The 110,865-nt window shown below is 63.2% G+C and carries 111 protein-coding genes and 2 pseudogenes (1 of these 113 cut by a window edge); 65 read left to right on the top strand and 48 right to left on the bottom strand.

Features of this window, described 5'->3' with window-relative positions; translation table 11 throughout:
• From glyA to NCS03_RS11490, 7 genes and pseudogenes are all read left to right on the top strand, one after another.
• Positions 1 to 186 (top strand): annotated as a pseudogene (glyA, locus tag NCS03_RS11520) (serine hydroxymethyltransferase); the annotation flags it as partial.
• Between the two features lie 18 nt (positions 187 to 204).
• On the top strand, positions 205 to 687 hold the full coding sequence (nrdR, locus tag NCS03_RS11515) for a transcriptional regulator NrdR (RefSeq protein ID WP_250496991.1): 483 nt from the start codon (positions 205 to 207) through the stop codon (positions 685 to 687).
• A gap of 159 nt (positions 688 to 846) precedes the next feature.
• Positions 847 to 1,395, top strand: coding sequence for a GspH/FimT family pseudopilin (locus NCS03_RS11510; RefSeq protein ID WP_239295117.1), 549 nt, complete (start codon positions 847 to 849; stop codon positions 1,393 to 1,395).
• Positions 1,392 to 1,775 (top strand): type IV pilus modification PilV family protein, encoded by a 384-nt coding sequence (locus tag NCS03_RS11505; protein WP_051996481.1) that lies wholly within the window; start codon positions 1,392 to 1,394, stop codon positions 1,773 to 1,775. Before NCS03_RS11510 ends, NCS03_RS11505 begins: the two co-directional genes overlap by 4 nt.
• Positions 1,772 to 2,560, top strand: coding sequence for a PilW family protein (locus NCS03_RS11500; protein WP_250529186.1), 789 nt, complete (start codon positions 1,772 to 1,774; stop codon positions 2,558 to 2,560). Before NCS03_RS11505 ends, NCS03_RS11500 begins: the two co-directional genes overlap by 4 nt.
• Positions 2,557 to 3,036, top strand: a complete 480-nt coding sequence (locus NCS03_RS11495; RefSeq protein WP_250529185.1) for a pilus assembly PilX family protein — start codon at positions 2,557 to 2,559, stop codon at positions 3,034 to 3,036. Before NCS03_RS11500 ends, NCS03_RS11495 begins: the two co-directional genes overlap by 4 nt.
• Before the next feature lie 8 nt (positions 3,037 to 3,044).
• On the top strand, positions 3,045 to 3,497 hold the full coding sequence (locus NCS03_RS11490; RefSeq protein WP_239295115.1) for a type IV pilin protein: 453 nt from the start codon (positions 3,045 to 3,047) through the stop codon (positions 3,495 to 3,497).
• Between the two features lie 8 nt (positions 3,498 to 3,505).
• On the opposite strand, the gene NCS03_RS11485 is transcribed toward NCS03_RS11490, so the two are convergent.
• From NCS03_RS11485 to NCS03_RS11470, 4 genes are all read right to left on the bottom strand, one after another.
• Complete coding sequence (locus NCS03_RS11485) at positions 3,506 to 4,012, bottom strand: DUF3318 domain-containing protein (protein ID WP_008342783.1); 507 nt, start codon at positions 4,010 to 4,012, stop codon at positions 3,506 to 3,508.
• A 21-nt stretch (positions 4,013 to 4,033) separates the two neighbouring features.
• A complete protein-coding gene (locus NCS03_RS11480) occupies positions 4,034 to 4,414 on the bottom strand; it encodes a phage holin family protein (RefSeq protein ID WP_034471543.1) in 381 nt (126 codons plus the stop codon).
• A 182-nt stretch (positions 4,415 to 4,596) separates the two neighbouring features.
• Positions 4,597 to 4,899 carry an ElaB/YgaM/YqjD family protein gene (locus tag NCS03_RS11475; protein ID WP_008342781.1) on the bottom strand — a complete coding sequence of 101 codons (303 nt, stop codon included), beginning with the start codon at positions 4,897 to 4,899 and terminating at the stop codon, positions 4,597 to 4,599.
• 296 nt (positions 4,900 to 5,195) lie between these two features.
• The gene (locus NCS03_RS11470) at positions 5,196 to 6,386 is read right to left on the bottom strand and encodes an acyl-CoA dehydrogenase (RefSeq protein ID WP_250529184.1); all 1,191 of its coding nucleotides are present in this window, start codon (positions 6,384 to 6,386) and stop codon (positions 5,196 to 5,198) included.
• A gap of 133 nt (positions 6,387 to 6,519) precedes the next feature.
• Between NCS03_RS11470 and NCS03_RS11465 the strand changes: the two genes are divergently transcribed.
• Positions 6,520 to 7,308, top strand: a complete 789-nt coding sequence (locus NCS03_RS11465; RefSeq protein WP_008342778.1) for an IclR family transcriptional regulator — start codon at positions 6,520 to 6,522, stop codon at positions 7,306 to 7,308.
• 4 nt (positions 7,309 to 7,312) lie between these two features.
• Here the strand turns inward: NCS03_RS11465 and kynA are convergent, their stop codons facing one another.
• Genes kynA through kynB form a run of 3 tightly spaced genes read right to left on the bottom strand, consistent with a single transcriptional unit; the run spans position 7,313 to position 10,105 of the window.
• Positions 7,313 to 8,188: a tryptophan 2,3-dioxygenase gene (gene kynA / locus NCS03_RS11460; protein WP_250529183.1), complete on the bottom strand. Its 876-nt coding sequence runs from the start codon at positions 8,186 to 8,188 to the stop codon at positions 7,313 to 7,315.
• Positions 8,189 to 8,201: 13 nt separating this feature from the next.
• Positions 8,202 to 9,452 (bottom strand): kynureninase, encoded by a 1,251-nt coding sequence (gene kynU, locus NCS03_RS11455; protein WP_250529182.1) that lies wholly within the window; start codon positions 9,450 to 9,452, stop codon positions 8,202 to 8,204.
• Positions 9,453 to 9,478: 26 nt separating this feature from the next.
• On the bottom strand, positions 9,479 to 10,105 hold the full coding sequence (gene kynB / locus NCS03_RS11450; protein ID WP_034471554.1) for an arylformamidase: 627 nt from the start codon (positions 10,103 to 10,105) through the stop codon (positions 9,479 to 9,481).
• A gap of 133 nt (positions 10,106 to 10,238) precedes the next feature.
• On the opposite strand from kynB, the gene NCS03_RS11445 reads away from it, so the two are divergent.
• Positions 10,239 to 10,742 (top strand): Lrp/AsnC family transcriptional regulator, encoded by a 504-nt coding sequence (locus NCS03_RS11445; RefSeq protein WP_008342772.1) that lies wholly within the window; start codon positions 10,239 to 10,241, stop codon positions 10,740 to 10,742.
• Position 10,743: 1 nt separating this feature from the next.
• Here the strand turns inward: NCS03_RS11445 and NCS03_RS11440 are convergent, their stop codons facing one another.
• On the bottom strand, positions 10,744 to 11,256 hold the full coding sequence (locus NCS03_RS11440; protein WP_239295111.1) for a flavin reductase family protein: 513 nt from the start codon (positions 11,254 to 11,256) through the stop codon (positions 10,744 to 10,746).
• A gap of 323 nt (positions 11,257 to 11,579) precedes the next feature.
• Between NCS03_RS11440 and msrA the strand changes: the two genes are divergently transcribed.
• Positions 11,580 to 12,128, top strand: coding sequence for a peptide-methionine (S)-S-oxide reductase MsrA (msrA, locus tag NCS03_RS11435; protein WP_008342768.1), 549 nt, complete (start codon positions 11,580 to 11,582; stop codon positions 12,126 to 12,128).
• 14 nt (positions 12,129 to 12,142) lie between these two features.
• Here the strand turns inward: msrA and NCS03_RS11430 are convergent, their stop codons facing one another.
• On the bottom strand, positions 12,143 to 13,252 hold the full coding sequence (locus NCS03_RS11430) for a DUF72 domain-containing protein (protein WP_250529181.1): 1,110 nt from the start codon (positions 13,250 to 13,252) through the stop codon (positions 12,143 to 12,145).
• 127 nt (positions 13,253 to 13,379) lie between these two features.
• Here NCS03_RS11430 and NCS03_RS11425 point away from each other — a divergent pair, with 127 nt between their 5' ends.
• On the top strand, positions 13,380 to 13,811 hold the full coding sequence (locus NCS03_RS11425; RefSeq protein WP_250529180.1) for a DUF29 domain-containing protein: 432 nt from the start codon (positions 13,380 to 13,382) through the stop codon (positions 13,809 to 13,811).
• A gap of 60 nt (positions 13,812 to 13,871) precedes the next feature.
• Here NCS03_RS11425 and NCS03_RS11420 read toward each other — a convergent pair whose 3' ends face one another.
• Positions 13,872 to 15,086 carry a class I SAM-dependent methyltransferase gene (locus NCS03_RS11420; protein WP_250529179.1) on the bottom strand — a complete coding sequence of 405 codons (1,215 nt, stop codon included), beginning with the start codon at positions 15,084 to 15,086 and terminating at the stop codon, positions 13,872 to 13,874.
• A 101-nt stretch (positions 15,087 to 15,187) separates the two neighbouring features.
• On the bottom strand, positions 15,188 to 15,829 hold the full coding sequence (gene pdxH, locus NCS03_RS11415) for a pyridoxamine 5'-phosphate oxidase (protein WP_250529178.1): 642 nt from the start codon (positions 15,827 to 15,829) through the stop codon (positions 15,188 to 15,190).
• A gap of 286 nt (positions 15,830 to 16,115) precedes the next feature.
• On the opposite strand from pdxH, the gene NCS03_RS11410 reads away from it, so the two are divergent.
• Positions 16,116 to 16,961, top strand: a complete 846-nt coding sequence (locus NCS03_RS11410; RefSeq protein ID WP_250529177.1) for a tRNA threonylcarbamoyladenosine dehydratase — start codon at positions 16,116 to 16,118, stop codon at positions 16,959 to 16,961.
• A gap of 64 nt (positions 16,962 to 17,025) precedes the next feature.
• Here the strand turns inward: NCS03_RS11410 and trxA are convergent, their stop codons facing one another.
• Both trxA and NCS03_RS11400 read right to left on the bottom strand, forming a co-directional pair.
• A complete protein-coding gene (gene trxA, locus NCS03_RS11405) occupies positions 17,026 to 17,874 on the bottom strand; it encodes a thioredoxin (protein ID WP_175980465.1) in 849 nt (282 codons plus the stop codon).
• Positions 17,875 to 17,942: 68 nt separating this feature from the next.
• Positions 17,943 to 18,842 carry a pirin family protein gene (locus NCS03_RS11400; protein WP_239295106.1) on the bottom strand — a complete coding sequence of 300 codons (900 nt, stop codon included), beginning with the start codon at positions 18,840 to 18,842 and terminating at the stop codon, positions 17,943 to 17,945.
• A 180-nt stretch (positions 18,843 to 19,022) separates the two neighbouring features.
• Here NCS03_RS11400 and NCS03_RS11395 point away from each other — a divergent pair, with 180 nt between their 5' ends.
• Both NCS03_RS11395 and NCS03_RS11390 read left to right on the top strand, forming a co-directional pair.
• Positions 19,023 to 19,289, top strand: a complete 267-nt coding sequence (locus NCS03_RS11395) for a hypothetical protein (protein WP_175980463.1) — start codon at positions 19,023 to 19,025, stop codon at positions 19,287 to 19,289.
• 164 nt (positions 19,290 to 19,453) lie between these two features.
• A complete protein-coding gene (locus tag NCS03_RS11390) occupies positions 19,454 to 20,332 on the top strand; it encodes an EamA family transporter (protein ID WP_239295105.1) in 879 nt (292 codons plus the stop codon).
• A gap of 19 nt (positions 20,333 to 20,351) precedes the next feature.
• Here NCS03_RS11390 and NCS03_RS11385 read toward each other — a convergent pair whose 3' ends face one another.
• Both NCS03_RS11385 and tsaE read right to left on the bottom strand, forming a co-directional pair.
• Positions 20,352 to 21,854, bottom strand: coding sequence for an N-acetylmuramoyl-L-alanine amidase (locus NCS03_RS11385; RefSeq protein ID WP_175980461.1), 1,503 nt, complete (start codon positions 21,852 to 21,854; stop codon positions 20,352 to 20,354).
• A complete protein-coding gene (gene tsaE, locus NCS03_RS11380; RefSeq protein WP_250435130.1) occupies positions 21,836 to 22,408 on the bottom strand; it encodes a tRNA (adenosine(37)-N6)-threonylcarbamoyltransferase complex ATPase subunit type 1 TsaE in 573 nt (190 codons plus the stop codon). Before tsaE ends, NCS03_RS11385 begins: the two co-directional genes overlap by 19 nt.
• A gap of 18 nt (positions 22,409 to 22,426) precedes the next feature.
• On the opposite strand from tsaE, the gene queG reads away from it, so the two are divergent.
• From queG to plsY, 5 genes are all read left to right on the top strand, one after another.
• Positions 22,427 to 23,668 carry a tRNA epoxyqueuosine(34) reductase QueG gene (gene queG, locus NCS03_RS11375; RefSeq protein ID WP_250529176.1) on the top strand — a complete coding sequence of 414 codons (1,242 nt, stop codon included), beginning with the start codon at positions 22,427 to 22,429 and terminating at the stop codon, positions 23,666 to 23,668.
• Positions 23,665 to 24,141 carry a methylated-DNA--[protein]-cysteine S-methyltransferase gene (locus NCS03_RS11370; protein WP_250440151.1) on the top strand — a complete coding sequence of 159 codons (477 nt, stop codon included), beginning with the start codon at positions 23,665 to 23,667 and terminating at the stop codon, positions 24,139 to 24,141. The genes queG and NCS03_RS11370 overlap by 4 nt, the downstream gene beginning before the upstream one ends.
• Positions 24,138 to 25,067, top strand: coding sequence for a site-specific tyrosine recombinase XerD (gene xerD / locus NCS03_RS11365; protein ID WP_008342745.1), 930 nt, complete (start codon positions 24,138 to 24,140; stop codon positions 25,065 to 25,067). Before NCS03_RS11370 ends, xerD begins: the two co-directional genes overlap by 4 nt.
• Before the next feature lie 97 nt (positions 25,068 to 25,164).
• Positions 25,165 to 25,656, top strand: a complete 492-nt coding sequence (gene ybaK / locus NCS03_RS11360; RefSeq protein WP_239295102.1) for a Cys-tRNA(Pro) deacylase — start codon at positions 25,165 to 25,167, stop codon at positions 25,654 to 25,656.
• Positions 25,657 to 25,692: 36 nt separating this feature from the next.
• Positions 25,693 to 26,319 carry a glycerol-3-phosphate 1-O-acyltransferase PlsY gene (gene plsY, locus NCS03_RS11355; protein WP_008342743.1) on the top strand — a complete coding sequence of 209 codons (627 nt, stop codon included), beginning with the start codon at positions 25,693 to 25,695 and terminating at the stop codon, positions 26,317 to 26,319.
• A gap of 60 nt (positions 26,320 to 26,379) precedes the next feature.
• Here the strand turns inward: plsY and NCS03_RS11350 are convergent, their stop codons facing one another.
• Positions 26,380 to 26,865: a YajQ family cyclic di-GMP-binding protein gene (locus NCS03_RS11350; RefSeq protein ID WP_008342740.1), complete on the bottom strand. Its 486-nt coding sequence runs from the start codon at positions 26,863 to 26,865 to the stop codon at positions 26,380 to 26,382.
• A 103-nt stretch (positions 26,866 to 26,968) separates the two neighbouring features.
• On the opposite strand from NCS03_RS11350, the gene murB reads away from it, so the two are divergent.
• Complete coding sequence (murB, locus tag NCS03_RS11345) at positions 26,969 to 27,985, top strand: UDP-N-acetylmuramate dehydrogenase (protein ID WP_250479440.1); 1,017 nt, start codon at positions 26,969 to 26,971, stop codon at positions 27,983 to 27,985.
• A 55-nt stretch (positions 27,986 to 28,040) separates the two neighbouring features.
• Here the strand turns inward: murB and NCS03_RS11340 are convergent, their stop codons facing one another.
• The gene (locus NCS03_RS11340; RefSeq protein ID WP_175980456.1) at positions 28,041 to 29,270 is read right to left on the bottom strand and encodes an argininosuccinate synthase; all 1,230 of its coding nucleotides are present in this window, start codon (positions 29,268 to 29,270) and stop codon (positions 28,041 to 28,043) included.
• Positions 29,271 to 29,433: 163 nt separating this feature from the next.
• Positions 29,434 to 30,363, bottom strand: a complete 930-nt coding sequence (argF, locus tag NCS03_RS11335) for an ornithine carbamoyltransferase (protein WP_008342737.1) — start codon at positions 30,361 to 30,363, stop codon at positions 29,434 to 29,436.
• Positions 30,364 to 30,880: 517 nt separating this feature from the next.
• Here argF and NCS03_RS11330 point away from each other — a divergent pair.
• Positions 30,881 to 31,219 (top strand): DUF3579 domain-containing protein, encoded by a 339-nt coding sequence (locus NCS03_RS11330; RefSeq protein WP_008342735.1) that lies wholly within the window; start codon positions 30,881 to 30,883, stop codon positions 31,217 to 31,219.
• A gap of 176 nt (positions 31,220 to 31,395) precedes the next feature.
• Here the strand turns inward: NCS03_RS11330 and rpsT are convergent, their stop codons facing one another.
• Entirely contained in the window at positions 31,396 to 31,674 is a 279-nt protein-coding gene (rpsT, locus tag NCS03_RS11325) for a 30S ribosomal protein S20 (RefSeq protein ID WP_008342733.1), read from the bottom strand.
• A gap of 368 nt (positions 31,675 to 32,042) precedes the next feature.
• Here rpsT and murJ point away from each other — a divergent pair, with 368 nt between their 5' ends.
• A complete protein-coding gene (gene murJ / locus NCS03_RS11320) occupies positions 32,043 to 33,593 on the top strand; it encodes a murein biosynthesis integral membrane protein MurJ (RefSeq protein ID WP_008342730.1) in 1,551 nt (516 codons plus the stop codon).
• Positions 33,593 to 34,435 (top strand): SirB1 family protein, encoded by an 843-nt coding sequence (locus NCS03_RS11315; protein ID WP_008342728.1) that lies wholly within the window; start codon positions 33,593 to 33,595, stop codon positions 34,433 to 34,435. The genes murJ and NCS03_RS11315 overlap by 1 nt, the downstream gene beginning before the upstream one ends.
• A gap of 27 nt (positions 34,436 to 34,462) precedes the next feature.
• On the opposite strand, the gene NCS03_RS11310 is transcribed toward NCS03_RS11315, so the two are convergent.
• From NCS03_RS11310 to lpxK, 5 genes are all read right to left on the bottom strand, one after another.
• Positions 34,463 to 35,221, bottom strand: a complete 759-nt coding sequence (locus NCS03_RS11310) for a 3-hydroxyacyl-CoA dehydrogenase (RefSeq protein ID WP_008342727.1) — start codon at positions 35,219 to 35,221, stop codon at positions 34,463 to 34,465.
• 198 nt (positions 35,222 to 35,419) lie between these two features.
• On the bottom strand, positions 35,420 to 36,085 hold the full coding sequence (gene adk / locus NCS03_RS11305) for an adenylate kinase (protein WP_008342724.1): 666 nt from the start codon (positions 36,083 to 36,085) through the stop codon (positions 35,420 to 35,422).
• Positions 36,086 to 36,381: 296 nt separating this feature from the next.
• Positions 36,382 to 37,173: a 3-deoxy-manno-octulosonate cytidylyltransferase gene (gene kdsB, locus NCS03_RS11300; protein ID WP_250529175.1), complete on the bottom strand. Its 792-nt coding sequence runs from the start codon at positions 37,171 to 37,173 to the stop codon at positions 36,382 to 36,384.
• A 10-nt stretch (positions 37,174 to 37,183) separates the two neighbouring features.
• On the bottom strand, positions 37,184 to 37,390 hold the full coding sequence (locus NCS03_RS11295; RefSeq protein ID WP_008342720.1) for a Trm112 family protein: 207 nt from the start codon (positions 37,388 to 37,390) through the stop codon (positions 37,184 to 37,186).
• Positions 37,371 to 38,387 (bottom strand): tetraacyldisaccharide 4'-kinase, encoded by a 1,017-nt coding sequence (gene lpxK / locus NCS03_RS11290; protein WP_250435112.1) that lies wholly within the window; start codon positions 38,385 to 38,387, stop codon positions 37,371 to 37,373. Before lpxK ends, NCS03_RS11295 begins: the two co-directional genes overlap by 20 nt.
• 493 nt (positions 38,388 to 38,880) lie before the next feature.
• On the opposite strand from lpxK, the gene xseA reads away from it, so the two are divergent.
• From xseA to NCS03_RS11270, 4 genes are all read left to right on the top strand, one after another.
• Positions 38,881 to 40,248 (top strand): exodeoxyribonuclease VII large subunit, encoded by a 1,368-nt coding sequence (gene xseA / locus NCS03_RS11285; protein ID WP_250440149.1) that lies wholly within the window; start codon positions 38,881 to 38,883, stop codon positions 40,246 to 40,248.
• Between the two features lie 209 nt (positions 40,249 to 40,457).
• Positions 40,458 to 41,039: a superoxide dismutase [Fe] gene (sodB, locus tag NCS03_RS11280; RefSeq protein WP_008342714.1), complete on the top strand. Its 582-nt coding sequence runs from the start codon at positions 40,458 to 40,460 to the stop codon at positions 41,037 to 41,039.
• Between the two features lie 217 nt (positions 41,040 to 41,256).
• Positions 41,257 to 42,387, top strand: coding sequence for an acyltransferase family protein (locus NCS03_RS11275; protein WP_250529174.1), 1,131 nt, complete (start codon positions 41,257 to 41,259; stop codon positions 42,385 to 42,387).
• Positions 42,388 to 42,466: 79 nt separating this feature from the next.
• Positions 42,467 to 42,619 carry a hypothetical protein gene (locus NCS03_RS11270; RefSeq protein ID WP_033537310.1) on the top strand — a complete coding sequence of 51 codons (153 nt, stop codon included), beginning with the start codon at positions 42,467 to 42,469 and terminating at the stop codon, positions 42,617 to 42,619.
• A gap of 1 nt (position 42,620) precedes the next feature.
• Here NCS03_RS11270 and NCS03_RS11265 read toward each other — a convergent pair whose 3' ends face one another.
• The 3 genes from NCS03_RS11265 to NCS03_RS11255 all read right to left on the bottom strand — a co-directional run bounded on the left by NCS03_RS11265 (position 42,621) and on the right by NCS03_RS11255 (position 46,308).
• Entirely contained in the window at positions 42,621 to 43,892 is a 1,272-nt protein-coding gene (locus tag NCS03_RS11265) for an EAL domain-containing protein (RefSeq protein ID WP_008342708.1), read from the bottom strand.
• Positions 43,893 to 44,119: 227 nt separating this feature from the next.
• Complete coding sequence (gene mdtD, locus NCS03_RS11260) at positions 44,120 to 45,553, bottom strand: multidrug transporter subunit MdtD (RefSeq protein ID WP_250529173.1); 1,434 nt, start codon at positions 45,551 to 45,553, stop codon at positions 44,120 to 44,122.
• A gap of 8 nt (positions 45,554 to 45,561) precedes the next feature.
• Positions 45,562 to 46,308 (bottom strand): GntR family transcriptional regulator, encoded by a 747-nt coding sequence (locus NCS03_RS11255; protein ID WP_008342704.1) that lies wholly within the window; start codon positions 46,306 to 46,308, stop codon positions 45,562 to 45,564.
• Positions 46,309 to 46,476: 168 nt separating this feature from the next.
• On the opposite strand from NCS03_RS11255, the gene NCS03_RS11250 reads away from it, so the two are divergent.
• On the top strand, positions 46,477 to 46,776 hold the full coding sequence (locus NCS03_RS11250; RefSeq protein ID WP_239295092.1) for a type II toxin-antitoxin system RelE/ParE family toxin: 300 nt from the start codon (positions 46,477 to 46,479) through the stop codon (positions 46,774 to 46,776).
• 3 nt (positions 46,777 to 46,779) lie between these two features.
• Positions 46,780 to 47,085, top strand: a complete 306-nt coding sequence (locus NCS03_RS11245) for an addiction module antidote protein (protein ID WP_239295091.1) — start codon at positions 46,780 to 46,782, stop codon at positions 47,083 to 47,085.
• Positions 47,086 to 47,430: 345 nt separating this feature from the next.
• Here the strand turns inward: NCS03_RS11245 and NCS03_RS11240 are convergent, their stop codons facing one another.
• Positions 47,431 to 48,645 (bottom strand): MFS transporter, encoded by a 1,215-nt coding sequence (locus NCS03_RS11240; protein WP_250440147.1) that lies wholly within the window; start codon positions 48,643 to 48,645, stop codon positions 47,431 to 47,433.
• A gap of 335 nt (positions 48,646 to 48,980) precedes the next feature.
• Between NCS03_RS11240 and xdhA the strand changes: the two genes are divergently transcribed.
• Genes xdhA through xdhC form a run of 3 tightly spaced genes read left to right on the top strand, consistent with a single transcriptional unit; the run spans position 48,981 to position 53,389 of the window.
• On the top strand, positions 48,981 to 50,504 hold the full coding sequence (gene xdhA, locus NCS03_RS11235) for a xanthine dehydrogenase small subunit (protein ID WP_250440146.1): 1,524 nt from the start codon (positions 48,981 to 48,983) through the stop codon (positions 50,502 to 50,504).
• A gap of 18 nt (positions 50,505 to 50,522) precedes the next feature.
• On the top strand, positions 50,523 to 52,886 hold the full coding sequence (xdhB, locus tag NCS03_RS11230; RefSeq protein ID WP_250440145.1) for a xanthine dehydrogenase molybdopterin binding subunit: 2,364 nt from the start codon (positions 50,523 to 50,525) through the stop codon (positions 52,884 to 52,886).
• Entirely contained in the window at positions 52,883 to 53,389 is a 507-nt protein-coding gene (gene xdhC, locus NCS03_RS11225; protein WP_239295087.1) for a xanthine dehydrogenase accessory protein XdhC, read from the top strand. The genes xdhB and xdhC overlap by 4 nt, the downstream gene beginning before the upstream one ends.
• Positions 53,390 to 53,403: 14 nt before the next feature.
• Here xdhC and NCS03_RS11220 read toward each other — a convergent pair whose 3' ends face one another.
• The 4 genes from NCS03_RS11220 to NCS03_RS11205 form a co-directional block, all read right to left on the bottom strand.
• Positions 53,404 to 54,324, bottom strand: a complete 921-nt coding sequence (locus tag NCS03_RS11220) for an AraC family transcriptional regulator (RefSeq protein ID WP_250440143.1) — start codon at positions 54,322 to 54,324, stop codon at positions 53,404 to 53,406.
• 58 nt (positions 54,325 to 54,382) lie between these two features.
• A complete protein-coding gene (locus NCS03_RS11215; RefSeq protein WP_250435098.1) occupies positions 54,383 to 55,369 on the bottom strand; it encodes a LysR family transcriptional regulator in 987 nt (328 codons plus the stop codon).
• 133 nt (positions 55,370 to 55,502) lie between these two features.
• Positions 55,503 to 56,162, bottom strand: a complete 660-nt coding sequence (locus NCS03_RS11210) for a 2-hydroxychromene-2-carboxylate isomerase (RefSeq protein ID WP_008342696.1) — start codon at positions 56,160 to 56,162, stop codon at positions 55,503 to 55,505.
• Positions 56,163 to 56,302: 140 nt separating this feature from the next.
• On the bottom strand, positions 56,303 to 57,778 hold the full coding sequence (locus NCS03_RS11205) for a TAXI family TRAP transporter solute-binding subunit (RefSeq protein ID WP_175980446.1): 1,476 nt from the start codon (positions 57,776 to 57,778) through the stop codon (positions 56,303 to 56,305).
• Between the two features lie 627 nt (positions 57,779 to 58,405).
• Here NCS03_RS11205 and NCS03_RS11200 point away from each other — a divergent pair.
• Entirely contained in the window at positions 58,406 to 58,777 is a 372-nt protein-coding gene (locus NCS03_RS11200) for a BON domain-containing protein (protein ID WP_250529172.1), read from the top strand.
• 226 nt (positions 58,778 to 59,003) lie between these two features.
• Positions 59,004 to 61,151, top strand: a complete 2,148-nt coding sequence (locus NCS03_RS11195) for a D-(-)-3-hydroxybutyrate oligomer hydrolase (protein ID WP_250529171.1) — start codon at positions 59,004 to 59,006, stop codon at positions 61,149 to 61,151.
• 4 nt (positions 61,152 to 61,155) lie between these two features.
• Here NCS03_RS11195 and NCS03_RS11190 read toward each other — a convergent pair whose 3' ends face one another.
• Together NCS03_RS11190 and NCS03_RS11185 are read right to left on the bottom strand one after the other, a co-directional pair.
• On the bottom strand, positions 61,156 to 61,920 hold the full coding sequence (locus NCS03_RS11190) for a DUF2242 domain-containing protein (RefSeq protein WP_250529170.1): 765 nt from the start codon (positions 61,918 to 61,920) through the stop codon (positions 61,156 to 61,158).
• Between the two features lie 172 nt (positions 61,921 to 62,092).
• Positions 62,093 to 62,443, bottom strand: a complete 351-nt coding sequence (locus NCS03_RS11185; RefSeq protein WP_034471613.1) for a DUF4148 domain-containing protein — start codon at positions 62,441 to 62,443, stop codon at positions 62,093 to 62,095.
• A gap of 385 nt (positions 62,444 to 62,828) precedes the next feature.
• On the opposite strand from NCS03_RS11185, the gene NCS03_RS11180 reads away from it, so the two are divergent.
• Together NCS03_RS11180 and groL are read left to right on the top strand one after the other, a co-directional pair.
• A complete protein-coding gene (locus NCS03_RS11180; protein WP_006999126.1) occupies positions 62,829 to 63,119 on the top strand; it encodes a co-chaperone GroES in 291 nt (96 codons plus the stop codon).
• A gap of 95 nt (positions 63,120 to 63,214) precedes the next feature.
• Positions 63,215 to 64,855, top strand: coding sequence for a chaperonin GroEL (gene groL / locus NCS03_RS11175; protein ID WP_008342681.1), 1,641 nt, complete (start codon positions 63,215 to 63,217; stop codon positions 64,853 to 64,855).
• A 98-nt stretch (positions 64,856 to 64,953) separates the two neighbouring features.
• On the opposite strand, the gene NCS03_RS11170 is transcribed toward groL, so the two are convergent.
• The 3 genes from NCS03_RS11170 to thiD are packed head-to-tail and all read right to left on the bottom strand — an operon-like array spanning position 64,954 to position 67,057.
• Entirely contained in the window at positions 64,954 to 65,346 is a 393-nt protein-coding gene (locus tag NCS03_RS11170; protein ID WP_175980444.1) for a hypothetical protein, read from the bottom strand.
• Positions 65,347 to 65,370: 24 nt separating this feature from the next.
• Positions 65,371 to 66,150: a DUF72 domain-containing protein gene (locus tag NCS03_RS11165; protein WP_250529169.1), complete on the bottom strand. Its 780-nt coding sequence runs from the start codon at positions 66,148 to 66,150 to the stop codon at positions 65,371 to 65,373.
• A gap of 31 nt (positions 66,151 to 66,181) precedes the next feature.
• Positions 66,182 to 67,057: a bifunctional hydroxymethylpyrimidine kinase/phosphomethylpyrimidine kinase gene (gene thiD, locus NCS03_RS11160; RefSeq protein WP_034471621.1), complete on the bottom strand. Its 876-nt coding sequence runs from the start codon at positions 67,055 to 67,057 to the stop codon at positions 66,182 to 66,184.
• Between the two features lie 309 nt (positions 67,058 to 67,366).
• Here thiD and NCS03_RS11155 point away from each other — a divergent pair, with 309 nt between their 5' ends.
• Positions 67,367 to 67,537, top strand: coding sequence for a rubredoxin (locus NCS03_RS11155; protein WP_008342674.1), 171 nt, complete (start codon positions 67,367 to 67,369; stop codon positions 67,535 to 67,537).
• 350 nt (positions 67,538 to 67,887) lie between these two features.
• A complete protein-coding gene (locus NCS03_RS11150; protein WP_250529168.1) occupies positions 67,888 to 69,282 on the top strand; it encodes a hypothetical protein in 1,395 nt (464 codons plus the stop codon).
• Here NCS03_RS11150 and NCS03_RS11145 read toward each other — a convergent pair.
• Positions 69,279 to 70,775: a cryptochrome/photolyase family protein gene (locus NCS03_RS11145; RefSeq protein WP_250529167.1), complete on the bottom strand. Its 1,497-nt coding sequence runs from the start codon at positions 70,773 to 70,775 to the stop codon at positions 69,279 to 69,281. The two genes, NCS03_RS11150 and NCS03_RS11145, sit on opposite strands and share 4 nt — an antisense overlap.
• A gap of 30 nt (positions 70,776 to 70,805) precedes the next feature.
• Here NCS03_RS11145 and NCS03_RS11140 point away from each other — a divergent pair, with 30 nt between their 5' ends.
• Genes NCS03_RS11140 through NCS03_RS11115 form a run of 6 tightly spaced genes read left to right on the top strand, consistent with a single transcriptional unit; the run spans position 70,806 to position 75,474 of the window.
• Positions 70,806 to 71,384, top strand: coding sequence for a YqgE/AlgH family protein (locus tag NCS03_RS11140; RefSeq protein WP_008342667.1), 579 nt, complete (start codon positions 70,806 to 70,808; stop codon positions 71,382 to 71,384).
• A complete protein-coding gene (ruvX, locus tag NCS03_RS11135) occupies positions 71,381 to 71,827 on the top strand; it encodes a Holliday junction resolvase RuvX (RefSeq protein ID WP_244807555.1) in 447 nt (148 codons plus the stop codon). Before NCS03_RS11140 ends, ruvX begins: the two co-directional genes overlap by 4 nt.
• Positions 71,814 to 72,329, top strand: a complete 516-nt coding sequence (gene pyrR / locus NCS03_RS11130) for a bifunctional pyr operon transcriptional regulator/uracil phosphoribosyltransferase PyrR (RefSeq protein ID WP_239295077.1) — start codon at positions 71,814 to 71,816, stop codon at positions 72,327 to 72,329. The genes ruvX and pyrR overlap by 14 nt, the downstream gene beginning before the upstream one ends.
• A 43-nt stretch (positions 72,330 to 72,372) precedes the next feature.
• Entirely contained in the window at positions 72,373 to 73,383 is a 1,011-nt protein-coding gene (locus NCS03_RS11125) for an aspartate carbamoyltransferase catalytic subunit (RefSeq protein ID WP_250529166.1), read from the top strand.
• A 10-nt stretch (positions 73,384 to 73,393) separates the two neighbouring features.
• On the top strand, positions 73,394 to 74,671 hold the full coding sequence (locus NCS03_RS11120) for a dihydroorotase (protein ID WP_250529165.1): 1,278 nt from the start codon (positions 73,394 to 73,396) through the stop codon (positions 74,669 to 74,671).
• A 2-nt stretch (positions 74,672 to 74,673) separates the two neighbouring features.
• Positions 74,674 to 75,474, top strand: a complete 801-nt coding sequence (locus NCS03_RS11115; RefSeq protein ID WP_250529164.1) for a lysophospholipid acyltransferase family protein — start codon at positions 74,674 to 74,676, stop codon at positions 75,472 to 75,474.
• Here NCS03_RS11115 and NCS03_RS11110 read toward each other — a convergent pair.
• A complete protein-coding gene (locus NCS03_RS11110) occupies positions 75,443 to 76,279 on the bottom strand; it encodes a symmetrical bis(5'-nucleosyl)-tetraphosphatase (protein ID WP_250529163.1) in 837 nt (278 codons plus the stop codon). The genes NCS03_RS11115 and NCS03_RS11110 overlap by 32 nt on opposite strands.
• Positions 76,280 to 76,621: 342 nt before the next feature.
• Between NCS03_RS11110 and rfbB the strand changes: the two genes are divergently transcribed.
• From rfbB to rfbD, 4 genes are read left to right on the top strand one after another with little or no spacing between them, the layout of a single operon-like run.
• Complete coding sequence (gene rfbB, locus NCS03_RS11105) at positions 76,622 to 77,683, top strand: dTDP-glucose 4,6-dehydratase (RefSeq protein ID WP_250440132.1); 1,062 nt, start codon at positions 76,622 to 76,624, stop codon at positions 77,681 to 77,683.
• An 11-nt stretch (positions 77,684 to 77,694) separates the two neighbouring features.
• Positions 77,695 to 78,588: a glucose-1-phosphate thymidylyltransferase RfbA gene (gene rfbA, locus NCS03_RS11100; protein ID WP_250435059.1), complete on the top strand. Its 894-nt coding sequence runs from the start codon at positions 77,695 to 77,697 to the stop codon at positions 78,586 to 78,588.
• A complete protein-coding gene (rfbC, locus tag NCS03_RS11095) occupies positions 78,573 to 79,124 on the top strand; it encodes a dTDP-4-dehydrorhamnose 3,5-epimerase (protein ID WP_250440130.1) in 552 nt (183 codons plus the stop codon). Before rfbA ends, rfbC begins: the two co-directional genes overlap by 16 nt.
• A gap of 7 nt (positions 79,125 to 79,131) precedes the next feature.
• The gene (gene rfbD / locus NCS03_RS11090) at positions 79,132 to 80,016 is read left to right on the top strand and encodes a dTDP-4-dehydrorhamnose reductase (protein WP_250529162.1); all 885 of its coding nucleotides are present in this window, start codon (positions 79,132 to 79,134) and stop codon (positions 80,014 to 80,016) included.
• Between the two features lie 51 nt (positions 80,017 to 80,067).
• Here rfbD and NCS03_RS11085 read toward each other — a convergent pair whose 3' ends face one another.
• The gene (locus NCS03_RS11085; protein WP_250440126.1) at positions 80,068 to 80,964 is read right to left on the bottom strand and encodes a glycosyltransferase family 2 protein; all 897 of its coding nucleotides are present in this window, start codon (positions 80,962 to 80,964) and stop codon (positions 80,068 to 80,070) included.
• A 60-nt stretch (positions 80,965 to 81,024) separates the two neighbouring features.
• Here NCS03_RS11085 and NCS03_RS31265 point away from each other — a divergent pair.
• The 6 genes and pseudogenes from NCS03_RS31265 to NCS03_RS11055 form a co-directional block, all read left to right on the top strand.
• Positions 81,025 to 81,957 (top strand): annotated as a pseudogene (locus tag NCS03_RS31265) (CgeB family protein); the annotation flags it as partial.
• Between the two features lie 15 nt (positions 81,958 to 81,972).
• Complete coding sequence (locus NCS03_RS11075) at positions 81,973 to 83,622, top strand: glycosyltransferase (RefSeq protein WP_250529189.1); 1,650 nt, start codon at positions 81,973 to 81,975, stop codon at positions 83,620 to 83,622.
• On the top strand, positions 83,610 to 84,584 hold the full coding sequence (locus NCS03_RS11070) for a CgeB family protein (protein WP_250440122.1): 975 nt from the start codon (positions 83,610 to 83,612) through the stop codon (positions 84,582 to 84,584). Before NCS03_RS11075 ends, NCS03_RS11070 begins: the two co-directional genes overlap by 13 nt.
• Positions 84,585 to 84,628: 44 nt before the next feature.
• The gene (locus tag NCS03_RS11065) at positions 84,629 to 85,486 is read left to right on the top strand and encodes a glycosyltransferase family 2 protein (protein ID WP_250529188.1); all 858 of its coding nucleotides are present in this window, start codon (positions 84,629 to 84,631) and stop codon (positions 85,484 to 85,486) included.
• Positions 85,487 to 85,590: 104 nt separating this feature from the next.
• Positions 85,591 to 86,394, top strand: a complete 804-nt coding sequence (locus NCS03_RS11060; RefSeq protein ID WP_250440120.1) for an ABC transporter permease — start codon at positions 85,591 to 85,593, stop codon at positions 86,392 to 86,394.
• A gap of 7 nt (positions 86,395 to 86,401) precedes the next feature.
• Positions 86,402 to 87,115 (top strand): ABC transporter ATP-binding protein, encoded by a 714-nt coding sequence (locus tag NCS03_RS11055; RefSeq protein WP_250440118.1) that lies wholly within the window; start codon positions 86,402 to 86,404, stop codon positions 87,113 to 87,115.
• An 18-nt stretch (positions 87,116 to 87,133) separates the two neighbouring features.
• Here NCS03_RS11055 and NCS03_RS11050 read toward each other — a convergent pair whose 3' ends face one another.
• Together NCS03_RS11050 and NCS03_RS11045 are read right to left on the bottom strand one after the other, a co-directional pair.
• Entirely contained in the window at positions 87,134 to 88,372 is a 1,239-nt protein-coding gene (locus tag NCS03_RS11050) for a glycosyltransferase (protein ID WP_250529161.1), read from the bottom strand.
• Positions 88,365 to 91,121: a class I SAM-dependent methyltransferase gene (locus tag NCS03_RS11045; RefSeq protein ID WP_250529160.1), complete on the bottom strand. Its 2,757-nt coding sequence runs from the start codon at positions 91,119 to 91,121 to the stop codon at positions 88,365 to 88,367. The genes NCS03_RS11050 and NCS03_RS11045 overlap by 8 nt, the downstream gene beginning before the upstream one ends.
• 160 nt (positions 91,122 to 91,281) lie before the next feature.
• Between NCS03_RS11045 and NCS03_RS11040 the strand changes: the two genes are divergently transcribed.
• The 5 genes from NCS03_RS11040 to NCS03_RS11020 all read left to right on the top strand — a co-directional run bounded on the left by NCS03_RS11040 (position 91,282) and on the right by NCS03_RS11020 (position 97,742).
• Positions 91,282 to 92,352 (top strand): class I SAM-dependent methyltransferase, encoded by a 1,071-nt coding sequence (locus tag NCS03_RS11040; RefSeq protein ID WP_250529159.1) that lies wholly within the window; start codon positions 91,282 to 91,284, stop codon positions 92,350 to 92,352.
• Between the two features lie 275 nt (positions 92,353 to 92,627).
• Positions 92,628 to 94,007: a glycosyltransferase family protein gene (locus tag NCS03_RS11035; RefSeq protein ID WP_250529158.1), complete on the top strand. Its 1,380-nt coding sequence runs from the start codon at positions 92,628 to 92,630 to the stop codon at positions 94,005 to 94,007.
• Positions 94,004 to 95,032 carry a P-loop NTPase family protein gene (locus NCS03_RS11030; RefSeq protein ID WP_250529157.1) on the top strand — a complete coding sequence of 343 codons (1,029 nt, stop codon included), beginning with the start codon at positions 94,004 to 94,006 and terminating at the stop codon, positions 95,030 to 95,032. Before NCS03_RS11035 ends, NCS03_RS11030 begins: the two co-directional genes overlap by 4 nt.
• 66 nt (positions 95,033 to 95,098) lie before the next feature.
• Entirely contained in the window at positions 95,099 to 96,469 is a 1,371-nt protein-coding gene (locus NCS03_RS11025) for an FkbM family methyltransferase (RefSeq protein WP_250529156.1), read from the top strand.
• A gap of 76 nt (positions 96,470 to 96,545) precedes the next feature.
• A complete protein-coding gene (locus tag NCS03_RS11020; protein WP_250529155.1) occupies positions 96,546 to 97,742 on the top strand; it encodes an acyltransferase family protein in 1,197 nt (398 codons plus the stop codon).
• A 30-nt stretch (positions 97,743 to 97,772) separates the two neighbouring features.
• Here NCS03_RS11020 and NCS03_RS11015 read toward each other — a convergent pair whose 3' ends face one another.
• From NCS03_RS11015 to NCS03_RS11000, 4 genes are all read right to left on the bottom strand, one after another.
• Positions 97,773 to 99,095 carry a glycosyltransferase family protein gene (locus NCS03_RS11015; protein WP_250529154.1) on the bottom strand — a complete coding sequence of 441 codons (1,323 nt, stop codon included), beginning with the start codon at positions 99,093 to 99,095 and terminating at the stop codon, positions 97,773 to 97,775.
• Between the two features lie 258 nt (positions 99,096 to 99,353).
• Complete coding sequence (locus tag NCS03_RS11010) at positions 99,354 to 100,094, bottom strand: SDR family oxidoreductase (RefSeq protein WP_250435033.1); 741 nt, start codon at positions 100,092 to 100,094, stop codon at positions 99,354 to 99,356.
• Positions 100,091 to 101,407 carry an FAD-binding oxidoreductase gene (locus NCS03_RS11005; RefSeq protein ID WP_250457480.1) on the bottom strand — a complete coding sequence of 439 codons (1,317 nt, stop codon included), beginning with the start codon at positions 101,405 to 101,407 and terminating at the stop codon, positions 100,091 to 100,093. The genes NCS03_RS11010 and NCS03_RS11005 overlap by 4 nt, the downstream gene beginning before the upstream one ends.
• A gap of 3 nt (positions 101,408 to 101,410) precedes the next feature.
• On the bottom strand, positions 101,411 to 102,832 hold the full coding sequence (locus NCS03_RS11000) for a UbiA family prenyltransferase (protein ID WP_250435030.1): 1,422 nt from the start codon (positions 102,830 to 102,832) through the stop codon (positions 101,411 to 101,413).
• Positions 102,833 to 103,025: 193 nt separating this feature from the next.
• Here NCS03_RS11000 and NCS03_RS10995 point away from each other — a divergent pair, with 193 nt between their 5' ends.
• From NCS03_RS10995 to NCS03_RS10970, 6 genes are all read left to right on the top strand, one after another.
• Positions 103,026 to 103,424: a GtrA family protein gene (locus NCS03_RS10995; protein ID WP_008342550.1), complete on the top strand. Its 399-nt coding sequence runs from the start codon at positions 103,026 to 103,028 to the stop codon at positions 103,422 to 103,424.
• Positions 103,425 to 103,541: 117 nt separating this feature from the next.
• The gene (locus NCS03_RS10990; RefSeq protein ID WP_034474349.1) at positions 103,542 to 104,366 is read left to right on the top strand and encodes a glycosyltransferase family 2 protein; all 825 of its coding nucleotides are present in this window, start codon (positions 103,542 to 103,544) and stop codon (positions 104,364 to 104,366) included.
• Positions 104,363 to 105,334: a UDP-glucose 4-epimerase family protein gene (locus tag NCS03_RS10985; RefSeq protein ID WP_250457481.1), complete on the top strand. Its 972-nt coding sequence runs from the start codon at positions 104,363 to 104,365 to the stop codon at positions 105,332 to 105,334. The genes NCS03_RS10990 and NCS03_RS10985 overlap by 4 nt, the downstream gene beginning before the upstream one ends.
• Before the next feature lie 191 nt (positions 105,335 to 105,525).
• A complete protein-coding gene (locus NCS03_RS10980; protein WP_051996840.1) occupies positions 105,526 to 106,551 on the top strand; it encodes an MraY family glycosyltransferase in 1,026 nt (341 codons plus the stop codon).
• A 12-nt stretch (positions 106,552 to 106,563) separates the two neighbouring features.
• Positions 106,564 to 108,459 carry a polysaccharide biosynthesis protein gene (locus NCS03_RS10975; protein WP_175980403.1) on the top strand — a complete coding sequence of 632 codons (1,896 nt, stop codon included), beginning with the start codon at positions 106,564 to 106,566 and terminating at the stop codon, positions 108,457 to 108,459.
• Positions 108,460 to 108,476: 17 nt separating this feature from the next.
• A complete protein-coding gene (locus NCS03_RS10970; RefSeq protein WP_034472796.1) occupies positions 108,477 to 109,583 on the top strand; it encodes a glycosyltransferase family protein in 1,107 nt (368 codons plus the stop codon).
• On the opposite strand, the gene NCS03_RS10965 is transcribed toward NCS03_RS10970, so the two are convergent.
• Together NCS03_RS10965 and NCS03_RS10960 are read right to left on the bottom strand one after the other, a co-directional pair.
• Positions 109,519 to 110,439, bottom strand: a complete 921-nt coding sequence (locus NCS03_RS10965) for a LysR family transcriptional regulator (RefSeq protein WP_033537194.1) — start codon at positions 110,437 to 110,439, stop codon at positions 109,519 to 109,521. The genes NCS03_RS10970 and NCS03_RS10965 overlap by 65 nt on opposite strands.
• A 111-nt stretch (positions 110,440 to 110,550) precedes the next feature.
• Positions 110,551 to 110,865 carry the 3' portion of a phosphatase PAP2 family protein gene (locus NCS03_RS10960; protein WP_250521356.1) on the bottom strand. 273 nt of this gene lie beyond the right edge of the window, so the window shows 315 of its 588 coding nt (coding positions 274-588); the start codon falls outside the window, past its right edge; its stop codon occupies positions 110,551 to 110,553.

Raw genomic sequence — 110,865 nt, 5'->3', positions numbered from 1 at the left:
TTCGTCACGAGCGGCGTGCGCCTCGGCTCGCCCGCGATGACCACGCGCGGCTTCGGCACGAAGGAAGCGGAGATCGTGGGCAACCTGATCGCCGACGTGCTCGACAATCCGGAAGACCAGGCGAACCTCGAGCGCGTGCGCGCGCAAGTGGCCGATCTGACCAAGCGTTTCCCGGTCTACCGTTAATTCGCGAGCACACCGCCGATGCGCTGCCCATTTTGCCGACACGAAGATACCCAGGTCGTGGATTCTCGCGTGTCGGAGGATGGCGCGGCCATTCGGCGGCGGCGGCGCTGTCCCGCGTGCGACAAGCGTTTCACCACGTATGAACGCGTCGAACTGGCGCTGCCGAGCGTCGTCAAGAAAGACGGCAGCCGCACCGAGTTCGATCGACGCAAGATCGTCGCGAGCATGCAGCTTGCGCTGCGAAAGCGCCCGGTCGCCGCCGATGCGATCGATGCCGCCGCGTCGCGCATCGAGTATCAGTTGCTCGGCAGCGGCGAGCGCGAAGTGCAGAGCGAGCGTCTCGGCGAGCTCGTCATGAGCGAGCTGCGACAGCTCGATACCATCGCTTACGTGCGTTTCGCCTCCGTCTACAAGCGTTTCGAAGACGTCTCCGAATTCGAAGACGTGCTCGATGAATTCCGGCGCACCGCTCCGAAGAAGTCGAGTTCGCGCAAGCGCTGATCTTTTCCGCATCGTTTCCTTCCCAAGCCTCGTTTCCTGACATTCGCTCGCGCAGTCTGCCCGGTATCGGAGAACGCGAACACTCGGCCATTCGGCTAATGGCGGCGCGCCTGACTTATCGCTAGATTGAGCTTTTCGGCTCGATTCGATCGATAAGGCATGCAGACGATTCCCGCATCAAATCAAGGTTTCACGCTCGTCGAACTATGCGTGGTGCTCGCCGTCATGGCGATCCTCGCGACGTTCGCCGCGCCTTCGTTCGTCGCGTGGCAGACGCGCGATCAAGTCGATGCACGGGCGCGCGCGCTCTTTTCCACGCTGTCGCTTGCGCGCGCCGAAGCCGTGCGGCGCGGTGCACGCGTCACGCTTTGCAGGATCGATGCGTCTCGTCATTGCCTCGCATCGGGCCGAAGCTGCGAAAGCGGTGTCACCGACTGGTCGTGCGGATGGGGCTTGTTCGTCGAGCGCGACGGTGTTTCGACGCTTTTGCGCATGCAGCCGGCGATGACATCGGTTTCCATCGCCGGGACATTGACCGAGCTTTCGTTCACGCCGCCTTCGGGGCAGGTGATCGGCGGATTCCGCAGCTTCGAATTCGGTCCGCGCGGCGCCGATTCCGCCGCGAATCCGTCGTCACGTCGATGCATACGGCTCGCGGCAGGCGGCCGGGCGCGCATGACTTCAGGCGGCTGCGGAGCGTCGGCATGAAAGACGTTCAACGTGGAGATTCGCTGATCGAAGTGATGATCGCGCTTACGCTGATGGCCGTGACCGCGCTCGGACTCATCGCGACGCAAAGCGCGCTCGCGCGCGGCGAACGCGCGGCGTTGCTGCACGAACGGGCCGCGATGATCGCAGATTCCGTCGCGGAAGGCATTCGCAGCGATGCGGACCGCGCGGCGATCGTGTCGCAATGGCAGGGGAGAGCGGCGTCGATGCTGCCTGCGGGCGACGTGGCAATATCCGATCGCGCCGATGGCGTGCGCATCGCGACCGTGAGCTGGCGCGCGCAAGACCGCTCCGAGCCGTGCCCCGAACCGCAGGCTAAGCCGCTCACGTCGTGCATCGCCGTGGCGTTTGCGCGATGACTCCGCGCTTGCTCTCATCGCGCGGCCATACGCTGCTGGAAATGACGATTGCGCTCGCGCTCGGCATGCTGATCGTGACCGCTTCGCTGTCGCTCTATCGCGGGCAGCGCGCCGCTTTCGACCGCGCCGCCGATGCCGCGCGCATTCACGACGCCGCGTCCAGCGCTTTGGAAATGCTCGCCCAGCTGATCCAGATGGCCGGATTCGCATCGAGCGTGGAATCGCCGGTCGATGCGTCGATGTTCGGTTGCGCGCAAGGCCGCGTGATTGGAGCGGATACAACCGCATCGTGCGAATCGCTCGCAAGCCATTCGGACGGCCTGCAGGTTCGCTATTCAGCCGACGCCGTCTCGACCTGGCCGTCGACCGCGGGGGCGCCGACCGATTGCCTCGGCCAGGCGGTCTCCGACGCCATCGCCACGAACCGGTTCTACGCAAAGCCGAGCAGTTCCACCGGAGAGCCCGAGTTGTACTGCGAAGGCGGCGGCAGACAGGCGCAGCCGATCGTCGAAGGCATCGAGCGAATGCGGGTGATGTATTGGCTCGCGGGGGCGCCGTCCGCATCGGATGCTTCGGCTATCGCGCGCGAACGCTGGCGCGATGTCCATGCTGCGGACGTATGCATCGTCGTGCGCGGTTTCATCGCACAGGCCAAGCGGAAAGCGAACTATGTGGATTGCAACGGCTTGCCCGTAACCGTCGAGGACGGCCGCGTTCGCCAGGTCTTCTGGCGGCGCGTCGCGATACGGAATTCGGTGGCGTCGCCGTCCGGAGGCGCGCAATGATGCGACGTTCGCTGACACGCGCAAGCACGTTGCCGATCGTGCTGATCCTCGCCGCGATGATGTTGATCACGGCTGCCGCATGGCTGCAAACGTCGCTCGTAGCGGCGCGCGCGACCGTCGCGACGCGCGAGCGCGTCCACGCGTTTCATGCCGCGGACAGCGCGTTGATCCGATGCAGCCGAATGCTTTCCCTCGCGTTGCCAACGCCGAGTTCGAAGGACGAGCCGTCGCGATGGCGCGCGAAATCCTCGTTCGACGGACCGTCCGCTGCCGCGATCGCGCCGTTCGCTTCGTGGCCGTACGCGCGCCGCGCCCCGCAATGCCTGATCGAATCGCGGGCCAACGCGTCGTATTTGATTACCGCGCGGGGCTTCGGCGCGAATGCCGATTCCGAGGCTTGGCTGCAACTTAGGATCGATATCGCCGATGGCGTGAGCACCCAATATTGGCGGCGCGTCGTCGCCAGGCCGTTTTGAGGATCGATATGAACGAAAAGGGCTTCAGTCTGCTTGAACTGATGATCGCGCTGGGCGTTGCCGCGATCATCGCGACTTTCTCGATCCCGGCGTATCGGGCGCACGTGGTGAAGGCGCATCGGCTCGACGCCGCGTCGGCCTTGCTGCGCGCGGTTCAGTTCGTGGAAACCGCGCGTCTTGCGCAAACATCGGAAAGCGGCGAGGTGATCGCGCTCGCTTCCGGGCTCGATCGCGCGCCGTCGAGCGGGGCGGCCGTGTACAGCGTGGCCGTGCTGCCGGAAACGCCGACGAACGGCGGTTATGCGATCGAAGCCGTGCCGGTCGCGGCGGGCGCGATGCAGGACGATGTCTGCGGCGTGTTCGTCATCGACGCCACCGGGCTGCGCTGGAATCGCCCGCCTGACGCGACCACGCCGCTCGATGCGGCACAGTCGGCGTCATGCTGGGCGGGGAAGAGTTGATGCGGGCGTCAGAAAACGGTCGGATCGACGGCGTCGTTGGAGGTTTCGGGCGCGGCGTTCTTCATCTGCGTGTAGATGCGCCAGCCTTCCCATCCGGCGAGCGCGAGACCGCCCCATTTGAGCACCGGCTTCGCGCTGTGCAACAGCTTCGTCCGCACCGGCTTGGTGAGTACGAGCGAGGCGAGCGATCCGATGACCGGATACTGCTTGAACAGCAAGCCGACATTGCCCGAGCCGAGCAGCGAAGCGAGCATGCCGCCAATGCCGCCCGCCGAGCCGCCGCGGCCGCGCTTGCCCCAGCGGCGCGAGCCGCCGCTGCCAGGCATCAGGAAGCGCAGCACGCTGAAATGCGTGACCGACGTGCGCAGATCATAGGTGGCTTGCCGCAGCTCCATGCGCTCGACATCCGCGCGGGCGATCAGCAGTTCCTTGCGCAGCGCGCGCATGTGCGGCGTGCGCAGCTTCTGCATCTTGCCGCGCTTGGGAGGCTTGAAGGTGTCGTCGTGTTGGCTCATGGCTTGATTTGGGCGCGGGAATCAACGGAAGGTATCGCGGTCCTTGCGGAATTCGGCGAGCGTGTCGTCGAACATGTTCGGCGCATCGCGCAGATTGCTGCGCGCACGCAGGCCGCATCCGACCGCGATCAGCGCGTACAGAAGGGTGATGCCGCCGAGCGCCTGCCAGCGATACGTGTCCCAGAAGAAGATGGCGATGAGCACCGTCAGGGAGATGAGCGCCATCATCGCGAGCATCATGGCGGCGAGCCCGAGGAAAAGCACGCCGATGAGCCGCTCCTTTTCTTCCTGAAGCTCGATGCCGATGAGTTCAAGGCGCGTCTCGAAGATGGCGAAGGCGGAGCTCAGAATTCGTCGCAACGGTCCGGGAGACGATTGCTGCGTTGGCCGTTCTGTCGTCATGGCTTGAATGCGAGAGGCGCGTTTGGTGCCGCTGTTTGTGGGTCCGGTCGGCGCTCGAGGCAGCCGGCCGGTGCGAGTGTCGAACCGCGCGCCCGGGCGAGGCGCTCGCGGTTCAGTCCAGCGGGGACCGCGACAGAAAGCTGATTAGCAATCTGCGGGCCATTGAATCGAAGACGGGTGCTTTACTTCCGGTTGATCAGAAGTCCGATCACCATGCCGATGCCAGCCGCGATCCCAATGGACGCCCACGGATGCTCGTGCACGTAATCGTCGGTGGCGCGGGCGGCCTTCTTGCCTCGCTCGATCACGACGACTTGCGCGTCGGCGGCTTTTTCCTTGGCTTGCTTGAGACGGGTGAGTGCGGTCTCGCGCAGTTCGGAGGCGCGTTCGCCAGTGGCGGTAGCTGCTTGCTTCAAGAGATCTTCGGCGTCAGCGAGTACTGATTTGATATCCGACATGAATCGCTCCTTGTTGATTTCTGACATTAAAGGCTCCAATCGGTGAGGTTACGCGAATCGTAACCAAAGATGGGATCGCTGACGAGGAGACGTGCGCCCTGCCGCGCTGAATGTCGCAGTTTCCGTTCCAGTCGCATCGGGCCGTGCGCGACCGCCGACGCCTCGTGATTTCATCGACATCGTTTCGAATTGATACGATCTGGCCCGTAAAAGTTTCAGGCGTAGATCGAAAGTTACACACGCCGATGCGCAAATGCACGCGTGAAAACAAAAAGGGCTGGCGCAACATGCGCCAGCCCTTTTCAATTGTGAATGAAGCTTGTTTAGAAAAACGCCTGAATTCCGGTTTGGGCGCGTCCGAGAATCAACGCGTGAATATCGTGCGTGCCTTCGTACGTGTTCACCACTTCGAGGTTCACGAGATGACGCGCGACACCGAATTCATCGGAGATGCCGTTGCCGCCGAGCATGTCGCGCGCGAGCCGGGCGATGTCGAGCGCCTTGCCGCACGAATTGCGCTTCATGATCGACGTGATCTCGACGGCCGCCGTGCCTTCGTCCTTCATGCGGCCGAGGCGCAGCACGCCCTGCAGTCCGAGCGTGATTTCAGTCTGCATGTCGGCGAGCTTTTTCTGAATCAGTTGATTCGCGGCAAGCGGCCGACCGAATTGCTTGCGATCGAGCGTGTACTGTCGCGCCGTGTGCCAGCACGCTTCGGCCGCGCCGAGCGCGCCCCAGGAAATGCCGTAGCGCGCCGAGTTGAGGCAAGTGAACGGACCTTTGAGGCCGCGCACGTTCGGCAGCATGTTCTCTTCGGGGACGAATACTTCGTCCATCACGATCTCGCCGGTGATCGACGCGCGCAAGCCGACCTTGCCGTGAATCGCCGGCGCCGACAGACCCTTCCAGCCTTTCTCGAGGATAAAGCCGCGGATCTCGTCGCGCCCGTCTTCCTCCAGCTTCGCCCAGACGACGAACACGTCCGCGATCGGCGAGTTCGAGATCCACATCTTCGTGCCCGACAGCGAGAAACCGTTCTGCACTTTCTTCGCGCGCGTCGTCATGCTGGCCGGATCGGAACCCGCGTTCGGCTCGGTGAGACCGAAGCAGCCGATCCACTCGCCGCGCGCGAGCTTCGGCAGATACTTTTCCTTTTGCGCGTCGCTGCCGAACGTGTTGATCGGCACCATCACGAGCGATGACTGCACCGACATCATCGAGCGATAACCCGAATCCACGCGCTCCACTTCACGCGCGATCAGCCCGTAGCAAACGTAGTTCAGGCCCGGGCCGCCGTACTGTTCGGGAATCGTCGGTCCGAGCAGACCCAGTTCGCCCATTTCGCGGAAGATCGCCGGATCGGTCTTCTCCTCGCGAAACGCCTGCATGACGCGCGGCTGCAGCTTGTCCTGCGCGTACGCGCGCGCGGCGTCGCGCACCATGCGTTCGTCTTCGGTCAGTTGCTCATCCAGCAAGAGCGGATCTTCCCAGTTGAAACGGGCGGCGTCGGCCATGTGCATCTCCTGATTTCATCGTGAAGCGCCGTGCGCCGACCGGCTCGCGTGATCGGCCGAAGCGCGTGGCGCTTGACGTGAGTTCCGCTAAGCGGAACAATGTTTTGCAGATCAGCTTCGAGTCTATCACCCGATGTCGACAGATTCCAATCGAAATTCCGGGCGCCTCATCTCGTCGGAGGATGTCGACGAGCGCAAGTTCGTCGTCGCGCTCGCTCGCGGGCTCGACCTGCTGCGCGCGTTTCGTCCCGGCGAGACGCTGCTCGGCAATCGCGATTTCGTCGACCGCACGGGATTGCCGAAGGCGACGGTCAATCGTCTCGCCTACACGCTGACGACGCTCGGCTATCTGCGTTTCGACGAACCCGCGGGCAAATACGCGCTCGATACCGGCGTGCTGTCGCTTGGCTTCACGCTGCTCGCGGGCGCGGACACGCTCGAACTCGCGCGTCCGCACATGCGCGCGCTGGCGCGGGAGATCGGCGCGGCGGTGTCGCTCGGCTGCCGCGACGGGCTCGACATGATCTACCTGGAAACCATCCGCAGCGAGACGGCGCTGACGCTCGGCCTCGCGCCCGGCTCGCGTCTGTCGATGCTCACGAGTTCGATGGGCCGCGCCTATCTCGCCGTGCAGGACGACGCGGCGCGCGAAGCTCTGTTTGAGGAACTCGGCAGGAACGAAGGCGAAGAGAAGGTCGAAGCGGCCCGCCGCTCGATCGAGGATTTCGCGCGCGACGGCTGCTGCTACTCGTTTCGCGAGTGGCACGACGATGTGAACGCCATCGCCGCGCCGGTCCGCGATCTGCGCAACGGACGCTGGCTCGTGCTGTCGAGCAGCGGGCCGGCGTCATCGATGGGCGAAGCGTATTTCCGCGAGACGATCGGCCCGAAGCTGAAGGCGCTTGCCGCGCGTCTCGCGTAACGACTCAGAGCACCGTTCGGACGTGCCAAAGCTCCGGGAACAGCACGACATCGAGCATCTTGCGCAGATACGACGCGCCCGCCGTGCCGCCCGTGCCGCCCTTGAAACCGATGATGCGCTCCACCGTCGTCACATGCCGGAAGCGCCACTGCCGGAACGCGTCTTCGAGATCGACGAGTTCCTCGGCCATCTCGTACAAATCCCAGTGTTGCGACGGATCGCGATACACCGGGAGCCACGCCGCTTCGACAGACGGATCGTGCGTCGTCGGCTGCGTCCAGTCGCGGTTCAGGCGCGCCGGATCGATCGCGAAGCCGCGTCGCGCGAGCAGGCGGATCACTTCGTCATAGAAAGAGGGCGCCTCGAGCGTTTCGCGGACCTGCGCGAGAATCTCCGGCCGATGCGCGTGCGGCTTCAGCATCTGCTCGTTCTTGTTGCCGAGCATGAACTCGATCTGCCGATATTGATGCGACTGAAAGCCCGACGACTGTCCGAGATACGGGCGCATCGCGGTGTATTCGGAGGGCGTCATCGTCGCGAGGACGTTCCACGCCTGCACCAGCTGCTCGAAGATGCGCGACACCCGCGCGAGCATTTTGAACGCGGGCGGCAATTCATCGCGATGCACCGCCGCGAGCGCCGCGCGCAGTTCGTATAGCGCGAGCTTCATCCACAGCTCGCTCGTCTGATGCTGCACGATGAACAGCATCTCGTTGTGATCCGGCGAGAGCGGATGCTGCGCGTTGAGGATCGAATCGAGGCCGAGGTAATCGCCGTAGCTCATCGAATCGGAGAAATCGAGCTTAGCGTCGTGCCAGCCTTTTTCTTGCGTCGCGTTCTGCGCGCCGTGGCCGAAAGGGCAGCCTTGTGTAGTGCTCATGTCGACGTTCCTCTCAAGTCACCGATGCGCGCTCGGCGAACTCGGGCGCGCGCCAGCTTTCGGTCGCGAGCACGTCGCGCAGGATTTCGACGGCGTCCCATACATCGACGAAACGTGTATAGAGCGGCGTGAAGCCGAAGCGCAAGATGCGCGGTTCGCGATAATCGCCGATCACGCCGCGCGCGATCAGCGCCTGCATCACTTCATAGCCGTTCGGATGCTCGAAGCTCGCCTGCGAGCCGCGTTGCGCGTGATCGCGCGGCGTCGCGAGCGACAGCGGAAAGTCGCCGCAACGTTCCTCGACGAGCTTGATAAACAAGTCCGAAAGCGCCAGCGATTTGCGACGCAGAGCCTGCATGTCGGTTTGCAGGAAAACATCGAGCCCGCATTCGACGAGCGACATCGACACGATCGGCTGCGTGCCGCAAAGAAAACGGCCGATGCCTTCGTCCGGCCGATACACCGGGTTCATTTCGAACGGCTTCTTGTGCCCCCACCAGCCGGAAAGCGGCTGCGAAAACGCGTTCTGATGGCGCTTCGGCACCCAGACGAACGCGGGCGAACCCGGCCCGCCGTTCAAATACTTGTACGTGCAGCCAACGGCGTAATCCGCGCCCACACCGTTCAGATCGACCGGCACCGCGCCCGCCGAATGCGCGAGATCCCAGACCGCGAGCGCGCCCGCGCGATGAATCGTCTGCGTGAGCGCGGCCATGTCGTGCATGTAGCCGGTGCGATAGTTGACGTGCGTAATCATCGCGATGGCGGTGTTTTCGTCAATCGCCGTCGGCAATTCGGAAGGGTCATCGGCGAGACGCAGCTCGTAGCCGCGATCCAGTTGCTCGATCAAGCCCTGCGCGATGTACAGATCGGTCGGAAAGTTCGAACGTTCGGAGACGATCACGCGCCGCTTCGGATCGCGCTCGTTCGCGAGCTTGAGCGCGGCCGACAGGATCTTGAAAAGATTCGCCGAAATCGTATCGGTGACGACGACTTCGTCCTCGCCCGCGCCGATCAGCGGCGCCAGCTTGTTGCCGAGGCGCTTGGGCAGCGCGAACCAGCCGGCCGTGTTCCAGCTGCGGATCAGGCCTTCGCCCCATTCGGCGCCGATCACATCGGCGGCGCGCGCGGCGGCGGCCTTGGGCGGCACGCCGAGCGAGTTGCCGTCGAGATAGATCACGCCGTCGGCGAGCGCGAACTGGTCGCGCAGCGCGCCGAGCGGATCGTCGCGGTCGAGCGCCGCGGCTTCGTCACGATGTTTCATCGAAAAGTCCATAAATTTGAAGATCATCAGGAAAGCGGACGCAGGACGGCGCGAACGGGACTCGCGTCGAGCGTCGAGAATTTGAGCGGCAGGGCGATCAGTTCAAAATCGCCGGGCGCGGCGGCATCGAGCACGAGGCCTTCGAGAATCGCCATGCCGTGCGCGCGGATGCGCTTGTGGGCATCCATCGTCTTCGAGTCTTGCGGATCGAGCGACGGCGTATCGATGCCGATGAGTTTCACGCCTTTTTCTGCCAGCAAGTCGATGGTTTCGGGCGCGACGGCGGCGAACGCGCTGTCCCACGCGTCGAGCGGCGCGTTCGTGTAGGTGCGCAACAAAACGCGCGGCGGACAGTCGGCGAGATGCGCGGCGACGTGCTCGGGCGTCACGAGCGGCGACGCGCCGATGCAGTGCACGACGCGGCACGCACCGATGTACGTGTCGAGCGCGACTTCGCCGATCGGCGCGCCGTGTTCGTCGTAGTGAAGCGGGGCATCGGCATGAGAGCCGGTGTGCGGCGAAAGCGTAAGCCGCGCGACGTTGACGGGCGAGCCCGCCTCCATGCGCCACACGCGCTCGATGCCGACCGGCGTATCGCCCGGCCAGACGGGCGTGGCGGGATTGATCGGTGGAGAAATGTCCAGAAGCGTCATGACGCGCCCTAGCAGAAAGCGTGGAGATGCGTCAAATCATAGTCGTGTCATCTCGAAAAGTGCTTGCGAAATAACCACCCAAAACTGTCGCGCTTAGAACATAATTCGATGAAACGGGCTAGGGGACTCAAAAATGACCGGATTCACGCTCGATGCAACGGATTGCCGAATTCTGGCGGTACTGCAGGAAGATGGACGGATCAGTAACCTGGACCTGGCGGAGCGCATCTCGCTCTCGCCGTCGGCGTGTCTGCGCCGAATGCGGCTGCTGGAAGAGGAAGGGGTGATCGCGAGCTATCGCGCGTGCCTCGACCGCGAGCGGCTTGGCATCGAACTGGAGGCGTTCGTCCACGTTTCGATGCGCAATGACCAGGAAAATTGGCACGAGAAGTTCGCCGCGGCCGTGCGCGAATGGCCCGAAGTGGTCGGCGCGTTCGTCGTCACGGGCGACACGCATTACGTGCTGCGCGTGCTTGCGCATAACCTCAAACACTACTCCGACTTCATTCTCTCGAAGCTCTACAAGGCGCCTGGCGTGATCGACATTCGCTCGAACATCGTGTTGCAGACGATGAAGGACGACGCGGGCGTGCCGGTCGCGCTGATCGAGCAGCCGGGGCGCGGCCACACGGCGTAAGTTATTCGAGCGGTCCGAGCGTGTGAAAAGCGCCCGCCTGGAAGACGAGCGGCGCGACGTCGCTTGCGTCTTCGCGCACGCCGCATCGCTCCACTTCGCCGACGAAGATCACGTGATCGCCTTCGTCGTAGCGGCTGCGATTGTGGCATTCGAACCACGCGAGCGCGCCGTCGAGCACGGGCATGCCGGTATCGCCGGCGGCGTGCGAGACGCCCGCGAAGCGGTCGCCCTTGACGGTCGCGAAGCGCTTGCACAGGTCGATCTGCGACGCCGCGAGCACATTCACCACGTAGTGGCTATTGGCGCGGAACACCGGCATCGACGCCGATTTCGTCGCGAGACTCCACAGCACGAGCGGCGGATTCAGCGACACCGAGTTGAACGAACTCGCGGTGATACCGATCAACTGGCCGGATTCGGTGCGCGTCGTGATGACCGTGACGCCGGTCGCAAACTGGCCGAGCGCGGCGCGAAACGCGGTCGGATCGAAATTCGGGGTTTTGGCGCGTGTCATTCGGCAGATCGGCAGGCAAATGGGCGGTCGAGTGTGTCGTGTGCTACCGAGCCGGCCGCGCGTCGCGCTTCAGTCGGAAGAACCTTTTCAGAAGCCATGTAAAAGCTGGAGATTTGTGTCGATTCTATCGGAATCGGCTGCCGCCGGCCGTCGAATGACCGTACTGCGGCAGCAAGTTCTCTGCCGCACGAGGGCTTTCTGCGCGGCGTGCGCAAACCCAGTAAGCTCGATTCATCGCGCCCGGGCGATTGAATAACCGGCCGGACGCATCCATATGCGTGATCCGCGGCGTGGCCGCATGCACTTGATGAGGAGCTTGCCTTATGACTCAACCCGGACTTGAGACCGCGACACTCGGCGGCGGATGTTTCTGGTGCACCGAAGCCGTGTTTCTCGCGGTGCAGGGCGTGGAGTCGGTCGAATCGGGCTATGCGGGCGGCAAGGTGGTGAATCCGTCGTACGAGCAGGTTTGCAGCGGCGACACCGGTCACGCGGAAGTGGTGAAGGTCGTGTTCGATCCGTCGGTCATCACGTATCGCGAAGTGCTCGAGATCTTCTTCGCGACGCACGATCCGACGCAGCTCAACCGACAAGGCAACGATGTGGGCACGCAGTATCGCTCGGCCGTTTTCACGCATTCGGACGAACAGCGCAAGACGGCGCTCGAAGTCATCGACGAGTTGCAGCGCGAGGATGTCTACGGCGGCAAGATCGTCACGCAAGTCGTGCCGCTCGACGACGATTACTATCCGGCCGAGGCGTATCACCAGAACTACTTCGCGCAGCATCCGAATCAGGGTTATTGCGCGGCGGTCGTCGGGCCGAAGGTCGCGAAGTTTCGCAAGAAGTTCGTGCATCGCCTGAAGGCGTGATGCGCGTCTAGCCGCTAGTCGATCCGCGCGCGTTCGCATTCCTGCGCGATGCCGCGCGCGAGTTCGAAGCAGGTCAGCGGCGCGGAGCCTTCCGCCTTGTTGTTCGCCGCGATCACGACCGGCTGGCCCGCGATCGCATATCGCGCGGCCAGTTCGGCGAGCGCTTGGCGCGTGTCGAGGTCTTCGTCGACGATCTTGTCGAACGGCTCGTACTTCGCTTTCGCCTGCTCGTATTTGAAGCCGCTGTGCAGACTCCAGCGCACGATGAGCGGTCCCATTTTTTCTTCATCGAGCAGCGCGAGCGCTTTCGCCTGACGGCGCACGTCCGGCATGCGCGCATGAACGCCGATGCAATACCGCACGTTCGCGTCACGCAATGCGCGGATAAAGCGCGGCGTGAGCATCGCGGCGTCGCGGATCTCGACGGCGTAGCACGCGTCGCCTTCGAGCGGCGGCAGCGTTTGCAGAAACGCCGACAGCCGCTCGATGAAGCGCGCCGGCTCGACGATCATCGCGTCGGGCAGCGGCGAGAACTGGAACACGAGCGCGCCCGCTTTTTCGCCGAGACCGCCGATGCACGGCGTCACGAACTCGTCGATGGCGATCTGGGCATTCAGGAACGCGGGATTTTCCGCGTCCGGCGTGCCGCGCTCGCCGCGGATGAAGGCATCGGTGACGGATGCGGGCGCTTTCACGATGAAGCGGAAATGCGCGGGCACTTGCGAGGCGTGACGCGCGTAATCGGCGAGCGACAGCGGCGCGTAAAACGACCGGTCGATGGAGACGCTCTTCAGGAGCGGATGCGCGCCATAAGCGGTGAGGCCGTCGCGGGAGAGTTTGGTGTTCGAGTAGTCATCGCCATAAACGATGCCGCGCCAGCCGGGAAACGACCACGTCGATGTGCCGAGATGGATCGCGTCCGGAAGACGCTTCGCGAGGGCTTCGAGTTCGGGTTGCAAGGGCGCGGGAAGGACGCCGCGCGGTTTGGGTTGTCTCGGCGGTTTGGCTGCTTCGATAGAAGCTGGCGCGGACTCGCCGAAAAGATCCAACTCTTGATCCGTCGTGATGGTGACTTCGTGCTTTCGAGGTTCGGCTTCGTTGTTCACACGGTTGTGAGTGTTCATGAGTGGCAAGCCGAAATTCAGAAGAATCGATGCGACTTGAGCGACGATGCGCGAAAGAAGTCGCAGTGTAGCGGATAGAATATCCGAGTGTCCGGGCAGGGAATCCGGGATGAGACAGGAGTATGAGATGGGAACGCGCTACGAACAGGACGTCGTGCTCTGGGCGAAAGAGCAAGCGGCATTGCTGCGCTCGGGGCAGCTCTCGGCTCTGGACATCGAGCATATCGCGGAGGAGATCGAGGACGTGGGTAAGAGTGAACAGCGAGAACTGGTGAGTCGTCTCACTGTGTTGTTAGCCCATTTGCTCGAATGGCAGTATCAGCCAGGGCGGCGTCGCAATAGCTGGAGGCGCACGATCGCAGTGCAACGCAAGGACGTGGCCCTGGTGCTCGATGAAGCGCCGAGCTTGAAAGGCAAGTTCAGCGATTCGGAGTGGTTCGCGTTCGTATGGGAAAAAGCGGTCGTGGCAGCCTCGAACGAAGCCGGTCTGGAAGATTTTCCGGAAAGCTGTCCCTGGTCGATCGAGCAGATCATGGACGGCGAATTCTTGCCCGGATAGTCGAAAAAACAGGCGCGGCACCGGAAAGCGCTGCGCCTGCTTGAATCATCAGCACCTGTCTCAGAGCGCCTTCTCATAGATATACCGCCGCGACCACGGCAGCGTCGTCGCGCTGCGTCCCGCCTTGCGGCAGATCACCTGATAGATCGACACGTCGTCGTTCTCGAACGCATACGCGCAGCCCGCGAGATACACGCGCCAGATGCGGAAATGCTCATCGTCGACGAGCTTCTTCGCTTGCTCCGCGTTGGCCTCGAACCGCTCGGCCCAGATGTCGAGCGTGCGCGCGTAATGCCGCCGCAGGCTTTCGACGTCGATCGCCTCCAGCCCGCCGCGCTGCATGCATTCTAGCGCGAGGCTGATGTGCGGCAGTTCGCCGTCCGGAAACACATACTTGTCGATGAACTCGCCGCCGCCGAGCGATGTCTCGCCGCTGTCGGCATCGGAAGACGTGATGCCGTGGTTCATCGCGACGCCGTCATCGACAAGCAGATCGCGAATCCTCGAGAAGTATTCCGGCAGATTCTTGCGTCCGACGTGCTCGAACATCCCGACGCTCGTGATGCGGTCGAACTGCCCCGGAATATCGCGATAGTCTTGAAGGCGAATTTCGATCCGGTCGGCGAGGCCCGCGGCTTTCACGCGCTCGCTCGCGAGCTTGAACTGATTCTCCGAAAGCGTGACGCCGACGCAATTCGCGCCGAACTTCTGCGCCGCGCGGATCACGAGCGCGCCCCAGCCGCAGCCGATATCGAGCAGGCGCTGGCCCGGCTGCAACTGGATCTTCGTGAGAATGTGGTCGATCTTCTTCAACTGCGCGGTGTCGATGTCTTCGTCGCCATTCTCGAAGTAGGCGCAGGAATACACCATGTTCTTGTCGAGCCAGAGCTGATAAAACTCGTTCGACACATCGTAGTGGTACTGAATGGCTTTCTTGTCCGACGTCTTCGAATGATTGAAGTAGCGTCGCACGCGGGCGAGCTTGCTCGCGCTCGTCACCGTGCTTTTCGCGAGCGAGTAGCCGATGTTGATGATGTCGGACAGCTTGCCTTCGATGTCGATCTTGCCCTTCACATAGGCTTCGCCGAGATTGTCGAGACTCGGTTCGAGCAGATAGGGCAGCGCGGTCGCGCTCTTTACGTGCAACGTCACCTGAGGCGCGGCGAACTGGCCGAAATCGTGCTGCTGGCCATCCCATAGCACGAGACGCGCGGGCAAATTGGCCCGCGCGCGCACTTCCTCAACCCACTGCGTCAGCTTCTTCTCCCAGAACATGCTTGTTTCTCCGCGCTAAAGAAAATCAAGGTGAAGGCTCGCGCCTTCATGTTCGTTGCCGTTGCGATCTCGGTTGCTGCCAATGCCCGCGTTTTATTGACTTACGGCGCGAGTCTCATGATTTGCCACGGACCGCCCGCGCCGTCCCGCGTGTACACGATGCGGTCGTGCAGGCGCGACGGGCGTCCCTGCCAGAATTCGACGGTGTCCGGCACGAGGCGATATCCGCCCCAGTGCGGCGGGCGCGGCGGCGCGTCGCCGTACTTCGCGATCATCTCGCGCTCGCGCGCTTCCAGCGCCTCGCGGCTTTCGAGCGGCTGACTCTGATCCGATGCCCACGCGCCGATGCGCGAGCCGAGCGGACGCGACGCGTAATACACATCGCTCTCCTCATCGCTCGCCTTTTCGACGCGGCCCTCGATGCGCACCTGACGCTCGAGCTCGATCCAGTGGAACAGCAGGCTCGCGGCCGGATTCGCGGCGAGTTCGCGGCCCTTGCGGCTATCGTAATTGGTAAAAAAAACAAATCCGCGTTCGTCGACGCCCTTGATGAGCACGATGCGCGCGGACGGACGGCCCTGGTCATCGACGGTCGCAAGCGTCATCGCATTCGGTTCGGGCAGCTTCGCATCGAGCGCCTGGGTGAACCAGGTTTGAAACTGGCTTATCGGATTCGGGTCGACGTCGGATACATCGAGCGCGCCGCGCGAATAGTTTTTGCGAAGGTCTGCGAGGGTCGTCATTTTTTATGCAAGCGCTACAGTCGCGTCAGTATAGCCAAGGTGAAACGATCTTGCCCTGATTACCCATGCCCGCACCGCGTGCCGGGAGCGCGGCAGTCGCGGCTATCACGTTCATGGTTTCGATAAGGCAGAATACGCAATTCGACCGCATTTTGCATGATCGAACTACCACGTTCGCGAACTCGATAGCCGTCTGTAAGCGTTGCTTGACGCCGCACAACGTGCGGTGCATTTCGGCAGCTTTTAGTTTGCTTTCAATGCATCCGATTTCATCCATCCGCACGACATGAACGCTTCATCCGAAACCACTGCGACGCCCAGCGTCCACGAACTCGCGGATCGCGACCGGCGCTTCGGCGGCATCATGCGCCTCTACGGCGCGCCTGCGCTCGCCGCGTTCGAGCGGGCGCATGTCGCCGTGATCGGCATCGGCGGCGTGGGTTCGTGGGTTGCCGAGGCGCTTGCGCGCAGTGCTGTCGGCCGGCTTACGCTGATCGATCTCGATAACGTCGCCGAAAGCAATACGAATCGTCAGATTCACGCGCTCGACGGCAACTACGGCAAGGCGAAAGTCACGGCGATGGCCGAGCGCATCAAACTGATCGATCCGGCGTGCGACGTGCGGCAGATCGAAGACTTCGTGGAGCCGGGCAATTTCGATGAAACGCTCGGCGGCGGTTTCGACTATGTGATCGACGCGATCGACAGCGTGCGTACGAAAACGGCGCTCATCGCGTGGTGCGTGGCGCGCAAGCAGGCGCTCATCACGGTCGGCGGCGCGGGCGGGCAGCTCGATCCGACGCGCATTCGCATCGACGATCTCGCGCTCACGATTCAGGATCCGCTGCTCTCGAAAGTGCGCGGCCAGTTGCGCAAGCTGCACGGTTTTCCGCGCGGACCGAAGGCGCGATTCAAGGTGAGCGCGGTGTATTCGGACGAGCCGCTGATCTATCCCGAAGCGCCCGCGTGCGACATCAGCGAAGGCGCCGAACATCTCGAAACCGGCGCGAATTACGCGGGGCCCGTCGGGCTGAATTGCGCGGGCTTCGGTTCGAGCGTGTGCGTGACGGCGAGCTTCGGCTTCGCGGCGGCCGCGCATGTCTTGCGCGAATTGGCGAAGCGCGCCGCCTGAAACGAAAATGGCCAGCTTCGATAGCTGGCCATTTTTTCATCCAAAGCCGGCGATCGATCGACGATCAGTTGATCGCCGCGCTTAACTTGCGCCGCCACTGCGAAACGAGATCCGGCTGATTCGCGGCGAGTTCGAACACCGACAGCATCGTCTTGCGGCCGACGTCGTCCATGAAGGCGCGGTCGCGCACGACGATCGCAAGCAGATGTTCCAGCGCGCCAGCGTAATCGCGGCCCGCGATCAGCCGATTGGCCAGGGCGAAGCGCGCATCGAGATCGTCTGGATTCGCGTTCACGGCGTCGATGAGCGCGTCGGCGGGCGGCAGATCGGCGGCTGCATCGGCGGCGTCGAGCTCGGTCTTCAACGCGTTGTAGCGCGCGTCGATGCCTTGCGTCGTCTTCGGCGACAACAGCTTGTCCTCTTCCTTCGCTTCGTCGATGCGGCGTTCCGCAATCAGCCATTCGATCAGATCGAGACGCGCGTCCTCGTAACCGGGATCGAGCGCGAGCGCGGCCTTGATGGTGTCGATCGCGAGCTGGCGATCGCCCGCGGCCCACGCGCTCTGCGCGGCGCGGCGCTCGGCATCGGCGCCGGCGGGCACGAGACGGTCGATGAACTCGCGCAACTGGCCTTCCGGCAGCACGCCGATGAACTGATCGACCGGCCGTCCTTCCGCGAACGCAATGACGTGCGGAATGCTGCGCACCTGGAAATGCGCGGCGAGTTCCTGATTCTCGTCGACGTTCACCTTGACGAGATTCCAGGCGCCCGCCGCTTCGACTTCGAGCTTCTCGAGCATCGGGCCGAGCGTCTTGCACGGGCCGCACCAGGGCGCCCAGAAATCGACGAGCACGGGCGCGAGCATCGACGCGTTGATGACATCTTTCTCGAATGTGGCGAGGGTCGTATCCATGCGTTTTCTCCTAATGCTTTCGGTCGATCCCGATTACGTGGGGACGACACAGCCGGTTCTCAAGCGCGTCAGGCTTCGGGCGCGCGATTCTCGCGGCGCTGCGGCGGCAGCGGAATGAACTCGGTCTCGCCGGGCACGTGGCCCATGCGCTGCTCGCTCCAGGCGATCTTGGCCGCGTCGATCTTCTCGCGCGAACTCGACACGAAATTCCATTCGATGAAGCGCGCGCCGTCGAGCGGCGCGCCGCCGAGCAGCATCGTGACCGCGCCGTTCGCGCTCGTCAGCTTCGCGTCGGCGCCGGGCGCGAGCACGGCCATCTGCTGTTCGGGCAGCGGTTCGCCGTCGATCGACAAATCGCCGCTCACGAGATACACGCCGCGCTCCTCGTGCTCCGTATCGAGCGTGATCGCGCTGCCGGGCGTGAACTGCGCGGCGACATAAAGCGTCGGCGAAAACGTGCGCGTGGGCGCTTTCGCGCCGAACGCCGTGCCCGCGATGATGCGCAGCGTGACGCCGTCGCGCTCGATCTGCGGCAACGCCGCCGCTGCGTGATGCTCGAATGCCGGCTCGATGTCCTCGCTCGCGGCGGGCATCGCGACCCACGTCTGGATGCCGTGCATCGTCTGGCCGGATGCGCGTTCCTCGTCGGGCGTGCGCTCGGAATGGACGATGCCGCGGCCCGCGGTCATCCAGTTGACGTCGCCGGGAACGATCTTCTGCACGGAGCCGACGCTATCGCGATGCATGATCGCGCCGTCGAACAGATACGTGACCGTCGCGAGCCCGATATGCGGATGCGGACGCACGTCGAGGCCGTTTCCGGGCACGAGCGTTGCGGGACCGATATGGTCGAAAAAGATGAAGGGTCCGACGGTGCGCGCCGCGAGGGCGGGCAGCACGCGCCGCACCATGAGGCCGCCGACGTCATGTTGGTGTGGCTTCAGCAATGCGCGGATCGTCGAAGGCATGGCGGGTTCCGGAAGGAAGATCGCGCGCCGGAATGGCGCGTGGATCAGCCGATTCTACCGGCCGATGCCGCGCGGCGCAGGCGTTGCCGCCGAGACTTTCGTTTTTTTGGTGCCGCGTGGGTTCCAGGCACGCGGCTTCGCGCAACTTTCGCAACGTGACAATTTGGATAGGGAGTCGAAATGAGCAAGAACAAGCTTTTGATCGCCATCACCGCTGGCCTTTTCACCGCCACCGCCGCAACGGGCGCGTTCGCGCAGACCTCGTCGGGCAATTCGTCTGCGGCGATGGGCAACGACACCGCCGGCGCCACCACCGATAATTCGGCCGCGACCACGCCGAAGAAGCACAAGACGCACAAGCACACGACGAAATCGACGGCGACCAAGAAGACGCCGGCCGTCGAAACCGGCAACGACGCGGGCACGGAATCCGGCCAGACAAAGTAAGCGCCGTTTCGCATCACCGCAGCCAAAGCGCTCGCGCCTTTCACGAGGCGCGGGCGCTTTTTGCGTGCATCGTCATGCCGCGCAGGATTTGACAAGCCTGCCGCCGCGCCCTCGGCTACACTTTACGGCTCGCCAACGACGCACATGACACAAGGAAGAGGGCGATGTCGCCAAAGGATTTGCTGATCGCATCGGTGGTCATTCTCGCGTGGGGCGTGAATTTCGTCGTCATCAAGCTGGGACTGCACGGTGTTCCGCCGATGCTGCTCGGCGCGCTGCGCTTCGCGCTCGCCGCCGTGCCCGCGATCTTCGTCAAGCGCCCGCAGATACCGCTGCGCTGGCTCTTTGCCTACGGCCTCACCATTTCTCTCGGGCAGTTCGCGCTGCTTTTCTACGGCATGTACGTGGGCATGCCCGCCGGTCTCGCGTCGCTCGTGCTGCAGGCGCAAGCATTCTTCACGCTCATCTTCGCGTCGATGTTCCTCGGCGAGCGCATCCGCGCGGCGAACGTCGCCGGCCTGCTGATCGCGGCGGCGGGGCTTGCGCTCATCGGCATGCGCGGCGGTCACGCGATGACCGTCACCGGCTTTCTCTTCACGCTCGCCGCCGCCGCGATGTGGGCGCTCGGCAATATCGTGACGAAGCGCATGGGCAAGGTCGATCTGCTCTCGCTCGTGGTGTGGGGCAGCCTGATTCCGCCGCTGCCGTTCCTCGCGCTCTCGCTCATCTTCGAAGGCCCGGCGCGCATCGAATCCAGTCTCGCGACGATTCCGCTCATCTCGATCTTCGCGATTCTCTATCTTTCGTTCATCGCGACGATCGTCGGCTATAGCTTGTGGGGAAAGTTGCTCGCGCGCTATCCGGCGGGAAGCGTCGCGCCGTTCTCGCTGCTCGTCCCGGTGATAGGGCTGGCGTCGGCGGCGCTGTTTCTCGGCGAGGGTTTGAATTCGGCGCAGGTGGCGGGCGCGGCGCTCGTGATGGCGGGACTCGTGGTGAACGTATTCGGCGCGCGGCTCGTTCAGCGCATTCTGCCGGCGCGCTGAACGAAACCCGGCCGGATTTTCACGTCATGCGGCTCTTCGCGAGCGGCGGATTCGCCGCGAAATAGCGCTTGATGCCCTTCATGATCGCGTTGGCCATCTTGTCGCGATAGGCGTCGTCGTTCAGGCGCGTTTCCTCGTCCGGATTGCTGATGAACGCGGTCTCAACGAGAATCGACGGAATGTCCGGCGCCTTCAGCACGGCGAAACCCGCCTGTTCGACCGAACCTTTGTGCAGCTTGTTGATGCCGCCGATTTCGTTCAGCACGAAGCTGCCGTAGCGCATCGAATCGCGGATCTGCGCGGTCGTCGACATATCGAAGAGCGCGCGGTTCACGCTCGCGTCCTGCGACTTCACGTTGATGCCGCCGACCTGATCCGACGAGTTTTCCTTGTTCGCCATCCAGCGCGCAGCCGCGCTCGACGCGCCATGCTCCGACAGCGCGAACACCGACGATCCACGCGCTTCGGGCGACGTGAAGGCATCGGCGTGAATCGACACGAAAAGATCGGCGGAAACGCGCTGCGCCTTTTGCACGCGCACGTTGAGCGGCACGAAGAAGTCGGCGTCGCGGGTCATCATCGCGCGCATGTTGGGCTGGGCGTCGATCTTCGCGCGCAGCTTCTTCGCGATGTCGAGCGCGATGTGCTTCTCGTACGTGCCCTGGCCGCCGATCGCGCCCGGATCTTCGCCGCCGTGACCGGGATCGATCGCGACGGTGAGCAGGCGCGTCGTGCCGGCGCCTTGCTTGGGCGTGGAGAACGCGTAGGCGTCGTTGTCGTCGTCCTTCTTCGCGATGACGGGCGGCGGCGCCGGCACGCGCGGCTTGACCGCCGGTTTCGGCGGCGTTTCGGCGGGCGTTTCGTTCTGCGCGTACTTTTGGAAGAACTCGTCGGTGGAATCGGGCGTCGTCGGTTTCTGCGCGGTCGCCGGCCCGGAAAGCGTCGCGGGCGGCGGCGCGGACGGATTCGGATTGGCGCGGTCGAGCGCTTCCTGCTTGCGCTCGGTCTGCGCGAGCAGTTCCATCAGCGGATCGGGTGCGACGGCCGGATACAGATCGAACACGAGCCGGTATTTGTAGCTGCCGATCGGCCCGAGCGTGAACACCTGCGGCTTCACCGATCCTTTCAGATCGAACACCATGCGCACGACATGCGGCTGATATTGCCCGATGCGCACCGCCTGAATCTGCGGATCGTTCGGCGTGATCTTCGAGACGAGATCGCGCAGTGCCTGATCGAGATCGATGCCGGAGAGATCGACCACGAGCCGGTCCGGCCCCTGCAATAGCTGATTGGCGTTCTGAAGCGGCTGGTCCGATTCGATCGTCACGCGGGTGTAGTCGCGCGCGGGCCACACGCGCACGCCGAGCACGCTGCTCGCATGCGCGAGCTTCGGTCCGACGAGCGCGAGCACGAGCGTCGAAGCGCCTGCGCGCAACACCTGACGGCGACGCCAGTTGTGCGGCGCTTGGGCAGCCGATTCGATCGAATGAAATGGCTTGATCAACATCTTTCGAGACATGACTTTCCTGTTTCGCTAAATGCCCGCGCGGTCAGCACGCGGCCTTCATCGTTCGACGTTCCTTCGTCCGGCAGAGACAGCGCAAACACGAGATCCGGCACGCCGAGCAGGCCACCCGCCTGTTGCGGCCATTCGACGAGGCACACCGCGCCCGCATCGAAATATTCGCGAAAGCCGGCATCGGCCCATTCGGCCGGATCGGCGAAGCGATAGAGATCGAAGTGATAAACGTCGAGCGGACCGCTTTCGGTGACGAGCGAATACGGCTCGACGAGCGTGTAAGTCGGGCTCTTCACGCGGCCGACGTGGCCGAGCGCGCGCAAGGTCGCGCGCACGAGCGTGGTCTTGCCCGCGCCGAGATCACCGATCAACTGGACTTGCAGACCGTGAAAACGTTCAGACGAAGCGTGCGATATGGACAGACGCGTAGCGTCGATGGCGCGCGCGAAGCGTTCTCCGAAAGCGAGCGTCGCGGCTTCGTCGCGCAGGTCGAAGCGGCGTTCGAGAAGCGCGGCGGATAAGTCTTGCGTCGTTCGTGCGGGGCTTTCGGGCATTGCTCGTAAAATGTCGTGATGAACCGATTGCCGGAACATTCCGTTGAAATCACGACAGCGTCCAGCGACGCCGCCGCTGAATCCGATTCAGAGTCTCGCGTCTTCGATCTCGATGAAAACGCGCTGGCAGAACTCGCGCAGCGCATCAAGACATGGGGGCGCGAGTTGGGGTTCGGTGCGGTCGGCATCAGCGATATCGACCTGACGGATGCCGAGAAGGGCCTGACTGATTGGCTCGAAGCAGGCTATCACGGCGAAATGGATTATATGGCCAAACATGGGATGAAACGCGCAAGACCGGCCGAGCTTGTGGCCGGCACGCGACGTGTCATCACCGCGCGCATGGCCTATCTTCCTGCGGAAACGCTCGCGAAAAAGGGCGATGAAAGTGTCGCGACAGCCGACGGTCAGAAGAACGACTGGCGCGCGATCGAATGGTCGCGGCTCGCGAAGCCGTCGCAGGCGATGGTCTCCATCTACGCACGCGGGCGCGACTATCACAAGGTCATGCGCAATCGCCTGCAGCAGCTGGCGGAGCGCATCGAGCGCGAGATCGGGCCGTTCGGGCATCGCGCGTTCACGGATTCAGCGCCGGTGCTCGAAGTCGCGCTCGCGCAGAAAGCGGGCGCCGGCTGGCGCGGCAAGCATACGTTGCTGCTCGATCGCGACGCCGGATCGCTGTTCTTTCTCGGCGAAATTTTCGTCGATGTCCCGTTGCCCGTCGATCCGCATCCCGAGCACGAAGGCGCGCATTGCGGGCAGTGCACGCGCTGCATCGGCGCGTGTCCGACGGGCGCGATCGTGGCGCCGTATCGCGTCGACGCGCGGCGCTGCATCTCGTATCTGACGATCGAACTGCACGGCAGCATTCCCGAGGAGATGCGTCCGCTGATCGGCAATCGCGTGTATGGATGCGACGATTGTCAGCTCGTCTGTCCGTGGAACAAGTTCGCGCAGGCCGCGCCGGTCGCGGATTTCGACGTGCGCCACGGACTCGATCGCGCGACGCTCGTCGAGCTGTTCGCATGGAGCGCGGCGGATTTCGACACGCGCATGCAGGGCAGCGCGATCCGGCGCATTGGGCATGAGCGCTGGCTGCGCAATATCGCGGTCGCGATGGGCAATGCGTTGCGCGATCCGTCGCTCGATGCGGAAGAACGCGAAGCGATCGTCGATGCATTGCGCGCGCGTGCGGACGATTCCTCGGCGTTGGTGCGCGAGCATGTGCTGTGGGCGCTCGATCAAGGGACAAGAACGTGAAGGCATTCGATGCCGTGATCGACGCGCCGTTCGGCAAGGTCGGCATTCGCGCCGATGCGCAATGCGTGCGCGAGATCGTCTATCTGCCGGACGATGTCGGCAGCATTGAGCCTGAAACGCCGCTCGCCAAGGAAGCCGCCGCGCAGATCCGCGCGTATTTTCAGACGCCTTCGATGCGCTTCGACCTACCGCTCGCGCTTCGCGGCACCGCGTTTCAGCAGCGCGTATGGCGCGGCATCTCGGGCATCGCGGCGGGCCAAGTCTGGACCTATGGCCAGCTCGCGCGCGAGATCGGCAGCGTGCCGCGCGCGGTCGGGCAGGCGTGCGGCTCCAATCCGCTGCCGATCGTGATACCGTGCCACCGGGTAGTGGCCTCGGGCGGGATCGGCGGTTTCGCGCATCATCCCGGCGAAGGTTTTTATCGCAACGTGAAGCGCTGGCTGCTGGCGCATGAAGGTGTATCCATCGCATGACGAGCGCAACGACTGAAGCAATACAAGCACCGGGACTCGTCGCGAGTCAGGACGCGATCGATCTCTTTTGCGATGCGCTCTGGCTCGAACACGGCCTCGCCAAGAACTCGCTCGAAGCGTACCGGCGCGACCTCAAACTCTTCGCGGAATGGCTCGGCAAGACGCGCGGCGCGTCGATCGATGCCGCCGTCGAAGCCGACATGAACGGCTACATGGCCGCGCGCCGCGGCGACAAGGCGACGTCCGCGAACCGGCGTCTGTCGGTCTTTCGGCGCTATTACGCGTGGGCGTTGCGCGAGCATCGCGTGTCCGCCGATCCGACGCTCAAGCTGCGCTCGGCCAAGCAGCCGCCGCGCTTTCCGTCGACGCTCAACGAGTCGCAAGTCGAAGCGCTGCTCGGCGCACCCGACATCGAAACGCCGCTCGGCTTGCGCGACCGCACGATGCTCGAACTGATGTACGCGAGCGGCCTGCGCGTGACCGAGCTCGTCACGCTGAAGACGGTCGAAGTCGGCCTGAACGAAGGCGTCGTGCGCGTGATGGGCAAAGGCTCGAAAGAACGCCTGATTCCGTTCGGCGAAACGGCGCACGACTGGCTCGAACGCTATCTGCGCGATGCGCGTCAGGTGCTGCTCGGCGCGCGCTCCGCCGATGCGCTCTTCGTCACCGCGCGCGGCGAAGGCATGACGCGCCAGCAGTTCTGGAACATCATCAAGCGTCATGCGCTGAACGGCGGCGTGCACGCGCCGCTCTCGCCGCACACGCTGCGGCACGCGTTCGCGACGCATCTGCTCAATCACGGCGCGGACTTGCGTGTCGTGCAATTGCTGCTCGGTCACTCGGACATTTCCACGACGCAGATCTACACGCACGTCGCGCGCGAGCGGCTGCAGAAGCTGCATCGGGAGCATCATCCGCGCGGATAGCGTCATCTGCGAACGATCGTGCCACGGCCGCGTTGCGCTGCATACTCGGCCGAATGGCCGATGGTGAGCGCCACGGCGCGCCGCTACAATGCGTGGCATGTCGAAAGCCAAACACGTGTCCGAAACGCCCGCGACGCAATTCCTGCGTCGTCACAAGGTTGAATTCGGCGAGCATCCTTACGATTACGTCGAGCACGGCGGCACGGAGGAATCCGCGCGTCAGCTCGGCGTGGACGAACATATCGTCGTCAAGACGCTCGTCATGGAAGACGAGCACGCGAAGCCGCTGATCGTCCTCATGCACGGCGATCGCACGGTATCCACGAAGAATCTCGCGCGTCAGATTGGCGCGAAGCGCGTCGAACCCTGCAAGCCCGAAGTGGCGAACCGGCATTCGGGGTTTCTCGTGGGCGGCACGTCGCCGTTCGGCACGAAAAAAGCGATGCCGGTGTACGTCGAATCGAGCATTCTCGAACTCGATCGCATCTATCTGAACGGCGGGCGGCGAGGGTATCTCGTGAGCATCGATCCGAGCGTGCTGACCGAGTTGCTGGGCGCGAAACCCGTGCAGTGCGCGAGCGTCGATTAGAATGCGTTCCGCTCTCGCCATAACCGAAAAGACACCATGATTTTTCTGCTCGTCGCCGTCGCGTCCTATCTGATCGGATCGATTTCGTTTGCCGTCGTCGTGAGTCACGCGATGGGACTGGCCGATCCGCGCTCGTACGGCTCGGGCAATCCCGGCGCGACGAACGTGCTGCGCACCGGCAACAAGAAGGCTGCGATCCTGACGCTGATCGGCGATGCGTTCAAGGGCTGGCTGCCCGTGTGGATCGTCGCGCACTTCGGCGCGAGCTTCGGCTGGGATCAAACGGGCATCAACACGGCGACGGCGCTCGCGGCCATCGCCGTGTTCCTCGGGCATCTGTACCCGGTTTTCTTCAAGTTCCAGGGCGGCAAGGGCGTCGCGACGGCGGCGGGCGTGCTGCTCGCGATTCATCCGGCGCTCGGTATCGCGACGCTGCTCACGTGGCTCATCATCGCGTTCTTCTTCCGCTATTCGTCGCTCGCGGCGCTCGTCGCGGCCGTGTTCGCACCGTTCTTTCAGGTGTTTCTGTTCGGGCCGAGCCGCATCTCGCTCGCCGTGCTGGCGATGAGCCTGCTGCTCATCTGGCGGCATCGCGCGAATATTTCGAAGCTGCTGGCCGGCAAGGAAAGCCGCATCGGCGAGAAAAAGAAGGTCGCCGAATAATGCAAAAAGCCGTTGCGGCGCAAACCGGAACGGCTTTTTCGTTTCTGAAGCAATCAGGAATCAGTCGCGGAAGTTGTTGAAGTCGAGCGGCGTGTCCGTGACTTCCTTCTTGAGCAGCGCGATGGCGCTTTGCAGGTCGTCACGCTTCGCGCCTTGCACGCGCACCGCGTCGCCCTGAATGCTCGCCTGAACCTTGATCTTGCTGTCCTTCACGATCTTGACGATCTTCTTCGCCAGATCGCCCGAGACGCCTTTTTTCACCGTGACGACTTGCTTCAACTTGTCGCCGCCGATTTTCTCCTGCTTGCCGTAGTCGAGGAAACGCACGTCGACGCCACGCTTGGCCATCTTGTTCAGCAGAACGTCCTTCACCTGGCCGAGCTTGAAGTCGTCGTCGGCGTAGAGCGTGAGTTCGCGCTCCTTCTGCTCGACGCGTGAATCCGAACCCTTGAAGTCGAAGCGCGTCGAGATTTCCTTGTTCGATTGCTCGATCGCGTTCTTCACTTCGATCATGTTTGCTTCGCTGACGACGTCAAACGATGGCATCTGTCTTTCTCCTTCATTGAGGCGACGAGCGCGCCGGGCAGGCGTGGCTCGCGCAATCGCTATAATCACGGACCTGTCGTCATTCTACCGACGCGCTTCGTTCATGTCGCTCCAGCTCCTCTCCGGTTTCTCTCTGCTCGCCCACAACACGTTCGGCTTCGACGCGCGCGCGCGTCACGCGATGCGTATCGATTCCGTCGATGCGGCCGCCGCGCTCGCCACCGATGCGCGCATCGCAAACATGCCGCAACTCGTGCTCGGCGGCGGCAGCAATATCGTGCTGACGCGCGATTTCGACGGCGTCGCGCTGATCGTCGGCATTCGCGGCAAACGCGTGATCGGCGAAGACGACGATGCGTGGCTCGTCGAAGCCGGCGCGGGCGAGAACTGGCACGATTTCGTCGCGTGGACGCTCGCGCAGGGCATGCCGGGGCTCGAAAACCTCGCGCTGATTCCCGGCACGGTCGGCGCGGCGCCGATTCAGAACATCGGCGCGTACGGGCTGGAAATGGGCGAGCGCTTCGAGCGGCTGACGGCGGTAGAACTCGCGACCGGCGCACGCGCGGAATTCGATCGCGCCGCGTGCGCCTTCGGTTATCGCGACAGCTTCTTCAAGCGGGCAGGGCGCGGGCGCTTCATGATTACGTCGGTCACGTTCCGGCTGCCGAAAGCGTGGACGCCGCGCGCGGATTACGCCGACGTCGCCCGCGCGCTCGACGGCGCCGCGACGCCGGATGCGCAAGCCATTTTCGATGCGGTCGTCGCCGTGCGCCGCGCCAAGCTGCCCGACTGGACCGCGCTCGGCAACGCGGGCAGCTTCTTCAAGAATCCGGTCGTGAGTGCGCAGGCGTTCGAGGCGCTCAAGCAGCGCGAACCGGGCGTCGTTTCGTACCCGCAAGCCGACGGGCAAGTGAAGCTCGCGGCGGGCTGGCTGATCGACCAGTGCGGATGGAAAGGGCGCGGCATCGGCGGCGCGGCGGTGCACGATCGTCAGGCGCTCGTGCTCGTGAATCGCGGCGGCGCGACGGGCGCGCAGGTGCTCGAACTCGCCGAAGCCATCAGGCGCGACGTGCTGGCACGTTTCAATGTCGAACTGGAGATGGAGCCGGTGCGCGTCTGAAAACGAAAAAACCCGCCGCGGCGGGTTTTTTCTCGAGCCTGATTCCAACGAAAGATCAGTCCCCGCGCTGACGGCGCGCGTTCTCCGCGATACGCATGCGCAGTGCGTTCAGCTTGATGAAGCCGCCGGCATCGGCCTGGTTGTAGGCGCCGCCGTCGTCATCGAACGTCGCGATGGTCTTGTCGAACAGCGTTTCCTTCGAATCGCGCGCGACGACCGACACGCTGCCCTTGTAGAGCTTCACGCGCACCCAGCCGTTGACCTTCTCCTGCGTGTGGTCGATCAGCACCTGCAGCGCGCGGCGCTCCGGGCTCCACCAGTAGCCGTTGTAGATCAGCGATGCGTAACGCGGCATCAGATCGTCCTTGAGGTGCGCCACTTCGCGGTCGAGGGTGATCGACTCGATACCCCGATGCGCCTTCAGCATGATCGTGCCGCCCGGCGTTTCATAGCAGCCGCGCGACTTCATGCCGACGTAACGGTTCTCGACCAGATCCAGACGGCCGATGCCATGCTTGCCGCCGAGACGGTTCAGCTCGGTCAGCATCTCGGCGGGCGACAGGCGCTTGCCGTTCAGCGCGACCGGATCGCCCTTCTCGAATTCGATATCGACATATTCCGCCTGATCCGGCGCCTCTTCCGGCGACACGGTCCAGCGCCACATTTCGGCTTCGGCCTCGGCCTTCGGGTCTTCCAGATGGCGGCCTTCGAACGAGATGTGCAGCAGGTTCGCGTCCATCGAGTAGGGCGCGCCGCCTTGCTTGTGCTTCATTTCGATCGGAATGCCGGCCTTTTCCGCATACGCGAGCAGCTTTTCGCGCGAGAGCAGGTCCCATTCGCGCCACGGCGCGATCACCTTGATGCCGGGTTCGAGCGAGTAGTAACCGAGCTCGAAGCGCACCTGATCGTTGCCCTTGCCGGTCGCGCCGTGCGAGACGGCCTGCGCGCCGGTCGCGCGCGCGATCTCGATCTGACGTTTCGCGATCAGCGGACGCGCGATCGACGTGCCGAGCAGATACTCGCCTTCGTAGATGGTGTTCGCGCGGAACATCGGGAACACGAAATCGCGGACGAACTCTTCACGCAGGTCTTCGATGAAGATGTTTTCCTGCTTGATGCCGAGCTGGAGCGCCTTCTTGCGCGCGGGCTCCAGCTCCTCGCCCTGACCGATGTCGGCGGTGAAGGTCACGACTTCGGCGTCGTAGTTGTCCTGCAACCATTTCAGGATGACGGAGGTGTCGAGACCGCCCGAATAGGCGAGCACGACTTTCTTGATATCGCTCATGGTGAACTCGTGTGCGGAAAAGCCGGTGCGGCGGTTGTGCGCCGCTTCGCGTCCGCCGGGCGCGCGACGGGCATGAAGTGCGCGGAAAAACTACTATTCTGACATTAAAAAGCCGCGCCTCCGCAAATTTGGGATGCGCGGCGAATCGGCAGCGCAGATTCGCTCAGTGATTCAGCTTGCCGAGCAGGAGATACTCCATCAGCGCCTTCTGCACGTGCAGACGGTTCTCCGCCTCGTCCCATACGACGCTTTGCGGACCGTCGATGACTTCCGCGCTCACTTCCTCGCCGCGATGCGCGGGCAGGCAGTGCATGAAGAGCGCATCGGGATGGGCACGCGCCATCATCTCGGCATCGACGCAGTAGTCGGCGAACGCCTTCATGCGCGCTTCGTTCTCGGCTTCGTAGCCCATGCTGGTCCAGACGTCCGTCGTGACGAGATCGGCGCCGGCGCAGGCTTCGTTCGGATCGTCGAATTCTTGAAAAAACGGCTTGCTTTCCTCGGCAACCAGCGCGGGATCGAGCTTGTAGCCGAGCGGCGTGGAGAGGCGCAGTTTGAAGCCGAGAATCTGCGCCGCTTCGATCCACGTGTACAGCATGTTGTTCGCGTCCCCGACCCACGCGACGGTCTTGCCGGAAATCGGACCGCGATGCTCGTAGAACGTGAAGATGTCCGCGAGCACCTGACACGGGTGATATTCGTTGGTCAGCCCGTTGATGACCGGCACGCGCGAGCTTTCCGCAAAACGCCGGATGATGTCCTGGCCGAACGTGCGGATCATGATGATGTCCACCATGCGCGAGATGACCTGCGCCGAATCCTCGATCGGCTCGCCGCGGCCGAGTTGCGTATCACGCGTGTTCATGAACACCGCATGGCCGCCGAGCTGGAAAATGCCCGCTTCGAACGAAAGGCGCGTGCGCGTCGAGCTCTTCTCGAAGATCATCGCGAGCGTGCGATCGTGCAGCGGATGATAAGTCTCGTAGTTCTTGAACTTGCGCTTCAGGATGCGCGCGCGTTCGAGCACGTACTCATAGTCGTCGAGGGAAAAATCCTTGAACTGAAGATAGTGGCGAATTTTCTTGGCGGTCATGAAACGCAAGCGGCGGCTTCGAACCGGCCGCCGCGCGTGAGCGTCGAGGCCGGACGGCGCCGCCGTCGGGAGTGAGTATCGCTTTTGAGCATAAAGGATTTTGCGATGTTTGACGAGGCTGGCCAAAAGGACGAGGATGCGCGCGCAGGCCCGTCTCACGGCCTCGGGCTGTCCCTGATGGACGCATCCCATGTCTGTGTGCGCTGCGGAAAACAGGCCGCTGCGGTATAATCACGCTCGCTCGTTTCAACAGTTCTGCAACATTCAGCACCGTTTCACGCGCTTCTGCGGCGAAGGGTTCGCAAGAATCCGGTCGGCGTGACTTTGCGCGTTCCGATTTCGCGGTGGATTGCCCAGTGCTGTCGAGTCCGCCATTTCCTGTCGCGGGCGCGGACGATTCCGCCAGAATCGACCCGCGCAAGACCGCCCGGCGCTTTTCGCTAGCCGGCTCCTGCGGTTCCTGCGTCAGGCATGTGCGTTCCGGTGCGCGTCACCGGCCGTCAAAAGGTATTGCTACATGGCTGAATCATCCCCTACCGAGTACTTCATTCAAGGCATCACCAAGAGCGGGAGGAAATTTCGGCCGAGCGACTGGTCCGAGCGTCTCGCCGGCGTGATGTCGGGCTTCGGCCCAAAGGCGAAAGGGCCCAACGCCCGCCTGCAATATTCCATCTACGTGCGTCCGACGATGATCGGCGACATCAAGGTCGTGATTGTCGATTCCCGCCTGCGCGACATCGAACCGATGGCATTCGACTTCGTTCTGAACTTCGCAAAAGACAATGATCTGGTCGTGACCGAGGCGTGCGAATTGCCGCCGCATCACGGCACGCAGACGCAGCAGCCTCAGTCCTGACCTCCGCGCGACGAAAGCCACAGACGAAAGCCACAGACGAAAAGCGACAGACGCAAAAAAGCCCGCCGAAGCGGGCTTTTTCGTTACTGCGCAGCGGAAACAGGAAGCTGCTTCGGCGAACGCCCCGAACGCGAAACTCGCGAAACCGGAATGCGCCCGCCGGAAGCGAGCCGGAATTACTGGGCAGCGGGGGCTTGCAGGCCCTTGATGGCTGCAGCCAGGCGGCTCTTGTGACGAGCTGCCTTGTTCTTGTGGACGATCTTCTTGTCCGCGATGATGTCGAGCGTCTTGACCGACGTCTTGAACACTTCGGCGGCCTTGGCCTGATCGCCGGCTTCGATAGCCTTGCGAACTGCCTTGATGGCCGTGCGGAACTTCGAGCGCAGCGCCGAGTTGTGCGAGTTGGCTTTGGCGGCCTGACGGGCGCGCTTGCGAGCTTGTGCGGAATTTGCCATGACGGTTTCCCTTTTCCTGTTTCGCTGTTACTTGTCCGGAGCGCGCGGGGCCGGCGAAGGCCATGAAAGCCCTGACGCGGGCGATCGAGCGCGCTGCCTTTGATCTGAAACCCGGGAACGATTGCCCGAGAACCTCTAAAACATCGCCGGCCGGGGCCGGAAAAGACGCGAAGCCGCAAAATCGGAGCGATTTTTGGAGCTTCGAAACCCGCGATTATAGCAAGGGAATATGAGACATGACAAGCGCGGCGTGGATCGCGCCGGCACGGGGCGGCTGCCTTGTCATCGGTCAAACGTGCGGCATTGGCCGCCAGCATTGCCCCGAGTCTCGTGGGCGCGCCGCTCGCGGCCCGTATAATAAGCGCCCCATGAATCTATTCCGAGCCCTGCTGACGGTCAGCGGCTTCACGCTGCTGTCGCGCGTGACCGGCCTGATCCGCGAAACGCTGATCGCCCGAGCCTTCGGCGCCAGTATCTATACCGACGCGTTCTACGTCGCGTTCCGAATCCCCAACTTGCTGCGGCGTCTCTCCGCGGAAGGCGCGTTCGCGCAGGCGTTCGTGCCGATCCTCGCCGAGTTCAAGAACAGCAAGGGCCACGATCCGACCAAGGCGCTCGTCGACGCGATGTCGACGGTCCTCACCTGGTTCCTCGTCGTGCTGTCGCTTTTCGGCATGCTGGGCGCGAGCTGGGTCGTGTACGCGGTCGCGTCGGGGTTGTCGCACGAGGGCGCGGCGTACGGCCTCGCCGTCTCGATGACGCGCATCATGTTCCCGTACATCGTCCTCATTTCGATGACGACGCTCGCCTCGGGCGTGCTCAACACGTACAAGCAGTTCTCGCTGCCCGCGTTCGCGCCCGTGCTGCTGAACGTGTCGTTCATTGCCGCGGCGGTGTTCGTCGCGCCGCATCTGAAGATTCCGGTTTATGCGCTCGCGTATGCGGTGATCGTCGGCGGCGTGCTGCAATTGCTCGTGCAACTGCCCGGCCTGAAGAAGATCGACATGACGCCGCGCATCGGGCTGAACTTCCGCGCCGCGCTCGCGCATCCCGGCGTCAAGCGCGTGCTGCTGAAAATGGTCCCGGCGATGTTCGCAGTGTCGGTCGGGCAACTGAGCCTCATCATCAACACGAATATTGCGTCGAACATCGGGGCGGGCGCGGTGTCGTGGATCAACTACGCCGACCGGCTGATGGAATTCCCGACCGCGCTGCTCGGCGCGGCGCTCGGCACGATCCTGCTGCCGAGCCTCTCGAAAGCGCACGTCGACGCCAATCACGACGAATACTCCGCGCTGCTCGACTGGGGCCTGCGCATCACGTTCCTGCTGGCCGCGCCGAGCGCGATCGCGCTGTTTTTCTTCGCCGAGCCGCTCACCGCGACGCTCTTTCACTACGGCAAGTTCGACAATCATTCGGTCGTGATGGTCGGCCGCGCGCTGTCGGCATACGGGATCGGGCTGATCGGCCTCATCCTCATCAAGATTCTCGCGCCGGGCTTCTACGCGAAGCAGGACATCAAGACGCCGGTGAAGATCGCGATCTTCGTGCTCGTCATGACTCAGGTGAGCAACTACATCTTCGTGCCGATTTTTTCTCACGCGGGCCTGACGCTCTCGATCGGCCTCGGCGCGCTCGCCAACGCGCTGCTGCTGTTCGCGGGGCTGCGCCGCCGCAAGATCTATGAGCCTTCGGCGGGCTGGCTGCGCTTTTTCGTGCAACTGATCGGCGCGTGCCTGATTCTTGCGGGGACGATGCATTGGGTGGCGATCAATTTCGACTGGATCGGCATGCGCGCGACGCCGGTCCTGCGCATCGCGCTTCTCGGTGCAAGTCTCGTCGTGTTTGCCGCGTTATATTTCGGTATTCTTGCCGCAATGGGCTTCAAGTACGCCTATTTCAAGAGACGCACGCTTTGATGACGACAACGCGTATCCTCGACTACTTCTCCTCGCTGATGGCGGACGACGACAGCCTTCCGCTCACGGAAGCCGCCTTGTCGCTCGCGCAGGACGCGTATCCCGATCTCGACATGCAGGCCGCGCTCGCGGAGATCGACGAACTCGTCGTGCGCGCCCGTCGCCGCATGCCCGATGACGCCGACGCGAAGCAGAAAGTCGATGCGCTGAATCGCTACTTTTTCCGCGAGCTGGGCTTCTCCAGCAATCTCAACGATTACTACGATCCGGATAACAGCCATCTGAATGTGGTGCTGCGTCGCCGGCGCGGCATTCCGATCTCGCTTGCCGTCATCTATCTGGAAATGGCCGAGCAACTCGGCCTGCCGGTGCGCGGCGTATCGTTTCCGGGGCATTTCCTTTTGCGCGTCGCGACGCCGGGCCACGATCTGATGCTCGATCCGACGACCGGCCAGACGCTCTCCGAAGCGCAGATGGTCGAGATGCTGGAGCCGTATGTGCAGCGTGTGGGCGAGTCGATCGGCAGCGCGTTGCGCGTGCTGTTGCAACCCGCGACGCGGCGCGAGATCGTCGCGCGCATGCTGCGCAATCTGAAGGGTATCTATCTGCAAACGGAGCGGTGGCAGCGTCTGCTCGCCGTTCAGCAGCGGCTGGTGATCGCGTTGCCGAACAGCATCGAGGAAGTGCGCGATCGCGGTTTCGCGTATGCGCGGCTCGATTATCTGCGACCGGCGCTGGAAGATTTGCAGCGATACATCGAGATTCGTCCGGATGCCGAGGACGCGACCGTCGTCGAAACCGAGCTGCACGAGTTGCGGCAGCGCACGCAGCAAGGCGACTGAACCAAGCCGCGCGCGCCGTGCAGAGCGTTACTTAGGCTGCATGCGGATCGCGCCGTCGAGGCGGATCACTTCGCCGTTGAGCATCGGGTTATCGAAAATCGACTTGACGAGCAGAGCGTACTCGTCGGGCTTGCCGAGGCGCGGCGGGAACGGCACCATCGCGCCGAGCGCGTCCTGCACTTCCTTCGGCATGCCGAGCAGCATCGGCGTTTCGAAGAGGCCCGGCGCGATCGTCATCACACGGATGCCGCTCTTGCTCAGATCGCGCGCGATCGGCAGCGTCATGCCCGCGACGCCGCTCTTCGATGCCGCATAGGCCGCCTGGCCGATCTGTCCGTCATAAGCCGCCACCGACGCCGTGTTCACGATCACGCCACGTTCGCCCGCCGCGTTCGCTTCGTTCTTCGACATCGCGTGCGCCGCGAGCCGGATCATGTTGAACGTGCCGATGAGATTCACCGACACCACCTTCGAGAAGAGATCGAGCGCGTGCGGACCGTCGCGGCCGACCGTCTTCGCCGCCGGCGCGATGCCCGCGCAGTTCACGAGGCCGCGCAATGTGCCGAGACTCAACGCGGCATCGACGGCGCGTTGGCCATCGCTTTCCTGGCTCACGTCGCATTTGACGAACGCGCCCGACAGCTCTTTCGCGAGCGCTTCGCCTGCCGCGTCGTTCATGTCGGCGAGCACGACCTTGCCGCCTTGCGCCGCGATGAGCCGCGCGGTCGCCGCGCCGAGGCCCGACGCACCGCCCGTGATCAGAAAGGTGTTGCCTTGCATCTCCATGTCTCTTCTCCTTTTGTGCGATTCGTGCGCGCGAGAGCAGGGTTGAGCCGCTCGCGCCGATGTCATTCCTTTTGGGAAACGCGTCGATTGTAGCGAAGCCGCATGCTGCAAATTCGCACGACGGTCATGCGATTTCACGGACACAAAAAACCCGCTCACAGGGAGCGGGTTTTCGTCGAACGCGAATCAGGCAGCGCGTTACTTGAGCGCGTCGAACACGCGCGTGCGGATTTCATCGACGGCGCCGAGGCCCGAAATCTTGCGATATTCCGGCGCCTTCAGGCCGTTCGGCGCTGCGCCGCTCTTCGCCCAATCGTTGTAATACGCGATCAGCGGCTTGGTCTGCGCGACATACACGTCGAGACGCTTCTTCACGGTCTCTTCCTTGTCGTCGTCGCGCTGGATCAACGGCTCGCCGGTGACGTCGTCGGTCATGTCGACCTTCGGCGGATTGAACTTGACGTGATACGTGCGGCCCGATGCCGCATGCACGCGACGACCGCTCATGCGCGTGATGATTTCGTCGAAGGGCACATCGATTTCGAGCACGTAGTCGATCGCCACGCCGGCGTCTTTCATGGCTTCGGCTTGCGGCAGCGTGCGCGGGAAGCCGTCGAAGAGATAGCCGTTCTTGCAGTCGTCGGCCTGCAGGCGTTCCTTCACGAGATTGATGATGAGCGAATCCGGCACCAGCTCGCCCGCATCCATGAAGCGCTTCGCCTCGACGCCGAGCGGCGAGCCTGCCTTGACGGCCGCGCGCAGCATGTCGCCGGTCGAAATCTGCGGAATGCCGAATTTCTCCTTGATGAAGTTTGCCTGGGTGCCCTTGCCCGCACCGGGTGCGCCCAACAGGATCAAACGCATGGTGATCTCTCCGAATCGTCTATAAACCGCTTCAAACCGCGAGGCTGATTTGACATCCGGTGGCCAGGCTCGTGCGGCGTCGACGACAGGGCGCGCAGCCGAAAAGGAGACGGCGGGCACCTGCGGACAGCGGCGCAACGTTGAGCGTGGCGCTGACCGGAAGGCTCGCGCAATCGCTTGATTATGCCACGCCGCTTTACGATTGCGACCGTAATAACGCGGATAGAAAACGCCAGAAACCCCGCCGAATGGGCCATCCGGCGGGGTTTACACGGGTTGTCGAACAGAGATAGAGATCAGTCCGCTTCCGGGAAGAGCGCCTGAACGCGCGCGAGATCGGCGGGCGTGTCGACGCCGGGCGGCGGTGCGTCTTGCGTCACGCGCACCGCGATGCGTTCGCCGTGCCACAGCGCGCGCAGTTGTTCGAGCGCTTCGGCTTCTTCGATCGGCGCTTGCGCGAGGTTCGGGAAGTCGCGCAGGAATTTCGCGCGATAGGCGTAGAGGCCGATATGCCGCAGCACGTTCTTCGGCACGGACGGCAGTGCCCCAAGCGCGGCGACGTCCGGCCAGTGCGGTTGCCAGAGATCGCGCGTCCACGGAATCGGCGCGCGCGAGAAGTAGAGCGCGCGGCTCTGCGCATCGAGCACGGCCTTCACGACGTTCGGATTGAACACGTCGGCGGGATCGTGAATCGGATGCGCGGCCGTCGCGATCGCGCATTCGGGATGCGCCGCGAGGTGATCGGCGACATCGCGCACGAGCTGCGGATCGATGAGCGGCTCGTCGCCCTGAACGTTGACGACGATGGCTTCGTCGGCCCAGTTCAGACGCGTCGCGACCTCGGCGAGCCGATCCGTGCCTGTGGGATGATCCGAGCGCGTCAACATGACTTCGACGCCGTGATCGCGCGCGGCCTCGACCACGCGGTCGGAGTCGGTCGCGACGAGCACTCGCGAAGCGCCCGATTCGCGCGCGCGCTCGGCGACGCGCACGACCATCGGCTTGCCGCCGATATCGGCGAGCGGCTTGTTCGGCAGGCGCGTGGAAGCGAGGCGCGCGGGAATGACCGCGATGAACGGAACGGACATTTCCGCGTGCTCAGGCGTCGCCGACGGGTTTGAGCGGCTCGACGGGCGTGCCCTCGACGGTCTGACGCGCTTCGTCGACGAGCATCACGGGAATGCCGTCGCGGATCGGATAGGCGAGTTTGTCCGCGCTGCAGACGAGTTCCTGCGCGGCGCGGTCGTAACTGAGCGGGCCTTTGCAAATCGGGCAAACGAGGATTTCAAGCAGACGTGCGTCCACGGAGTTTCTCCACAACAAGAGCGATGAGGCGCGGCCGCAGCACGGCTTGCACCGGAACGACCCAGATGCGTGCATCGCGCCAGGCGCCCAATTTTACTGCATCCTTTTCGGTGATCAGGATGGCATCGGCGTCGACGCCGGCGAACGGATTCTCGCGATACGCGTAGTGATCGGGAAACGCGCGCGTCGCCGGCGCGATGCCCGCCGCGCGCAGCGTCGCGAAGAAGCGTTCCGGCGAGCCGATGCCCGCCGCCGCGACCACTTTCTCGCCGGCGAACTGATTGAGCGGGCGGCGCTGATGCGGATCGTCGAGCAGCCACGCGTCGCCGGATTCGAGTTCGAGCGCGAACGTGTTCGGCCACGGCGGCAGCGTGCGCTCGTAGGGACTGTTGATGAGCGTCGCGTCGCGGCGGCGCGACATCGGCTCGCGCAACGGACCCGCGGGGAGCAGAAAGCCGTTGCCGCCGAGACGGTCGTCGAACACGACGAGCTCGAACGCGCGCGCGAGGCGATAGTGCTGCAGGCCGTCGTCGGAAACGAGGACATCGACGTTCGGATGCGCTTCGAGCAGCGCCTTTGCCGCCGCGACGCGGTCCGGGCAGACGAACACAGGCGCGTGCGTGCGCCGCGCGATCAACAGCGGTTCGTCGCCGACCTGCTCGGCGGCGGAGCTTGCCGTGACGCTCGTCGGCTTGGCGATCTTCGCGCCGTAACCGCGCGAGATCACGCCGGGCTGGAATCCGGCGGCGCGCAACGCCTCGACGAGCGCGATGACGGTCGGCGTCTTGCCCGTTCCGCCGACGGTCACGTTGCCCACGACGACCACCGGCGCGCCCACTTCGACGCGCTTCATCCAGCCGAGGTCGTAGAAGGCGCGTCGCGTGGCAGCGATCGCGCCGAAGATGCACGCGAAAGGCGTCAGCGCCCACGCGACGGGGCCGCGCCGGCGCCATTCGCGGGCGAGGAAGTTTTCGAGCGGCGGTTTGAAATCAGACATGGACCGCCTTCGCGATGAACGCTGGCGGGCGGCAAGTCGGGTACGGCATGGCGTGCAACGGCAGCTCCTTGGATGACGGTCGGCGTTGGACGATGCCCGGCTTTTCGCGGCCCGGGACGAGCAGGTTTCGGCCGCGCCAGCCGGTGCTGGAACCCGGCACTCTAGCGCGCGCGGGGCGTGGGCGCCAGTCAGGAGCGCGGGAGAAAGGGCGACTCCATCCGCTCCGCACGCCTGTGGATAACTCTGTGAAGAACTTCCAGCCGACACACCGCGATCGCGCGTCAGGAAAGAGTTGCTCCGGGGCTGACAGTATCCATAAAAATTTAACCTCGAAAAATCAACGGGTTGAAACGAACTCACCAGCCTCTGGCGATGCCGCTCCGCACGCGGCGGTAAGTCTTTCTGTGTGGACACTTGTTACACTTGCGTACCTCGTTCAGCGGCGTTTGTCCATCGCGCACAGCGCCGCCCTGAAGATTTTTCTCGTCCAGCCATGACTCCCGATTCACTGCAGTCGCAAAGCGGCGATGCCGTCATCCCCGTTTCCGCGCTCAATCGCGCGATCAGTTCGATGCTCGAACGGTCATTTCCGCTCGTGTGGGTATCGGGCGAGGTGTCGAATTTCACGCGCGCGGCGAGCGGCCATTGGTACTTCTCGATCAAGGACGCGAACGCGCAAATGCGCTGCGTGATGTTCCGCGGCCGCGCGCAATACGCCGAGTTCACGCCGCGCGAGGGCGACAAGATCGAAGTGCGCGCGCTTGTCACGATGTACGAGCCGCGCGGCGAACTGCAGCTCAACGTGGAAGCGGTGCGGCGCACGGGGCAGGGCCGGCTCTACGAAGCGTTTCTGCGGCTGAAGGCGCAGCTCGAAAGCGAAGGGCTCTTCGCGGCCGAGCGAAAGCGCGCGTTGCCTTCGCATCCGCGCGGCATCGGGATCGTCACGTCGTTGCAGGCGGCCGCATTGCGCGATGTCCTCACGACGCTCGCGCGCCGCGCGCCGCATGTGCCGATCGTCGTGTATCCGGCGCCGGTGCAGGGCGCGGGCGTCGGCGCGAAGCTGGCGGCGATGGTCGAAGCCGCGAACGCGCGCCGCGAGGTCGATGTGCTGATCGTGTGCCGCGGCGGCGGCTCGATCGAGGATCTCTGGGCGTTCAACGAGGAAGTGCTCGCACGCGCGATCGCGGCGAGCGCGGTGCCGGTGGTGAGCGGCGTCGGGCATGAGACGGATTTCACCATCGCCGATTTCGCCGCCGACGTGCGCGCGCCGACGCCGACCGCCGCCGCCGAGCTCGTCAGTCCGCAGCGCGTGCTGCTGTTGCGCGAGCTCGATCATCGACATGCGGCGCTCGCGCGCGGCTTCGGCCGGATGATGGAGCGCCGCGCGCAGCAACTCGACTGGCTCGCGCGCCGGCTCGTGAGCCCCGCGGAACGGCTGGCGCGGCAGCGCGCGCATCTGCGGCAACTGGCAAGCCGGCTCGCCGCGGCGGGCGCGCGCCCCGTGCGCGATGCGCGCGCGCACTTCGCGCTGGTGCACTACCGCTGGCAGCGCAGACGTCCGAATGTCGCCGCCGAGCGCGAGCATCTGTTGCGGCTCGCGCAGCGTATCGGCAGCGCGCATGAGCGGCGCGCCGACCGTGAGAAAGCGTGCGTTTCGGAACTGGCGGCGCGCTTGCAGGTGCTGAGCCCGCAGCGCACACTCGAACGCGGTTATGCCGCATTGATCGACGCGCAGACGGGCCGCGCCGTGCGTGCACCGAACGCATTGAAACCCAAGCGGCCGCTCACGGTGCATCTCGCGGAAGGATCAGCGGATGTGCTGCTCGCCGATGTCCAGGCGCGTCTGTCGGACGAATTCTGAACCCGGCGCGGCGCGCGGAATCGGCGTACATTTGACGTGCCTGACGAGGCTCCTCAGAGCACTTTTTACGCCGCGTGAGGCGATTGGAAAGCAATCTTGCTCATAAAGAGCGCACGGTTTGCTGGGTTATCCCAACTCGCCTACAATCCAGTGCTCCACTGCTGGACGCCACACAATCCCACAATCCACATAGAAAGGAAGCTCGCATCATGGAACATACGCTCCCGCCGCTGCCGTTCGACAAGAACGCGCTCGCTCCGCACATGTCGGAAGAAACGCTCGAGTATCACTATGGCAAGCACCACCAGACCTATGTGACGAACCTGAACAAGCTGATTCCCGGCACCGAGTTCGAAAACCTGCCGCTGGAAGAAATCGTCAAGAAGTCGTCGGGCGGCGTGTTCAACAACTCGGCGCAAGTATGGAATCACACGTTCTTCTGGAACAGCCTGTCGCCGAACGGCGGCGGCGCTCCGACCGGCGCGCTGGCTGATGCGATCAACGCAAAGTACGGTTCCTACGACAAGTTCAAGGAAGAATTCGCCAAGGTCGCGACCGGCACGTTCGGCTCGGGCTGGACGTGGCTCGTGAAGAAGACCGACGGCACCGTCGATATCGTGTCGACGAGCAACGCCGCCACGCCGCTCACGACGGACGCGAAGGCGCTCCTGACCATCGACGTGTGGGAGCATGCGTATTACATCGACTATCGCAATGCGCGTCCGAAGTTCATCGAGGCTTACTGGAATATCGTGAACTGGGATTTCGCGTCGAAGAATTTCGGTGCGTAAGTAAGCGCGCGTGAAACTCGATTGCCGCATTCCGAAATGAATTCCGAATGCCGCAATCAAAATGAAAGCCCTCGCGAGAGGGCTTTTTTCGTTGAAGCGTCCGGCGTGAGCTATTTTTGGGGAACGTCGAAGTCTCACTTGGTCTAACGGGATTCTGGTCGCCCAATCGGCTTCCGATTTCCATGTTGGCTTTGCCAACACAGACGCGAGCTGAATAATGACGACACGCTATCATCAACTGGATTCGCTGCGCGGCATTGCCGCTTTGACAGTCGTATTCAGTCACTATTCACAGATCACGCTCACGCATTGGCTGCAGCACGTTCCATGGCGCGCAATCGCCGAAGGGCATTCCGCCGTGATCCTGTTCTTTGCGCTGAGCGGTTTCGCCTTGGCCATGCAGATTACCGGCGACAGCAGACCGGGCTTCGCCGAGTTCATCGTGAAGCGCGTGTGCCGCATTTACATCCCCTATCTGATCGCGGTTCTGGCCGCTTATACCGCGTATTGCTTGCTCTACCGCTCGAATCTCTCCTGGACCGGCGAATGGGTCAATCAGGCATGGCACGCGGGCATCGATCGGCATGATTTGCTGGATCACCTCTACTTTGTGATTCCGTTCAGCAACAGCACGCTCGATCCGGTGCTCTGGTCGCTCGTCTACGAGATGCGTATCTCGCTGATCTTCCCGCTTCTCGTCGTCGTGGTATTTGCCACGCCCGTCTGGTTTTCCGTAGCACTAAGCATGTGTTTCTCTCTCGCTGCATTCGGCTATTACCATCATTTGCAGCGGACCCTCCTGGACGCGAGCATTCAGGGCGAATGGATGCCGACCATCCATTACATGTCGATGTTCTTCCTCGGCGCCCTGATTGCGCGATATCGCGAAGCCATTTCGTCGAAACTCGGCGCCTATTCCGCACGAACGCTTTTCGGCGCATTGCTGATTTGTCTCGCCCTTTACGTCCTCGTCGGTTCGATCACTCGCCATTCGATATCCAACGACGTGCTGCGCAGTTTCGCCGACGACTGGATCATTCTTCCAGCCGTGACCGGCATTCTCGTTCTGGCGATTGCGCTCAGGCCGTTCGCCGCGTTTCTGACCGCGCGGCCATTGATTTTCCTCGGCGAGATTTCATTCAGCCTGTATCTGCTGCATTGCATCGTGTTGCTGGGCGTGCTGCATTATTTTGGCGAAACCTATCAAGGCATGTCGCTGATCATTGCCGCCGTGCTGATTCTTCCCGTCAGCATCGCGGGATATTACGCGGTCGAAAAGCCGTCGATTCGACTGGGACGATATCTGACGCGCGGAAAGCAGCGGAGCAGAGTGACGCAGCGTGCGTGACGATAAGCCGTCGCTGCGCGCATCGGAGCGCGAGCCTAAAATATCGGCTCGCCGCAACGATCGAAATCGCATCGCCATCATGAAACGCTTCGCAGGCTTGTGCCTCGCGGCCTGGTCGGCCGCCGCATTGCTCTATTTCGGCCGCCATTCTGCCGCGCTCATCGTGCTCTCCGGCGTGCTGGTGCTTGCCGGCTTCGATCTGCTCCGTCCGGAATCCGAAAACAGCGCGTAGCCTACCGCTGCTTCGCGCCTTCCCAGTTGATATCGACGCACAGCACCTGTAAGCCATAAGGCGTCTGCGCGGCGATCGACGCCGTCACGCAAAGGTGCGCCTCGTTGATCGACAGATACGGCGCCGTCAGATGCATGCGCCCCGGCGCGCGCAGCGCCTCGATGAAGTACGGCCGGCGCTCCCAGCTTGCGCCCTCCGAATGCAGCAGCGGACTGAAGCGCTTCGCGCGCTGCGATGTACGCACGATCGGCACGACGTTGTCGCCGATCTGCCGCCCGGCCTGATCGAGCAGGAAGCAGCGCGCGGTGTCGGCGAGTTGTAGCAGTTCGCTCGTCGCGGCCGTGAGCGTCTCGCCTTCCATCAGCTTGACCGACGCGCGCTCCAGCCCGCTTACATACGGCTCGAGGCGCGCGACTTGCGCCCGTTCGCGGCCCGCGACGCGTTCGCGCGATGCCGCCGACAACGCATCCATCACGCCAGCGGCGACTTCGCTGTGCACCGCCTCGACGCTCGGCTGCGCGAAGTACGCGCCCTGCACGAAATCGACATTGCATTCCAGCGCGATGAGCGCGTCGCGTTCGGTCGCGAGGCCGCCCATCAAGACGAGCTGGCCGGACTCATGGAGCAGCGAGACGAGGCGCGGCAGCACGCGCTCGATATGCGAATGCTCGGTCGCCTGCTGAAGGATGCAGCGGTCGAGCGTCACGATATCCGGCCGCAGATGCCACACGCGATCGATGTTCGAATGCTTCACGCCGAAGCCGTCGAGCGCGATCAGAAAGCCCGACTTGCGCAGCGAATCGATGATTTCAGCGAAACGCGTCGTCTCGCCGCCCGCCTGCTCGGGCACTTCGAGCACGACGCGCTGCGGCGACAGACCGATGTCCTTCAGCGACGCGAGCAGCGCATCGCCGTAGCTCGTGTCCATCAGCGCGGCGGGGTGCAGGCTCAGGAAGAGCCATTCGTCGTGGCTGTCGAACGCATTGAAGTTGCCCAGATGCAGCGATTCCGCGAGCCGGCCGAGTTCGAGCAGATCGCCGCGCCGCGCGGCCTGCGTGAAGACCTCGTGCGACGGCACGTGACGATGTGAGTCATCGCGCGCGCGCAAGGACGCGTGATAGCCGATCGCGCGCCGGTGCGACACCGAAAACACGGGCTGGAACACGCTGAAAACGGTGTACTCGCCGTACAACACGGTGCGACGCGATCCATCGTCGCCGGCGACGGGGCGCGGCGGCTGGAAGCGGGGAGGGTCGAGATCAACCATGCTCATGGTGTCGGGGCGCAGGGCAAGTAACTTTATCGAGATAGTTTACCGGATCGGCACCCGACCGTTCGAGCAAAAAGCGTGCAAATTCAATATCCAAGCGGCGCTCGCCGGGTATCGCGCGCTTCGTTGCGCCTATTCGTGTGCGGATTGAAGCTCGCATGCCGCAGACGCGGGAGCGCGCGCCGTCCAAACGTGCGTGCGGGCACCGGCGCGGTGCGTCGTCCGGGTTCTCAGTTCGATTCGGACGGATCGGGCTTTCTCGCGGCCGCGCGCACTTCCGGCGCGAGCTGTCCGAAGATCCACGCCGTCGCGGCCGTGATGATGCCGACGCACAGGAACGTCGCGTGGAAGGCGGGCAGCGAGTTCGTCTCCGTGACCTGCGGCAGCAGTCCTGTAAACGTCGACAGGATCGCGCCCGCGACGGTCACGCCGAGGCTCATCGACAGCATTTGCACGAGCGAGAACAGGCTGTTGCCGCTGCTCGCGCCGCCGGTGCCGAGGTCCTTCAGCGTGAGCGTGTTCATCGCGGTGAACTGCATCGAATTGAAGGCGCCGAAGATCGCGAGCTGCACGAGCCGCAGCCAGAGCGGCTGATGCGCGCTCACGAGCGCGAAGCTCGCCATCATCAGCCCGACGAGCACCGTGTTCACGACCAGCACGCGCCGATAACCGTGCTTTTCGATGAGCCGCGTGACGACGCGCTTGGACGCCATGCCCGCGGCCGCGACGGGCAGCATCATCATGCCGGCCTGAAACGGCGTGTAGCCGAGGCTCACTTGCAGCAGGAGCGGGATCAGATAAGGCATCGCGCCGCTGCCGATACGCGCGAAGAGATTGCCCAGCAAGCCGACGCTGAAGGTGTGGATCTTGAAGAGATCGAGGGAAAAGATCGGCTGGGCGGCGCGCGTCGCGTGCAGACCGTAAGCGACGAAGCAGCCGAACGAGAGCACGAGCAGCACGATCACGATCGCGTGCGCGAGGCCGAGATCGGCGAGTCCGTCGAGCGAAATCGTGAGCGCGACCATGCCGATCGCGAGCAGCAGGTAGCCCGCCAGATCGAAGCGCGCGGTCGCCGGATTGCGGCTGTCGGGCATGTACGGGTTCGTCGCGATGCAGCCGATCACGCCGACCGGCACGTTGATCAGAAAAATCCAGTGCCACGACGCGATCTGCACGAGCCAGCCGCCGAGCGTCGGGCCGATGAGCGGGCCGATCAGCCCCGGAATCGCGACGAACGCGAGCGCGGAAAGATAGCGCTCCGCCGGGAACACGCGCAGCACGGCGAGGCGTCCGACCGGCAAGAGCATCGCGCCGCCGACGCCCTGCACGACGCGATACGCGACGAGCGCCGTCAGCGATTGCGCGTTCGCGCAGAGCAGCGAGCCGATCGTGAACACGAGGATCGCGCTGAAGAACACGCGCTTCGTGCCGAGCTTGTCGGCGAGCCAGCCGGAGACGGGGATCATCATCGCCATCGTCAGCGAGTAGGCGATGACGACGCCCTGCATGCGCAGCGGCGCCTCGCCCAGACTTCGCGCCATCGCGGGGAGCGCGGTGTTGACGATCGTCGAGTCGAGCGTCTGCATGAAGAAGCCCGTGGCGACGAGCCACAGCATGATGGAGAGCGATCGGTCGGACGTCTGGGCTGTGGGCGTGTCGGTCATTGGGCGGGTTACTTTCGCAGCTCGGCGACGAAGTCGTAGTAGTCGTTGCGGCAGTAGGTATCGGTGAGCTCGATGGCGCGCTGATCGGCCGTGTAGCCGACGCGCGTGATGAGCAGCAGCGCGTCGTGTGGCGCGATGCCCATCTGCTCGGCAATCTCCGGGCTCGCGTTCACGGCGCGGAAATGCTGAAGCGCGCGCACGATCGAAAGCCCGCGGGCATCGAGATAGCTGTAGAGCGAATCGCCGATGGTCTGCGGATCGGGAATGCACGACGCCGGAAAGGTGGAATTCTCGACGGCCATGACGATGTCATCGGCGAGACGCAGGCGTTTCAGGCGCGTGACGGTCGCGGCGGGCGAGAGGCCGAGCTGGATGACTTCCTCGCGATTGGCCGGCTCGATGCTGCGCGAGAGCCATTTGGAACTCGGTTTGAAGCCGCGGCGCCGGAGCATTTCGGAGAAGCTCGACAGACGCGAGAGCGGGTCTTCGTAGCGCGGCGTGATGAAGCTGCCCGCGCCTTGTTCGCGGCGGATGAGCCCTTGTTCGACGAGCAGCGCGATCGCTTTTCGCGAGGTGATCCGCGAGACGCCGAGTGCTTCCGACAGCACGCGCTCGGAGGGCAGCGCTTCGCCTGCGTTCCAGCGATTGTCGTGGATAGCGTTGGCGAGCTTGCGGGCGAGTTGAAGGTAGAGCGGAGTGTCGCTGTCCGGGTCCGGGCGCAAATCGCGCCAGCGGTCTTCCGAGGTCGGGTTCATAAAGCGGACGCTAATGGGCCAAGCGGGGATTTTAAGACAAACGCTGAAGACGAAGGGGCGTTCTGTTTCTTATCTTGGTGAGACTCGCAAGGCCGGAAGGCGCGCCTGCTTCAATTTAGTCGTGTGAACTGTGGTTTACACGCTGTGAACCATGGACTACGATCAACGATGTTGAACATCCGCACGACCGAGGTTTTCGACGACTGGTTCGCCTCGCTGAAGGACCGGATTGCGAAGCGCCGCATTCAGGTCCGAATCGACCGGCTCGCGTTGGGAAATCCCGGCGATACGAATTCTGCCGGGCATCCCATTATCGAGTTGCGTATCGATCACGGGCCGGGGTATCGCGTGTATTACGTGCAGCGCGGCGATGTCCTCGTGATTCTTCTGTGTGGCGGCGATAAGTCGACGCAGGAACGAGACATCAAATCGGCTCACGCGATGCTTCGACATCTGAACATGGAGTGAATGATGACGTCAGCCAGAATCAAGACGCGGCCGTGGGATTCGGCCGAACATCTGCAAACGGAAGACGATATCGCTGAATACTTCGATGCGTGTCTGCAGGAAGGCGGCGACGATCCGGCGTTTATCGCGCATGCGTTGGGCGTGATCGCACGCGCGCGGGGTATGGCGCAAGTGGCGCGCGATAGCGGCATCAGCCGGGAAGGACTCTATAAAGCGTTATCGGAGGATGGCAACCCGAGCTTCGGCACGATCCTGAAAGTGGTCAAGGCGCTGGGGCTGCAACTACACGGATCGAAGGCCGGCACGTAAAGGGCGACGCCGTAGCCGGCGCAGCGGGCCGGAGCCAACTCGTGCTGATCCAGTGGCTCGGCGCGATGAGACAGACCGTGCGCGATTCAAGCCCGGTTGGTCCTTTGAGGGCGACACTTAGGCGAGTGCCGCCTGGGACGAGAGTACTACCCAACGTGCGTGTGACCGCGGGCCTGAGAAGCTACTTTCTTTGCACAGGACCAGAGTAAACGCTAAAGCGCTAGCTCTGGTCGACGGCAAAGAAATCAGGTGCGCCCCGCACAGGGGCAGTGCCGATCGACCGACCCGAAAACGGGACCCGGTAAAACGCGCCCGACGCAACGCGACGCTACGAAAGCACTGAGCTCAAGCCGTAGCCGGCCCACCCACGCCACGTCCACCGCGCATATAAAGCGCCACCGACAACGCCACCGCCGCCGCCGCCGCCAGCGCGGCAAACAGAAACACCGACCCGTACCCCAACTCACCCGCGACATACCCAGCGAGCGGCCCGGTCAACCCGAGCGACAGATCGAGAAACACCGAATACGCCGACAAAGCCGCGCCCCGGCTGGCCGGCGGCACGAGCCCGACCGCCTCGACGCCGAGCGCCGGAAACACGAGCGCGAATCCGAAGCCGGTCAGCGCCGCGCCCGCGAGCGCGAAAGTCGGCTCGGCGGCGAGCCACAGCATCAGCAGACCCGCGCATTCGAACGCAAACGACACGATCGCCACGCGAAACCCGCCATACGCCTTGATCGTGTTGGCGAACAGAAGCCGCGCGCCGATGAACATAGTGCCGAACACCGTAAGCGAAAGCGCCGCATTCGGCCAGTTGTGCGCGGCATAGTAAAGCGTGATGAACGTCGCGATGGAGCCGAATCCCGCCGATCCGAGCGCGAGTCCCAGTCCATGCGGCAACACGCGGAAGAACACGCTCCGATACGACATGCGCTCGCCGTGCACGATCGGCACGCTCGCCATGCGCGTCGCGAGCCAGTAGCCGAAGCCGCCGAGCGCGATCACGATCAGCCCGAGCGACGCGAATCCCAGCGAATGATCGATCGCGACGCCGAGCGGCGCGCCGATCGCAAGCGCGCCGTAAGTGGCGATGCCGTTCCACGAAATCACCTTCGCGTTGTTGTTCACGCCGACGCGCCCGATGCCCCATGTGATCGATCCCGTCCCGACCCAGCTCTCGCCGAAGCCGAGCACGAGCCGCGCGATCACCAGCAGCACGAGACTCACCGCGTGCCACTGCGCGGCGAGCGCCGAGGCGAGCAGCAGCACGCCGCTTGCCGCGCACGCCGCGAGACCGTAGAGCACGGTTTTCTTGGGGCCGAGCGTATCGGCGGTGCGGCCCGCCAGCGGCCGCGACAGCAGCGTCGCGAAGTACTGGACGCTGATCGCCGCGCCCGCCATCACCGAGCCGTAGCCGAGATCCGTGTGCACGAAGCCCGGCAGCACCGCGAGCGGAATGCCGATCGTCAGGTAGCAAAGGAACGTGTACAGCACGACGGGCAGAATCCGCAGCGTGACGGCGAAGTCGCTTTGCGGCTTGATGCGGGACTCGGTGGACATAGGGAAATTGCGGGGTTGAATTCGGCGCGAAGGCGTGATTGTCCCATATGTTGCGGCGCAACGTCGCAGTCGTTTTGTAACCAGCTAGGACAAATCGCCTGTCCGAGTCATCGGGCGCCGCCGACGCAGGCCTTGCTGGATAAGGCTCGCAGCACATATCGGACGAAGAATATGTCGTTCATGCAATGCCGCCTATGGGTTATCGATTTTGGCGGTGATAGCTTTTGAACCATCGAAGCGACAGGACTAATCTGAAAAGGTCCGAAATCGCGAATGCCACCGGCTGCGCATCCCGCGCAACCAGCGAAAAAGCATCGAAGAGCCCCGAGACATCCATGACTGAGCCGATCCGCTTCTATCACCGCAACGCGATCCAGGAAGTGAGCGGCGCGTCGACGACGCGCACCGTCCTGCAATATCTGCGCGAAGACGCGCGCTGCACCGGCACCAAGGAAGGCTGCGCGGAAGGCGACTGCGGCGCGTGCACGGTCGTCATCGGCGAGCCGGACGGCGCGGGCGGCGTCGCGTTCAAGGCCGTCAACGCGTGCGTGCAGTTTCTGCCGACGCTCGACGGCCGCGCGCTCTTCACCGTCGAAGACCTGCGCCAGCAGGACGGCACGCTGCATCCGGTGCAGCAGGCGCTCGTCGATTGTCACGGCTCGCAATGCGGCTTCTGCACGCCCGGCTTCGCGATGTCGATGTTCGCGCTCTACGAAAAGCACGGTCATGCGACGACCGGCTGCCCGGGAACGTGCGAGAAGACGAAGCCCTCGCGCCAGGAGATCAGCGATGCGCTGACGGGCAATCTGTGCCGCTGCACGGGTTATCGGCCGATCATCGACGCTGCCGAGCAGATGTTCGACCGCGCGCCGCTCGCGCCCGTCAACGTGCCGGCGCTCGCGCGCACGCTCGAAAGCCTGAAGCGCGACGACACGTTCCACTACGAGCACGCCGGCCGCCAGTTCGACGCGCCGCGCACGACCGAAGCGCTCGCCGCGATCAAGGACAAAAACCCGAACGTGCGGATTCTCGCGGGCAGCACGGACGTCGGTTTGTGGGTGACGAAGCAGTTGCGCGATCTGGGCGATATCGTCTATGTCGGGCAGATCGACTCGTTCAAGCGCGTCGAGACGACGGACGAATGGATCGAGATCGGCGCGGGCGTGTCGGTCGAGCGCGCGTACGACGAACTCGTGAAGCTCTATCCCGAACTCGAAGAGACGCGTCTGCGTTTCGCGTCGCTGCCGATCCGCAACGCCGGCACGCTCGGCGGCAACGTCGCGAACGGCTCGCCGATCGGCGATTCGATGCCCGGCCTCATCGCGCTGAATGCGCGCGTCGTCCTGCAAAGCGTCGATGGTCTGCGCGAGATGCCGCTCGAGGATCTGTACATCGCGTATCAGAAGAAGGACATGCGCGAGAACGAGTTCGTCGCCGCGATCCGCGTGCCGACGCGCACGGGCAAGCGCGCGAACCTTAAGTTCCGCGCGTACAAGCTGTCGAAGCGTTTCGACTCCGATATTTCCGCCGTCTACGCCGCGTTCAGTTTCATCGCCGATGGCGACACGATCCGCGAGCCGCGCCTCGCCTACGGCGGCATGGCCGCGACGCCGAAGCGCGCGGAACACGCCGAAGCCATTCTCAACGATGCGCTTTGGCACGAAGCCACCGCGCAGGCCGCGATGATCGCGCTTTCCAAGGATTACCAGCCGCTCACCGACATGCGCGCGAGCAGCGACTATCGCCTCGACACCGCAAAGAGCCTCTTGTATCGCTTCTGGCTGGAGACGCGCCCGCACGATCCGCTGGACAAATCGAAGCTGGATGTGCGCGCAATCGAACTCGTCGAAGCGAAGTAAGCGAAGGAGCAAAAGAACATGAATCAGCAAGCAGAAGCATTCATCGCCGACGCTCAGTCGCTCGCGAACGAAATCGACGCTTTCAAGCAGGTCCACGTATCGCGTCCGCATGAGTCGGCGCATCTGCACGTGAGCGGGCGCGCGAGCTATACCGACGACATTCCGCTCGTCGCGGGCACGCTGCACGCCGCGCTCGGCACGAGCCCGAAGGCGCACGCGAAGGTCGTGTCGATGAACTTCGACGCCGTGCGCGCGACGCCGGGCGTGGTCGCCGTATTCACCGCCGAGGACATTCCCGGCGTGAACGATTGCGGCCCGATCATCCACGACGATCCGGTGCTGGCTCAGGGCATCGTGCAGTTCGTCGGCCAGCCGATGTTCATCGTCGTCGCGACGTCGCACGATACGGCGCGCTTGGCGGCGCGTCGCGCGACCATCGAATTCGAAGACCTCGTGCCGATTCTCACGCCCGAAGACGCGCGCAAAGCGGAATCGTATGTGCTCAATCCGCTGAAGCTCGCGCGCGGCGACGCCGAAAGCCGCATGTCGAAAGCCGCGCATCACGAGCGCGGCGCGATGAAGCTCGGCGGCCAGGAACAGTTCTATCTCGAAGGCCAGATCGCCTATGCCGTGCCGAAGGAGGATGACGGCATGCACGTCTACTGCTCGACGCAGCATCCGACGGAAATGCAGCATCTCGTCGCGCACGTGCTGAATGTGCATTCGCATAACGTGCTGGTCGAATGCCGTCGCATGGGCGGCGGATTCGGCGGCAAGGAATCGCAGTCGGGCATTTTCGCGTGCTGCGCGGCGCTCGCCGCATGGAAGTTGCTGTGCCCGGTCAAGCTGCGTCCGGACCGCGACGACGACATGATGATCACCGGCAAGCGTCACGACTTCGTGTACGACTTCGAAGTCGGCTACGACGACGACGGCAAGATCGAAGGCGTGTCCGTCGACATGACGTCGCGCTGCGGTTTCTCCGCGGATTTGTCGGGCCCGGTGATGACGCGCGCCGTCTGCCATTTCGACAACGCGTACTGGCTCTCGGACGTGAAGATCGCAGGCTATTGCGGCAAGACCAACACGCAGTCGAACACCGCGTTTCGCGGCTTCGGCGGGCCGCAGGGCGCGTTCGCGATCGAATACATTCTGGATAACGTCGCGCGTGCGGTCGGAAAGGATTCGCTCGACGTGCGCCGCGCGAATCTCTACGGCAAGACGGAAAACAACAAGACGCCTTACGGCCAGACGGTCGAGGACAACGTCATCCACGAACTGATCGCCGAACTCGAAGAGACGAGCGAGTATCGCAAGCGCCGCGCGGCCATCGACGAATTCAACGCGAACAACGCAATCCTGAAGAAGGGCCTCGCGCTGACGCCGGTGAAGTTCGGCATCGCGTTCAACGTGACGCACTTCAACCAGGCGGGTGCGCTGGTTCACATCTACACCGACGGCTCGATGCTCGTGAATCACGGCGGCACCGAAATGGGCCAGGGCCTGAACACGAAGGTCGCGCAAGTGGTTGCGCACGAACTCGGCGTGAACTTCGAGCGCGTGCGCGTGACGGCGACGGATACGAGCAAGGTCGCGAATACATCGGCGACGGCGGCATCGACCGGCACCGATCTCAACGGCAAGGCCGCGCAGGACGCCGCGCGCCAGTTGCGCGAGCGGCTCGCGAAGTTCGCGGCGGAGAAGTTCGGCGGCGGCACCGTCACGCCGGCGCAAGTGCGCTTCGCGAACGACCGCGTGATCGTCGGCGACGATGCCATTCCGTTCGGCGAAGTCGTCCAGAAGGCATATCTCGCGCGCGTGCAGTTGTGGTCCGACGGCTTCTACGCGACGCCCAAGCTCCACTGGGATGCAGCGACGATGCAAGGCCGTCCGTTCTACTACTACTCGTATGGCGCGGCAGTGTCGGAAGTGGTGATCGACACGCTCACCGGCGAAATGCGCGTGCTGCGCGCGGATGCGTTGCATGACGTGGGCGCGTCGCTGAATCCGGCGCTCGACAAGGGCCAGGTGGAAGGCGCGTTCGTGCAGGGCATGGGCTGGCTGACGACGGAAGAGCTGTGGTGGGACGACAACGGCAAGCTGATGACGCACGCGCCGTCGACCTACAAGATTCCGACGACCAACGACATGCCCGCCGATTTCCGCGTCGATCTCTTCAAGAATCGCAACGTGGAGGACAGCATCCATCGTTCGAAGGCCGTCGGCGAACCGCCGTTGCTGCTGCCGTTCTCGGTGTTCTTCGCGATCCGCGATGCCGTTTCCGCTGTCGGCGATCACAAGATCAATCCGCCGCTCAACGCGCCCGCGACGGCCGAAGAAATCCTGAAGGCGGTGAATGCGGTGAGGAGCGCGCGCTCATGATGCACGTCGTCCTGTTCGGCGCGGGCCACGTCGGCCACGCGCTCGTGAAGGTGCTCGGCACGTTGCCGTGCGTCGTGCAATGGGTCGATGCGCGCGACGAACTTTTCCCCGACGAAGTGCCGGCGAACGTGCAGATCGAAGCGACCGATCTGCCCGACGCGATCGTCGACGAAGCGCCGCCGGGCGCGTACTTCATCGTGATGACGCACGATCATTCGCTCGACTTTTCGCTGACGCAACGCATCATGCGGCGCGACGACTTCGCTTACTTCGGGCTGATCGGCTCGAAGACGAAGCGCGTCAAGTTCGAGCGGCGATTGATGGAGCGTGGCGTGGCGGCGGACCGGCTGCCGGAGATCACGTGTCCGATCGGCGTGGAAGGGATCGTCGACAAGGCGCCGTGGTCGATCGGGCTCGCCGTTGCCGCGCAACTGCTGCGCGTGCGGGAGATGACGGCGAGGCTCGGAACGCCGGCGGTGAACGCAGCGCATCTTTCCGCCTGAGCCACGATGACGCTTCAAGCGATGCCGTTGGTCTGCCTGAAGCGTCCCGGCGCGACGCCATAAAGCTCCTTGAACCGCTTCGAAAACGCCGCTTCGGACTGATACCCCACATCGGCCGCGACATCCGCGATGCTCTTTTTCGTATGCGTGAGCATCGTGCTGGCGAGCTGCATCCGCACATGACTCAGCAACGCGAGCGGCGAGCTGTCCGAATGCGCCGAGAACGCGCGCATGAACGTGGCGCGCGACATCGCCGCTTCCTTGGCGAGCATCTCCAGCGTCCACGGTTCGGCGGGGCGCTCGAGCATCGCGATGATCGATGCGCCCAGCCGCCGGTTCGCCAGCAAGCCGAGCACGCCCGCCAATGACGGCTGTCCGTCGAGCCACGCGCGCAGCACCATCGTGAAGAGCGCGGTCGATAGCGCCGTGACGATCGACGGCGCGCCCAGTTGCGCATCTTCCGCTTCGCGGCGCATCGTCTGGACGAGCGGCGCGAGATAGGAAGCCGACGCGTTCGAGAACGATACGTGCACGACATCCGGCAGGACGTCGATCAGAAGCGCGCGCGGCGCGTAGAGAAAGCGCCCGCACAGCAAGTCCACGCCCGGCGGCTGCCCGCCGCAATTGCTTCTTACCGTGACCGCGCCGTTGTCGCGCGCTTCCATCTCGGCTTTGGACGAGCTGCCTTCGCGCGCCTTGATGCTCAGCACATGCGCGTCTCCGCGCGGCAGAAAGAAAATGTCGCCCGCCGTCAGTTCGAGCGGCGCGTGACCTTTGCGCACGACGGTGCACGCGCCGTCGAGCACGACGTGATACACCGCTTCGCCGGCGGGCGCGGGCGCGTGATCCAGTTCCAGCGGGCCGCGCAGCAGGCAGCGCAGATCGAGCGCGCCGGCAAGGCTCGCAAGCTGAATCAGTTTGTCGAGAGCATCCATGTGAGCGGGCGGGCAGAAGGTGTCGTTCGGATAGTACCGAAGTCCCGCCGCGCGTGCGTTACTTCGCGGCTTCGCCCAGTTCGGCGGTTTCATCGCCCGATGCCGCCGCCGCAACTTGCTTCCGGCCCGTGAGCGAGTCGGAAACGGTCGACATCAGCGTGCGCAGCCAGGCGATGTCCGTCGGCTGATCGGGCTGCGGCACCGAAAGCTGGTAGCACTTGATGCGCGGAAACGGCACCGGCGAATCGAGCACGGCGAGCGGCAGCATCGCCGCATAGTGCTGCGCGAAGCGGCGCGGCGCGGTGAAGATGAGGTCCGACTGCAACAGCACCTGCGGCACGAGGCCGAAGTACGGAATCGTCGTGACGATGCGCCTTTCGATGCCCGCGCGCGCGAGCCCGATGTCGATCGGATGACGCCGGCCGCCGCTATACGGCGTCGGCGCGAGGTGCGCGGCGAGCGCGTAGCGTTCCGCCGTCAGCGGTTCGCGCGCGAGTGGATGATTCGCACGCATCAGGCAGACGAATACGTCGCTGAAAAGATCCTGGCGTTCGAAGCGCGGCTCGGGCTTCGTCCAGTTCGCGACCATCAGATCAATTTCGCCTTCGTCGAGCATGCGCTCGTGATCGCGCATCGGATTCAGCGACTCGATCTCCAGACGCGCATTGGGCGCGGCGTCGCGAAAAGCGGCGACGAGCGTCGGCATGAAGAAATCGTTCAGATAATCAGGCGCGGCCACGCGGAACGTGCGGCGCGAGCTTCGCGGGTCGAAATCCCCGTGCGGCGTCGCGACGAATTCCACTTCGCGCAATGCGCGTTGCGCGGGCGCGAGCAGCGATTCGCCGTATTCGGTCGGCACCATGCCCTGTTTGCCGCGCACGAGAATCGGGTCGTTCAGGATCTCGCGCAGACGGCGCAGCGCGGTGCTGATCGCCGGTTGCGTCTGGTTCAGCCGCTGCGCGGTCTGCGTCACGCTGCGCTCCAGCAGCAAGGTGCGCAGCACGCGGATGAGCCAGATGTCGAGTGAGTCGGCGGGATCGTTCATGGCAAGCAAGTGAATTCAGGACGCGCGGGCGCGAACTCGCGAGCCCTAAAGCCGAAGTAAACCGCTTATCCAATTTTGACGCCATAGCAGGCGCGCTATGCACGGCATAGGCGCCTCCGCCATCCGGCCGCCGTCAGCTGAAATCGGCGTCTTTCGGCGCGATCGGCAGCGCGCTGATGCGCTTCACTTCCGCGCCGTCGAGCCAGTTCGGCGAGCGCGCGACGTAGAGCACCATCGGCAGCGTGTCTTCGCCCCAGAAGATCTGGTCGTTGACGAGGAAAGTCGGCACGCCGAACACGCCCATCGCTACGGCGCGGTCGTTGTTGTCGCGCAGCTTCGCCTTGACGTCCTCATCCTCGATGCGCGTCACGGCCTCCGGCATGCCGACGTGCTCGCACAACGCCTTGAAGCCTTCCGGCGTCGCGGGATCGCGCCCTTCGCGCCAGATGTAGCGGAAGATTTCGCGCACGCGGGCGATGTCGCCGTCGGCGAGCACGGCAAGACGCAGCGCCTTGCTCGTATCGAACGGATGGGCGGGCGGCATCTTGAACGGAATGCCGAGCTGCTCCGCGCGAAACAGCGCGTGCCGGTAGGTGAAGACGCGCTTGGACGGAATCGTCGCGGCGTGCGGCTGGCCCCAGCGGTCGAGCAGCTTCATCAACTGGACGGGCACGAGCTCGAACGGCATGTCGGGCCACTTCTCATGCTGCTCCAGCAGCAAGTACGAAAACGGCGATATGAAGTCGAAGAAAAAGTACGGATGACCGGTGCTGGTCGAATGCGGGGCACTCATGTTCCCTTCTCCCTGAGATTCCGTGGCTTTGCTCGCGCGGCGGCGCGCTCTGAGCCGCATCTGTTCGTTTTTTGTCGTGTCCTGCATGACGGATGCAGCGCGCGGCGTCGCATCCTTTTTTAACGTTTCTCCAACAGATATTACGTGCTGCCTTGCTCCGTGTCTGCTTGGCGAACGACACCGGCCGCATGCTGTTGCGCCATGTCGCGCGCGCGGGTTTGGTCGGCCGGGGCGACCGGCGCGTGCGCGAGACGCTCCCGCACGAAACCGATGTGCTCGCGCAGCACGTAGAACTGATCGGCGAACGCGAGCGGCATCTTCATGCGATTGACGGCCGTTTCGATCGCGTCGATGCGGTCGAGCAGGGCGTCGCGCTGCGCGGTGTCGGGGCCGCTGATCGCTTCCCGCTCTATCGCAATCAGCGCGCCATACCAGCGGTAGATGCGCGATTTCACGCGCCATCGATACAGTCCCGGCACGAGCCGCAAGCCCGGAATCAGCACGACGATCAGCGGCACCAGCACGACCAGCACGCGATCCGCGAGACTCGCGACCCAGAACGGCAGCGAACGGTACAGAAAGCTCTTGCCGGATTTGTAATAGCGCTCGGCGTTGTCGCTGATGCGGAATTCGTGCACGAGCGGCGCGGGGAATTCGTTCGCCCGCTGCAGCAGATTCGCGCGCCCGTGCACCTCGCGCGCGGCTTCGATCAGCAGATCGGAGAGCGCCGGATGCAGGCTGTCGCGCGCGACCAGTTCGGCGGTCGGCGCGATCATGTGGACCGCGCGCGGCGGCAGGTTGCGGGCGAAATCGAAGGCGCCCATCGGCAAGTCGATTTCCGTCAGATACGGAAAGCGGCGCGCGTAGGCGTCGGCCTGGGCGAAATCCATGAAGCGGATGCCGGACGTGCGCAGGAGCTTCGCCATCGTCGGCGGCTGCGCGGAGTCGCCGGTCAGAAAGGCTGCGTCGATCTGGCCGTCTTCGAGCGCTTTCGCGGCTTCGTCGCCGGCGAGCGGCAGCAGTTCCGTGTCACCGCCCGGCTCGATGCCGTTCGCCTTCAGCAGATTCAGCGCGAGCACGCGCGTGCCGCTGCCTTCCGCGCCGATCGCGAGCCGCTTGCCCTTCAGCTCCGACAATCGGCTGACGACCGTCGCGCCGCGATAGAACACCGCGAGCGGCACGTAGGACACGCTGCCGAGCGATTCCAGATTGTCGTGCGTCGCGCCCGGCTTGGTCAGGCCGCCCTGCACGAAGCCGACGTCGACGTTCGATTTCGGGTCTTCGAGGCGCGTCAGGTTATCGAGCGAGCCTTGCGTCTCGAGGATGTTCAGCGTCACGCGGTTGCGCGCGAGGATCGTCTTGTATTTCTGCGCGCTCGTCCAGAACGAGCTGCCTTTCGGGCCGGCGGCGATGGTCAGCGTGCTCGGCGGCGCGGGCTGGATCAGCCGCACGGCGGCATAGAGCGCGGCCGCGCACACGAGCAGGATCGGGCCGAAGGTGAGCGCGAGATCGCGCCATGAGATCGCGACGAAGCGCGCGCCGATTCTCGGCAAGGGCTTGCGTTTGGGCGGGACGTCCGGATCGTGGCCCGGATTGTTTCCTGAAGGGTGGGTCATCTCGTCGGTAATCTTGAAACTTCGTGCGTGCGAGCTTACCCGATCGCGATGCGCCCACGTCTGCCCGAACGTGTTCGGCGAGGCGCGCGAGCGGCGCGTCCGGACGGCCGGCATGGCGTCGATGGTACATGAGATCGCGCGTCGCCCGGATGACCGCGGGCCCGGCGCGCCGTGTGACAGGCGTGTGTAGAAAGCGCGCGCGCTGTTGCTTGCGAACGGCGTCGCATATGGCCGCATTGTTAAATGCTTTGCGCTAATGGCCGCGCTGGGCTAAATTGACGTTCGCCGCCGCACGACAAGGCTCCTCGCGCGCCGCAGCCCGGAATGTGGGTTCGCGGACCGCCAAGCAGGCGCCATGCGGCAGGTCATATTCGAGCCGGCGGGCGTCATCGCCCGAAAAAACCGGCCGTGATTTGTTTCGATCGCCAGTCTCTCGCAGCACCGTGAGCCGCATCCGCCGGCTTGCCGCCGCTATTCCCGCGTCAGTTTCAGGCGCCGGGCGCGCGCGGTCACGGTCAGCCGCTCGATGTCGTTGCCCAGCCGCTGGGAATGCGGCCCGCTTTTGAAGTGCAAAACGAGCGAAGTAGCAACTGTGCGAAGTCAACAAGCGAAACAAAAGGAGAAATCATGAAAGCAGTCGATCTGTTGAAGGCGCTGGGCGTGGTGGTGTGCGTGGCCGTGGCATCGAGCGCCTATGCGCAATCGAGCGACGCGGCGGCCACGAGCACCGACTCGGCAGCGGCGGCCAAGGCTCAGAAATCCGCGACCAAGAAAACCGACCGCAAGCTCGGCTACGACGTGCGCCGCGCGCTGTCGAAGGCACAGGGCTTCGACGTGTCGAACGTGTTCGTGCGCGCGCACAGCGGCGCGGTCACGCTGACCGGCACGGTGCCGGAAGGCGGCCAGATCGCTCAGGCCGAAGAAGTCGCGAAGGGCGTGCCGGGCGTGAAGTCGGTCTCCAACAAGATTACGCTCGGCGTTCAAGGCGGCGGGCAATAACACGCATCACAGGCAGTGGGCGGCATCTCGCGATGCCGCAAGCTTCGCTCGTCTGGCGGGCGTTTGAACGGGCTCCGGCGTCGCCGCCGGGGCCCGTTGTCGTTTGGAGCTTTTGCAGCCGGCGCGCGTGAAATCGGCTGTGACTGGCGTTCGATCGGCGCGATACTCGCATTGTCGATCGCTTGAAAATCGCATCACTCAATCGGAACCGATGGCGGAGATTCAAATGAAAAGACTCGCGCGTTTCCCGAGGTTGCAGGCTTTGCAGGATGTGCCGCGAACGGCCGCGCTCGGCGCGCTGGCGTTGCTGGCGGCGGCGACACTAGCCGCATGCCACGGCGGCGATGACGACAACGGCGGCGGCGGCCAGCCGGCCAACAGCTTGCCGAGCTTCATCTCGGGCTCGGTGAACACCCAGGCTTACGACGGCGTCTCCGACGATTTGCTCACGGCCGGTCTCGGCAAGACGGGCCTCGCGTCGGCGACCGCGCCGACGTTCGCGAAGCCCGCCGCGCCGACGGCAGCCGAATTGCGCCGTCTCGCGATCTATTCGAACTACCGCGCGCTCGTCGACATGTCGGCGAACGGCGGCTACGGCCGCTTCTGGGGGCCGAATGTCGATCTGAACGGCAACGACTCGCTCGGCGAAGGCAAGATCGCGGGCAAGGAGTACATCGCCTACGCGGACGATGGCAGCGGCAGGCAGAACGTGAGCCTGCTCGTTCAGATCCCGTCGAGCTTCAATCCGGACCAGCCGTGCATCGTCACGGCGACGTCATCGGGATCGCGCGGCGTCTACGGTGCGATTTCGGCGGCAGGCGAGTGGGGCCTCAAGCGCGGCTGCGCGGTCGCCTACACGGACAAGGGCAGCGGCAACGGCGCGCAGGAAATTTCGACGACGCTCGTGACGCTCATCGACGGCACGCTCGCCAGTGCGGACATCGCCGGGACCAAGGCGATCTTCAAGGCGAACGTGAGCGCGTCGGCGCTGTCGTCGTTCAATTCGGCGTTCCCGAATCGCTACGCGTACAAGCACGCGCATTCGCAGCAAAACCCGGAGCAGGACTGGGGCAAGAACACGCTGCAGGCGATCCAGTTCGCGTACTGGGCGCTCAACGACATGTTCGGGCCGGTCAGCGGATCGACGCATCAGGTGCGCTACAGCAAGGGCAGCATCACGACGATCGCGGCATCGGTGAGCAACGGCGGCGGCGCATCGCTGGCGGCGGCGGAACAGGACACCGATGGCTGGATCACGGCGGTCGTCGTCGGCGAGCCGCAGATCAATCTGAATTTGCCGTCGCAGGTTTCGGTGCGGCAGGGCGGCGTGCCGGTCGGCTCGTTCGGCAGGCCGCTCGCGGATTACATGACGCTCGCGAACCTGCTGCAGCCGTGCGCGGCGCTCGCGCCCGCTGCGGCAGGCGCGCCGTATCTGACGACGCTTCTGCCCGCCACGACCAACGCGATCCGCACGGCGCGCTGTGCGACGCTTGCCGCCAACGGCTTCGTCTCGGGCGGCACGACGACGGAGCAGGCGACCGATGCGCTGAACCGTCTGCATCAGGCAGGCTACGAGAGCGATTCCGACACGCTGCACGCGCCGATGTGGGATTCGCAGGCGGTCCCGGCCGTCGCCGTCACTTACGCCGATGCGTACATGAAAGCGAGCGTGCTCGACAATCTCTGCGAGTTCAGCTTCGGCACGACCAGCGCGGCGACGGGCGCGGCCGGCGTCACGCCGCTCGTCTCGCCGATGCCGACGATCTTCGGCAACGGCAACGGCGTGCCGCCGACCAACGGCATCAACCTGGTCTACAACGCGGGAACGACGGGCGCGGCGGATCATCGGCTGGCGACGCCCGATGCCAGCTACGCGGGCGCCGCCTGCCTGCGCGCGTTATGGACGAACGGCAACGCGACGATGGCGGGCAGCGTCAATGCGATCCGCGTGAACGCGAATCTGCGCGGCAAGCCCGCGATCATCGTGCAGGGCCGGGCGGATGCGCTCGTGCCGATCAATCATGCGTCGCGGCCGTATCTGGGTGCGAATCGCGTGGCGGAGGGAAGCAAGAGCCAGCTTTCGCTGTATGAGATCACGAACGGTCAGCACTTCGACGCGTTCCTGAGCGTGGCAGGCTTCGACACGCGCTTCATTCCGGTCCACTACTACGACATTCAGGCGCTCAACCTGATGTGGAACCACCTGAAGAACAACGCGCCGCTGCCGCCGTCGCAGGTGGTGCGGACGGTCGCGCGCGGCGGCAAGGCGGGTTCGGCGCCCGCCCTCACGACGTCGAATCTGCCGCCCATCGCGACCGATCCCGGCGCGAACGCGATCTCGGTGGCGGGCGGCATCGTCAACGTGCCGAACTGACGGTTCAGTGCGTCACGGTGGCCGCGGGCACTGCGGCCGCCGACGCCGCCGGGACGTCCGATGCGCCAGCCGCAGCCGCAGCCGCATCGGCATTCGGCCTCTGGATCGCGGTCGCGGCGGCGGGCGCCTGCACGACGATCGGTGTCGGCGTCAGCTCGGGCGAGCTCACGATGATCGACGGCGCGAGCGGCTTGCTTTTCACTTCGTCGCCGGCGACGGGCGCGCTGCGCGGCACCGTGTTCAGATAGTGGCCCATCAGACCGAAGAAGCGGTCATAGAACTTGCCGGCGGGCACGGTCTCGCTGGAAATCTTGACCATCGCGTCGCTGTTCGAGCGGATCGGCAGCGACAGCGAGCCGAGCACGCTCAAGCCCACGCTCGCGGACGTGTCGCTCTTCTTGAGCGCATAGCCGTCCTGCACGGCGTTCACGTACGCGATGCTTTGGTTCGTCGCGTTTTCGCCGGGCGTGCAAACGACGTGGAACGAGACGACGACGTGCGTTTCGGCGCTCGGCTGGAAATTCTTGGTCGCGTCGACGGTGTCGGGCTGGCCCATCGTCGTGAGAAACCCTTGCGACAGCAGCGCGCGGCGCGCGGCCTCGCAGGTTTCGTTGACGGTGGCGTCGAAATTGTGCGCGAACGGGCTCACACCGGTGCTGAACAGCTCCTGCTGATAGCTCGGCGTGGTGGCGGCGCGGCCGCCGCACCCGACAAGGGCGGTCAGCGCGAGCGACACGAACACGAGACGCGACGATGCGAGAGATGACATGAGCGGCTTAAGACGGAGAGCGAGAGGAACGAAGGGAGGCAGGTGAAGATTGTAGTGCCAGCGGTATCACCGACGAAAAAGCATAGGTCTTAGTTCCTTCAGCAAGCGAAAAGCCCGGCACGCGAGGCCGGGCTTCGTCGGATGCGGCGTCGCGCGCCGCTTTGCGTTTCGCTTACGGGCGATTGAAGTCGACCGGATTGGCATCGGCAGCGGGACGGACGATACGGCTCAAAAAGCCGACGCGCGCCGGTTTCCCCGATGCCGACGCGCCATCGCTCACGCCGCCAAACGACGCGTTCGATGCGCTTTGTTGCGCGGCCACGCGCGCTTCGGCAGCCTGAATCTCGGCGGGATACGTGGCTTGATCGGCCATCGGCTTGTAGCCGGCGCGTTCGAGTTGAACGAGTTCGGCGCGCACTTGCGCACGGGTGGCAGGGCCGTCTTCGCGCGCTTGCGCGAAAGCCGGCGCGGCGAGTACGGCTGCAATGGCGATGGCGGGAACGATTGATTTGAACTTGAACATGATGACCTCCGGATGCTGTTATAAGGAACGTCGCGGCGGAGTGTGTGTCTTTCCGTTGCTTCGGCGTTGAGATGCAGTCTAGGCTCCGGAGGACCTAGGAAAAACCCTAATCCGACGAAATCACTTTTGTCGAATCGGCATTAATTCTGTCAATCGGTTTTTGGTTTCCATTGATCCGATTTTCCGCTTATGGACGAAGTGCCGTTTTTCAAGAGGCAGGCTGCTTAAGCGTTTTCCCGGCCTTTGCGTCCTTGAAATAGTCAAAGTCGCTCCATATAATTGGCACTCACTGCACGAGAGTGCTAACAAGATTGCCGTCCGGCGAGATCCTTCTCAAAGGACGGGTTTTCCCGCGTTTTCAGTCTCAATCAAGAGAGGAGTGTGTATGAACCTTCGTCCTTTGCACGATCGCGTCATCGTCAAACGTCTGGACCAGGAAACCAAGACCGCATCGGGCATCGTGATCCCTGAAGCAGCCGCTGAGAAGCCGGATCAAGGCGAAGTCCTGGCCATCGGCCCGGGCAAGCGCGATGACAAGGGCGCGCAAATCGCCCTCGACGTGAAGGTCGGCGACCGTGTTCTGTTCGGCAAGTACGCTGGCCAGACCGTCAAGGTCGACGGGCAAGAACTGCTCGTCATGCGCGAAGAAGACATCATGGCCGTTCTGGTCAAGTAAGCATCCTTCCTGCACGTTCGGCTTCGTCTGCCTGAGCCGCTCCTCCGAGCGCCGCAGCGAAGCCAGCAAACCGAATCGAATCAAGGAGTTTGGATATGGCAGCTAAAGAAGTCACTTTTGGCGATTCCGCACGCGCCAAGATGGTCGAAGGCGTGAACATTCTGGCCAACGCGGTCAAGGTCACGCTGGGTCCGAAGGGCCGCAACGTCGTGCTCGAGCGCTCTTTCGGCGGTCCGACGGTCACGAAGGACGGTGTGTCGGTCGCGAAGGAAATCGAACTGAAGGACAAGCTCCAGAACATGGGCGCGCAAATGGTCAAGGAAGTTGCTTCCAAGACCAGCGACAACGCAGGTGACGGCACCACGACCGCTACCGTGCTCGCGCAATCCATCGTTCGCGAAGGCATGAAGTACGTCGCATCGGGCATGAACCCGATGGACCTGAAGCGCGGCATCGACAAGGCCGTGGCTGCAGCAATCGAAGAACTGCGCAAGATCAGCAAGCCCTGCACGACGAACAAGGAAATCGCGCAAGTCGGCTCGATCTCGGCGAACAGCGACACGTCGATCGGCGAGCGCATCGCTGAAGCGATGGACAAGGTCGGCAAGGAAGGCGTCATCACCGTCGAAGACGGCAAGTCGCTGCAAGACGAGCTGGACGTCGTCGAAGGTATGCAATTCGACCGCGGCTACCTGTCGCCCTACTTCATCAACAACCCGGACAAGCAAGTCGCCGTCCTCGAAAACCCGTTCGTGCTGCTGCACGACAAGAAGGTTTCGAACATCCGCGATCTGCTGCCGGTTCTGGAACAAGTCGCGAAGGCTGGCCGTCCGCTGCTGATCATCGCTGAAGACGTCGAAGGCGAAGCGCTGGCTACGCTGGTCGTCAACAACATCCGCGGCATCCTGAAGACGGTTGCTGTCAAGGCTCCGGGCTTCGGCGACCGCCGCAAGGCCATGCTGGAAGACATCGCGATCCTGACCGGCGGTCAAGTCGTCGCGGAAGAAACCGGCCTGACGCTCGAGAAGGCAACGCTGGCTGAACTGGGCCAGGCGAAGCGCATCGAAGTGGGCAAGGAAAACACGACGATCATCGACGGCGCTGGCGAAGCCGTGAACATCGAAGCGCGCGTGAAGCAAGTGCGCAAGCAGATCGAAGAAGCGACGTCGGACTACGACCGTGAAAAGCTGCAAGAGCGCGTGGCCAAGCTGGCCGGCGGCGTTGCGGTGATCAAGGTCGGCGCTGCGACCGAAGTCGAAATGAAGGAAAAGAAGGCACGTGTCGAAGACGCACTGCACGCAACGCGCGCAGCTGTGGAAGAAGGCATCGTGGCAGGCGGCGGCGTTGCGCTGATCCGCGCACGCAAGGCGATCGACGGCCTGAAGGGCGCGAACGCAGACCAGGACGCCGGTATCAAGATCGTCCTGCGCGCAATGGAAGAGCCGCTGCGCCAGATCGTCACGAACGGCGGCGAAGAAGCTTCGGTCGTGGTGGCAGCAGTTGCTCAAGGTACGGGCAACTACGGCTATAACGCGGCAACCGGCGAGTACGGTGACCTGGTGGAAGCCGGTGTCGTCGACCCGACGAAGGTGACGCGCACGGCGCTGCAAAACGCGGCATCGGTGGCTGGCCTGCTGCTGACGACCGACGCAGCTGTCGCCGAACTGCCGAAGGAAGATGCTCCGATGCCTGGCGGCATGCCCGGCGGCATGGGCGGCATGGGCATGGACATGTAATCTGGCGAAAGCCGATTACATCGGCGCGGGCTTCGAAAGAGGCTCGCGTCATGCCGAAAGAAGAAACCCGCAGCGATGCGGGTTTTTTTTCGTCCGGACTATTTGTTCATTTCCTCGCGCAACTTCTGCGCGGCGGCCTTGTAGTCGTACGTCGGATAGAACTCCGTCCGATATCCGCCCCATGCGGTGCTTTCGATCGCGCGGTTGACTTCGCGCAACCGGTCGGCGGGTACGCGCAACGTGACGACCTGACCGATTCCCATCATCACGTACCACGACACCACTTCGACGCCCGGCGGCGGAAACTGCTTGAAGTAGCCTTGCTCCTTCAACTGCTGATTGATCTGGGGCAGCGTCTTCGATTCGTCGTGCTTGAGGAAGATCGTCAGCAGGAACGTGCCATCGCCGGCGGGCGTGGCGTTCTGAGCGTGTGCCGGCGTGGCCGTGAAAATGCAAGACGCGGCGAGCGTGGCCGCAAGCAGCTTGAGCATCTGAGGAAGCCTCCAAAAAGAACTTCAGACCTTGTGATGAATCCGCAGCCGCTCCATCAGATGCAGCGCGTTGGGCTGCGCGTGGCCCTCGGCGGTGTTGTCGAAGATGCACCAGACTTCGGCCGTCTTCTTCGCGCGGTTGTGCAGCGTGCGCGCGAGTTCGTCGAGATACGTGTAGTCGTACGAAGACCTGTATAACTCGGGCGAGCCGTGCAGCCGCAGATACACGAGCGATGCGTCCGCGCGATGCTTGATCTCGCATTCGTCGGGAATCGGGTCGGCGTCGACGTATGCAATGTGATGCGACTTCAGCAACGCTGCCGCGTGCGTCGTGAACCAGCTATGTTCGCGCGCCTCGCACGCGACCGGCAACGTCGTGCGCTCGCGCAGCGCCCTGAAAAACGCGTCGGCGATGTCGTGATCGAACGGCAGGCTCGGCGGCAATTGCACGAGCCAGCATCCGAGCTTGTCGCCCAGTTGGCCGGCCGCGCGGAGAAAGTCGTCGAGCAGCGATTCGATATCGACGAGACGCGCGTCGTGCGTGATCGCCTTCGGCAGCTTGACCGAGAACCGGAATGACTCGGGCACGCTGTGCGCCCAGTTCGCGTAGGTCTGCTCGCGATGCGGCTTGTAGAAACTGGAGTTGATCTCGACGCACGTCAGAACGTGCGAGTAGCGTTCGAGATGAGTGCCTTCATGCGGAAAGCTCGCGGAGACACCGCTCGACAGGCCCCAGCCCGCGCAGCCGATGCGGATCGCGCCTTGCGGGCCGGGCTTGTGCAGATGGGGCAGTCGGTATGGCATGCGCTCGCGTCGCCTCCCTTCTTGTTGTGTGTCAGTGTCGGGCTTCTCCGGGCAATCCCGTTGGATCGTCGGGCAGCGCGGATGCGTCGCCTTCTTCGTCTGCATCGTTCGAGCGCGCCCAGAAAAAGCGATCCGGCAGATACGCGCCCATGCCGGGCCGGAACGCGGCGCGCGCGGCCTGAAACACATACTCTTGCGCCTCACGCGCGGCCTCGGCAGGTTCCTGACCGTTGGCGAGCAGGGCGGCGACCGCCGAGCCGAGCGTATCGGTGAGGCCCATGATGCGTTGCACGCTGCGCTCCCACGTGTCCTGTCGCACGAGCCCTTCTTCGCTGTAGAGCGTGTTGACGTGACGATGCGTGCCGGTTTCCATCGCGAGCACGTACTCGCAGCCCTGCGCCAGAATGTGGGAAATCGCGGAATCGAGCGTCGGCGATTCCGCGTCGCTGTCGGGCTGCGCGAGTTGCAGTAGCGTGGCGTGATCGGCAATCAGCATGGTGGTCTGCGGCACGAGCAGATCGGCGAGCGATTCGCGCAGTTCATCGGCGGACAGGACGTGTTCGTCGTCGAGCGTGAAATCGGGCGCGAGGATCAGCGGCACGTCGTCGTAATCGGAGACGACTTCGGCGATGGCGGACACGAGCTCCGCGCGCGTCGCCGCGCCGATCTTGAAGGCGGCGATCGGCATGTCCTCTAGCAACATGCGCGCCTGGGTGGCGACGGTGTCCGGATCGAGGCCCGTCACTTCATCGCAGGTCGCGGAATCGCGCACCGCGTAGCCCGTCAGCACGGTCGCGCCGTGACAGCCCATGCTGGCGAGCGTCAGCAAGTCGGCCTGCAGGCCGGAGCCGCCCGTGGGATCGGAAAGGCCGAAGGTGAGTACGATCGGTGGGGAATCGCCGGTCATGGCAAAAACGGACATTATGGTATTGGATTGCTTGGATGGACGATCGGCTCTAAGCGAACTCGTGCGCGCCTCGGCGCGTGAGCGAATGCCCGCTCGGTCATGTCTGATTATGCGGCCTAACGCCGCCAGGAATGTTTCTTTGCGCACTTTTTTCCGGTGCGCTAGCCTTCTTCACCGGACCCGGCGTGACGGCCGTTTCGACCGATGTCACGATGCGCGCACCGCAGGCGGGCGGCTTGCTAGGCATCGGCACGGCAACACGGTACCATCATGTCCTATTTTTAAACGACCAATCGACTCGGCATAAGTATGGAATACAGAAGCTGGATGTGCCTGATCTGCGGCTGGATCTACGACGAGGAGGCGGGATTGCCTGACGAGGGCATCGCGCCGGGCACGCGCTGGGAGGACGTTCCGATCAACTGGACCTGTCCCGAATGCGGAGCCCGCAAGGAAGATTTCGAGATGGTCCAGATCTGATCTTGTCGTTCTGCCGCGCCGCATGACTCGCGTCATGCGGCGCGCGTTTTTTGCGGACCGCGTACGTCGCTACGGCGCGTGCCGCGCATGGGCCGCCGTCGGGCGGCCGTCCGATTTTTCGGATTTTGCAGCGTCAGATGAGTTCGTTGCGGCGATTCCGGCGTCGCGCGACGTTGGCGAACAAAGATGCGAAAAGCCTTTGCAGGTTCGGTTCCCGCACTGGCCCGTTAAGGCATACGCTTGAAGCAGGCGCGGCGACGCCGTCTCCCGCCTGTCGATGACGCATTTAAACGGCGGGTGACGGCGGCCTTCCATCGCCGCGCCCGCGAACCGGCTTGTGAGCGCTTGTTATGACATCTCGTCCCGATCTGCCCGTTCCGTACGAAGCTTTGCCCAATCCGCGCGGCGGATCGGTGCGACTCGCAGAAATGGCGCTGACCGACGCGCTGCACGCGTTCCAGCGTCAGGGCGAAACCGGGGCGGCGCTCAAGCGCGCGATCGCCGCGCTGCATTCGGCGGGGTGGCTTCCCGCGCAGCGCTTCGCCGAGGCGCTGACGCTCGTCGCGCCGCTCGGCGAGGAATCGGAAGGTAGCCACGCACGCATCGCCGATGCGATCGCGGTTTTTCGCGGCGCGGTCGAGCGGCGCAATCTGCGCGAACTCTCGTGCTCGACGGCGCTCTTCGATCACTATCGCGGCCTGCATGCGTTGCTTGCATCGCATACGCGCATCGCGCCGGTTTCCTACGATGACCTCGCCCTCGCGGGCCGCGCGATCGCGCCGGCGACGCTGCGCGGCATCGCGCCCGAGCGGCTCGCGCATACGCGGGCGCGCTATGAGGAAACGTTGCTGAAACTCTTGCGCGGACCGGCCGAAGGCTCCGCCGACACCTTCGCGCGCCTCGACGCCTGCCTCGACGAACTGCGCGGCCCGGATCCCTACGATTTCTGGCGGCTCGCGTCGTCGGCGGTCGTGGCGCTGCGCGAGCGCGCGCAGCGCACCGGCGGCGAGCTGGACTACATCGCCGACGTCAAGCGTCTCTACGCGCGCTTCAACCTCGTGCTGGCGGATCAGGCGCACGCGCTGTCGTACGCGCCGCGCTCGCTCGTGCGCGCGACGCTCGCGCTGCTGTGGCGCGATTTCGCGCTGTACGGCGCGCGGCCGGAAGATGCCGACCACGTCGATGTTTTGCGCGATTACGGCCTGACGGTCGCGTGGCACGTCGCCGCGACGCCCGAATCGGAAGCGGCGTGGGAAGAGAGCGCCGCGCAGGCGGGCGAGGAAGCCTCGCGCGACGCCGCGACGCGCGATCTCGGCGTGCTGCGCGTGAACGCGAGTGCTTACGAGGACTTCCTGCAGAGCGCGGAAACGTCGATCGACGCGCTCGTCGAGCGCGGCACGCAGGCGAACGAAACCGGCATGGTCGACGAAGCGGCGGCGCTGTCGGCGGCGGACGCGTCGCATCGGCTGGGCGCGGCGGCTTGCGCGCTGGGCCTCGGGCATGTCGCGCTCTTGGCGGATACGCTCGGCCTCGCGTGGCGGCGCGTCGCGCATCACGGCGAAACGCACGCCGATGGCGCCGAAGGCGCGACACGCGGCATCGACGCGACCGTGCCCGAGCGCGCCGCGCAAATGCTGCGTTCGATGCTGCATCAGGCGGCGGCCGGCATTGCGCCTTCGGAAGGGCGCGGATCGATCGTCGCGCTGACTGCGATGATCGAAAAACCTGCGCCGTTTGCGCGCTAGTCTTCGCCGTCGTCGTCGGGCGGAAGCTGCTTCGCGCCCGGCGCGCGCACGACGTCATAACGCATGAGCGTGCGTTTTCTGGCGGCTTCGTGATCGACGATCGGCTGCGGATAATCCGCGCCGAGCGAGATCTTCGCCGCTTTCAGCGCATCCGGTTTTGCAAGCCACGGCGCGTGGATATCGCGATCGGAAAGAGCCGCGATCTCTGGCACGTAATGACGGATGAACTTGCCCGCCGAATCGAATTTCCGTGACTGCGTGACCGGGTTGAAGATGCGAAAGTACGGTTGCGCATCGCAGCCGCTCGACGCGGCCCATTGCCATCCGCCGTTGTTGTTCGAGAGCTCGAAGTCGTTCAGATGCGCTTCGAAGTACGCCTCGCCGCGTCGCCAGTCGATGCCGAGATCCTTTGTCAGAAAGCTCGCCACGACCATGCGCAGACGGTTATGCATGTATCCCGACGCGTTGATCTGCCGCATCGCCGCATCGACGAGCGGATAGCCCGTCTGACCCGCGCACCACGCGGCAAAATTCGCGTCGGCGGCATCGCCCGTTTCCCAGCCGATGCGGTCGTACTCCGGCTTGAACGCGCGATGATCGCCAGCCACGCCGACGTGCGGAAAATGGTGCAGCACGGAGAAATAGAACTCGCGCCAGATCAGCTCGCCTAGCCACGTTTCGGCGCCCTTGTCGCCGTGACGCAGCGCATCGTGGGCGCTGCGGGCGAGCGCGCGGATCGACATCGTGCCGTGCCGCAGATGAACGCCGAGATAGCTCGGCCCTTTTAGCGCGGGGAAATCGCGCGTGCGGCCGTAGTCGATCATGCGGTCCCGGAAATCGTCGAAGAGTTCATAGGCGCCGCGCGTGCCGGCGGGAAACGCAGGCGCGGGTGCATCGCCGAAACCGAGCGCATCGAGCGATGGAATCGCATGCTTCACGTTCGACGGCGGCTTGGCGAGCGCGTCCAGATGTTCTTCGGATGCGTAGGGCGCAAGCGCATCGGGCGTGAGCGTCGCGAGCCACTTGCGCTTGTACGGCGTGAAGACGGTGTAGGGCTTTGCGGCGCCTGTCATCACATCGTCGTGATCGAAGACGGCCTGATCCTTGAAAGAGAAGAACGCGATGTCCTGACTCGCGAGCTTCTGCGCGACGGCTTCGTCGCGCGCCTTCGCCGCCGGCTCGTAATCGCGATTGACGAACACGGCGTTCGCGCCGCATTCGCGTGCGAGCGAAGGAATATCGTGCACGGGGTGCCCGTGCCGCACGATCAACGCGCCGCCCGCCTCGCGCAGCGTGCGATCCAGCTCGACGACGCTCGCGTGAATGAACGGCACGCGCCGGTCTTTTTTGTCGAGCGGCGCGAGAATATCGCGATCGAAAACGAAGGCGCACAGCACCCGACGGCACCTTGTAAGCGCGTGATAGAGTGCAGCATTGTCTGCCGCGCGCAGATCCCGCCGAAACCAGACCAGACCCACATCAAAGTCGGCCATCTCGCAGCGCCTTTGTTAAAATTCTGAATTATGTCCAAGACTTCCGATCGCATCAATTTGACGAATCAGTTCCTGATCGCCATGCCCAACATGGCCGATCCGACGTTTTCAGGAACGGTGGTCTACCTTTGCGATCACACGGAGAAGGGCGCGCTCGGTCTCGTCATCAACCGGCCGACCGACATCGACCTTCAATCGCTCTTCAATCGCATCGATCTCAAGCTCGAAATCGAGCCGCTCGTCCATTTGCCCGTTTATTTCGGCGGTCCCGTGCAGACGGAGCGTGGCTTCGTGCTGCACGAAGCGGGCGAGGGCGAACCCTATAGCTCGTCGATGAGCGTGCCCGGCGGCCTTGCCATGACCACGTCGAAGGACGTGCTCGAAGCAGTCGCGAGCGGCAAGGGCCCCGAGCGCTTCCTGCTCACGCTCGGTCATGCCGGCTGGGGCGCGGGCCAGCTCGAAGAGGAAATCTCGAAGAACGGCTGGCTGACCGTCGAAGCCGATCCGCGCATCATCTTCGACGTACCCGCCGAAGACCGCCTCGAAGCGGCGCTCTCGCTGCTCGGCGTGTCGCGCTCGATGTTGTCCGGCGAAGCAGGGCACGCATGAGCCGCGAAGCCACGCTGCTGGCATTCGATTACGGCGAGAAACGCATTGGTGTCGCCGTCGGCAATACGCTCACCCGCCACGCGCGCGCGCTCGTCACGCTGGAAAACCGCAATCGCGAATATCGCTTCGTCGAAGTGGGCAAACTGCTCGACGAGTGGAAGCCCGACGCCATCGTCGTCGGCATGCCAATGCATCCCGACGGCACGCCGCACGAAATGAGCGCGCTCGCCAAGCGCTTCGGCAATCAGGTGAACGGACGTTTCAACGTGCCGGTGCAATGGGTGGACGAGCGCTACTCGTCCGTCGACGCCAAAGCCGATTTGCGCGAGCGCGGCGTGCGCGCCAATGCGCGGGGCCGCTTCGACGAAATCGACGCCGAAGCCGCGCGCGTCATCCTTCAACAATATCTCGACGGACTTGCCGACGATCATGAGTTCCATTGACGCCGAGGCGCTGTATCGCGCGCTCGTCGACCAGATTCGCGCTGCCTACGGACAATCGCTCGCCGCGCCCGACGGCGCCGTGCTCGCGGGCATTTTCAGCGGCGGCGTGTGGCTTGCCGAGCGGCTCGCGAAGGATCTGAACGCGCCGCGCTTCGGCGTGGTGAATGTGGCGCTGCATCGCGACGACTACGCGAAGAAAGGCCTGCACAGCCAGGCGAGCCCGACCTCGCTCCCCTTCGATGTGAACGGCCGCCGCATCATCCTGGTCGACGACGTGCTGTCCACGGGGCGCACCGTGCGCGCGGCGATCAACGAGCTGTACGACTATGGCCGTCCGGCATCGATCGATCTCGCGGTGCTCGCCGATCGCGGCGGGCGCGAAATGCCGATCGGCGCGCGTTTCACCGGCGCGACGCTCGATGTGCCCGCGAATCAGAATCTCGTGCTCGCGCGTCGCGAAGACGGCGCATTCGACTTCAGGACGGAAGCGCGCGCCAGCTGAAGCGAGCGCTTCGACGTCTTTTCAAAGTACATCCGGGATCGACATGAATACCGCCACCGAAGGCGCCGCCGCGCCCGACACCTTTCGCTACGGCTTTCTCAAGGGCAATCCGCAGCTGACGAAGAACGGCGAGCTGAAGCACCTGTTGAGCATCGAAGGATTGCCGCGCTCGATCGTCACGCACATTCTCGATACCGCCGAGCAGTTCGTCAGCGTGACCGATCGCGAAGTGAAGAAGGTGCCGCTTTTGCGCGGCAAGTCGGTGTTCAATCTCTTCTTCGAGAACTCGACACGCACGCGCACCACGTTCGAGATCGCGGCGAAGCGTCTTTCGGCCGACGTGCTGAATCTGAACATCAACGCATCGTCGACGAGCAAAGGTGAATCGCTGCTCGACACGATCAACAATCTCTCTGCGATGCACGCCGACATGTTCGTCGTGCGTCACGCATCGAGCGGCGCGCCGTATCTGATCGCCGAGCATTGCGCGCCGCACGTGCACGTCATCAATGCGGGCGATGGCCGTCACGCGCATCCGACGCAGGGCCTGCTCGACATGTACACGATCCGCCATTACAAGCGCGACTACACGAAGCTGCGCGTGGCGATCGTCGGCGACATCCTGCATTCGCGCGTCGCGCGCTCCGACATTCACGCGCTGACGACGCTTGGCGTGCCCGAAGTGCGCGCGATCGGACCGCGCACGCTGTTGCCGGGCAATCTCGATCAGATGGGCGTGCACGTCTATCACAATCTCGACGAAGGGCTGAAGGGCGTCGACGTCATCATCATGCTGCGCCTGCAGAACGAGCGCATGAGCGGCGCGCTCTTGCCGTCCGCGCAGGAGTACTTCAAGAGCTGGGGATTGACGCCCGAGCGTCTCGCGCTCGCCGCGCCCGATGCGATCGTCATGCATCCGGGTCCGATGAATCGCGGCGTGGAAATCGACTCGCAAGTGGCCGACGGCCCGCAGTCGGTCATCCTGAATCAGGTGACTTTCGGCATCGCCGTGCGCATGGCGGTGATGGGCATCGTGGCCGGCAACACTGACTGACAAAGACGACATGAAGATCCAGATTCAGAACGGCACGATCATCGATCCGGCGGCCGGCACGGAAGAGCGCAAGGACGTGTTCATCGCGGCGGGCAGGATCGTCGGCATCGGCGAGGCGCCCGCGGATTTCAACGCGGCCAAGCTCATCGACGCTTCGGGGCTTTACGTCGCGCCGGGTTTCGTCGATTTGTCGGCGCGTCTGCGCGAACCGGGCTTCGAACACAAGGCGACGCTCGAATCCGAGATGGCCGCCGCGATGGCGGGCGGCGTGACGAGTCTCGTGTGCCCGCCCGACACCGATCCGACGCTCGACGAACCCGGTCTCGTCGAAATGCTCAAGTTTCGCGCGCAGAAACTGCATCTCGCGCACGTGTATCCGCTCGGCGCGCTGACGGTCGGGCTCAAGGGCGAGACCATCACCGAGATGGTCGAGCTGACCGAAGCGGGCTGCGTCGGCTTTTCGCAGGCGGATAACCCGATCGTCGATACGCGCACGCTGCAGCGCGCGCTGCAGTATGCGACCACGTACGGCTATACCGCGTGGCTGCGTCCGCAGGATGCGTACATGTCGAAGGGCGGCGTGGCGGCGAGCGGCGCGGTGGCGTCGCGGCTGGGGCTGTCGGGCGTGCCGGTGTCGGCGGAAACGATCGCGCTGCATACCATCTTCGAACTGATGCGCGTGACGGGCGCGCGCGTGCATTTGTCGCATCTGTCGTCGGCGGCGGGCGTCGCGCTCGTGCGCGCGGCGAAGGCCGAAGGAATCGCCGTGTCGTGCGACGTGACCATCAATCACGTGCATCTGACGGACATCGACATCGGCTATTTCGATTCGCAATTCCGGCTCGATCCGCCGCTGCGTCAGCAACGCGACCGCGATGCGATTCGCGCGGGTCTCGCCGACGGCACCATCGACGCGATCTGCTCCGATCACACGCCGCTCGACGACGACGAAAAGCTGCTGCCCTTCGCCGAAGCGACGCCCGGCGCGACCGGCCTCGAATTGCTGCTGTCGCTGACGGTGAAGTGGGCGCGCGAAGCGAACGTGCCGCTTGCGAAGGCGCTGTCGCGCATCACGTCCGCGCCCGCCGACGTGCTGAAACTCCCCGCCGGCCGCATTGCGACGGGCGCGCTCGCCGATCTGTGCGTGTTCGATGCGGCGAGCGAATGGCGCGTCGATCCGCTGAAGCTGAAGAGCCAGGGCCGCAACACGCCGTTTCGTGGCTACGAATTGCCGGCGCGCGTGCGTGCGACGGTGGTCGGCGGTCACGTCGCTTACGAGAGCCGCTGAACATGCGCTTCGCATGGCGCAAGCTGCGGCTCGTCGCGCATCTGTTGTACGGCATGTGGATCGTCGCGACGCGCTTTGCCCGCGCGTCGGCGGCCGAACGCGCCGAGATGAACCGACAGTGGTCGCTCGAAATGCTGCGGCTTTCGGGGATGAAGCTCGTCGTGCATAACGACGAGGCGCGGCTCGATAGCGGCGTGCTCGTCGTCGGCAATCACATCTCGTGGATCGATATCTACGTCATCAACGCGTGGCGTCCGACGCCGTTCGTGTCGAAGGCGGAGATCCGCAAATGGCCGGTGGTCGGCTGGCTTGCGCATCAACTGGATACGGTGTTCGTGCAGCGCGAGAAGCGCAGCGACGCGAAGCGCATCATGCACGAGCTCGCGGATCGTCTGCTTGCTGGCGAAAAGATGTGCGTCTTTCCGGAAGGCACGACCTCGGACGGGCAAGCGCTGCTGCCCTTTCACGCGAACATGTTTCAGGCGGCGGTGTCGGCGTCGTGCCCGGTGCAGCCGATCTGCCTGATGTACGAGGATGCGCAAGGAAGGCAATCGACCGCGCCGGCGTATATCGGCGATATGTCGCTCAACGATTCGCTCGATGCGCTCTTGCGCGCGCGGCCGCTCACCGCGCATCTTTACGTGTGCGATCCGCTCGCACCGGGCGCGGACCGGCGGTTGCTCGCGAGCGAGGCGCAGGCTTCCGTCGATGCCGCACTTCAGCGGATGCGTGGCCTGCCCGCCGTCGCCGATGCGATGACGGAAGTGCCGCTCACTTCTTCATCGAGCAGCTCACCTGCGTGACGACGCGCTCTGCGGGATCGGCCGTCAGGCGCACCGCCGACAGCTTGTTGCCCCACACGCAGCCCGAATCGAGGCAGAGAACGTCGTCGCGGATCATGAGACCGAGCGCGGCCCAGTGGCCGAAGACGATCGTCACGTCCTGCGTGCGGCGGTCCGGCACGTCGAACCACGGCATGTAGCCGGGCGGCGCCGCGTCGGGGCCGCCGTTGTTGGCGAACTCCATCGCGCCTTCGGGTGTGCAGAAGCGGATGCGCGACAACGCGTTATAGATCACGCGCAGCCGGTCGGCGCCCTTCAGTGAATCGTCCCAGCGATGCGGCTCGTTGCCGTAGAGCGACGCGAGCGTTTCCTTCCAGTTCGGTGCGCGCAGCGCTTGCTGGAGCTCGTGCGCGAGTTCCATCGTCATCGTCGCGTCCCATTGCGGCAACACGCCCGCGTGAACCATCAGCACATTGTTTTCGAAGTGCGCGACCGGCTTGTGACGCACCCACTCGATGAGATCGGCGGCGTCGGGCGCTTCGAGGATTTCATCGAGCGTGTCGCCTTTTTTCGGCTTGCGCAGGCCAGCGGCGACGGAGAGCAGATTCAGATCGTGATTGCCGAGCACGACAGTTGCGCGCGAGCCGAGGGCGATGATCTCGCGCAAGGTCTGCAAGGACTTCGGACCACGGTTGATGAGATCGCCCGCGAACCAGAGCGGTGTGTCGGGTGATGGCGCGGCTTTTTTGAGGAGGCGCTGGAAGGGATCGCAGCAGCCCTGGAGATCGCCGAAGACGAGGGGAGCGGGGGAGGTGGCGATGGTCATCTGGGAGACTTGTTGTCAGGCTTCTAAGAGGAAATCCGGGTGAGCGAAGATTATGGAACAGCGGGCAAACACTGTGTCTTCATCCGACGGTTGCACAGGCTGGCATTACCTGCTGCCACCTGTGCAACCATAAATCGCAAGCTGTATCAAGTTGTTATCCGTCTAGTTTTCGAGTGGCGGAGCCTTATAATTCGGGGTTGACCAAACCGGGGCGGGAATGGACGAAAATCGGTCATATCTTCCGATTCTGCTTTCATCCACCGCAACTGTCGCAATTTTTTCGCATATTCGAGCTTTCGCGCGGCGTAATCACCTGACGGAAAGCTATAAAGAGGGCCACGTATGATTCTCGTGACGGGCGGCGCCGGTTTCATCGGCGCCAATTTTGTGCTGGATTGGCTCAATGGTTCGGACGAACCCGTGCTCAACGTCGACAAGCTGACGTATGCGGGCAATCTGGGAACGCTCAAGTCTCTGAAGGACGATCCCCGCCACATCTTCGAGCGCGCCGATATTTGCGACCGCGCCGCGATCGATGCGCTGCTGGCCAAGCACAAGCCGCGCGCCATTCTGCACTTCGCCGCCGAGAGCCACGTCGATCGCTCGATCCACGGCCCGGCCGATTTCGTGCAGACGAACGTCGTCGGCACGTTCACGCTGCTCGAAGCCGCGCGGATGTACTGGAGCAAGCTGCCCGAAGACGAGAAGCAGGCGTTCCGCTTCCTGCACGTATCGACCGACGAAGTGTACGGCTCGCTTTCGGCCACCGATCCGCAGTTCTCCGAGACCACGCCGTACGCGCCGAACAGCCCGTATTCCGCGACCAAGGCCGGCTCCGACCATCTCGTTCGCGCGTATCACCACACGTACGGACTGCCGGTCCTGACCACGAATTGCTCGAACAATTACGGCCCGTATCAATTCCCTGAAAAGCTGATTCCGCTGATGATCGCCAACGCGCTCGGCGGCAAGCCGCTGCCGGTCTACGGCGATGGCCAGAACGTGCGCGATTGGCTGTACGTGGGCGATCACTGCTCCGCGATCCGTGAGGTGCTCGCACGCGGCGTGCCCGGCGAGACGTATAACGTCGGCGGCTGGAACGAGAAAAAGAATCTCGAAGTCGTGCACACGCTGTGTGACTTGCTCGATCGCGCGAAGCCGAAGTCGAGCGGTTCGTATCGCGATCAGATCACATATGTAAAGGACCGTCCGGGCCACGACCGCCGCTACGCCATCGACGCGCGCAAGCTCGAGCGCGAACTCGGCTGGAAGCCTGCGGAGACCTTCGAGACGGGTCTTGCGAAGACGGTTCAGTGGTATCTGGACAACCAGGCGTGGGCCGACGAAGTGGCTTCCGGCGACTACCGGAAATGGGTCGAGACGAACTACGCGCAGCGCGCGTGAGGGGCTGAATCATGGCGCGCAAGGGCATTATTCTGGCCGGCGGGTCCGGCACGCGGCTTTACCCGATCACGCACGCGGTGTCGAAGCAGCTTCTGCCGGTCTACGACAAGCCGATGATCTACTACCCGCTGTCGACGCTGATGATCGCCGGCATCCGCGATGTGCTTATCATCTCGACACCGCAAGACACGCCGCGCTTCGAGTCGATGCTCGGCGACGGCAGCCAGTGGGGCATGAACATTCAGTACGCGGTGCAGCCGTCGCCGGACGGGCTTGCGCAGGCGTTCATCATCGGGCGGGAATTCGTTGGCAATGATCCGTCGGCGTTGATTCTCGGCGACAACATCTTCTACGGACACGATCTCGTCAAGCAGTTGGACGCGGCCAGTGCCCGTACCGATGGCGCAACGGTGTTCGCCTATCACGTGCAGGATCCCGAGCGTTATGGCGTGGTCGAGTTCGATCAGCAATTCAGAGCGCTGTCGATCGAAGAAAAGCCCGCGAAGCCCCGCTCGAACTACGCGGTGACGGGTCTTTACTTCTACGACAATCAGGTGTGCGACATCGCGGCGGATATCAAACCGTCCCCGCGCGGCGAACTCGAAATTACGGATGTGAACTCTCGCTATCTGGCGGAGAAGCGGCTCAATGTCGAAATCATGGGGCGTGGCTATGCGTGGCTCGACACCGGTACGCACGATTCGCTGATCGACGCGGCCACGTTCATCGCGACGTTGCAGAAGCGTCAGGGGCTGGTGGTGGCGTGTCCCGAGGAAATCGCGTATCGCAAGAAGTGGATCGGCGACGAGCAACTGCTTGAGCTCGCGAAGCCGCTTTCGAAGAACGCCTACGGTCAATATCTGCTCAATCTTCCGAAGGACCAAGTCGCATGGCCATCCAAGTAACCGCTACGGCGCTGCCCGAAGTCAAGATCATCGAGCCGAAGGTGTTCGGCGATGCGCGCGGGTATTTCTATGAAAGCTTCAACGCTCGCGAGTTTGCCGAGCACGTCGAGGCGGGCGTCGAATTCGTGCAGGACAACCACTCGCGCTCGGCGAAGGGCGTGCTGCGCGGTCTGCATTATCAGATTCAGCACGCGCAGGGCAAACTCGTGCGCGTGGTGGAAGGCGAAGTGTTCGATGTCGCCGTCGACGTCCGCAAGAGTTCGCCGAACTTTGGCAAGTGGGTGGGCGTGAATCTGTCGGCGGAGAATCATCGGCAATTGTGGGTGCCGCCGGGGTTTGCGCACGGTTTCGTCGTGCTGTCGGATGCGGCGCAGTTCCTCTACAAGACGACGGACTACTGGTTTCCCGAGTTCGAACGCAGCATCGTGTGGAACGACAAGGAGATCGGCATCGAATGGCCGATCGATTTCGAGCCGATGCTCGCGGCGAAGGACGCGGCGGGGAAGAAGCTGTCGGAAGCCGAAGTATTCGCGTGAGGCGCGCATGACGATGGAACGCAACATTCTTGTCACAGGCGTCAACGGCCAGGTTGGGTTCGAACTGGCGCGTTCGCTACAGGGGCTGGGACGGGTGGTCGCGCTGGATCGGCAGCAGTTCGATCTGTCCGATCTCGATCAGATTCGCCGGGTGATCCGCGAGTCGAAGCCGGCCTTGATCGTGAATCCGGCCGCGTACACAGCGGTGGATCAGGCGGAACAGGAAGTGGACCTCGCCATGCGGATCAATGGCGAAGCGCCCGGTGTCATCGCCGAGGAAGCGCGCAGCCTTGGTGCGGCACTTGTGCATTTCTCGACCGATTACGTTTTCGACGGTACCAAAGCCGGCGCATACGTCGAAACCGACGCGACGAATCCTCAGAATGTGTATGGCTCGAGCAAGCTCGCCGGCGAACAGGCGATCGCTCAGGTCGGCTGCGCATCGCTGGTGCTGCGCACGAGCTGGGTCTACGGCCTGCGCGGCAAGAACTTCTTGCTGACTATGCTCCGCCTTGCAGCGGACAAACCGTCCCTGCGCATCGTGGGCGATCAGCATGGCGCGCCCACCTGGAGCAAGACAATAGCAACGCTCGTCGCGCACATCGCGGCGCAAGGCGGGATCGAGGGGAATGACTGGTGGCGCGCCAAGTCGGGCGTGTATCACTTGTGCGCGGGAGGATCGACGACGTGGGCTGACTTTGCACGCGCGATTTTCGATACGTCCGCACTCGAAAAGAAGCCCTCTGTCGAGCCGATTCCCGCAAGCGAGTACCCTACGCCGGCGAAACGGCCCGCCAACTCCCGTATGTCGTGTGGCAAGCTGGAAGCCGCGTTCGGGTTAAAGGTTCCGCAATGGGACGACGCCTTGCGGCTCTGTCTCGCGGAGCGTTGATGCCGCGAGTTCGAAGGGCGCACTGCACATGTACGGTGCGGTGCGCCCGGTTCACTGATACTTGCCGGTTATGCCGCGCAACCCGTCACGAATGCCTCGCGTCATCATGACGAAGTCTTCCCGGCGGCGTTTGGACATCGTGCTGAAAATCAGGAACTTGATGCCGAGCCGCGTCATTTCGCTGATTTTCCACGCGAGCGAAATATATGGACGTCGGCACAGCAGCACGGCGTTGCGATAGTAGTAGTAGCGGCGCACCGGCTTATGCACGGCAAGCCGGAAACCTGCAACGTCCAGCGCCTCTTCGCCGATGCGGTGTTCCATACGCACGTCGAACGCGCCGTAACTCTGAAAGCCGGCCGCCCGAGCGCGCAGTCCCCATTCAATGTCGACGTAATCAATGAAGAGCGATTCGTCCATGTTGCCGATCTCCTTCAGCGCATCGAGCGACAGGAGCGCCCCGGAGGAGATCAGATAATCGGCGGTCGTCCACGTGCCGTTGCCGGGATCGCGTTTGCGTCTTGGAATGCCGAGCTTGAATTCGATGAACGGCAGAAAGATGCCGCGATTGTGTTCAAAGAAATATGGGCCGATTTGCGCGACCGGCCCCCGCTGTGAGAGACGGTCATGATGCTGTTCGAGGGATTCGATCATCCGGTCCGAAGGCGCGCTGTCCTGATCGAAGATGGCGCAGAAGTCGAGGTCGGCTTCGGCTTCTGCGGCGACCAGCCCGCGGTTCAGCGCGGCGGCGATGCCTTCGTTGCTCGTCATGCGGATGACGCGGCAATCGGTCGAAGGAAGCTGGTGCTGCCAATGCTCGATATTCGTCGATGCATTGTCAACGATATATATCGTTCGTACCTGCGGGGAGAGCGACTGAATCAGTCGGGCCAGCGCTTCGGGCTCGGGCTCATATGTGACAATGACGGCGGCAGTGCGGCGAGACAAGTGACTAGATCCGAGTGAATAGTTCGGCCTAAGGGTAATCGAACAGACAGTTGCCGGTCAATGAAACGGATTCGGCGCTCGAGCGCGATCATCTGGAACAACATGAAAAATCGTAAATATCGGGTCTTGCTACTCGACACCAAGTTTCGTAACCCCAATCACTATATTTGCATTGCACTGCGCGAGGCGCTTGCGCGCTCGGGCCAAGTCGAATTCGTGATCAAAGCGGATGCGCTGGATGCGATCGAACTGGCTTATCGCAATCAGTGTGATCTCTTCATCGCATTCGATGGAGAAGAACTCGACGCCGTCTTGTGCAACCGGCTCGCACACGCGTGCGGACGGTCGATTCTCTGGGTGACCGAAGATCCCTACGAAATCTCGATCAACAAGCGCAATGCCGCAATCTTCGACCTTGTTTTCACCAACGATTCCTCGAGTGTCGCCGAATATGGTTCGAAGGGACGTCATCTGCCGCTCGCGGGCGCCATCGAATTTCACAGTCTTCCGGTGCTTCCCGCTGAGAAGCCGTTGCGTTACGACCTTTTTTTCGCGGGCACGGCGTGGCCCAACCGCACTGCGTTCGTTCGTTCGATACTCGGCGATATGCCTGCCGAGTGGCGCTTCAAGCTCGCGCTGCCGGTTAATGAGCATTTGCCGCCGCGCAACGTCGATCTGCCAGAGAGCCTGATCACATGGCGCACTTCGCCGCCGGACTTCGGGCGCTTCGTCAACCGTTCCGCAATCACCATCTTGCTGCCGCGCGTGTTTTCGGCGTCGGGTAACAAGGAGTTCGCGGAAACGCCGCCGCCGCGCTTGTTCGAAGCGGCGCTTGCGGGCGGCGTGCAACTGGTTCAGGAATCGCTCGCGGAGGCTGCGCAGGCGTTCGAGCCGGGCCGTGAGATCGTGCTCTTCTCCGATGCGAAGGACTTCCTTAGCAAGGCATCGGATGTCATCAACGATCGCGGCTATCGCGACCAGATCGCGAGCGCGGCCCGAGAACGCGCATTGCGCGATCACACCTACGACCGCCGCGTGGCAACGATGCTGGAGGAAGCCGCCAGCCTTCCGTCGCGGCCGCTTGCCCATGATACGCCCGCGTTGCCAGTCGAATCGAAGGTGGCACGCAAGACGCTTCTGTTCGTCAGTCACAACTACGTGGCGCGGGGCGATTTCGGTGGCGTTGAGATCTATCTGGACCGCTTGCGCACGCAACTCGGCGACGACTTCGACATCCTGTTCTTTGTTCGCGGAGACGCGGGCGAGCATTGGGACGCACTCCTGCTCGACCACAACTACGAGCTGCTCAAGCGCTACACGTTCGCAGAGCCGTACGCGGTGCAAATGCTGTCGTCGCCGGAACGGGAAAAGGCTTTCCGTGCGATGCTCATCGAACGCAAGGTCGACTTCGTCCACTTCCAGCATTTCATCGGGCATCCACCTTCGCTCGTGCATGTCGCACGTTCGCTCGGCATTCCGACCGCGATGACGATTCATGATTATTTGCCCGTTTGTAACGAGTATCAGTTGATCTCGTTCAAGGGCGAATTCTGCGGCGCACCCGACGTTTCGCTGGCGCAGTGCGACCTGTGCCTGTGGAAGAAGCGCCAGATTCTGCCCGGATCGCAAGCGGCGCGGCGCGCGTTCTGGAACGGCGTGCTCGAAGCGTCGGATCTCATCTTCTTCAACACGGAAGGCGGGCGTAATCTGGTTCGCACCATTTACCCTGCGGTGCGTCAGCATGCCGGCGTTCATGTACTGCCGGTACCTATTCTCGACGACGACACGGTCAGTTCGCGCTCGTCGCGAACAGTGAAGCAAGCCGGCAAGCCGCTGAAAGTGGCGCTGCTCGGCAACGTGACGGTGGGAAAGGGCGGTGACCTGTTCGCCCCCGCTGCGGCAGCATTAGCGACCGCGCATGTGGAATTCCATGTATTCGGCCGCCTCGACGACGACTACGCTTATCTGGCCGACAAGGCAAGATTTCCGAACGTCTTCGTGCACGGTACCTATTCCGCGAATCAGCTTCCCGCCGAACTGCTCCAATGCGATGTGTCGGTGCATGTGTCCATCTGGCCAGAGACGTACTGTCTGACCTTGTCCGAGGCGTGGCAGAACGGCATCGTGCCGATCGTCTCCGATATCGGCGCACTCGGCGAGCGAGTGAGGAATCGCGTCAATGGGATGAAGATTCGTGTCGGTGCGGAAGGCGATCTCATCAATGCCATCCGGCTGCTCGCGGAAGATCGAGTGCGGCTGGCTGGCCTGAAGGCGAACATAGACGCGCAACAGCCAGGTGTTCTTTATCCGACGCTCACGCCCCATGTTGCCGCGCTGAAGGAGCACTACCAGCGGCATCTCCGCAATCTGTCGCATTCCGCTCGGTCTTCCGCCGATGTACGCGCGGAAGGCATCGCCGAGCTCGGGATCGTGTTGCAATCGACATCATGGTTTCAGAGCGGAGCCGCTCCTCGACTGCCTGCGACCCAGGCGTCGTCGTTGCAGTCCATCGCGTCGGCCGTCATGCCCAAGCAGATCATGAACGAGCTTCGGCGCTCGAAGCTGCGCAACGTACACGCCTATTACGCAACGCATGGCTTCAAGAATACGGCGAAGCTCCTGGCAAAACATGCAAAAAGGATCTTATGGACACGATAGAACGTGTGCTGGTATGCAGCGCTTCGCCTGATTCGATCAACAACAACGCGCAATTGCGTGGCTACGTCGCGGAAGGTTTCAGTGAACTGATGGGCGCGGCGGCCGTTCGCGTGACGTCGCTCGAAGCCGCCGAATTCTGTGCGGAAGAATTCGCACCGCAACTCGTGCTTGTGTTCGGATCGTGCATGCCTGCGGTAAGCGTCTATCACGGACTGAAAAACTATTGTCTGCGCACCGGGGCCTGCCTCGCGTTCTGGCTGCACGACGATCCTTACGAGTTCGACTTCAATTACAAGATTCTGCACATCGCGGACGTCATCTTCTCGAACGACCGCTGGGCCGTCACGCACTATCAGCATCCACGCGTTTATCACGTACCGTTGGGTGCGAGCAGGAGCGATCACTATCGCGCGCCGCGTCCGTTGAAGGATCGCGACGTCTTCTTCTGCGGCGTCGGCTTCCCGAACCGCGTGGGACTGCTGCGCGACTGCGCACCGGCCTTGGCGGGCGTGAACGTCGAAGTGCTCGGCGCCGAGTGGCCGGCGGAGATCACGTTCGCGCGCAACGAGCGCGTAGAAAATCGCCTGTTGCCCGACTATTACGCGAGCTCGGTCATCACGCTGAATATCGGCCGACGTTTCGATCTCGCCAATGCGCGCTTCAGTCTCGATGCGCCGACGCCCGGACCGCGCACCTTCGAAGCGGCGATGGCGGGCACAGTGCAATGCATGTTCGTCGAAGGTCTGGAAATCTACGACTATTTCGATCCGGATGCCGGCGAAATCCTGCTTTTCGATTCGCCCACGGAATTGCGTCGACACGTGGAAATGCTTCGCGATGATCCCGGCAAAGCCGCTTCGATCGCAGGCGCGGCGCAGCGGCGCGCGCTCGCCGATCACACCTACGCGCGCCGCGCCGAGCGCATTCTCGCGCTCATTGCGCAGCACGCGGCGAGCGTATGAGCGAGGCGGGCGCAACGCGCGCGATCGTCGCCGTCGTGGTGACGATGGACCCCGATCCCCGCACTTTCGAAGCCTTGCTCGCGGCGACGCGGCCCCAGGTCGACGCCATCATCGTGATCGACAACGGCTCCCGCGCCGATTTGCTTCGGCAAATCACGAGCTTGTGCGACGGACGGGCGATGCTGCACGCCCTCCCGAACAATGTCGGCGTCGCGGCAGCGCAGAATCGCGGCATCGGATTGGCCAAGTCGCTGAATGCGACCGACGTGCTGCTGCTCGATCACGACAGCGTGCCCGACAAGCGAATGGTCACCGAACTTGGCATGGCGGCCGACACGCTGGCCCGTTCCGGGATCGCGGTTGGTGCGGTTGGACCTGCGATCGTCGACAGGCAATCGGGAATGGCCGCGCCGCTGCCGCAAATCATCGAAGACGCCGTGCGGTTCGTCCCTATGCCATCCCAACCGGCGCCGTGCGAATATCTGATCGCGTCCGGAACGCTTGTCTCCGTCGCGGCCTTCGACGCCGTGGGACCGCTGAATGAAGCGTATTTCGTGGATCAGGTCGATATCGAATGGTGTCTGCGTGCAAAGCGGGCTGGCTTTGCGTTCTGGTGCGTGCCGCAGGCGCGTCTGGAGCACGCTATCGGCGATGAAACCGTTTCTTTCTGGTTTCTCGGGCAGCGTCAACTCGCCGTGCACAGCCCGCGTCGCGATTACTTCTATTTCCGGAATTCCATCCGGCTGATTCGCACCGCGGGCGTAGCTAAGCCCTGGAAGCGTTTCTGGGCGCGCAGACTCGTGAGACTTTTCGTGCTGCAATTACTGTTCGTGCCACCGAGGGGCGAGAGGGCGGGCGCAATGTGCCGAGGCATGATGGAAGCGCTTCGCGAGCCACGCTGAACGCGGCGTGCCGCTGGCGCGTCAACCCGGATCCGATGCGCCGGGCGGCGCTTTGGCGGAAACGCATTCGGCTACAATAGTGGGCTAAATTTTTGCAAGCAGGTATGAACACAACCTCAATCAACCGCTTCAAGGGTCTGCGCGATCTCGGGGACGCGCTCGCCAACCCGCATCTCTGGGCGCTGCTCGCCTGGTATGACATACGGCAGCGCTATCGCCGCTCGATTCTCGGACCGTTCTGGGTCACGCTCTCCACCGGCATCATGATCGGTACGATGGGCGTGCTGTGGTCCGTGCTCTTCAAGAACGACGTAAAGTCCTTTCTGCCATTCTTTGCGATTGGCAACGTCGTGTGGACGTTCTACGCCGCACAAATCAACGAGGCGTGCACGAGTTTCACGCAGTTTGAATCGACGATCAAACAGATTCGTTTTCCGATGGGCGTGTATCTGTTGCGCATTCTGATGCGCAACCTGATCATTCTCGGGCACAACTGCGTGATCATCGTGATCGTCGTCGGCCTGCTCGGCCCGAGTCTGACGTGGCATGCGTTGTTCGCCCTCCCCGGACTACTTCTCGGCACGATCGCCATGCTGGCCATTTCGATGATTGTGAGCGTGTTTTGCACGCGCTTTCGCGACATGCCGATGATCATCCAGAACGCGACGATGGTGCTTTTCTACGTGACACCGATCATCTGGCGTCCGGAGGCGCTTGGCGAAAAGCATCAATGGGTGGCGCAGTACAATCCATTCGCGCATCTCATCGAGATTGTGCGGGCGCCTATCATCAACGGTTACTTTCCGTTGGATTCGTGGATCTGGTCGCTCGCGACCACCTTTGTACTTCTTGTGATCGGCATCGCGCTGCAAGGACGTTTCCGTGACCGCATCGCATACTGGCTGTGATTCTACGATGAGTGACTCATACATTCGCGCGCAGAACGTCGTCGTCGAATTTCCGATTTATAACGCGTCGCACCGTTCACTGCGCAAGTCGCTGATGCGCGCTACCACGGGCGGGCGCGTAGCCGCGGACGCCGCCAAGCGCGTGACGGTGCGCGCGCTGGACGACGTCTCCTTCGAGTTCCGGCCCGGTGATCGGATAGGACTTGTCGGCCACAACGGCGCAGGCAAGACCACGATGCTGCGTGTTCTCGCCGGCGTGTACCCGCCCGTCGGCGGCTCACTGGAAGTGCGCGGCCGGATCGTGTCGCTGATCGACCTCTCTCTCGGCATGGACCACGAAGCAACGGGCTACGAGAACATCTTCCTGCGCGGCATCATGATGGGCATCAAGCCCAGCGAGATCGAACGCAAGCTTGATGAGATCGCTGAGTTCAGCGAACTCGGCGAAGATTTCCTCAACATGCCCGTGCGGACGTATTCGAGCGGCATGCTGCTGCGTCTCGCCTTCGCGGTGTCGACTTCGATTCACGCCGATATCGTGCTGATGGACGAATGGCTGTCGGTCGGCGATGCCGCGTTCAACGAGAAGGCGGCCGAGCGTCTCGACAAGGTCGTGGAAAACTCGTCGATCCTCGTATTGGCTTCGCACTCGCCGAGTCTCGTCGAGAAGATGTGCAATCGCGTGCTGACCTTTCAGCACGGACGCATCGAAGAACGCTGATTCCCTTATCTCGGCTTTTCACGTCGTGACGGAGACTTCGGCCTTCCCGTCTGTCTGCGTCAGCCGTTGCTCCGCTGCATTGCCAAAGAGCGCCCGCTGAATCGCTGCGGTCTGCCGGTTCCATCCATAGACGTTTCGTGCGTGCTCGTAAGCCGCGACGCTCATGTCCGCATAGCGCTGCCGGTCATCGAGCAATTCGACCGCGCGCTCAAGCTTCGTGTGCCATTCGTGCGACCGGGAAAGCAGTCCTGTAGCGCCGTCCGAGATCGCCTGCCGGAACGCATAGGTCGGGCTCGCGATCGTGACCGTGCCCGTGATCGCCGCTTCGAAGAACTTGAGCTCCGATTTGCAGTTCGTGAACGGGTTGTCGAGGAGCGGGCCGATATTCAGTTCGGTGCGCGCGATCAGACGTTGCAGGTTCATGTAGTCCTGCAACGGATAGCGGTCGATCCTGTGCTTGTACGGCTTGAGAATCTCGGCGGATTCGAGCGCGCCGACGATCAGCAGCCTGAGCCGGCTGTCGTCGCGGAGCAGTCGCGCGAGCGCCGGCGCAGCAATGTCGAAATCGCGCCGATGCGTGGGCGTGCCGCTGAAGTAGCCGATATGAAACGGTTGTGAAGACTCGAAGTCACGCTCCCGCTTTTGCTCGAACATCCGCTCGGATACGGCCTGTTGATCACGATTGAGGAAATTAGGGACGGTGCTGACAGGGAGCGACGGCGCGAATGCGCGAATGCGATCGCCGAGAAACGCGTTCGTCACGATGGCGCCGTCGCACATCTTGAGCAGCGTGCCCTGGCGCGCAATCGACGCGAACCAGCCGTTGAGCGCCGATTCGTTGTTCGCGTCCTGATCGAGCGAACTGAGAATGAGATGAACGTAATCGGTATCGAAGACGAGATCGTCGACGTCGAAGAGCACGCGCACGCCGCGTCGCCGCGCGCGGTCGATCAATTCGCCGATGGACGGCGAAAAATGCGTCCGGCAGAAGACGAGCGCATCGACGCGGTCGACGATGCGCGCCATACGCGGCATGTCTTCGCGAAAGAACCACGACGCGGAAACGCCTGCAACCGTATCGGCTTCGAGCGCCTGAGACATGTTGAAGACGCGATAGCGGAAGGTGGTGCTATCGGGCTTCTCATAGAAATAGGCGACGCGGCGGGGACGCTTCATCAAGGCTTCGTAGCGCTGCTCGAAGTTCAGTTCCCATGGGTGCGCATAGTGCAGCGGATTTTCGAACACGGAATTAAACATTGGGCGATGCTCCCGTGGAAAACATTGCGACTGCTTCCAGGCTCGCGAGGGCGGACGAAAACGTCGATTCCCAGTTCACCGGGCGCGCTGCGCTTTCGGGCGTGCGCCCGCGCTGCGCGGCTTCACGAATCGCGGACTTCAGGCTCGCGACAGCCGGATCAACGCACAGCAGGTTCGGCGCATAGCGTTCCAGCGAAGTCTTGACGCCATATCGATTCGACACGACGTGCGCGCCCCCACTGGCGAGGTCCAATGTCGCGTAGCCGGGATGCGGTGATTCCACCAGACACAGCCCGACGTCCGCGCTATGGATAACTCGCGTCAGATCGTCGCGTGCGACGGCGGAAGGTGTGATTTCATGAAGATGCGGATGGACGCAGCCGGGCAGTTCCAGCGGCGTGAGGCCCGCGCCGATGAAATGCACTTCCCATTCCTGCGGACTCAGAACGCCGTCCTCGAGACATGCCCCGATCGCTTCGAGTCCGCGCCAGTAAAGGTGGCGCGGCTGGTCCGGCCGCGCGTAGAAGACGAAGCGGCGCTTGCCGTCCGCGACGTGCGGCGCGTCCTTGCCGGCGTTTCCACATGCGGCGGCGGGTTCGAACCAGGGCGTGCCGGCGGGGACGCTTCCATCCGCTACGAGGTGCGCGTGCAACGTCCGCGAATCGACCACCAGGCGCAGCCCCGGCGTGGCGATCGTTTCCGCACAGCGCAATTGCTCCTCGCCGTTGGCATAGAGCGCGCGCTCGTCTTCCTGAACCAGATAAACGATGCGGCGCGGGTCGATGACCTGAATCGCGGCATGCGCATTCCACCAGTTCGCCACGATGAAGATATCGTCCGGGCCGGCGGCGATCGCGGGGCCATCCTTCACCCCTGAGAACACGAAGTCGATATTGCCGTCCCACGCGATGCCGTGATGCCTGAACAGCGTATCGACGCTGCCGGCGTCGATGGCTGCGAGCCGCGTGACGATGCGCAATCCCGCGCCGAGGCGTTTCGCCAGCGTGACGGCAAGGGCCAGTCCTGCGCGCGGATCTTCGATGAGCGGGCCGCCGTCCACTCGATCGACGACGAGCGTCACATGCCGTTCCTGTCCCGCGACGCGGAAAACCCTCAGCGGTGCGATCGGCGAGAACCGTTGCGAAAGAAGCGAGTGCAGTTCGGGATCCGGCGGCTCGGGCTTCCAGTTGCGCGCCGGCGCGGGAAACGCGGGCTCGATCGGTTCGATCGCCGGCTCCGTGTTCTTGTCATCGAGCGCGCGTATCGCACGGCCTTCGGCACGGCCGAACTTCTCGTAGTGGACGAGTGGGTTGATGCCATGCGCGGCGACATCGGGGTTTTGTTTCAGATACCACTGCGCATCGAAGAGCGGACTTGGGTGATGACGTTCTGTGGTGCCGGCGGTCGCATAGTGATGCGCTGCTTTCTTTCTCGATTCGCCTGCTCCAGGATACTGCTGTACGTACCACTGCTCGTCGAAGAGCGGCGAAGCGGCGATGAGCCTCGCGTTTTCTTCGACGCGCGCGCGCCTGCGCAGGCCGAGCGGTAACTGTTTTGCGATGCCGACCCCACGTGCGCGCAAGGCGGCGCCGAGATTCCGCCGCCCCCCGTGAGGCGCCAGAGCGAGCACGGAGCGAAGCGGGCGGGTAGCCCGCCAGATCGTACTGGATTCGATACCGCGCAGCGCGCTTTCGGATGCCGCAGCGCGACCTTGCGCATCGTCGATGGCTTGCTCCATTGCCGCTTCGAGATCCGCGCGAGCTTCTTCCACCGCCAAGATCCGCGCGCGCGCCTTGCGCAGTTCCTGCTCGAGGGCGACGCGTTGCTGGGCGTCCCGCTCGGCGAGCGATGTGGCATCGTTCAATGCGCTTTCGGTTTGCTGCAGGCGTTGGTGGATCGCGTCGATCTCGCCTGTATCGGAACGCTGGCGCTCCGCGTTCGCGCGCCAGTGTTCGCGCTGTTCCGCCTCCCAGCGCTCGCCGAGAACGGCGAAGCGACTCCGGAGATTCGCCACCCGGACCGCGTCCAGTTGACAAAGGGCACGCACCGAAGGCGGAGTGGCGCCGCCCGTCAGGAGCACGCCGAGTCCATGACCGTGCAAAAATTCGAACGAGGGATAGGAATCGCGTAACTCCGACCAAAGACGCCACACGCCGAAGTCGGATTGTCTTTCATTGGTGTCGTGAAAAAGCACGACCGACCGCGCGCTGAGCTTGGGCCGCCACTGCTCGAAGTCGTGCCGGACGGCGTCGTATGTGTGGCAACCGTCAATGTGCAGGAGATCGATCGACGCATCGGCAAATTGGCTCACGGCTTCATCGAAGGTAGAACGAAGCAGCGTCGAGAATGTTGCGAAACGGCGTTGATGGTAGGCCCGAAGCTCGTCGAAGACCTGTTCGCCGTATATGCCCGCATGGGGATCGCCACGCCAGGTGTCGACTGCATAGCATTGCGTGTTCAACTGCACCTTTTCGACGGCGGCGCAGAATGCCGAGTAAGAGACGCCGCTGTGCGTGCCCAATTCAACGATCGAGTTCGGCCGCAGCGCTGCAACAAGCCAATGTGCGAATGGAATGTGTCCGCACCAGGCGCTGAGCGCGTCGATTCGATCGGCACGCCAGAAAAGTGGGTCCAAGGCGGCGCTGCACAGAACGGCAAGGTCTTCGGTACCTTGCATTGCGGCAATATGTGGGTCGATTTGGTTCTGCATGCAGTGAAAAAGAATTTGCATTGGAGAGTTTGGCTGCATCAGTATACCCAGCTACGGCCAGGGGTTCGTGGCTTCGCGCGACGGGCTTGCTACGGCGACGCATGCCACGGACCTCCGCGGCAATTCATGGACGGATACCCGCTCGTTCTGCCAACGAAGTCAGGCGCAGAATTCAGGAGATAGGTTCGAGGAGTCGCCGATGGATCGCAGAGAGTCGATTTTGAAGTACATCTCTAAATCTCAGGCTGGTATAGAAATCGGGCCTTGGTTCAGCCCGATCGCACCGAAACGAGACGGCTACCAATGCCTTGTTCTGGACGTGTTCGATACGGCCACCCTGCGTGAGCGCGCATCGAAAGATCCCAACGTCCATCAGTCGTTAATCGCGAATATCGAGGAGGTGGACCTGATCGGGTCATCGACGAAGATCGGCGAACTTATTGGCGCGCGCGGGCAGAGGAATGCGTTCGACTATATCGTCTCGTCGCATAACTTCGAACATTTACCGAACCCGATACGTTTTTTGCGCGGCTGCGCGGAAGCGCTCAAACCAGAGGGAATGCTTTCGATGGCGATTCCAGATCGCCGTGGGTGCTTCGATTATCTGAGGCCGGTAACGAGGTTGTCGGAATGGATTCAGGCGTTCATCGATGAGCGGGAAAGACCGACGCCTGCACAGAACTTCGATTCCCGAGAAGCATTTGCTCATATCAATGACGGCGCGAAGACGAGCTTTGCCTTTGTGCGAGCTACTCCGCCGGCAACAGTCGAAGCGGATCTGGATCTCGAGCGACTCTACGCGGACTGGCAGCTTCGCTCGAGTAACGGTGACGAGAATTACTACGACGCGCATTGCTCCGTTTTCACCCCTGCATCGTTCGAATTGCTGATCCGCGACGTCGGCTTTCTGAGGCTGGCGCCATTCGATGTGGTCGAAATCGTGGATGCCGGATGTGAGTTCCACGCTCATCTGCGGCTGTGCGAACCGGGACACGGTGCTAATCCAGCCGATTACAGGCATGTGAGAAACGAACTGCTTCATCGGATTCAGGATGAAGCGGCGGAGACGAGCCACGCTTGGCAGTCGCAGAAAATGGAATCAGAGATCGAGCGCGTGCTCTCGAATGACACGATCGAAGCTGCACATGCACGGATTCGTGAACTTGAGCAGTCGATCTACGTGTTGCGCCGGTCGACTACCTGGAGAGCGACCGAACCGCTTAGACGTGGCGTTTCGATGTTGCGCGCATTGCGTGGCAAAGAACGTTAGATGAGGCGGCAATGACGGCTGCGCTGATCGGCGATCAGACCTGCTACCTCAAAGGCGTACAGATAAGTTCAAGTTGGATGTTCCTTTAAAGCCACAGCGCTCTAGTGCGCTATGGCGAATAATCACCATCCCTTCGGATAGGCACGTTTCGAACTGGTAAGATCCGCTCCTCGATCTCACCGTCACTGCACGGCGATACGAACCAGGTCGTTTTTGCCGATATCGCGGGTAATCCACGTGCCACATCGTCGTGAAAACTGAAAGGAAGGGATGTTTTGAATTACGATTCGCGCAGCGAAGTCACGGTCGCCGATGCGGTGAGCCAAGGATGGGCCTACCGAAGTTCCACGAGTCGCGTTATCCCTAATATTCTAGGGGCGATTTCTCCGCGCGTACGGGCGCGCGAGTGGATGCCCGTACGGCAGGACAAGCCGCTTTCCATCGATCATTTGCGCAGTCTGGTCACGGACGCCCTTCGGTCGAACCATTCCGGTCTGGCCGTCGTCTTTAGCCACGACCACTATCTCACCATCTCCGGCGGCGTTCAGAACGTCGTCGGGGACGAGCAGCGCGCGTTGATGGCCGATGGATGGGCGTTTTTGCATGTCTGCCCAAATCAACCTTTGCCTTTGCTTGCACCGCCGGCGAAAGCGGAAGACTTTCTGCTGGTCATGTCGCTGAACGGGATCACCTGCGGCGTGATCCGCATCGCGGATCTGATCGCCGTCGCCGATGAACTGGCGCGCCAGGGGACGCGCATTCAGCCGATCGTCCATCATCTGCTCGGATTCGCGCCGGAACTGGTTTGCGCGCTCGTCACGGCAAGCAAGGAAGAACCGCTCGTCTGGATCCACGATCTCTTCACACTCTGTCCGAGCGTGCACTTGCTGCGCAACGAGACGCGCTTCTGCAAGGCGCCGCCGAACCGCTCGGCAGTATGCGGCGTTTGCAATAGTGGAACTGAGCGCAGCGAACATGTCGAGCGCATGAAGGCGTTTTTCGACGATGCAAAGCCTGTCATTGCCGCGCCGTCGCGCACCATCCTCCAATTCTGGCAAGAAAAGGGCGGTTATACGCACAGCCGCGCGGTCGTGATCTCGCCTAGCCGGATCGAGTTCGATGGTATGCGCCCGCCTCGGCCATCGAATCGTCCGCTGCGTGTCGCCTTTATCGGCACGCCGATCTATCACAAGGGCTGGGACGTGTACGAAGCCTTGTGCCGCTGGCATCACAAGGATGAGCGCTACGACTTTCATCACTTGGGCAGCCGGAACATGAGCGTGCCCGGTGTGACTTTCCGGGAGGTGACGGTCACGCCCGAGGATCGCACCGCAATGGCGCGGGCCGTGCGCAATAGTGAGATCGACGCAGTCATCAACTGGTCCGCATGTTTCGAGAGTTTCTCCTTCACAACGCAGGAATCCATCGCGGCAGGTGCGTTCATCATCGCTCGCGAGGGATCCGGAAACGTATGGCCGATGGTTCGCGAGACGCCGGAAGCGCGCGGCCGCTCGCTCGGCGAGGAGGTCGAACTGCAGGCGGCGTTTGCGAGCGGCGATGTCATCCAATGGGTGGACGAGGCCGTGCGCCGATACGGAAGCATCGAGCTTAACGCTTATTCCTCGGAACTCGTGTCGACGGAGCGCCGCGCATGAAGATTCATTGCTATACCAGCATTTCATATAGCTATCTCGACAGGGCTCGCGTGCTTGCCGAAACTGTCCGGCGCTTTCATCCCGACTGGACGCTCTGGTTGCTCATGTCCGACGAGAAGCCGGAGGGGTTCGAGTTCGATATCTCCGAAGAAATCTTCGACCATATCGTGACGGTTGCGGAGCTCGGAATCGACAACTGGAAGCAATGGGCCTTCGGTCACGATGTCGTGGAACTGTGCACGGCGGTCAAGGGCACGATGATGGACCGCCTGCTTCATGAAGATGTCGATGGCGTTGTTTATCTCGATCCGGACACGGCATTGTTTGCGCCACTCGAACATGTGCTCGCCACGCTCGAGACGCATGCCGTCGTCTTGACGCCCCACGTCATCGCGCCGGAAGAAACGATCACGGGCGTCATGGACAATGAAATCGGGTCGCTAAAGCATGGCGTTTACAATCTTGGTTTCGTCGCGGTCCGCAATTCGGAAAGCGGCCGGGCATTCGGAAGATGGTGGCGCGACAGGTTACTGCGTTTCTGCCACGACGACGTTCCAAACGGTCTTTTCACCGATCAACGCTGGTGCGATCTCGTTCCGGCGCTCTTTGATTCGGTCAGCGTGTTGCGCGACAGTGGTTATAACGTCGCAAGCTGGAACCTGAGTACCCGGCCGATCAGTCTTCTTCCCGATGGCCGCATTCTCGCGGGCAAATCCGAGCTTCGCTTCTTCCACTTCACGAAGGTCAATTCCGTGGGCGAAGCAGTGCTCCTGCACTACTCCTACGGCCGGTCGGAGGTATTCGAATTGCTCCGCTGGTATCGCGAGCGTCTTACCGACAACGCAGCTAGCGGTTTGCCCAAGGGCTACTGGGCATACGGCGTCTATGACGACGGAACGCCGGTGCCTCGTTCGCATCGCCTTGCATGGCGAAGCCGCGGCGATTTGCACGCGGCTTTCGCGGACCCGTTTTCCACGGAAAAGGGTGGTTACAAGAAATGGTGTCTGGATCAAGGCATCAACTGATTGAACGGGTTGACGCGGCGCGCGCGCCGTCATTCGCCTAGAGATGAAATCTGGAGAAATTGGCTGATGCCGAAGACTGTGACGCGGTATGGCGTGCTCGAAACGCTCGATCCGAACAAGGACTTGATCTGCAAGATCCTCGCAAAATATGGTGAATGGGCACAACACGAGGTCAGGTTTGTAGCTAGTGCACTGCCCGAGAACGCGCGCATTGCCGATGTCGGCGCCTTCCTGGGTACGTTCACGCTTGGCGTCGCGCAGGTGAAGAAATTGGCGTTTGCCTGTCTGGTTGACGCTAACCCGGCTGTCGTGCCGCTGCTCCGCCAGAACGTCGATAAGAACCTCGCAATCGCACATGAAGTGATCGAGGGCGTCGTCGGCGGTTCCGGACGCGCGCCGGCCGGGTTCGTCGATCCGGCGAACGCGGGTTCATTCTCTTTGATCGCCAATCACGGTAGCCGGGTTTCCGCGCCTGCCGCGCAGCGAATGGTGAGCTTGAGCGAACTCGCGGACCAATACGGCCCCTTCGATCTCATAAAGCTCGATGCCGAGGGCATGGAGCGCGAGATCATCCAATCGTCGCTCGACTACGCCGCGTCGTCGAACGCCTCGTTCTGGATCGAATGCAACGAGACGCGCGAGTCGCTGAACCTGGTGGATCTGTTGCGGGAGCAGGGCTATCGCCTTTCGTATGTGGCATTCCCTGCCATATCGGCCAGTAACTTCAACCAATGTCAGGACATAGACTTTCCGTTCGCCTATGAAGCCGGGCTCTGGGCGACACGCGGCGCATCGCCCGTCCTCGATGCCTCGCTCGTGGAAGCCGGTTGCGTGCTCAAGGAAATCGATTCGGCGGAAGCGCTGCGCTACGCGATGTGGACGACCCCTCGCTGGGCGCCGAAAGACTGGGCTGGTCACGCCAAGGAAGAGATCGTCGCGTTGGCGGCGCATGCGCTGCTGGGCGAAAACCTCGGCGACTATCCGAGGGACTTTTCCCATGAGCAAGCTGGGCAAAAGTGGATGCCGGTTATCTTTCAGGAGCGGATCGAAGAACTGAGTGCCGCGTTGGAGCAGGCCACTCATCAGGTGCGTGCGAGCGAGATCGTGCTGTTCAACGAGCGTGAGCGGGCGAAGTATGCGATCCGCAGGCTCGAGGACGAATTGAGGGTGCTTTACGAGGAACAAGCTCGACAGACGGAGCAGATTCAGCAACTCAACGAGAATTTGCAGCAGACATCCGAGGGGCGTCAAAGGAGCGAGCAGCAGGCTCAAAGGAGTGAACAGCAAGCTAAGTCGGCGACCGTCAGTCTACAGGCCATCCATCAGTCCATGTCGTGGCGAATCACGCGCCCGGTGCGCGTCATTTCGCGGCTTTTGCGGGGCGATTGGTCAGAGCTCCGGCGGCTGTGGAGCGTTCATCGCTCAGGTGGACGCTGATCGTCATAACGATACTGGGCTCGCGCGTCCAGTGGGGTCGCGCGAGTTTAATAAGCAGCCCGATAGAGACTAGCCGATGAGCGCTCTGGTTAATAAATCCGACAGGACGCAACAGGCGGACGCCACGGCGCGCGTGTCGCAAAGCGAATCGAGAGACGCGCGCTTCTCGTTTCCGATGATCGATGCCTTGCGCGGAATCGCGGCGCTTCTGGTAGTCGTCTACCATGTCGTAGAGCTTTTTCCGTGGCCCGGATATCCGGCGCATGGACCCGCTCACTGGCTCCGCTACGGCTGGATGGGCGTGGATCTTTTCTTTGTGATTTCTGGATTCGTCATTAGCTTGTCGGCATTCAAACTGCTCGATGCCGGTTCAGCGGAAAGATTTCGCCGCATCTTCGTCCGGCACCGACTCGCCAGAATCGTCCCGCTTTACTACCTGACGGCGCTGCTGTTCGTCATCTCGATGGAGCCGCAGCTTTTCTTCGAAGCGGATTCGTGGAAAAACTGGCTATCGCATCTCTTTTTCATTCATAACTTCTTTCCGAGCCTGTCGGGTTCGATAAACGGCGCGAATTGGTCGGTCGCGACCGAGATGCAGTTCTATGTATTAATACTGGCCATTGCGCCGTGGCTCTTTCGTGCGCGCGTACCGGTAATCATCGGCGTGTCGTTGGCGATCAGTTGGGCATGGCGTTGGTTCGTGTTTCGGAGCATCGACGCGAGCCAGCCGAACGGAGCATTCCTTCTCTTTTGTTACGGAACGCAGCTGCCGGGCATGCTGGATGAATTTGCCTTTGGCATTGCAGCGGCGCGCTTTCTGCGGGGGCCTCACGGCGCGGATTTGCTCGGGCGAAAGACTCGAATCACCGGCGCGTTCTATCTGGCCGCAGCCATTACGTTGGCGGGCACGGCCGTGGCGTGGGCGTTGAATCCCAGCTATGCCAATACGCTCCCTGCGTTCATCTTTTTCAGATCGGCCTTGGGTCTGAGTTGCACGATGTTGATTTTGTTCGCCTGCATTCACTCAGGCGCTGTCGCGATGCGGTTCAGTGCGCCGCTCAGATACATGGGGACCATCTCATACGGCATCTATCTGTGGCATCTGCTCGTGATTAACCCCTTGATGCGGTTCCCGTGGCTTACCGGGAGCCGCGCCATGCCCGTCGTTCTCGGGGTCACAATCTTGCTGGCGATGATTTCATGGCACTTCTTTGAGTCGCCAATTCTCGACAAATTCGTTCGCAAGAACAGAACCCGGGCGTCTACAAGCTGATGACCGCCGGCACTCGGAGCACCGACTCCTTCAGCTCGTTTGTCCGACAGTTTGAGGCATAACCTCTGTGCACTCACCGGTATTGGAATAGGCGAATACCTGCGGGCTGCTTCGGCCCAAGCTCGCCAGCTCGAGACCCAAATCCGCGCTTGCAGCGTGGGGCAGCAGCAGGAAGTGACAGTCGATGCCAACGCCCGACCAGAACACTTCTATTCGATCGTCGAAATCTCGGCGAGAGAAATCCACCGCTTCGTTCGCGAAAAGCGAAAAGCCGCGCGTTCCTGACGGATCGCTGATGATCATCGTTCCGGCGCCGAAGCTCTTGCATGGGTGGATGTGAAAGCGTGCGGTGTGCTGCACGCTTCCAAGCGCAAAAAATGTACGTTCCGGATCCGAGTCCGGCATATCGGCCAGATGAGCAAGGTGGAGGGTTTCCCGGCTCGCCCTTCCGAGTTGAGCGTTGGCCAGCATGAGCGCTCGACACAGCGTCTTCCGGTCGGTGAGCTGCGCCATTTGTCCGATGAGCGGCGCTATTTCTGTTCCTTCGAATGCACCGCGTTGCTCCATTTCGGAAAAATAGGATTCCGATGCTATGAGTGAACTGGCACGATGAATCGCCATCTCGAATAGATAATCACTATCTAGAAGCGATCTTTCGAAGCCCCGGTAATCGCGCGTCAGCATATAAATCGTATGCGTGAGTTGAAAGCCATGAAAATGCACGACATCCACGTTCGGATTGAAGCCGAAGAAAGGTCGCCAATTGACTTCCGCCGGTAGCTCCACAATAGACGTTCCGAAATATTCGTTGAACATCATCTCGTCGACCGAAGAAGGAAGCCAGTTTCCCAACGTGCTCTCGATGAAGCGAAAGAAGACCTCGCTCTGTTTTAGATAGTTGCTGGTTTGAAACAGGATGACTCCCGAATTGAAGTGCGAATTGCCATTCGTACGGCTCGTCACGCATGCGCCGACTGTTTCCACTGACGTCAGGTCTAGCTGTGGCTGCCTGAAGAAGTAAGTATCGCAGTCGGCGTACATGACATATTCGTCGCCGCACTCCAACTGCGCAATATCGTATCGCATTAACGCGCCTTCCATATGCAAAGGGAACGCCCGCGTGCTGCGGCCTTGCTCGATCTCCGCGGCCCAGCGCGACCGGCATGCCTTAACCTTTGCGCCCGCATCTCTCAGGCGCTGCATGGCGTCCTCGCTCGTGCCGCAATACAGAACCATCGGAGTGCATGACGTATTGGTCAAGACGCTCTTGATCGAAACCAGCAGCCACTGTCCGACTTCACGCGTCATGCCAATATCGTCGATGCAGAAAAACACCGTCTTCAAAGTCTTCACGTTCTCTTTCCGAAAGCTGAAACCGGCGCCGCGCCCGCGACGTAGCGACCAGTCCTTGTTTAAGGTGAATGTTGCAGGCGCTTCTCACAAACGCGGCGAAGCAGTATATCCTGCGCAGCTCCACCGATTTGATTGCCGCCTCGTGCAACTCGCCGCCCTGCATTCACAGTCTTCGTCGCAATCGCTGCCGATGTTGGCCCATAAGATCTGTCCGCGTCGTAAGCGGATAAAATCCCTCCTCGTCTCGCACGCCTTCCCCTAAAGCGACGCGCGCTTAAACACGAACCGCGGCACGTTCCGGATGATCAGCATGATCCCCCACCAGAACCACGGCGTATAAACCACGTCCTTCTTCCTGTCGATTCCGCGCACGATGTCCCTCGCGACCTTCTCCGGCGTGGCGACGAGCGGGCCGGGCAACGGCAGCCCCGCAGTCATCGGCGTGGCGACGAAGCCGGGTTTGATATCGACGACATGCACGCCGACCTTGAACAACCGCGCGCGCAAGCCTTCGAGAAACGCCTGCAACGCGGCCTTCGCGCTGCCATAAAGATAATTCGACGGACGCCCGCGATCTCCCGCCACCGACGAGATCACCGCGAGCGCCCCGTGCCGCTGCGCCTCGAGCCGATTGGCGATCGGCGTGATGAGCGCAATCAGCGAAAGCGCATTGGTATGAAACTCGCGCACCGCGACGGCGGGATCGCTCTGGCAGGCCGCCTGGTCCGGCAGCGTGCCCGACGCAATCAGCACGATATCGATCGAATCCATGTGCGCGGCGCAGTCAGCGAGCATCGCGGCGTGATCGTCGAGCTTGTCGATATCGAGCCGATACGTGGCAACCGAAGCCGCCCCCCGCGCCGTCAAATCGGCGGCGACCTGCTCCATGCGTTCCTGGTTGCGCGCGACGAGAAAGAAGCGCGCGCCTCTCGCGGCCCATTCTCGCGCGCAGGCGATGGCGATAGCGGACGTGGCGCCCACGATGACGATGTTCTTCATAGGCCGGTCATTCGTTTCCAGAAATGCGACAGCATGGCCGGATCGCGAAGCGATTCGAGCGCCTGCCATCGGGGATAAGCGGCGCGGAAATCGGCGCCCGACATGTGCGCGTCCTTGGCCGGATAGATGCGTCCGCCGGCATCGCGCACGATCGCGTCGAGCGCGTCGAAGAGCTGCGAATTACGCAATTCATGCTGCGGAAAGTCGAGCGCGAGCGAGGTGCCTTCCATCGGAAACGACAGCAGCCCCGGCGACGGAATGTTCCCGCAGCGCTTGAGCACCGCGAGAAACGAACCCGTGCCGCTCGATGAAATGCGATCGAGCATCGCGCGCACCGCATCGCGCGCGCTCGCTGCCGGCACGACGCACTGATACTGCTGAAACCCCTGCGGCCCGTAGATGCGGTTCCATTCGAGCAGGCTGTCGAGCGGATAGAAATAGCCGTCGTAACCGACGCGCGAAAGCTCGATCGCGCGTCGCTGCTTCCGGTAGTACAGCTCGTTGAACGCGCGCAGCGTGAGGCCGTTGATGAGCGAAACGGGCGGCGTGAACGGCACGCGGCGCGTGTTGCGCTGTTCGACATCGAGCGAGCCGTGGATCGCGTGATCGCCTGCCATGAAGATGCCGCGCCCGAGCGCCGGTCCGCGGCTCGCGCAATCGACCCACGCGACGCAATACTCGTGCTTCGCGTCGTACTCTTCCGAGAGATCGAAGAACTCGTCGAGCTTGCCGAAGCGGATGCTCGTCACGTCGATGAGACTCGTGCGGATCGGCATCAGCGAGAACTCGGCCCACAGGATGAGTCCCGTCAGCCCGAGCCCGCCGATCGTCGCATTGAACATCTCCGTGTTCGATTCCGGCGAGCATTCGATGAACGTGCCGTCGCTGCGCGCGAGGCCGAACGCGCGCACATGCCGCCCGAACGTGCCGCGCACGTGATGGTTCTTGCCGTGCACGTCGTTGGCGATCGCGCCGCCCAGCGTCACGTACTTCGTGCCCGGCGTGACCGGCAGCATCCAGCCGCGCGGCACCGCGAGCGCGAGAATCTGCTCGAACGTGATGCCGGGCTCGGCGCGCACGATGCCGCGCGTCCAGTCGGCGGCGATGATCCGGTCGAGCGCGAGCGTCTGAAAGACGTGATTCGAACTCGCGAGGCAGACGTCGCCGTAGCTTCGGCCATTGCCGAACGCGAGCGTCGTGCCATGTTCGCGCTGCACGTCGCGCCATCGCGCCTGCGCTTCGTCGCGCCAGTGCGCGGCGTGCGCGGTCTGCGGCAGGCGCGGGTAGCGGCCCCAGGAGAGCAGTTCGCTCATCGGTCAGATCGCGAGCCAGAATGCGAAGCCGCACAGCGCGACGACGACGAGGCTCATGCGATCGCGCGCCGCGAACACGATGGGATCGTCGTTCATGCGTCCGCGATGCGTGATGACCCATGTCCGGCTGAACCAGTAGAGCATCAGCGGACACACCATCCAGATGTATTGCGGATGCCGGTAAAGCACGGTGGTGCGTTCGTCCTGGATATAGAGCGCGAGCACGAGCACCGAGATATAACCCGACGACGTTCCCAGCGACGACACGATGGCCAGATCGCTCGCCAGATAACCTCGCCCGCGCGCGCCTTCGCGCCCGGACTTCATCATCGCGTGAAGCTCGGTGTAGCGCTTGACGAGCGCGAGGCTCAGGAACGCGAACATCGAGAAAGCTAGCAGCCAGAAAGTGAGCGGGACATGGATCGCCGCGGCGCCCGCGACGATGCGCGTGGTGTACAGCGCGGCAAGCACGACGACGTCGATCATCACCTGACGCTTGAGCGCGAGCGAATAGGCGAGCGTCAGCACGTAGTAGCCGAGCAGGACCGCATTGAATTTCCACGACAAGAACGTGAGTGCGATCGAGAACGCGGCGGCGAGCAGGACAGGGCAGAGCGCCATGCCCCAGGCGAGCGGCATCGTGCCGGCGGCGAGCGGGCGCCGGCGCTTCACCGGATGCTGCCGGTCGTCCTGCAAGTCGAGCAGATCGTTCAGCAGATACACGCTCGATGCACACAGCCCGAACGCGAAGAACGCAATCACGGCGGACTCGATGGCCGCCGGCGACTTCAGCTGATGCCCCGCGAGCAGCGGCACGAAGATCAGCACGTTTTTCAGCCACTGATGCAGCCGCAGCGACTTGGCCCAGACCTTGAGCGTCGGCGGGCGATTCTCGAAGACCTGTTCGACGTTGTCGTGCTTCGAGGCGGCGCGCACGACGCCCGCGTGCGGATTGACCACATACGCGCGATCGGCGGCGGCCCAGACGGACATGTCATCGTGCGAATTGCCGACGTAATCGAAGCCCTTCTCGCCGTACTCGGCGACGAGCCGGTCGCGCTTGCGGTGCGCGGAAAGGTTGACGCGCTCGTCGGTGGCGAACACGCGATCGAAGATGCCGAGATGCTCCGCGATGCGATGCGCGAACGATTCATGGCTCGCGGTGGCGAGCGCGATCGTGCGGCCCGCGGCGCGCATGTCCTTCAGCCAGTTCACGACCTGCGTGTTGTAGGGCAGCGTCGCGACATCGATGCTCACGTGCTCGGCGAGCCGCGACTTGAGCACGGACTTGCCGCCGCTGGAAAGCCACAGCAGCGGCTTGAAGAATTTCTGCGGTGAGGATCTCAGGAAGGCGAATCCGCTCTCGACGAGAATGTCGGAGTGAATCAACGTGCCATCGAGATCGACGACGATGGGCTTGCTCATTCAATTCACGTTGAGATGATTGCTTAAGCCCACGACCGGGCGGAACCGGGCCTGGCCGTCTTCTCAGCGACGGCTTCGGCACCGGCTTTGTCGAGTTTTCCAGGCACATCGTATATGGTGTCGATTTTTCCGCCAAGCAACGTGTGACGTAGCGCCGGAAAAACGCCGAACCACCGAACCATGTTCTGAACACATGCAACTCGCGCTGCTCTACACCTTTTTCGCCGCCATCGCGACGCTTGCCAACATCGGCGCGCAGGATCTGACTACGCGCGTCTATAGCGGCCCCTGGCATGTTTTGCTGTCGGTGTTCGTCGGCACGGGCGTCGGTCTCGTCGTGAAATATCTGCTCGACAAGAAATGGATCTTCCGCTTCAAGGCGGAGAATGCGCGTCACGACGCGACCATGTTCACGCTCTACGTCACGATGGGCCTCGTCACCACAGCGATTTTCTGGGGCGTCGAATTCGGCTTCAATCACGTCTTCGGAACGGCCGAAATGCGCTACGTCGGCGGCTGCATCGGTCTCGCGATCGGTTATGTGATCAAGTACCGCCTCGACAAGCGCTACGTGTTTCGCACGTTCGCCTGACGCGACGCCCCGCCGCCCGCGGTTGCCGAAACCTCCGACATTAAGGACAATCTTGGCGTCTTCCACCCGTCGATGCGGTCCGTTTTCCTTTCGTGGCGCGGACGCCCCATTTGTCCGATGAACGCGAACGCCCCGCCGATCACTCTCAGCATTTCCATCGTCGTCTACCGGCCCGATGCCGCGTTGCTCGCGCGCACCGTCGAAACGCTGGAATCCGCGCTCGCCCAACTGCACGATGTCGCCGGGCGCCCGTGCCTGTATCTGATCGACAACGGCAATCCGGGCGAGCTCGCCGACCTGCCGGCGCCCTCGGATGCCGAATTCGACACCGTGGTGCTCAAAGGGCACGGCAATGTCGGTTATGGACGCGGCCACAATCTCGCCATCGAGCGCGCGAACAGCCGCTTCCATCTGATTCTCAATCCCGACGTCGAACTCAATGCCGATGGCCTGCGCCGCGCGCTCGCCTTTCTGCACGGCTCGCCGGAAACCGGTCTGCTCGCGCCGTGGATCGGCGGCGACGATGGCCGTCAGCAGTTTCTTTGCCGCCGCTATCCGACCGTGCTCGACCTTTTCGTGCGCGGCTTTCTGCCGTCGGCGCTGCGCAAGCCGTTCGCGGGGCGCCTCGCGCGCTACGAAATGCGCGATGTCATCGGCGACAGCAATATCGTGTGGGATCCGCCGATCGTGAGCGGCTGCTTCATGCTCTTCAGAACCGATGTGCTCAAGTCGCTCGGCGGCTTCGATCCGCGCTATTTCCTCTATTTCGAGGACTACGACCTGAGCCTGCGCACGCGCCGCGTCGCGCGCATCGCCTATGTGCCGTCGGTGCGAATCCTGCATCACGGCGGCGGCGCGGCGAAGAAAGGCTCGGTGCACATCAAGCTGTTCGTCACGTCGGCGTACCGGTTCTTCAACCGTTTCGGCTGGAAATGGCTATGAGCGAATCCGGCCGACGCATCGCGATAACCGGCGCCAACGGCTTCGTCGGCCGCGCGGTGAGCCGTGCGCTCGCGGCGCGCGGGATCGGCGCGACAGGGCTCGTGCGGCGCGACGCGCAGTGCGAACCGGGCGTCGACGTGCGCCATATCGACGGCCTCGATTCGATCGCGCCCGAAGCCTTTGCCGGTTGCGACGCAGTGATCCATCTTGCGGCGCGCGTCCACGTAATGGCCGACGCCGCCGCCCAATCGCAGGCCGTGTTGAAGGCGTATCGGGCGGTCAACGTCGACGGCACGCTCGCCGCCGCCGAATCCGCGCGGCGAGCGGGTGTCACGCGCTTTGTCATGATGAGCAGCGTCAAGGCGCTCGGCGAAAGCGATCCGGGCCGCCCGTTCACCGAAGACGACGCGCGCAATCCGCCCGATGCCTACGGCGTGTCGAAAGCCGAAGCCGAAGTGAAACTGCTCGAATTCGGCAGCCGCACCGGGCTGGAAATCGCCATCGTGCGGCCGCCGCTCGTCTACGGCCCCGGCGTGCGCGCCAATTTCCTGGCGATGATGAACGCGATCGCGCGCGGCATCCCGTTGCCGCTCGGCGCGATCGATGCGCGCCGCAGCCTCGTCTCCGTCGACAATCTCGCGAGCGCGACGATCGAATGCGCGCTCCATCCGGCCGCGGCGGGCCGCCTGTTCCATGTCACGGACGGCGACGACCCGAGCGTCGCCGAACTCGCGCGCAAGCTCGGCCAACATCTCGGCAAACCGGCGCGGCTCGTGCCGGTGCCGGTGGGACTCTTGCGCGGCGTCGGGCGTCTGACGGGCAAGACCGCGCAGATCGATCGGCTGACCGGCAGCCTGCGCCTCGATTCGAGCCGCATCCGCGAGACGCTCGGCTGGCAAGCGCCGCAATCGCTCGACGAAGGCCTCGCCGCCACGGCCGCGTGGTTTCGCTCGACGCGCGCGCAATAAACGGTTCTCGCGACCGGAAACGTCCGTCGCGGACGTTAAAATATGCGCGGCTTCGATATCGGCGCGATTTTCGTTATCCGTCAGTTATTTACGACTCATTCCGGCGACCGTTCGCGTATCCTTGCGGGTTTGCCCGGGATAAAAGTCGCCGGGACGATCGGGGCTTCGTTTTCGACAACTCATAACAACGCATGCTGCATTCGTATTTCCAAGCTTCGCCGCCGTTGGCCGCGATGTCGGTCGCGGTGTTGGCGTTCGCCGCCTGCGCGCTGATTCTGCGGACGCTCATCCGCACGGGCCTCGCGTGGCGCCTCGCCACCGATATCCCCAACGAGCGTTCGCTGCACGAACGGCCCACGCCGCGCGTCGGCGGCTGGGGCATCGTGCCGGTCGCCGTCGTCGCGCTCCTCGTCGCGGCCCCGTCGATGTGGCTCGTCGCGGCATGCGCGGTCTTCCTCGCAGCCGTCTCGCAGATCGACGACCGACGCGGTTTGCCCGCGCGCGTGCGCTTCGCGGCGCATATCGTCGCGGTGACGCTCGTGATCGTCGCGCATCCGGCGAACGCGCCGTGGTGGGCGCTCGCATTCGTCGGCTTTCTGATGCTGTGGCTCGTCAATCTCTACAACTTCATGGACGGCTCCGACGGGCTCGCCGGCGGCATGGCGCTGTTCGGATTCGGCGGCTACGCGCTCGCGGCGCTCGCCGGACCCGCGCCGCAAGCCGATCTCGGCCTGGCGAGCGCGGCGATCGCCGGAGCGGCGGCCGGTTTCCTGACCCTCAATTTCCATCCGGCTCGGATTTTTCTCGGCGATGCCGGGTCTATTCCGTTGGGATTTCTCGCAGGCGCGCTCGGGTTCTGGGGCTGGCAACGGGGCGCATGGCCCGTCTGGTTTCCGGCGCTCGTGTTTTCGCCTTTCATCGCGGATGCCACGGTCACGTTGCTGCGACGCCTCGCGCGCGGTGAAAAATTTTGGCAGGCGCATCGGGAGCATTACTATCAGCGCATGGTGCGCCTCGGAATGGGGCACGCGCGCACCGCGCTCACGTGGTATCTGCTCATGCTGGCGGGCATGATCCTCGCGAACTGGGCGCTGTGGTTTTCCGTCACGGGGCAGTGGGCGGCGGTTGCGGGCTGGGCAGTCGTGGTTGTGGCAGCGGGCGCGGTCGTCGACGCGCAGTGGCGTCGTCATGAAACGCGCCATACCGGACAATCTTGAGGGTCCATGCTGATGAATCGAATAAAAGCTACATGGCTATCGGCGGGGGCGTTCGGCTTCGATCTCGTGGCCGTCGTCGGAGCCTGGGTCGTCGCTTACCTGCTGCGCTTCAACGGCAGCGTGCCGCATGATTTCCGCGATGGCGCGCTGCACGCGCTCTTGTGGGTCGTGCCGGTCTATGCCATCGTCTTTCGCGTCTTCGGGCTGTATCGCGGCATGTGGGTGTTCGCGAGCCTGCCGGACCTGATGCGTATCTCCAAATCGATCGTCGTGGGCGCGCTCGTCGTGATGGTGGGCGCGGTGATGTCGCAGCCGACGCCGATCATCCCGCGCTCGGTGCTCATCGTCTCGCCGCTTCTGCTGTTTCTCGCGATGGGCGGCGCGCGCGCGCTTTATCGCGCGGGCAAGGAGTTCTATCTGTACGGCGGTCTGGTCGGCCAGGGCAAGCCCGTGATCGTGCTCGGCGCGGGCACGGCGGGCGCGATGCTCGCCCGCGAGCTTGCGCGCTCCAGCGAATGGCGTCTCGTCGGCCTGCTCGACGACGATCCCGCCAAGCAGGGCCGCGAAGTGCTCGGCCACAAGGTCCTCGGCGGGTTCAGCGACCTCTCCCGATTCGCGGAGCAGTACAAGACCGACTACGTGATCATCGCGATTCCTTCGGCGTCGGTCGAGGAGCAGCGGCGCGTCGCCACGTTGTGCGTGCGCGCCGGCGTCAAGGTGATGGTGCTGCCCGCGCTCACGCCGCTCACCGAAGGCGGCAACTTCCTGTCGCGCGTGCGGCAGATCGACCTCGAAGACTTGCTCGGCCGCGAGCCGGTGAAGATCGACATGCCGCACGTCGAGCAACTGCTCCACGGGCGCGTCGTGATGGTGACGGGCGGCGGCGGCTCCATCGGCTCGGAACTGTGCCGTCAGATTCTGCGTTTCTCGCCCGCGCAGCTCATCGCCTACGACCTCTCCGAATATGCGATGTATCGCCTCATCGAGGAACTGCACGAGAAGTTTCCGGAGTGCTCGGTGATTCCGGTCGTCGGCGACGCGAAGGATTCGCTGCTGCTCGATCAGACGATGGCGCGCTTCACGCCGCACATCGTTTTCCATGCGGCGGCCTACAAGCACGTCCCGCTGATGGAAGAGCAGAACGCGTGGCAGGCCGTGCGCAACAACGTGCTCGGCACGCTGCGCGTCGCGCGCGCGGCGATTCGCCACAACGTGCGCCATTTCGTGCTGATCTCCACCGACAAGGCCGTCAACCCGACCAACGTGATGGGCGCCTCCAAGCGTCTCGCCGAGATGGCCTGTCAGGCGCTGCAGCAATCCGCGCCGCGCACGCAGTTCGAGACGGTGCGCTTCGGCAACGTGCTCGGCAGCGCGGGCAGCGTGATCCCGAAATTTCAGCAGCAGATTGCGAAGGGCGGTCCGGTCACGGTCACGCATCCGGAAATCACGCGCTTTTTCATGACGATTCCGGAAGCCGCGCAACTCGTGCTGCAGGCGTCGAGCATGGGGCGCGGCGGCGAGATCTTCATTCTCGACATGGGCCAGCCCGTGAGAATCGTCGATCTCGCGCGCGACCTCATCCGTCTCTATGGCTTCACGGAAGAGCAGATCCGCATCACGTTTACTGGGCTGCGTCCGGGCGAAAAGCTCTACGAAGAACTGCTCGCCGACGACGAAACCACCACGCGCACGCCGCATCCGAAGCTGCGCATCGCGCAGGCGCGCGGCGTGCCGGACGATTTCATCGACGAATTGCTGCCCTGGCTGATGCAGCATCGCGTGCTCTCCGACGAAGAAGTGCGCCGCGATCTGCGCCGCTGGGTGCCCGAGTATCAGACGGCGACGATGCCCGTGCTGCAAAGCGTGCCCGTCGCGAAGGCGGCGAACGAACGCGGCGCGGCCGGCTGACCGCAACGGGGTCACGCATGACGACGCTCGACGAAGTTCATGCGCTGACCCACGCGGGATCGCTGTTATCGCTAAGCGGCGAGATCGTCGCGCCTTACGATCTCGAAGTCGCGCACGCCGATGCATCCGCTTTCTCCGCGCTGCCCGCCACCATCCTGAACGCGGGCCGCGAACCCTTCGACGCCGACTATGCGCGCGAGCGCCGCGTGCATCTCGTCAACGCGTTCGGCGTCACGCTCGGCGATTCGATCATCGGGCTTACGGCGCTCTCCGCCGTCAAGCGCCTTTATCCGCATCTTCGGTTCACGATCTATCGGCCGGCGCGCGCGCCGCGCTACGTGCAGCGTCTTTACGAGCTTGCCGCGCCGCGTCTCGCCGATATCGTCGGTCTGCCCGTGCCGCTCGCGAGCCTGCCTGCCGATGAACCGAAGATCGACGTCGGCAATCAGCTTTTCTGGCCGCGCTTCGCCTCGATGCCGATGATCGACTTCTTCCTTTGGGCGATGGGCATCGCGCCTTCGACCATCGCCGCCGCCGACAAGCGCAATCGCTGGCTCGCCGATGTGCCGCTCAAGCCGATCGCAAACGAGCCATACGCGCTGTTCTGCCCGAACGCGAGCACGCCGGTGCGCAGCATTCCGGCGTCGATGCGCGCGCGTATCGTCGCGCGTCTCGCGGATGAAACGGGCCTGCCGGTGATGGGTTTCGGGCCCGTCGACGATCCGCGTTATCGCGATATCGCGCCGTTTTGCATCGACACGGACGATTTCCTCGCGTGGATCGGGCGCGCGCGCTATCTCGTCACGGCGGATACGGCGGCGCTACACGCCGGCGCGGGATTCGACGTGCCGACGACCGCGTTCTTCACGACGATCCCCGCCAACATGCGCGCGCGCGATTATGCGAACTGCGTCAAGGTGGAATTCAGCTTGCCGCATCTGGAGGGCGTGCACGCGAGCGCGCGGCCCGCCGATCTGCGCGCGCTCGAGCGCGCTTATCGCGATTACGACTGGCGCGCGATGCCGTTCGCGGATGCATCGCCGCAAACGACGCCCGCGTTCAGTTTCCCTTGCTCACCTGAAACGACGGCAGGCGCGCATACAACTCCGCAACCCAGTCGATGAACACGCGCACGCGCCTCGGCTGATGCCGGTTGGCCGCATACAGCACCGACACCACGCGCGGATACGACGGATATTCCCGTAGCACTTCCTTCAACGCGCCGCTTCTGACGAGCGGATCGAGCGTATAGCTCGAGCTTTGAATCAGCCCGAGCCCGTTGGCGCCCGCCGCGATATACGAATCGCCGTCGTTCACGGCGATCTTGTGCTTCATCGCGATGGTGCGCGTTTCGCCATCGACGACGAATTCCCAGTTGCGCACGCGTCCCGAGTTGTTCAGCACATAACCGACGGCGAGATGCTGCTCGAGGTCATCGAGCGACGTCGGCTCGCCGTGCTTTTCGATGTATCCCGGCGACGCGCAAGTGATCTGCGTATACGCGCCGATGCGTTTCGCGACCAACCCGACATCGCCGACCGCGCCCACGCGCACGACACAATCGACCGCTTCCTCGACGAGATCGACTTGCCGGTCCGTCAGCACCAGCTCGACGCCGATATCCGGATACGCGGCGAAGAATTCCGGCAGCGCGGGAATGATCGTGTTCTTCGCCATCACTTGCGGCAGGCTGACTTTCACATTGCCCTTGGGACTCAGCTTGGAATGCGACAGCGACGCTTCCATGTCGTCCACTTCGCCGAGCACGCGCACGCAGCGCTCGTAATAGGCTTCGCCGTCTTCGGTGATGCTGATGCTGCGCGTCGTGCGATTGATGAGGCGCGCACCGAGATGCGCTTCGAGCGCCTGAAGCGTGCGCGAGACGCTCGCGGGCGGCAGGCGCAGGGCATCGGCTGCCTTGGAGAAACTGCCCGCCTCGACGACTCGCGCGAAGACTTTCATTGCAAGGAAGCGGTCCATGCTCGATCCCGGAAACGTGATCGCGCGCCTCTATGGGCGCGCGAGAGAAAAGAGCCTGCGATCATACTGAAGTTCGTCAGCCCATGCGCTGCGAGTGAACTGACGCGAAGCTCAGAGCCCGAGTCCCTGACAGAGCCGCCACGAATAGTGCTCGATCATCCGCTGGAACGGCGCGTGATGGCCGTAGGCGATCGACGAAACCGCCAGCAGCGCGCAACCCGCGACGAGCGCGCGCGGCATCTTGCGCGGCGTTTCGAAGACGCGCATGAGGAAGAGGGCGGCGACGACCGCGCCGAGCACCCAGCCCGCGACGACTTCGGCGGGCGTGTGCGCGTCCTGCATGATGCGGCTCGCGCCGATGGCCGCCGCGAGCGCGAGTCCGCCCGCCGCGCCCAGCCGATGCCAGCTTCCGCCGAATGCGCCGAA

Origin of the sequence: Caballeronia sp. ATUFL_F1_KS4A, assembly GCF_023630905.1 — a bacterium.
Lineage (GTDB): Bacteria > Pseudomonadota > Gammaproteobacteria > Burkholderiales > Burkholderiaceae > Caballeronia > Caballeronia zhejiangensis.
The sequence above is the reverse complement of the archived record's forward strand: the minus strand, read 5'-3'. Positions and strand labels throughout refer to the sequence as shown.

Coding starts and splice junctions, on each gene's coding strand:
- rfbD (WP_250529162.1), top strand. CDS start 79,132: ATGACGATGGAACGCAACATTCTTGTCACAGGCGTCAACGGCCAGGTT.
- NCS03_RS11390 (WP_239295105.1), top strand. CDS start 19,454: ATGTCGCCAAAGGATTTGCTGATCGCATCGGTGGTCATTCTCGCGTGG.
- NCS03_RS10980 (WP_051996840.1), top strand. CDS start 105,526: ATGCTGCATTCGTATTTCCAAGCTTCGCCGCCGTTGGCCGCGATGTCG.
- NCS03_RS11200 (WP_250529172.1), top strand. CDS start 58,406: ATGAAAGCAGTCGATCTGTTGAAGGCGCTGGGCGTGGTGGTGTGCGTG.
- NCS03_RS11150 (WP_250529168.1), top strand. CDS start 67,888: ATGACATCTCGTCCCGATCTGCCCGTTCCGTACGAAGCTTTGCCCAAT.
- NCS03_RS11480 (WP_034471543.1), bottom strand. CDS start 4,414: ATGACGACAGAACGGCCAACGCAGCAATCGTCTCCCGGACCGTTGCGA.
- NCS03_RS11045 (WP_250529160.1), bottom strand. CDS start 91,121: ATGCAGCCAAACTCTCCAATGCAAATTCTTTTTCACTGCATGCAGAAC.
- NCS03_RS11250 (WP_239295092.1), top strand. CDS start 46,477: ATGTTGAACATCCGCACGACCGAGGTTTTCGACGACTGGTTCGCCTCG.
- NCS03_RS11000 (WP_250435030.1), bottom strand. CDS start 102,832: ATGAGCAAGCCCATCGTCGTCGATCTCGATGGCACGTTGATTCACTCC.
- mdtD (WP_250529173.1), bottom strand. CDS start 45,553: ATGACCGACACGCCCACAGCCCAGACGTCCGACCGATCGCTCTCCATC.
- NCS03_RS11425 (WP_250529180.1), top strand. CDS start 13,380: ATGGGAACGCGCTACGAACAGGACGTCGTGCTCTGGGCGAAAGAGCAA.
- NCS03_RS11040 (WP_250529159.1), top strand. CDS start 91,282: ATGGATCGCAGAGAGTCGATTTTGAAGTACATCTCTAAATCTCAGGCT.
- NCS03_RS11050 (WP_250529161.1), bottom strand. CDS start 88,372: ATGTTTAATTCCGTGTTCGAAAATCCGCTGCACTATGCGCACCCATGG.
- NCS03_RS11140 (WP_008342667.1), top strand. CDS start 70,806: ATGTCCAAGACTTCCGATCGCATCAATTTGACGAATCAGTTCCTGATC.
- NCS03_RS11220 (WP_250440143.1), bottom strand. CDS start 54,324: ATGGATGCTCTCGACAAACTGATTCAGCTTGCGAGCCTTGCCGGCGCG.
- NCS03_RS11060 (WP_250440120.1), top strand. CDS start 85,591: ATGAACACAACCTCAATCAACCGCTTCAAGGGTCTGCGCGATCTCGGG.
- NCS03_RS11120 (WP_250529165.1), top strand. CDS start 73,394: ATGAAGATCCAGATTCAGAACGGCACGATCATCGATCCGGCGGCCGGC.
- nrdR (WP_250496991.1), top strand. CDS start 205: ATGCGCTGCCCATTTTGCCGACACGAAGATACCCAGGTCGTGGATTCT.
- NCS03_RS10975 (WP_175980403.1), top strand. CDS start 106,564: ATGAATCGAATAAAAGCTACATGGCTATCGGCGGGGGCGTTCGGCTTC.
- rfbA (WP_250435059.1), top strand. CDS start 77,695: ATGGCGCGCAAGGGCATTATTCTGGCCGGCGGGTCCGGCACGCGGCTT.
- NCS03_RS11400 (WP_239295106.1), bottom strand. CDS start 18,842: ATGCCTTCGACGATCCGCGCATTGCTGAAGCCACACCAACATGACGTC.
- NCS03_RS11470 (WP_250529184.1), bottom strand. CDS start 6,386: ATGGCCGACGCCGCCCGTTTCAACTGGGAAGATCCGCTCTTGCTGGAT.
- NCS03_RS11055 (WP_250440118.1), top strand. CDS start 86,402: ATGAGTGACTCATACATTCGCGCGCAGAACGTCGTCGTCGAATTTCCG.
- NCS03_RS11115 (WP_250529164.1), top strand. CDS start 74,674: ATGCGCTTCGCATGGCGCAAGCTGCGGCTCGTCGCGCATCTGTTGTAC.
- NCS03_RS11485 (WP_008342783.1), bottom strand. CDS start 4,012: ATGAGCCAACACGACGACACCTTCAAGCCTCCCAAGCGCGGCAAGATG.
- NCS03_RS11070 (WP_250440122.1), top strand. CDS start 83,610: ATGGACACGATAGAACGTGTGCTGGTATGCAGCGCTTCGCCTGATTCG.
- ybaK (WP_239295102.1), top strand. CDS start 25,165: ATGTCGAAAGCCAAACACGTGTCCGAAACGCCCGCGACGCAATTCCTG.
- NCS03_RS11030 (WP_250529157.1), top strand. CDS start 94,004: ATGAAGATTCATTGCTATACCAGCATTTCATATAGCTATCTCGACAGG.
- xdhC (WP_239295087.1), top strand. CDS start 52,883: ATGATGCACGTCGTCCTGTTCGGCGCGGGCCACGTCGGCCACGCGCTC.
- NCS03_RS11125 (WP_250529166.1), top strand. CDS start 72,373: ATGAATACCGCCACCGAAGGCGCCGCCGCGCCCGACACCTTTCGCTAC.
- NCS03_RS11490 (WP_239295115.1), top strand. CDS start 3,045: ATGAACGAAAAGGGCTTCAGTCTGCTTGAACTGATGATCGCGCTGGGC.
- NCS03_RS10970 (WP_034472796.1), top strand. CDS start 108,477: ATGACGACGCTCGACGAAGTTCATGCGCTGACCCACGCGGGATCGCTG.
- argF (WP_008342737.1), bottom strand. CDS start 30,363: ATGACCGCCAAGAAAATTCGCCACTATCTTCAGTTCAAGGATTTTTCC.
- NCS03_RS11510 (WP_239295117.1), top strand. CDS start 847: ATGCAGACGATTCCCGCATCAAATCAAGGTTTCACGCTCGTCGAACTA.
- NCS03_RS11270 (WP_033537310.1), top strand. CDS start 42,467: ATGAAACGCTTCGCAGGCTTGTGCCTCGCGGCCTGGTCGGCCGCCGCA.
- sodB (WP_008342714.1), top strand. CDS start 40,458: ATGGAACATACGCTCCCGCCGCTGCCGTTCGACAAGAACGCGCTCGCT.
- NCS03_RS11190 (WP_250529170.1), bottom strand. CDS start 61,920: ATGTCATCTCTCGCATCGTCGCGTCTCGTGTTCGTGTCGCTCGCGCTG.
- NCS03_RS11505 (WP_051996481.1), top strand. CDS start 1,392: ATGAAAGACGTTCAACGTGGAGATTCGCTGATCGAAGTGATGATCGCG.
- NCS03_RS11110 (WP_250529163.1), bottom strand. CDS start 76,279: ATGACCATCGCCACCTCCCCCGCTCCCCTCGTCTTCGGCGATCTCCAG.
- NCS03_RS11155 (WP_008342674.1), top strand. CDS start 67,367: ATGGAATACAGAAGCTGGATGTGCCTGATCTGCGGCTGGATCTACGAC.
- NCS03_RS11440 (WP_239295111.1), bottom strand. CDS start 11,256: ATGACACGCGCCAAAACCCCGAATTTCGATCCGACCGCGTTTCGCGCC.
- NCS03_RS11350 (WP_008342740.1), bottom strand. CDS start 26,865: ATGCCATCGTTTGACGTCGTCAGCGAAGCAAACATGATCGAAGTGAAG.
- groL (WP_008342681.1), top strand. CDS start 63,215: ATGGCAGCTAAAGAAGTCACTTTTGGCGATTCCGCACGCGCCAAGATG.
- lpxK (WP_250435112.1), bottom strand. CDS start 38,387: ATGTCTGATTTCAAACCGCCGCTCGAAAACTTCCTCGCCCGCGAATGG.
- rfbB (WP_250440132.1), top strand. CDS start 76,622: ATGATTCTCGTGACGGGCGGCGCCGGTTTCATCGGCGCCAATTTTGTG.
- rpsT (WP_008342733.1), bottom strand. CDS start 31,674: ATGGCAAATTCCGCACAAGCTCGCAAGCGCGCCCGTCAGGCCGCCAAA.
- NCS03_RS11165 (WP_250529169.1), bottom strand. CDS start 66,150: ATGCCATACCGACTGCCCCATCTGCACAAGCCCGGCCCGCAAGGCGCG.
- NCS03_RS10995 (WP_008342550.1), top strand. CDS start 103,026: ATGCAACTCGCGCTGCTCTACACCTTTTTCGCCGCCATCGCGACGCTT.
- thiD (WP_034471621.1), bottom strand. CDS start 67,057: ATGACCGGCGATTCCCCACCGATCGTACTCACCTTCGGCCTTTCCGAT.
- NCS03_RS11430 (WP_250529181.1), bottom strand. CDS start 13,252: ATGAACACTCACAACCGTGTGAACAACGAAGCCGAACCTCGAAAGCAC.
- NCS03_RS10990 (WP_034474349.1), top strand. CDS start 103,542: ATGAACGCGAACGCCCCGCCGATCACTCTCAGCATTTCCATCGTCGTC.
- NCS03_RS11180 (WP_006999126.1), top strand. CDS start 62,829: ATGAACCTTCGTCCTTTGCACGATCGCGTCATCGTCAAACGTCTGGAC.
- xdhB (WP_250440145.1), top strand. CDS start 50,523: ATGAATCAGCAAGCAGAAGCATTCATCGCCGACGCTCAGTCGCTCGCG.
- ruvX (WP_244807555.1), top strand. CDS start 71,381: ATGAGCCGCGAAGCCACGCTGCTGGCATTCGATTACGGCGAGAAACGC.
- NCS03_RS11475 (WP_008342781.1), bottom strand. CDS start 4,899: ATGTCAGAAATCAACAAGGAGCGATTCATGTCGGATATCAAATCAGTA.
- adk (WP_008342724.1), bottom strand. CDS start 36,085: ATGCGTTTGATCCTGTTGGGCGCACCCGGTGCGGGCAAGGGCACCCAG.
- msrA (WP_008342768.1), top strand. CDS start 11,580: ATGACTCAACCCGGACTTGAGACCGCGACACTCGGCGGCGGATGTTTC.
- kynU (WP_250529182.1), bottom strand. CDS start 9,452: ATGAAACATCGTGACGAAGCCGCGGCGCTCGACCGCGACGATCCGCTC.
- NCS03_RS11330 (WP_008342735.1), top strand. CDS start 30,881: ATGGCTGAATCATCCCCTACCGAGTACTTCATTCAAGGCATCACCAAG.
- pdxH (WP_250529178.1), bottom strand. CDS start 15,829: ATGACGACCCTCGCAGACCTTCGCAAAAACTATTCGCGCGGCGCGCTC.
- NCS03_RS11245 (WP_239295091.1), top strand. CDS start 46,780: ATGACGTCAGCCAGAATCAAGACGCGGCCGTGGGATTCGGCCGAACAT.
- queG (WP_250529176.1), top strand. CDS start 22,427: ATGAACCGATTGCCGGAACATTCCGTTGAAATCACGACAGCGTCCAGC.
- plsY (WP_008342743.1), top strand. CDS start 25,693: ATGATTTTTCTGCTCGTCGCCGTCGCGTCCTATCTGATCGGATCGATT.
- kynB (WP_034471554.1), bottom strand. CDS start 10,105: ATGACGCTTCTGGACATTTCTCCACCGATCAATCCCGCCACGCCCGTC.
- NCS03_RS11255 (WP_008342704.1), bottom strand. CDS start 46,308: ATGAACCCGACCTCGGAAGACCGCTGGCGCGATTTGCGCCCGGACCCG.
- NCS03_RS10965 (WP_033537194.1), bottom strand. CDS start 110,439: ATGGACCGCTTCCTTGCAATGAAAGTCTTCGCGCGAGTCGTCGAGGCG.
- NCS03_RS11185 (WP_034471613.1), bottom strand. CDS start 62,443: ATGTTCAAGTTCAAATCAATCGTTCCCGCCATCGCCATTGCAGCCGTA.
- NCS03_RS10985 (WP_250457481.1), top strand. CDS start 104,363: ATGAGCGAATCCGGCCGACGCATCGCGATAACCGGCGCCAACGGCTTC.
- NCS03_RS11005 (WP_250457480.1), bottom strand. CDS start 101,407: ATGAGCGAACTGCTCTCCTGGGGCCGCTACCCGCGCCTGCCGCAGACC.
- NCS03_RS11315 (WP_008342728.1), top strand. CDS start 33,593: ATGACGACAACGCGTATCCTCGACTACTTCTCCTCGCTGATGGCGGAC.
- NCS03_RS11025 (WP_250529156.1), top strand. CDS start 95,099: ATGCCGAAGACTGTGACGCGGTATGGCGTGCTCGAAACGCTCGATCCG.
- NCS03_RS11065 (WP_250529188.1), top strand. CDS start 84,629: ATGGACCCCGATCCCCGCACTTTCGAAGCCTTGCTCGCGGCGACGCGG.
- NCS03_RS11500 (WP_250529186.1), top strand. CDS start 1,772: ATGACTCCGCGCTTGCTCTCATCGCGCGGCCATACGCTGCTGGAAATG.
- murB (WP_250479440.1), top strand. CDS start 26,969: ATGTCGCTCCAGCTCCTCTCCGGTTTCTCTCTGCTCGCCCACAACACG.
- NCS03_RS11410 (WP_250529177.1), top strand. CDS start 16,116: ATGAACGCTTCATCCGAAACCACTGCGACGCCCAGCGTCCACGAACTC.
- NCS03_RS11465 (WP_008342778.1), top strand. CDS start 6,520: ATGTCGACAGATTCCAATCGAAATTCCGGGCGCCTCATCTCGTCGGAG.
- NCS03_RS11145 (WP_250529167.1), bottom strand. CDS start 70,775: ATGGCCGACTTTGATGTGGGTCTGGTCTGGTTTCGGCGGGATCTGCGC.
- NCS03_RS11420 (WP_250529179.1), bottom strand. CDS start 15,086: ATGTTCTGGGAGAAGAAGCTGACGCAGTGGGTTGAGGAAGTGCGCGCG.
- NCS03_RS11170 (WP_175980444.1), bottom strand. CDS start 65,346: ATGCTCAAGCTGCTTGCGGCCACGCTCGCCGCGTCTTGCATTTTCACG.
- xseA (WP_250440149.1), top strand. CDS start 38,881: ATGACTCCCGATTCACTGCAGTCGCAAAGCGGCGATGCCGTCATCCCC.
- NCS03_RS11445 (WP_008342772.1), top strand. CDS start 10,239: ATGACCGGATTCACGCTCGATGCAACGGATTGCCGAATTCTGGCGGTA.
- xerD (WP_008342745.1), top strand. CDS start 24,138: ATGACGAGCGCAACGACTGAAGCAATACAAGCACCGGGACTCGTCGCG.
- NCS03_RS11310 (WP_008342727.1), bottom strand. CDS start 35,221: ATGGAGATGCAAGGCAACACCTTTCTGATCACGGGCGGTGCGTCGGGC.
- NCS03_RS11020 (WP_250529155.1), top strand. CDS start 96,546: ATGAGCGCTCTGGTTAATAAATCCGACAGGACGCAACAGGCGGACGCC.
- NCS03_RS11265 (WP_008342708.1), bottom strand. CDS start 43,892: ATGAGCATGGTTGATCTCGACCCTCCCCGCTTCCAGCCGCCGCGCCCC.
- murJ (WP_008342730.1), top strand. CDS start 32,043: ATGAATCTATTCCGAGCCCTGCTGACGGTCAGCGGCTTCACGCTGCTG.
- kdsB (WP_250529175.1), bottom strand. CDS start 37,173: ATGTCCGTTCCGTTCATCGCGGTCATTCCCGCGCGCCTCGCTTCCACG.
- NCS03_RS11205 (WP_175980446.1), bottom strand. CDS start 57,778: ATGACCCACCCTTCAGGAAACAATCCGGGCCACGATCCGGACGTCCCG.
- trxA (WP_175980465.1), bottom strand. CDS start 17,874: ATGGATACGACCCTCGCCACATTCGAGAAAGATGTCATCAACGCGTCG.
- NCS03_RS11275 (WP_250529174.1), top strand. CDS start 41,257: ATGACGACACGCTATCATCAACTGGATTCGCTGCGCGGCATTGCCGCT.
- NCS03_RS11010 (WP_250435033.1), bottom strand. CDS start 100,094: ATGAAGAACATCGTCATCGTGGGCGCCACGTCCGCTATCGCCATCGCC.
- NCS03_RS11395 (WP_175980463.1), top strand. CDS start 19,023: ATGAGCAAGAACAAGCTTTTGATCGCCATCACCGCTGGCCTTTTCACC.
- NCS03_RS11340 (WP_175980456.1), bottom strand. CDS start 29,270: ATGAGCGATATCAAGAAAGTCGTGCTCGCCTATTCGGGCGGTCTCGAC.
- kynA (WP_250529183.1), bottom strand. CDS start 8,188: ATGAGCACTACACAAGGCTGCCCTTTCGGCCACGGCGCGCAGAACGCG.
- NCS03_RS11385 (WP_175980461.1), bottom strand. CDS start 21,854: ATGTCTCGAAAGATGTTGATCAAGCCATTTCATTCGATCGAATCGGCT.
- NCS03_RS11240 (WP_250440147.1), bottom strand. CDS start 48,645: ATGTCCACCGAGTCCCGCATCAAGCCGCAAAGCGACTTCGCCGTCACG.
- NCS03_RS11495 (WP_250529185.1), top strand. CDS start 2,557: ATGATGCGACGTTCGCTGACACGCGCAAGCACGTTGCCGATCGTGCTG.
- pyrR (WP_239295077.1), top strand. CDS start 71,814: ATGAGTTCCATTGACGCCGAGGCGCTGTATCGCGCGCTCGTCGACCAG.
- NCS03_RS11195 (WP_250529171.1), top strand. CDS start 59,004: ATGAAAAGACTCGCGCGTTTCCCGAGGTTGCAGGCTTTGCAGGATGTG.
- xdhA (WP_250440146.1), top strand. CDS start 48,981: ATGACTGAGCCGATCCGCTTCTATCACCGCAACGCGATCCAGGAAGTG.
- NCS03_RS11210 (WP_008342696.1), bottom strand. CDS start 56,162: ATGAGTGCCCCGCATTCGACCAGCACCGGTCATCCGTACTTTTTCTTC.
- NCS03_RS11215 (WP_250435098.1), bottom strand. CDS start 55,369: ATGAACGATCCCGCCGACTCACTCGACATCTGGCTCATCCGCGTGCTG.
- tsaE (WP_250435130.1), bottom strand. CDS start 22,408: ATGCCCGAAAGCCCCGCACGAACGACGCAAGACTTATCCGCCGCGCTT.
- rfbC (WP_250440130.1), top strand. CDS start 78,573: ATGGCCATCCAAGTAACCGCTACGGCGCTGCCCGAAGTCAAGATCATC.